Below are 115,343 nucleotides of genomic sequence, written 5' to 3' on the forward strand. Positions count from 1 at the left end.
TATACAACAGTTTCTGGTGTAGACGGTTTCGACGGAACTCGTAAAGAAGCTCCAAAAGCGGTTGTTAAGGCGATTGTTTAATCTGAGATACTAAGGTTCTAAGGGACTAATTTTTATATAGAAAGCTCAAACTTTTAGTTTGGGCTTTTTCTTTTTTAAAACGTAATGGCTTAATCCATATCTTTAATGAAAAAATTGATTTAACTGCTAAAATGAGAAATATAATAATCCTGATCATGGTTTTCTTAAGTTTTTTAACGGGATGCCAAAAAACAAAAAAGGAACCAGTTAAAGCTAAAGTAAAAATCTCTGAAAAAAAGGAAACTGCAAGTCTACCTCATTTGTATGATGATCCAAAACTTGAAAAAGAAAAGGTTTTTATTTATGCTGAAGATGATTACGATTCATTGATATTTTCTAGAAATGAATTGAATAAAATTGAAAAGCTTTTCCCAGTTTTAAAAGCTGAATTTCCTTCAACCCCAAAAGAAGCTTGTTCAATTGAATTATGGGGAAATTATATTGATCAAAACGGAAAAGAGGAAAGTATAACTTTTAGCAGTGAAGCAGGAGAAGATCAATTTTGTTTATTGTATGCCTATTATCTTAAACAAAAAAATGGAGAAGAAAAATTTAAAAAAGAAAGAGAAATTTTAACCCAATCATATAAAGCAATTAATGGGCTTTATTGGAGGCTAAATTACGGAGGGACATATTTTGGTCATCAATATATAAGATTAAATGCTTCTGTAGAATATTCAATTTACCAACTAAAATCAAGCAAAGAATACTACGAAAAGAAATACAATTTTAAAAAGCAAAAAGATTTGTACATCAAAACGTTGAGACAATATGTTTCAGATGAAGAAAGTCAAAATGTATATTATCAGGAAGATCTTGGAAATAATAAAAAAAGAGCCAATGAAAGAGTCAAAGAGCTTCAAGAAAAAATCGATATTTTAGAAAAATTGATTACTAATTATTTCTATTTAAATCAGGTTCAAAATTTTGAAATAACATATTACAGATGAGGTTAAACTTATTGCTATTATTTTAGAATTTTAGCACTTAAAAAAAACTTAGAATCTTAGCATCTTAGAAACTCAGCACCTTAGAAAAAAAACATTTGCAAATCGAAAGCCTATTTCATACCTTTGCACTGTTCTTAAAAATTATTGTCAGTTATCACGAAAGGCGGAGGGATAGACCCGATGAAACCTTAGCAACCCTTTATCATAAAGAAGGTGCTAAATTCTACTTTATACGACATTTTCCAGTATTAAAGATAGATAACACAAATACATACTCGTATTTCTCAAAACTTTTCTCGATAACATATAATATTTACTGAAACAGATTCTGTATCAGGAGCGAATCATTGGCGCATTTTTGCAGTCAATAGTTCCCGCTTTTTGTTGCAATCTTTTGCTTTTTTAAAGAAAAAAATCAAAAGGATTTCCACTTCAATCGGGGCTAATAAGCTGACAATAGTGCATTTTTGGAATTAATGTGAAAAAATATCGAAGGCAAACAGAGCCTTCAAAATTAAAAATAAAAAAAGCTTTGTGCCTTAGCGCCTTAGCGGCAAATACAAGATGGCAATAACAATTCAAGAAGCAATAAAAAAAAATATCCTAATCCTTGACGGAGCAATGGGAACAATGTTGCAACGCTATAATTTCTCAGAAGAAGATTTCAGAGGAGAGCGTTTCAAAGATTTCCCGCATCCACTAAAAGGAAACAACGATTTACTATCCCTAACACAACCACAAGCGATTCACGATGTACACGCCGCATATTACGAAGCAGGTGCTGACATTGTAGAAACCAATACCTTCTCAGGAACGACAATCGGTATGGCCGATTATCACATGGAAGATTTGGTTTACGAGTTAAACTACGAATCGGCAAAAATCGCAAGACAAGTAGCCGATGAGTTTACCGCAAAAAATCCGGAAAAACCTCGTTTTGTAGCGGGTTCAATTGGGCCAACAAACCGTACGGCAAGTATGTCGCCAGATGTAAACGATCCGGGTTACAGAGCTGTAACCTTTGACGATTTACGAATTGCTTACAAAGAACAAGTAGAAGCTTTAATGGATGGTGGCTGTGACTTACTTTTAGTAGAAACAATTTTTGATACATTAAATGCTAAAGCAGCACTTTTTGCAATCGAAGAAGTAAAAGAAGAGCGTAATCTGGATATTCCAATTATGGTTTCGGGAACGATTACAGATGCTTCAGGAAGAACACTTTCTGGACAGACTGTAGAAGCATTTTTGATTTCAGTTTCGCATATTCCGTTATTAAGTGTAGGATTCAATTGCGCTCTTGGAGCCGATTTGTTGAAACCATATTTAAAAACATTAGCACACAATACAAGTTTTAATGTTTCGGCGCATCCAAATGCAGGATTGCCAAATGCATTCGGACAATATGATGAAACACCAGAGCAGACTCAGGCTTTCATCAAAGAATATTTAGACGATAATTTAATTAATATAATTGGTGGTTGTTGCGGAACAACTCCAGATCATATTCGATTAATTGCTGAGGTTGCAAAGGATTATAAGCCGAGAGTTGCGCCGGTAATTGCGTAACTCATGATGAGTTTTTCAATTAATATGAAGAAGATTTTGTTTTTGATTACTTTGATGCTTGTAAGTTGCAATTACACAACAAATACAGTTTTTCAGAAAAGCATTAAATGTAAAGATTGTTTAGTTACAAAAGAAGAAACAGCAGTCGGAATAGCGGAACCTATTTTATTTGAATCGTATGGTAAAGATCAAATAGAAGATCAAAGGCCTTATACAGTAACAATTGAAAATGATTCTATTTGGCATATTGAAGGGACTTTTAATAATATTGGTTTTGGAGGTGTGTTTGATATCAAAATCTCAGCAAAAAACGGTAAGATCCTTTATATGATGCATGGAAAGTAATTAGAATTGAATACTCTTTAAAGAGTTTCGAAGGAATATATATTAATAGCAACAGAATGTATTCGGTTGAAAATTAAAAAGTGGAAGAAAACAAAAGAGATTTAGATAAAATCAAAGGAGTTATAGGAATAGCCCTGCTTGCACTAATATTTCTGTTTAGTATTTTTTCAAATAAGAATGAAAAGAAGTATGATGAAGATGATGCAAATTTAAAAGGGGAAGCTATAGGACTTTCGACTAGATTTAAATATGGACGTAAGGTTACTTATTTACAATATTATTTTTATTTGGATAAAAAAATCATATCAAAAATTTCAGTCGCAAAGTATGATCCAGCACTTTTAAATAAATTTTATAAAGTGAAATATGATTTGAGTGATCTAGAAAAAAATAATCTTATTTTAGAAGAAGAACTACAACCTGACTCGATTACATTAGTCAAAGCGGGTTTTATAAAAACAAAATATTATTTCTATGATGCTGGAGTAACATGTAAATACATAGAAATGTCAAAATGGAAATAAATGTTCCGTAGTACTGCGTGAGGGATAGAAGTGAAAAGCCCACAGCCTGACGAAGGAAGAGCGAGGACTTGTAACGGATAGCCCGGCCGAAGGACACGCCCAAATTAAAATATTGAAAACGAATATACCTACAAGGCTTTAAAAACCTCGCAGGAAAGAAAATAGAATAAAAAACTTAGAACCTTAGTATCTCAGGATCTTAGTAACTTAGAAAGAAATGACAGAAAACAGAAGAGACCTTGTATTATCAGGATTAGAACCATTAATTATTACGCCGGAAAGTGTTTTTGTGAATGTTGGTGAGCGTACGAATGTAACAGGTTCGAGAAAATTCCTAAGATTAATCAAGGAAGAGAAATATGACGAGGCGCTTGATATTGCAAGACAACAAGTAGAAGGAGGAGCACAAATCATCGATATTAATATGGATGAGGGAATGCTTGACGGTGTTAATGCAATGACTAAATTTTTGAATTTAATTGCTGCAGAACCAGACATTTCGAGAGTGCCGATTATGATCGACAGTTCGAAATGGGAAATCATTGAAGCCGGTCTTAAAGTAGTACAAGGAAAAAGCGTCGTAAACTCGATTTCGTTAAAAGAAGGAGAAGAAGCTTTTATTCATCACGCTAGATTAATCAAACGTTACGGAGCAGCGGCAATTATTATGGCTTTTGACGAAGTTGGTCAGGCGGATAATTACGATCGTCGAGTAGAAATTTGTCAGCGTTCGTATGATATTTTGGTGAACAAAGTAGGGTTTCCTCCGCAAGATATTATTTTCGATTTAAATATTTTCCCTGTTGCAACGGGAATGGAGGAGCATAGATTGAACGCTTTGGACTTCTTTAGAGGAACAAAATGGGTTCGTGAAAACCTTCCTCACGCACACATCAGCGGTGGAGTAAGTAACGTTTCGTTCTCTTTTAGAGGAAATGACACGGTTCGTGAAGCAATGCACTCGGTGTTTTTATACCACGCGATTAAAAACGGAATGACGATGGGAATCGTTAATCCGGAAATGTTGACGATTTACGATGATATTCCGAAAGATTTATTAGAACACGTTGAAGACGTAATTTTAGATAGACGTGACGATGCTACAGAACGACTTTTGGATTTTGCTGAGAACGTAAAAGGCGAAGTAAAATCAGATGAAAAAGCAGTTCAGGAATGGCGTTTTGGAACGGTTCAAGAGCGTATTACGCATTCGTTAGTAAAAGGAATTGATGCTTTTATTGAAGAAGATGTTGAAGAAGCACGTTTGGCTGCAACGAAACCAATTGAAGTTATCGAAATCAATTTGATGACGGGAATGAATGTCGTTGGAGATTTGTTCGGAAGCGGAAAAATGTTCTTGCCTCAGGTCGTAAAATCGGCTCGTGTAATGAAAAAAGCCGTTGCTTATTTACTACCTTATATCGAAGCAAGTAAACAAGCCGGAGACAAACAAGGAAACGGAAAAATCCTGATGGCAACTGTAAAAGGTGACGTTCACGATATTGGTAAAAACATCGTTTCGGTAGTTTTGGCTTGTAATAACTATGAGATTGTAGATCTTGGTGTTATGGTGCCTCCGGAAAAAATTATTGCCGCTGCGATTGAACATAATGTAGACATTATTGGATTAAGCGGATTAATTACACCTTCGCTTGACGAGATGGTGTATTTGGCTAAAGAATTAGACAAACAAAATATTAAAATCCCGATTATGATTGGTGGGGCAACAACTTCACGCGCGCATACAGCCGTGAAAATTGCACCTCAATACAGAGAAACTGTAATTCACGTAAACGACGCTTCGAGAGCCGTTACTGTTGCAGGAAACTTGTTGGATCATAACCGAAAAATATACGCAAGCGATATTCGTGCAGAATACGATTCTTTTAGAGAAACATTTTTGAATCGTTCAAGAGATAAAAACTTCCTGACGATTGAAGATGCTCGTAGAAATAAATTACCATTGGATTGGTCTGAATATACACCGACTAAGCCAAAAGTAATTGGCAAACAAACCATAGAAATAGAACTGGATGTTTTGGTTCCGTATATCGACTGGACGCCATTTTTTCAGACTTGGGAATTGTACGGAAAATATCCGGCAATTTTAACGGATGAGGTTGTGGGAGAACAAGCAACTTCTGTTTTTGCTGATGCTCAAGCGATGCTTAAAGTAATCTTAGAGGAGAAAAAGCTAAAAGCAAAAGGTATTTACGGAATTTTCCCTGCGAATCAGATTGATGATGACGATATCGAATTACGCGATGAAAACGGAAAAGTTTTGGAGAAATTCTTAACGCTTCGTCAGCAGTCGCAAAAAACAAAAGGTGCACCAAATATCGCTTTAGCCGATTTTATTCTGCCAAAAGAAAGCGGAATAGAAGATTATATGGGTGCTTTTTGCGTAACAACTGGTTTTGGTGTAGACGAATGGGCGGCGGAATACGAGAAAAATTTAGACGATTACAATTCGATTATGGTGAAAGCGCTTGCCGATCGTTTTGCTGAGGCTTTCGCCGAATATCTTCACGAGAGAGTTCGTAAAGATTTTTGGGGTTATGATTCAGAAGAATCTTTAACCAACGAAGAATTGATTAAAGAAAATTATAAAGGAATTCGTCCGGCGCCAGGTTATCCGGCTTGTCCAGATCACTTGGAGAAACCAACGATTTGGAAGCTTTTAAATGTAGCCGAAGAAATTGGAGTTACCTTGACAGAAAGCATGGCGATGTGGCCGGCTTCATCAGTTTCTGGATATTATTTCGGAAATCCAAAAAGTAGGTATTTCGGACTCGGAAAAATAAAAGAAGATCAGGTAGTAGATTATGCTAAACGACGTAATGTTCCAACTGATTATGCCATGAAATGGTTAAACCCTAATATAGCAGACTAATAAAAGTTATTTTGGTTTCAGGTTTCAGGTTTCAAGTTCTCTACAGCAACTTGAAACTTGAAACCTAAAACTTGAAACAAAAAATAAAAAATGAAAGTAACAGAGCATATAGAAAACGCCAAAGGAAAAACATTATTCTCATTTGAAATTATTCCGCCTCAAAAAGGGAAAAGTATTCAGGAATTATACGATAATATTGATCCGTTAATGGAGTTTAAACCGCCATTTATTGACGTAACAACCTCTCGCGAAGAGTATATTTATATTGATAAAGGAAACGGACTTTTAGACAAAAAACTGACTCGTATGCGTCCGGGAACGCTTGGAATCTGCGCTTCTATAAAACATAAATACAATGTAGATACGGTTCCGCATTTGCTTTGTGGCGGATTTACACAAGAAGAAACAGAATATATGCTTGTTGATTGTCAGTATTTAGGAATCAATAATGTAATGGCGCTTCGTGGTGACGCGATGAAAGACGAACAATCTTTTGTACCGAAAGCAGGAGGAAATCATTACGCAGTTGATTTGGTTCGTCAAATCAAAGATTTAAATTGTGGAAAATATCTGCACGAAGTGATGGATATTGATAATAAAGCGGACTTTTGTATTGGTGTTGCAGGTTATCCTGAAAAACATTTAGAATCACCTTCTTTACAATCAGATTTAAAAAGATTAAAAGAAAAAGTGGATGCAGGAGCAGATTATGTGGTAACACAAATGTTTTTTGACAACTCAAAATATTTTGCCTTTGTAGAAAAAGCAAGAGAAATGGGGATAACAATTCCTATTATTCCTGGAATTAAGCCAATTGCTGTTCAAAGACATTTACAAGTTTTACCGCAAATTTTCAGAATCGATCTTCCAGAAGATTTAATCGATGCGGTTGATAAATGCAAAAATAATGCTGAAATCAAACAAGTCGGAATCGAATGGGCGATTCAGCAATCATTAGAATTAAAAGCAGCTGGCGTTCCGTTTTTACATTATTATTCAATGGGTAAATCGGAGAATATTCGCCAGATAGCGAGTCAGGTTTTTTAAGGTCATTGCGAGGACGAAGCAATCTCACGCTGCATATTTTTGTTAGTGCGGTTGCTTCGTTCCTCGCAATGACAAACGAAGCTTGGAATTTGGATTTTTTTAATTTGGAATTTAACTTTTACAATCATGAGACAAGAAGAACTACAAGCCATAGCCTCGCAATTAAAACATCCATCGGGAGAAAAAGGAATCGAAATGGGGAATATGATGAACGAAACGAACATCAATATGACAAAACATTCGATTCAAAACCTCAATATCTCCAAAGAAAATAAAATTCTGGAATTAGGTCACGGCAACGCTGGCCACCTAGAATTTTTATTCGATCAAGCAGAAAATCTGAAATATTACGGCTTGGAAATGTCGGAATTGATGTTTCAGGAAGCACGCCAAATCAACAGAAATTTTGTTTCTCAAAAACTAGCTTTCTTTTCACTTTACGACGGAAATACTATTCCGTTTGAAAACGGATCTTTCGATAAAATATTTACCGTAAATACCATTTATTTTTGGCAAGAGCCAGAGAAATTGCTTTTAGAAATTTACAGAGTTTTAAAATCAAGCGGAAATTTTTGTTTGACATTTGCTCAGGAAGATTTCATGAAGCAACTTCCGTTTACGCAATTTGAATTTGAGCTTTACAGTTCTGAAAAAGCACAAAAACTAATTGAGAAAACGCCTTTTAAAATTGTTTACATGGAAAGTCAGACAGAACAAGTAAAAAGCAAAACAGGCGAACTTGCTGAAAGAGTTTTTACCACAATTGTTTTGGAGAAGTAACAAAGCGGTTTTTTGGCAGTCTTTTTTTGTGTACTTTCATTCTTCATTATTAATCTTTCTGAATTATAATCCTTATTAAATTATGGAAGTTAAAAAAATCAATTTTTTACAGAATTACAGCAGTATACTTTTACTTCTTGGGGGTATTATAGTTGGGAGTATTTTTGGATTAGTGTTTGGAGAGAAAGTTTTGGTAATAAAACCACTTGGTGACATTTTCCTGAATTTACTTTTTACCGCTATTATTCCACTTATATTTTTCACGATTGGTTCTTCCATTGCTAATCTGGAAAGAACAGAAAAACTAGGAAAACTGTTTGTGATTATGATACTGGTTTTTTTAGGGACAATTCTTATTTCAGGAATTGTAATGATTTGTGCTGTGTACCTTTTTCCAATTCATCAGGATATTGCGATTACCAAAGTTCCATTTGAAAAGATTGAATCAGGATCAGCTGGAGATCAAATTGCGAAACTGCTTACGGCAAATGATTTCTTCGAACTATTGTCGCGAAAAAGTATGCTGGCATTGATTATTTTCTCCTTTTTAATTGGCTTTGCAACATTGCAGTCGGGAGAAAAAGGAAAGGCTTTTAAGAGCTTTCTGGATTCCGGAAACGAGGTTATGAAACAGCTATTAAACATCATAATGAAATTTGCGCCAATTGGTTTGGGAGCATATTTTGCTTATCAAGTTGGTATTTTTGGTCCGCAGTTGTTTGGTGTTTATGCAAAACCTATGGCGGTTTATTATGCGGCCTGTATTTTCTATTTCTTTGTGTTTTTTAGTTTATACGCACTAGTCGCTGGCGGAAAAAGAGCTTTTAAAGTTTTTTGGAGTAATAATATCACGCCTTCATTAACAGCAGTTGGAACTTGCAGCAGTATTGCAACGATTCCGGCAAATCTGGATGCTGCACAAAAAATGGGAATCCCGTCGCATGTTCGCAATTTGGTCATTCCGCTTGGTGCACCTTTGCACAAAGACGGATCGAGTATGTCATCCATTTTAAAAATAACCTTTTTGTTTGCTATGTTTGGCAAAGATTTTACAGATCCAATGACTATTCTTCTGGCTTTAGGAATTACTGTAATAGTTTCAATAGTCGAAGGAGGAATTCCAAACGGAGGTTATATTGGCGAAATATTGGCCATTACCGTTTACGGTTTCCCAATGGAACAAGCACTTCCAGTTGCTATGATTTTGGGAACTTTGGTTGATCCAATTGCCACTTTACTAAACGCAAACGGTGATGTAATCTGCTCGATGATGGTTTCGAGATTCTCCGAAAAAACCAAGTGGTAGCTTCGGTATAAAAATTTTCCTTTCAAAAATAATTCTTAAAATAACTTTATCTCGCATGTAAAGGCTTCGACTTCGCTCAGCCTGACAATGACGCTGATCAAATAACTTATGTAAATATGAACACAATACTACAACACGATCTAAACGATTTAGAAAATATCTTAGAAAAAGCAAAACAACAAGGGATTGATTTCCTTAATAATCTTGAAAATATTCCAACATCCAATACCAATAAAATTGATCCCAAACGAGATTTAAACGAGTTAGGTTTAGGTTCAGAAAAAGCTTTAAAAGAATTTAATGAAAGATTAGCGCCTTTATTAGTTTCGTCTCCAGGCCCTCGTTATTGGGGATTTGTAACGGGAGGATCAACTCCGGCTTCTATTGTTGGTGACTGGCTGGCAACAGTTTACGATCAAAATACACAATCGATAACATCACAAGGAGGAAATTCTGCTTTAATAGAATTTGAAACGATTAATTTATTATTACAATTATTAGAACTTCCAGACTCTTTTTTGGGCGGATTTGTAACGGGAGCAACAATGTCAAATTTTACCAGTTTAGCTGTTGCGAGACAATGGTTTGGAAAACAATTGGGAAAAGATTTTGCTAAAAACGGAATTTCAGAAGCCATAAATATCTTAACTGCAACGCCGCATTCTTCTTCCATAAAATCATTATCAATGTTAGGAATTGGAAGTCAGAATTACACGGTAGTTAAAACAGTTGAAGGCAATCGTGAAGCAATTGATATTGCTGATTTAGAATCGAAAATTAAAGAATTAAACGGAAAACCTTTCATCTTAATTTCAAGTGCCGGAACCGTAAATACTGCAGATTTTGATGATTTTGAAGCTATTTCAAATCTAAAAGAAAAATACAATTTCTGGTGGCATATTGATGGCGCTTTTGGTGGATTTGCAGCAGTTTCAGAGAAATACAAACATTTTGTAAAAGGCTGGGAAAATGCCGACAGCATTACAATTGATTGTCATAAATGGCTGAATGTACCTTATGAAAGTGCTTTTTATTTAATTAAAAAAGAACATATAAACCTGCAGATTGAAACATTTCAGAATTCGAATGCACCATATTTAGGAAATCCGCTGGAGAATTTTAATTATTTAAATGTTCTTCCTGAAAATTCACGTCGTTTGAGAGCACTGCCGGTTTGGTTTTCTTTAGTAGCTTACGGGAAAGAAGGTTTTTGTGATATTATCGAAAAGAGTACTTCATTGGCACTTCATTTTGGAAATGCCCTTATTGAAGATGGTAATTTTGAACTTCTTGCTCCAATTCGGTTGAATAATGTTTGTTTTACTTTAAAAGGAGAAAGGAATCAGGATAAAGCAGGCGATTTTTTAACGAAGCTAAATGATACTGGAAAAGTATTTATGACACCGACTGTTTACCAAAATAAAAAAGGAATCCGAGCTTCATTTGTAAATTGGAGAACTACTGAAGAAGATATTAAAATAGTTTTAGAAAAAATGAAACAGCTTATTTAAAACACTAAAAAAAACTTTTTTTACAAAGTCCTGTTAACTTATGGTTAGCAGGACTTTTTTTATGGGGTTTGTAAGTTTTTTAATGTATTTAGAAATTGTGATTTTAACTTATTTTCAATTTTATCTAATTAAAAATTAATTTAATATTAATCAAATCTTAAGAATTGATATGTTTTTTTATTGATATTTTATTTTAAAGGTTAATTTTATTTTTATTTAGAATAATTAAAAATAAATTTGTTTTTAATTGTATTTGTATGTTAATTTTGTGCCAAATTTAATTTAAATCAAATTAATATAATGCAAATAAATAGACTGTTAATCCTGATTTTATTGTTCTTCATTTCGCTTCAGGGTTTCTCACAAAATAGCAAAGTAAACTTAAGTGGTGTTGTTTTAGGAAATAATGGAAAACCTGCTGAAGGTGTTTCGGTGGCATTAAAAGGCACATCTTATTCAACTTTAACAAACGAAAAAGGAGAATTTGAAATTAGTGCTGTACCAGGTAATTATACTTTATCGATTACTTATGTTGGTTATAAATCAAAACAAACCAAAATAAATCTGGACCAGTCTAAAACACTTCCTACTATTACCATCGAAGAAGATATGGCGGCTTTAGAAGAAGTTCAGGTTAAAGGAAAATCTAAAGTGCAGCGTGTTCGCGAAGAAGCCTTTAATATTACTGCGGTTGATTTGAAACAGCTTTATAATACTTCTGCCGATTTAAATCAGGTTTTAAATAGAACTACTGGAGTTCGTGTAAGAGAAACAGGAGGAATGGGGTCTGAGTTTAAATTTACTTTAAATGGTTTTTCTGGCGATCAGGTTAAATTTTTCTTAGATGGAATTCCTATTGATAATTATGGCTCATCGTTTACCTTAAATAATATTCCTGTAACAATGGCAGAACGTGTCGATGTTTATAAAGGAGTTGTTCCGGTTGAACTTGGCGGAGACGCGATAGGCGGTGCCGTAAATATTGTGACAAATAAATCGGCTAATAAATTTATTGATGCTTCTTATAGTTATGGTTCTTTCAATACCCATAAAGCGGCAATCAACACACGTTTTACAAGTAAAAATGGTATAGTTGCTAATTTGAATGCTTTTTTAAACTATTCAGACAACAGTTATAAAATTGATGCACAAATTCCGGATTCTTTTTCAGGAGTTTACGGACCAGAACAAAAACTCAAACACTTTCATGATGGTTACAAACAGGGAACTATTATGGCCGAAGTTGGAGTAAAAGATAAAAGTTATGCAGATTATTTATTAGTTGGCCTTGCCGGAAGTGCCAATAAAAAAGAAGTACAACAAGGAGCAACAATGTTTGCTGTTGTTGGGGATGCGTTTACTGAAAGCAAAAACATAGTATCTTCTTTAAAATATAAAAAGACTAATTTATTTGTAAAAAATTTAACAGCAAGTTTAGCGGCCTCTTATAATATTGCCGAAGAAAGAAAAATTGATACTTCGTCTGCAAGGTATGACTGGTCTGGAAATTATACAGTAAAAAATTATGACAGCGGCGGAGAAATCAATCCGAATGAAAAATCAATAATGGTATTTGATGTTAAATCACTGCAAAGTAATGCTAACATTAAATACGATTTAAATGAAAATAACTCTTTTGCACTTAATTATACTTATTTAGGTTATAAAAGAAAAGAGGTTAATGAGTATGATCCAAAAGATATACCAACGAAACCATACTTAATCAAAAACTTTGTAGGCTTATCTTATAATTTACATGCGCTTGAAAAACGTTTGTCTTTTAACGCTTTTGGTAAAATGTACGATTTAAAATCTAAGGTAACTTTAGCAAGTGATGGAAGTATAATGAGCAGTTCTTTTAATGACTTTGGTTACGGAACTGCAGCAGCTTATTTTTTAATTCCGGAAGAATTGCAAATCAAAGCATCTTACGAACATGCTTACAGGCTTCAATCTCCAATTGAATTATTAGGAGATGGATTGCTGGCAGATCCAAATCCAAATTTAAATCCAGAGAGCAGTGATAATGTTAATGTCGGTTTTGGCTATAAAAAAGACCACAATGCACATTCTTTCGGGCTGCAGGGGAATTTTATTTACCGAGAAGCAAAAGATTTTATCCAGCCTATAGCAGTAGGAACTCATACCATGTCTGTTAATAAAACAAATGTACAGGTTACAGGAGTTGACGGTGTGTTTAATTACGGCTATAAAGAATGGTTTACTTTTCAGGTAAATGCTACTTATCAAAAAACAGTAGACATGAACCCTAATGGACAATACGGAACCAATCAGCCAAACTACTTGTATAAAAAACAATTGCCAAATATTCCTATTTTATATGGTAATGCTGATTTAGGTTTTTATTTCAAAAATTTAAAATATGAGCAGGATCTTTTCTCTGTCAATTTGTTTGCTAATTATTCAGACAGTTACTATTTGAATTATCCTAGTTTAGGAGCTCCAGAATATAAAAAGAGTATTCCGGAACAAATTTTTTATTCGGCTGCTCTAGCTTATTCTTTAAAAAATGGCCGATATAATGTGGCGTTTGAGTGCCGCAATATTACCAACGAAAGACTCTATGATTATTTTATGGTTCAAAAACCAGGGCGCTCATTTACAGTAAAACTGAGATACTTCTTTATGTAATCTCATTTATTAATAACTCAATCCAAAATCTGCTCTTAGGCAGATGTTAATTAATTAAATAAGCAATTATGAAAACATTTAAAATTAAAAATTTATTAGCGATAGTGCTTTTGTCAGCCTTGACTTTTTCATGCAGCAGTGATGATTCATCAAATGATTCAGACACGGTAGAAGGAAGTAAATATGTATTAGGATACTGGACGGAAACATGGAATGCTAATTACTTATGGAGCTTTGATTCTTTAGAGCAATTAATGTCAGGAACAATTGACATGACAGGAAAAGGAATTGAGCAAGGAGGATCTTATGTGCCAATCGCGAATACAATGTTTGCCCTTGATACCGAAGTTACTGGCGCAGCACCTTATTATTTAAATGCTGCAAGTCAATTAACAGCAGGGAATCGTATTTTTATTGAGTCGTCTTATGCTTATGGTGTAACAGATGATAATAAGTTATTAATTATTGGAGCATCTTGGGACGGAACATCAACAGACAATGAATTAATTGTTTATGATCCGGAAAAACAAGCAATTACCGCTCGTAAATTTGATAATTTTCAAACTACAACAGGGCGTTTTGATTTCCCTACAGCAGTAACAGTGAGCGGCGGAAAAATTTATGTTTCTGTTTTTAACAGAGATAAAGACTGGAATATGGTTCAGGATAAAGCATATATCAGAATATATGATTACCCTTCATTAAATTTTGTAAAAAGAATTGAAGATCCGCGTACTACAGCTGTGGGAATGTACTATACAGGAACAGGAGTTGTTCGTACCGATTCTGGAAATGTTTATACTTTTTCTTCTAATGCTCTTTCTGCAGGTTATGAAACTCCAGAAGCAAATAAGAAATCAGCAATCCTTCGTATTAATAAAGGAGCTTCAGAATTTGATGCTAATTATTTCTTTGAAACAGAATCAAGCTCACTTGGTGGAAAAGTAATTGCGGCTTATCCTATTGGAGGAGAAAAAGCATATGTTGTTTATATTCCAACTGCTGAGGATACTGCACTTTGGGGATTCTTAAACCACGTATCTTATAAATTTAAGTCAGCTATTATAGATTTACCTTCAAAAACAATTACAAAAGTAACAGGATTGCCTGATCATGCCGGAGATAATTATTTTGGAATTGGAAGTTTATTTGTAGAAGATGGAAAAGCATATAAAGCATTCAAAACAAATGATGAAGTTCGTGTATATAAAATTGATCTTACTACAGGAGCAGCTACAAAAGGAGCACTTGTAACTGGTGGTGGTGTTGATATCGCTGCTATTACTAAATTGGCACCAAAAAAATAATTAAAAACATCTTAGGTGAACCATATAATCATTGCTTACGGGCTTTGATTATATGGTTTTTTTAATAGCAGTAATTTCATTTTGTTTCGTATAAATTTCAAAATAATGTCTTCCACTAAAAACACGAAAAACCCAAAACCTAAATCAAAAACGACTTTCCGTAAAATTAATGACTGGCTGCATTTATGGCTTGGATTAATATCTGGGGGTATTGTTTTAGTTGTTTGTTTAACGGCTTGTATTTGGATATTTAATGAAGAAATTATCGGATTAATTGACTCGAAAAGCAATACTAAAATTGAGCAAAAAACACTTCTTACACCATCTCAAATACTAGAAATAAGTACTAAAAAATTCCCGCACACAAAAGTTGAATCGGCAATTTTTAAAGAAGGAAGAACAATTGATGTTGAAATTGGAAAATGGGAAGCTAAAGAACGCTATACACTTAAATTAAATCCATATAGCGGTCAAATTGTTGATCTTGAAACTCATCATAAAGATGAATTTGTTTTTTTTGACTGGATTTTAAAAGGGCATCGTTTTTTATGGCTTCCATGGGAAATAGGAAGACCAATTGTAAATTATGCAACATTAGTTTTTGTTGTCTTATTGATTACCGGAATAATCTGGTGGTATCCTAAAAAATGGAATAAAACAACCAGAGATAAGAGTTTTAAAATTAAATGGAAAGCAAATTGGAAACGCGTAAACATAGATCTTCATAACGTTTTAGGGTTTTATTCCCTTTTATTTTTACTTGCAATAGCACTTACCGGAATGGTTTGGGGAATTGAGTGGTACAGTGAAGGATTATATTGGACTACTTCTGGAGGAGAAACGCTTACAGAATGGAAAGAAAAAGAATCTGATTCTTTGTCAAAAAGAAAATATCATGATGTAAAAGAAGTAATGGATGCCTGCTGGAAAAATGTATTGGTTAATAATCCAAAGGCACAAGGATTTTATTATCGTTTTCCAGATGCAAAAAACACAAAAGAGGCCATTTACATGATGGCTTACCCAAACAAAGGACAATTTTATAATGCGAATTTTTATTATTTTGATAAGTATACAGCAAAACGTATTGTCGATGGCGGTATTGATTCAAAAAACTACGACGAAGTAGGTTTTGGAGGAAAATTACGAAAAATGAATTATGATATTCATATAGGAACAATTTTAGGTTTCCCCGGAAAAGTACTTGCATTTTTTGCAGCACTAATAGGGGCCAGTTTACCTATTACAGGATTTATTGTTTGGTATAATCGCAAATGGGGAAAAAGAAAAGCCAAAAAGCAATAAGCTTTTTACAATCAAAAATAAAAAGAGCCTGTCTAATATTAGCAGGCTCTTTTCTTTCAAAAAAAAATAAAAAACAAAAAAACAAGTTCAAGGGATTTAAATTCTATATGTAAAGACTGATACATTCATTTGATTCTGGGCTTTTAAATGTGTAAATAGGCTTATATTTTATTGCAAAACAGTTTGTTCAATTTTTTGAGAAAGTTTTTCTAAAAAGCTTTCCGTTTGATTTAAAAATGAAATGAAGAAACTTTTTATATTGGCGTATAAAGACGACATAGTGCTGATATATTAATATTACATTGGCAAATATAATACTATTTATAACAAGTCTAAATAAAAATAATTAAAAATTGTATAATAAATTGTCAAACGTTTGATAACGAGTAAATAATGTTTGAAAGAGAAGGGAATTATGAAGAGAAACAAAGATTCTTAGAATAGAAAAACCGATTTATTCCTAAGAATAAATCGGTTTTTTTATAATCTGCGACTGAAAACCGTGACTGCGACTGAAAATTTACTTAGTAATTTCTCTAAAAACAGCTTCCAGGTTTTTATTTTTCTGATTTAACTGTAATGTTTTTAAACCATTTTCTGTAGCAAAGTCGAAAATTGCAGGGCGCATGTCTTTCTCGGTAACAAAAGTTAGTTCCCAAGTCATGTCATGTGTGTTTTTGTACGAAGAAATGTTTTCTAATTTGGCTAAAAGCTGTTCTTCGACTTTATAATCAAACTCTACCTCAATAACTTGCTCTTCATTTGCAGCAACTAAATGGTCTAATTTATTGTCTGCAACGATTTGTCCTTTGTCAATAATTATGACACGATCGCAAATTGCTTCGACTTCCTGCATAATGTGTGTTGATAAAAAAATTGTTTTATCCTTACCAATATTTTTGATTACATTTCTAATTTCCATTAACTGATTCGGATCCAGACCTGTAGTTGGTTCATCCAAAATCAAAACATCCGGATTGTGCAATAAAGCATTCGCTAGTCCAACACGCTGGCGGTATCCTTTTGATAGCTGACTGATTTTTTTATGGCTTTCCGGTGTCAGTCCTGTCAGTTGAATTACCTCTTCAATTCTTGACTTTGGTACTTTATAAACATCGGCATTAAAAGCCAAATACTCACGAACATACAAATCCAAATATAACGGATTATGCTCTGGTAAATATCCTATCGACTGCTGCACTGCTTTTGCGTTTGTCATGACATCGTGGCTATTTACAAGGGCTGAGCCGCTGTCGGCAAGTAAATAAGTCGTCAAAATTTTCATTAAAGTAGATTTTCCGGCTCCGTTGGGACCAAGAAATCCTACGATTTCTCCTTTCTCAATTTTAAACGAAATTTCATTTAAAGCTTTTTGCTCTCCGTAACTTTTTGATATACTGTTTACTTCTATCGACATGACTTTTTATTTGTTACAAAAGTAAACAGAAATAGTCTCGATTGCTAAAAATTCTCTTTTAAAGTAGTTATAAAAAAAATCAATGAGCCCAGTATTCACGGCATTGTTATTGTTAAAGGAATGCTAAAATTAAAATATACCCCAAATTATGAAAAAAATTCTAGTGATGGCTGCATTGGCTATCTGCAGTTTTGCAAACGCTCAAAAAGGAACAATCTTAGTAGGTGGAAACATCGGATATTCTTCTGAAAAAGCAGAATACAGATTTACTGAATCAAAATCAAATGAATTTAGCTTTTCTCCTAAAGTAGGTTACCAATTTCACGACAACTGGACTGTTGGAGGTGAATTTACAGTTTCTTCTTCAAAAAATGGTTTTATTGGTGAGGAACAAAAAGTAAACGCTTTTAGAGCTGGAGCTTTCGTTCGTTACTCAGTTCCATTGAACCAGACTTTTGCTGTTTTTGCTGATATGGGAGCTGGTTTCCAAAATCAAAAAGTTAAAAATTATGAGAACGGATTACTTGATTCAAAATCTAAAGCAGATGGAATGTACGTTGGTGTAACTCCAGCTCTTTTCATTAACATGAAAAAAGGATTTGGTCTTAACTTTAGTATTGGTGGTTTAGGATACGAAACATTAAGCTTCGATAATAATGGTGCTGATGTTAGCAAATTCTACTTCAACTTTGGACAAACATTTAACATTGGAGTTTCTAAAAACTTCTAATCTTAAGTTACATATTCAATTTCAGAAAAGCACTCCAATCGGGGTGCTTTTTTTTGTTTTGAGGATAAAGATTTTTCATTGAAAAACTTTTGTTTTTAATAAAATAATGCAAAAAAGTATTTTGTAATGTGTTGTGTTTTGTGAATTTGTTAAAACATTGAATAAGAATAAATTGTGGCATTCTTATTGTTAAATATCTTTCAAAATTTAACAAATATCACACATGAAAAAAATTCTAGTTATTGCTGCATTAGCTATGTTTAGCTTTGCGAATGCCCAAAAAGGGTCGGTTTTAGTTATGGGAAGTGTTGCTTACTTTTCTGAAAACACTTCAAGTCCGGGATCAGAGAACAAACAGAATACATTTAATTTTGTTCCAAAAGTTGGATATCAATTTCATGAAAATTGGACTGCGGGTCTTGAATCTGGTTACGCAAAAACAAAGCAAAATATTAACAGTGGTAATGTATACAATTACAGTACATTTTCTGTGGGTGGATTTTTACGTTATTCAAAAGTTTTAAACCAAACCTTTTCTGCTTATGCTGATTTGGGAACAGGATTTCAAAACAAAGAAGAAACAAGTATTAATAATATTGGAGAGCGATTTCCTTACAAAGGAAACGGATTTTATGTTGGAATTACGCCGGCAATTTTATTAAATGTTGGAAAAGGATTTGGAATAAACTTCAATATAGGAACTTTAGGCTACAATACTTTAAAATTTGATGACGACAGAACTGTTGACAAATTTAATTTTACTTTTGGACAGTCTTTTTCTATTGGTGTTTCTAAGAATTTTTAATTTCAGTAATTGTATATAAAATTTTAAAAAGCACTCCAATTGGGGTGCTTTTTGTATTTTTGAAAGAAGACATTTATGATAAATAAAATGGCATTAAGATTATTACCAAGCGAAGCTAAAGAATTTATAGAAACTGCCAATAGGCTAAATATAGAGGTTGAATTATTGAATAAGGAAGATTCTCAAAAATATATTGAGAAAGTTTTAAATTCCTTTAAACCCTTTAGAGTAACAGGTCATTTAGGAATTGGAGATAATTCCATTTCAATATCATTAGACGAGAATGAATTTTCGTATTCTGAAAATTTAGATCAGGAAAGTGGTTATGTTTTTTTTGAGCAGTATAATTCTGAAGGAAAGACAACAGTTATTAAGATAGTAGATGTTAGAAAACTGGGAGAGATTATAACGGATAGTTTTGGAATGGAATATTTTTTATCGAATGAAAAAATGGACTATCTAATAGCCGTTAATTGGTATGTTGTTGAAATTTCAGGAAATGCAAAAGAAAAGTTTAATCTAAAAAAATAATGCCCGCAAAAGTGAAGTCGAAACTAAATCATAACTAACTCTCGACTCCACTAAGCCGACACTAAAAAACAAAAATATATCTAAAAAGAAACTATTAATTTACAGGATTTTCGACAGCTGCGCGCATTTCCTGAGCCGCCGCAACCATTTCGATTAAAGCTTTTTTAGTTTCATCCCAATGACGTGTTTTTAAACCACAATCAGGATTTACCCATAATTGATCTACCGGAATTACAGCCGAAGCTTTTTCTAATAAATGAACCATTTCTGCGCTCGAAGGCACACGTGGCGAGTGAATATCATATACTCCTGGTCCAATTTCGTTTGGATATTTAAAGTTGGCAAAAGCATCTAAAAGCTCCATTTGAGAACGAGAACATTCAATTGTAATAACATCCGCATCCATGTCGGCAATATTTTGAATAATATCGTTGAATTCACTGTAACACATGTGTGTATGAATTTGCGTATCATCATTTACACCACTTGCAGAAATTCTAAAAGCTTTTACAGCCCAGTCTAAATATTTAGCCCATTCTTCTTTTCGCAATGGTAAACCTTCACGAATGGCAGGCTCATCAATTTGAATAATTTTGATTCCCGCTTTTTCTAAATCCACAACTTCATCACGAATTGCCAAAGCGATTTGCGTACAAGTTTCAGAACGAGGCTGATCGTTACGAACAAATGACCATTGCAAAATAGTTACTGGTCCAGTAAGCATTCCTTTTACCCATTTTGGAGTTAAAGACTGTGCGTATTTTGACCATTTTACCGTCATGGGGTTTGGTCTTGAAACGTCACCGTAAATAACCGGAGGTTTCACACATCGGCTTCCGTAACTTTGAACCCAGCCATTTTTTGTAAAAGTAAATCCGGCCAATTGTTCCCCGAAATATTCCACCATATCATTACGTTCAAATTCTCCATGAACCAGAACATCAATTCCGGTTTCTTCCTGAAAACGAATCGTAGCTTCGGTTTCTTTTTCGATTAAATCATTGTACTGCTCCGTAGTTAGTTCCCCTTTTTTGAATTTCGCTCTCCAGCTTCTCACTTCAGCCGTTTGAGGAAAAGATCCAATTGTTGTTGTTGGGAATAACGGAAGATTTAAAGCTTCAATCTGGCTTTTTCTTCTTGCTGCAAAAGCACTTTTACGTTTATCATCAGAAGCTATAATTCCGGCAACACGCGCTTTAACTTCATTATTATGAATTAATTTTGAAGTTTTACGGTTTTCATTTGCAATTACATTTCTTTCGTAATCAACCGAAGCTTTAACATCAACTTCGCCTGAACCAATTTGTTTTAAAAGAACAATTTCGTTGATTTTCTGCTTCGCAAAAGCAAGCCATTGTTTAATTTCAGGCGTTAAAGTTTCGTCGTTTGTTTCTAAATCTAAATCGCAAGGACTGTGGATTAAAGAGCAAGAAGGTCCAACTAAAATTCTGTCTTTGCCTAAAGCATCAGTTGCTTTTTTGATTAATTCTAAAGATTTTTTGAAATCATTTTTCCAGATATTTCTCCCGTCAACAACTCCCAAAGAAAGATTTACGTTTGAAGCCAGTTTTCCTGATTCTAAAATATCATCTAATTGAAGCGGGCAGCGAACTAAATCTAAATGGAAAGTATCAACCGGTAAAGCCAAAGCTGTTTCTAAATTTTCTCCAAAATAATCAAAATAATTTGCTAAAATGATTTTTAGTTTTGGGAAACGCATATTGATTTCGTTATAAACCTGCGTAAACGTATTTCTTTCTTTATCAGTTAAATTTAAAGCTAAGAAAGGTTCGTCAAGCTGAATATATTCTGCATTTTCTGCTTGTAATTTTTCGAAAATTTCGAAGTAAACAGGTAATAAAGCGTCAATAAGATCAATTCGGTTAAAACCTTCTTCCTTTTCTTTTCCTAAAAGTAAATACGAAATTGGCCCAATTAAAACTGGTTTTGTTGCAATTCCTAAAGCATTTGCTTCTTTAAATTCATTGATTATTTTTTCTGAAAACAATTCAAATTTTTGGTTCTTTGTAAATTCAGGAACAATGTAATGATAGTTCGTATCGAACCATTTTGTCATTTCCATTGCTACAACATCCTGGCCTTTTTTTTGTGCACCTCTTGCCATTGCAAAATACAAATCCAGAGATGAATTTTTTCTTGCGAATTTATGGTAACGCTGCGGAATTGCACCAACTGTCAAAGTCAAATCCAAAACCTGATCATAAAAAGAAAAGTCATTTGACGGAATCAAATCAACTCCGGCTTGTGATTGTAAATACCAGTTTTTGATACGAATTTCTTTTCCGGCACCGATAAGTTCTTCTGCCGAAATTTTTCCTGCCCAATACAATTCACAGGCTTTTTTTAATTCTCTATTACTCCCAATTCTTGGATAACCTAAATTATTTGTTTTCATTTTGGTCTCAGTGTTTTTTACTGAACAAATTTATTGTATTAGATTTTATAACTTATATTTGATACTTATTTTAGTAAAATGTATTTTAAAATCGTTTTTAAAAAGATTTTATTACTGAAAATATCTTTTGAACGAACCTTTAGCCGTAAAAAAAACTATGGAAAACCTCGATAAAACCGATTTGCTGATCCTGAAACACCTTCAGGAAAACTCAAATATCAACACAAAAGACCTCGCCAGTAAATTATTTCTTACTGTAACACCAGTTTATGAACGTATAAAAAGGTTAGAAAGAGACGGATTTATAACAAAGTACGTGGCGTTACTTGACAGAAAAAAAATGAACCGCGGCATGACGGTTTTTTGCAACGTTCGTTTAAAAGAACACGCCAAAAACGTGGGAAGTAATTTTGTAAAAGATATCGTCGCCCTTCCAGAAATTATAGAATGCTATAATATTGCCGGAGATTACGATTTTATGCTAAAAATTCTGGTACAGGATATGGCTAGTTATCAGGATTTTGTGATGAATAAATTGTCGACAATAGAAAACATCGGAAATACGAATAGTATTTTTGTAATGGGAGAAATAAAACATAGCACCGCATTAGAGTTTTAATATTTTGCCACAGATTAAAAAGATTATAATGATTTTTTTAGGATTGATGGTTAGGTTTTTTGCCACGAATTTCACGAATTTTCACGAATTAATTTATGCAGAATGATTTGTGAAAATTCGTGAAATTCGTAGCGAACAAAACATTTAATTATCCTAAAATAAAATGTATTTTTGAAATCTTAAATCGCCAATTTAGATCAAAAATCTAAAATCGTTAATCTAGAATCTAAAATCAAATGAACTGGGAACAACTTTTATCATTAAAACGTCAGGGAGATACAAGCAAAAGATTACGTGTAGAACAAGATGATACACGATTAGGTTTTGAAGTCGATTATGACCGGATTATTTTCTCGGCTGCATTTCGTTCTCTACAGGATAAAACCCAGGTAATTCCACTTTCTAAAACAGATTTCGTACATACCAGATTAACACACAGTTTAGAAGTTTCTGTTGTAGGAAGATCTTTAGGACGTTTGGTAGGTAAAAAAATCATCGAAAAATACCCTTATTTAAAAGAAATTCACGGTTATCACATGAATGATTTTGGGGCAATTGTGGCCGCAGCTTCATTAGCGCATGATATTGGGAATCCGCCTTTTGGACATTCGGGAGAAAAAGCAATTGGCGAATATTTCTCTACCGGAAAAGGATTGAAATACAAAGATAAATTAACGGCAAAACAATGGCAGGATTTAATTGATTTTGAAGGAAATGCCAATGGATTTTCAGTACTAACGGCGAGCCGTCCGGGAATTGAAGGCGGACTTAGAATTTCATACGCAACATTAGGCGCATTTATGAAATATCCAAAAGAAAGTCTTCCGAAAAAACCAACCAATAATATTTCTGATAAAAAATACGGTTTCTTCCAGTCTGATAAAACCTTTTTTGAAGAAGTGGCCGAAGATATGGGAATGATCCCAAATAAAGAAGAGGGCGATATTGGTTTTGAAAGACATCCGCTGGCTTATTTAGTTGAAGCTGCAGATGATATTTGTTACACGATTATCGATTTTGAAGACGGAATAAATCTTGGTTTAGTTTCAGAAGATTATGCCTTAGAATATTTAATTAAATTAGTAAAAGACAATATTGGCGTTGCCAAATATAAATTATTGGAAACCAAAGAAGACAGAATTAGTTATTTGCGTGCTTTGGCAATTGGAGCCTTAATTAATGACGCCGTTGATGTTTTCGTAGAAAATGAAGAAGCAATTCTAGCCGGAAATTTCCCTTTTGCTTTAACAGACAAAAGTAAATACAAAGCGCAGATGAATGATATTATCAACTTAAGCGTTGAAAAAATCTATCAAAGCCGTGAAGTTATTGAAAAAGAAATTGTTGGTTATCAAATCATTCAAACCCTACTTGATAAATTTATCACAGCATTCAATAATAAATACGAAGGAACGGCATCAAACTACGATAAATTGATTTTGAAAATGCTGCCGGAAAAACATAATTTAGAGAAAGGAAATTTATATGAACGTCTTCTTCATATTTGTCATTACGTTTCTCTTTTAACAGACGGAAATGCATTAGAATTATACGAAATGATTCAGGGAAGAAAAAAGAATTAATGTTCAAATTATACTATAAAAAAAGTGCCTGTAAATATTTACAGGCACTTTTTTTATAGTATGAATTTATTTTATTGAAAAGCATAAACTAAACCAACTCCAAGAACCTGACGTAGCTGCGCTCTTGGCCCGTCGTTAACCTGCGAAGTACTTCCGGTTACAGGATCAACAACATCTTTTTTAGTTTTAATATCATCATCATAAACTAAATGAACGCCAATATTCGCTTTTACATAAGCGTTTACAACAAGATCTAAACGCGTGTCGTAATCAACGTCGACATTTCCAAATCTGTTTAAATAATCGGTATATAAACTTAATCTGTTTTCGTAAAAAATGTTTTTAAAGATTTCGCTTTTCATGTATGCCGTAAAAAGAATACCAAACTCCGCTTTTACTTTTTGACCTTCCTCAATTAAAATTTGGTTATTAGGATCTAAAGGATCTGGTGCATAAACTGCTTTTTTAACACCAAAAGAACCTTGATTTGCCAGGTATTGATCTAATACTAAAGTAGTTTTTAACGTAATAGGAGAGAAGTAAAAAGTTCTGTTTTTCTTTTTGTCTGAATTCTCAGCTCCTGCTCCCAGAAATATATAAGCTGGAGCAAAAGGTCTGGAAATTGCAATATCACGGTTTGGATAATTGTAACCGTCTGTAAATTGTGTATTGAAGTTAAATTTAGCAGAATAATACCAGTTTGAAACCGTATCTTTTCTAAATCCGTATGTTGAGTTTAATAAAACAGCATCGTCTGTTTTTCTAAGTTCAGTTCCGTCTTGCTTGTTTAAACCATATTTAACAATAAGTTCGTTAACCCACTTATGATTTCCTTTTACAAAAGTTCGTCCAAATTCACCCTTAAATAAACCAGAAATAGAACTTGTTCCCCCGGCACTCCAATTCACAAAAGCGATCTCTGAAATATCAAAACCCACTTGATTTTTTTTAGTCCAGTTTGAAGGCAGTTTAGGTACTTGATTTGGATCTAAAGTCGTTTGTATAAGCTGCGCAAAGTTTTTTGAAGAACAGAGAAGCAACAGAAGCAAAAGGGTAGAACGTAATAATTTCATTAGGCTTATTTTTGTATTTTTGGTGTTGCAAAATAATTATTTTACACCGTTTGAAAAAAGATTTATTAAAGATTTAACGTCAATTTCACACAATTGTTGTAGCTGCAGCACGCTTCCATGCTCAATAAACTCGTCAGGAATACCCAAAATTTTGACATCATTTTTGAAATTATTTGCTGCGGCAAACTCCAAAACAGCACTTCCAAATCCGCCTTTTTTTACTCCGTCTTCAATTGTAATTATATTTTCGAAAGATGAAAAAATAGTATTTAATAGATTGATATCTAGTGGTTTAATGAACGAAAAGTCATAATGTGCCAGATCATCTGAATTAGGACATTGATTTATGGCTTCTATTACATTGTTTCCAATTGCTCCTGTAGATAAAATAGCTGTTTTTGTGCCCTTTTTTAAGCAGTTTCCTTCGCCAATATTAATTTTTTCGTAATGTCCGAAATTTTCTACTTCCCAGTTTTGTAAGACCCCGCGTCCTCTTGGATATCGAATCGCAATAGGATGATTTAATAAACCTAATTGAGCCGTATATAAAATGTTTTGAAGCGCAATTTCATTAATTGGCGCATAAATAATCATGTTAGGGATAGAACGCAGATAAGCAATGTCAAAAACACCGTGATGCGTTGCCCCGTCTTCGCCAACCAAACCAGCTCTGTCCAAACAAAAAATAACAGGTAAATTTTGCAAAGCCACGTCATGAATAAGCTGATCGTAAGCGCGCTGTAAAAAAGTTGAATAAATATTGCAGTACACCATCATTCCCTGGGTTGCCATTCCGGCAGCAAGAGTTACGGCATGCTGTTCTGCAATTCCCACATCAAAAGCGCGTTCCGGCAATTCATCCATCATAAATTTTAAAGAACTTCCGGATGGCATTGCGGGCGTGATTCCGATTATTTTTTCGTTCTTTTTGGCTAAATCCAAAATAGTTAAACCAAAAACGTCCTGATATTTTGGAGGAAGATTTTCTTCAGATTTTAAATGAATTTCTCCCGTTGAAGCATCAAATTTTCCGGGCGCATGATATTTTACCTGATTCTCCTCAGCTTGCTGTAAACCTTTTCCTTTGGTAGTTACAATATGAAGAAATTTTGGACCCTTAATCTTTTTTAGTCGGTTTAATTCTTTGATTAAAGTTGGAAAATCATGTCCGTCGATTGGACCGGAATAATCAAAATTCAGCGATTTTATAATGTTATTCTGCTTCGGATTTTTTCCGTTTTTAACAGCAGTCAGATATTTTTTTAAAGCACCAACACTCGGGTCAATTCCAATAGCGTTGTCGTTTAAAATTACTAGAATATTAGCATCGGTAACTCCGGCATGATTTAAACCTTCAAAAGCCATTCCTGATGCGATAGAAGCATCGCCAATAACTGCAATATGCTGTTTGTCTAAATCGCCTTTTAGTTTAGAAGCAATCGCCATTCCGAGCGCTGCAGAAATAGAAGTAGAGGAATGTCCAACCCCAAAAGTATCATAAACACTTTCGGCTCTTTTTGGGAAACCAGAAATTCCTCCAATTTGTCTGTTAGTATGGAAAATTTCTCTTCTTTCGGTTAAAATTTTATGTCCGTAAGCCTGATGTCCTACATCCCAAACTAATAAATCTTCGGGCGTATTAAAAACATAATGCAAAGCAATTGTCAGTTCGATTACACCTAAACTGGCACCCAAATGCCCTTCTTTTACAGAAACAACATCAATAATAAACTGACGTAATTCCTGAGCAACCTCAGTAAGCTGCTCTTCTTTTAAAAGACGTAAATCGGCAGGATTGTATATGTTCGAAAGTAAATTGCTTTTCATTGTAAGGTAAAAAGCAAATTTACGGTTTTAAATTTAATTTTATAAGTGAGATCTACTGCAATACAATTGGTAAAGAATACTGCATTTTTATTTTTTTGCCATTCGATTCTCCCGGCTGCCATTTTGGACATAAACTTAAAACTCGAATGAGTTCTTTTTCCAAAGGCTGGTCGACAGCGGGTTGAGATTGAAGATAAGATACAGAACCGTTTTTTTCTACTGCAAAGGCAAGAATGATTTTCGTTTTTCCAATATTTGAGTCTTCAGGTTTTTTAAATTCTTTTGCAAAAAATGTGTAAAATTGCTCAATTCCACCAGGAAATTCTGCATTTGTCTCCATAACCGCACCAGTAGTAAATAAACTTTCGTCTTCCACTTCCACAGCTTTTTTACAATTCAGCTTTGCAGCTTTTTCTTTTTTAGTATTATTTACAGGATTTTTTACAAATTTAACCTGATCAACCTTTGTAGGCGGAGGCGGAACATCATGACCTGAATTTCGAATCAGTGACTTACCTGTAGTATAATTTTTGACTGATGCAGTGTCTTTTACAACTTCAACTTTATCAATTTTTTTCTTATTTCCTTCTTTATCTGCGCAGCTAAATAAAGTAGTTCCCATAGCTACAAATAAAGCAAGCAAAAACATTTTATAATAATTAGTTTGTACATACAAAACCCGACTAGGAATTTGAATTGTAACAGAATCTAATTGCGATTTTCTAAATCTTCCGCAAATTTTATTATTTTGATTTTGAATAAAAAAATGCTGAATTTCATTAGGAAGCATTGATGTAAAATCAACAACAGTTTTAGAGCAGCTTAAACAAAAACGGCCATTTCCATCTGGAGTCATTTTATTCCAGTCTTCATGGCATGGTTCAGGAATTGTGATTTTATGTTTTCTTTCCATATTCAAATATCAAAGTTTAAATGTAATAAAAAATAAATTCTAAAATCCTATTTTTGCAATTATGGAAAACCCTTTTACCGACGAATATTTCATGAAAAAAGCTTTGCAGGAAGCAGAAATGGCCTATGAAAAAGGCGAAATTCCTGTTGGTGCCATTATTGTTGTGGCCGATAAAGTAATTGCAAGAAGCCATAATTTGACTGAATTATTAAATGACGTTACTGCCCATGCTGAAATGCAGTCTATAACCGCAGCAGCCAATTTTCTTGGCGGAAAATATTTAAAAGACTGCACGCTTTACGTTACGCTTGAACCTTGCCAAATGTGCGCGGGGGCTTTATATTGGAGCCAGATTTCGAAAATTGTTTTTGGCGCACGCGACGAACAACGAGGTTTCATTACTATGGGAACAAAATTGCATCCAAAAACAACTGTGGTTTCTGGAGTGATGGCTAATGAAGCGGCAGATTTAATGAAACGTTTTTTTCTGGAAAGGCGTAAGTAGTTAAAACAAATATCCCATGTAAACACATATAAATATCATAAAACAATTAAAACAAACAATATTGTAAAACGTGTTTTCGGAAAAACCTTTTTTCGAAAGAAATATTTTTATACTTAATCCAATTGAAAAAAGTAGGATAAGACAAGCGTAGAATTGAATTCCATTAATGCTTAAACCACTAGAAATGATATTGGTATAATCTTTTGTCTTGGACTTTACGTTTGTTACAAATTTAAATATTAAAGAAGTTTCAATTACAATATTAGTTTCTTCAATATATTCTTTTGCTGTAGAAAAAGTAAATCCTTTTTGTGTAAAATAATGATAAGAAACTTTTTGTTTGGATTTCCCAGATGTTATAACCGAATAATTAGTAATTAAATCATTAGTTTTTGAAGCAGGTAAAAAATAATAATCTGCAAAAGTAATCAAAACAAAAAATGCTATTACACCCATCAAATACATGATCACATTTTTATTTTTGATAATAAATTCATTTTCAATAGAATATCTATTTGAATTATCTGGCATTCTTTTTTAAATTTAAAAACGTGAATATAGCATTTTAGCAATTCTTTTTTTAGCAAACTTCAACAAAAGTTAAATAATTATTACTAAAGAATTTTCTTCTTAAAGAATCAAAAAATACTTTACTTTTATTGTAATTTAATTTGCGTTTTGCTGTTAAGGCTTTAGACAGTAGATCGTATTAAATTACTAATTTGTTAACCATTAACTCTAAATAAAAGTGAAAGCAAAAGGTTTAGTTCTCGTATTTTTTGTGTTTTTTATTTTTCAATCCTGCGGCAGAAAATCGGCTGCAGATTTCAACTCCGATTTTTCATTATTTAAAGAGTACATAACCAGCTTTACAAGCGGAATCGTTTCTTCCGATTCTGATATTCGGGTTGTTTTGGCTTTCGACAAAAATGATTGGAAACCCAATCAGGAATTAGACGACGATTTGTTTGATATTTCACCAAACGTTCACGGAAAAGTAGTAGCACTTTCTACCAATACCATTGCTTTTATTCCTGAGAAAAAATTAAATCCGGGAACAGAATATCAGGTTACTTTAAACTTAGATAAGCTGACAGCAATTCCGAAAGAAAAAGAAAAGGAACTTTCCAAATTCAACTTTACGGTTAAAACAGTTAAGCAGGATTTTACCATAAATACCGGCGATATTCAATCGTACAGTAAAGAATATCAATATTTAAACTGCGTTTTAAAAACAGCAGATAAAATTGATCTTGAAACGGCTCAAAAACTGGTTGAAGCCAAACAAAAAGGAAATAATCTTAAAATTAAATTTGAAAAAACGACTGGACCTGCAAAAGAATTTCGCTTTATAATTGACAGTATTCAGCGTTTTTCTGAAGCTTCAAATCTGGAGATTATATACGATGGAAATGATTTTGATATTGATCAAAAAGGACAAATTGATTTCCCAATTACAAGCATTAATGAATTTAAAATTATAAAAGTTGAAGTTCCGGATGGAAGTAATCAATCGGTTTCAATTAATTTTTCTGAACCTTTAGAAAAAGGACAGGATTTTGCCGGATTGGTTTCGATTCAAAACACCAACAACTTAAAATTTTCTACACAAGGGAATTTATTAAAAGTATATTTTACAAACCAAAACGCTCCTAAAAAAGAAGAACCAGCTCCGGTTGTTGTTCAGGAAGAAACGGCAGAAGTTACCGTTGATTCTGCCGCAGTTGCTGTCGATTCTGCTGCCGCAGTTGTTGAAGCTCCGGTAGAAGATATTGTTGAAGTAGTTCCAGATGAAGAGCCGGAACAAGTGATTACTGGAGAATTGCTTCTCGAAGTTTTTCAGGGAATTGAAAGCCAGTACGGCAAAAAAATGGAAGCGAACTATTCTGAAAAAATCTCTTTTGATCAGATAAAACCAAGCGTGCGTTTCGTTAAAAACGGAACAATTCTGCCAAGTTCAAATAACTTAAAACTGAACTTTGAAGCCGTAAATTTAAGTGCCGTTGATGTAAAAGTTTATAAAATTTACAAAAACAATATTCTGCAGTTTCTTCAATACAACGAATTAAACGGCGCGCAAAACCTCAAGAAAGTAGCGCAGCCTATTGCAAAAACAACGCTGAATTTAAGGGAAAGCACACTCGTAAATCTAACGAAATGGAATACCTATGCCTTAGATTTATCTAAAATTATAAAACCAGAACCGGGAGCTATTTACAGAGTTGAGTTTGAATATAAAAAGAAATACGCGCTGTATAAATGTGAAACATCAGACGGAGATCAGGATGAAACAGAGGAAGAAGAAGTTGATGAAAATGATGTAAACTACAGCGGAAACTCATACGACGATTACTATTATGATGATTATGAGTGGAGAGAAAGTCAGGATCCTTGCTCTGGATCGTATTATTATAATGCGAAAATTGCAACTAATATTCTGGCTTCAGATTTAGGGGTTATTGCTAAAAGAGGTGAAAATAAATCGTACTTATTTGCTGTAAATAATATTGTGACGACCGAACCAGTTTCGAACGCAAGAATTGATTTATACAATTTTCAACAACAAAAAATTGCAACTGAAGCAACAAGCAGTGAAGGAATTGCTTCTTTCCAGTTGGATAAATTCGCCTATTTTGCAATTGTTACTTTAGGCGATCAATCGACGTATGTGAAATTAGACGATGGACTTTCGTTATCTGTAAGTAATTTTGATGTTGCCGGAGAGACTTTGCAAAAAGGTTTAAAAGGATTTATTTACGGAGAAAGAGGCGTTTGGCGTCCGGGAGATAATTTGTATTTATCTTTTATTTTGAATGATGCGGCGAATAAACTTCCGAAATCACATCCGATAAAATTCAGGTTAAACGATCCGAATGGAAAAACAGTTTATCAAACTGTTCAAAAAACAAACGATTTAAATCATTATGCCTTTATAGTTCCAACAAATCAAGATGCGCCAACCGGAAATTGGGAAGCGATGGTAAGCGTTGGTGGTGCAAAATTCTATAAGAGTATCAAAATTGAAACGATTAAACCAAATCGTTTAAAAATCAAAAATACATTTACGAGAAAAACACTTTCATCATCTTATCCAAACACAGATAATCTGGAAGTAACATGGCTTCATGGTGCAATTGCCAAAAATTTAAATGTAGAAATGCAGGCTAAATTTTCGCAGCAAACCACAACTTTTAAAGGCTATGAAAAGTATAGTTTTGACGATATGGTTCGTCAATTTAGTACAGAAGAAATAAACGTTTTCTCAGGAAAATTAAACGAAAACGGAAAAGCTTCTGTAAATATTCAGCCAAAATTACAAGGTCAGGCACCGGGAATGCTTCGCGCTTCGTTCATTACAAAAGTGTATGAAGAAGGCGGTGATTTTAGTACCGATGTTATTTCGACAACGTATTCTCCATATAAAACCTATGTTGGAGTAAAATCGCCTGAATTAAACAAGTATAACATGCTTGAAACCAGAACGAATAATCGTTTTGAAGTAGTTACGGTTGATGAAAACGGAAGGCCAAAAGCAGTTCGAAATCTTGAAGTAAGAATTTACAAAGTCGACTGGAGATGGTGGTGGGATTCTTCTAGCGATAATTTGTCTAACTATAATTCATCGAACTCCACAACATCTTATAAATCTACAGTAATTAATACCGATTCAAGCGGAAGAGGAAGTTTTCAATTTGCTTTAACCGATGAAGAATGGGGACGTTATTTAATTAGAGTTGAAGATCCAAACGACGGACATGCAACAGCTTTAACTGTAAATATCGACTGGCCAATCTGGTCTGGAAAAACCAGAAACAGAGATGCTTCGACAGCAAATATGTTAGTTTTTTCTACCGATAAAAAGAATTATGCTGTTGGAGAAAAAGCACAAATTTCTTTCCCTTCAAGTGAAGGCGGACGTGCATTAATTTCAATTGAAAACGGATCACGAGTAGTACAGACACTTTGGGCAGAAACTAAAAACGGAGAAACAAAAGTCGAAGTTCCAATTACGGGAGCAATGGCGCCAAATGTGTATTTCAATATCACGTTATTACAGCCGCACGCGTCGACTAAAAACGATTCGCCAATTCGTATGTACGGAATTGTTCCGATTGAGGTTGTGGATAAAAACACGATTTTGGCACCAACCATTAATATGCCTGATGTATTAAAACCAGAACAGCCTTTTACAGTTAAAGTAGGAGAGAAAACTGGAAAAGAAATGACATATACCATTGCTGTTGTCGATGAAGGATTGCTGGATTTAACTCGTTTTAAAACTCCAAATGCATGGGATAGTTTCTATGTTCGTGAAGCTTTAGGCGTAAAAACCTGGGACGTTTACGATGATGTAATTGGCGCTTACGGCGGAAAAATAAATCAGATTTTCAGTATTGGTGGAGATCAGGATTTAGGAGGTGGAAAAGCTAAAAAAGCAAACCGTTTTAAACCAGTTGTATTGTATTATGGACCTTTTAAATTAGAAAAAGGAGAAACAAAATCACATCAGTTAAAACTTCCAAAATATATTGGTTCTGTTAGAACAATGGTTGTTGCCGGCGACGCTGCAACAAGCGCATACGGAAGTGTAGAAAAAGCAACTCCGGTTAGAAGTCCGTTGATGGTTTTGGCTTCGTTACCGAGAAAAATTTCACCATCCGAAAAAGTGACGATTCCGGTTACCATTTTTGCAACTGAAAATAAAATCAAAAATGTTTCTGTTCAGATCAAAACCAGCAACGGATTGAAAGTTGTGGGAAGCGCTGTTCAAAAACTAAGTTTTGCACAGCCAGACGAAAAAATGGCGTATTTCAATTTGGTTGTAGGTTCTGCAACTGGAATTGCAAAAGTGCAGGTTATTGCAACATCAGGAAGTGAGAAATCAACTTATGACGTTGAAATCGATATGACAAACCCAAATCCGGTTACGAGTACTTTTACAGATGTTATTTTAACTCCAAACAGTACTAAAACACTTTCGTGGAAAACATTTGGTGTTGCCGGAAGCAATAAAGCAAGATTGGAAGTTTCGTCTATGCCTTCGATGAATTTGAACGGAAGAATGCAATATTTAATTCAATACCCGCATGGTTGTGTAGAACAGACAACATCGTCGGTTTTCCCGCAATTATTCTTAAGTGATGTTGCCGATATTGATGCGAAACGTAAAGATATTATTCAAAAAAATATCGCCGCCGGAATTCAGAGATTAGGAAACTTCCAGTTATCAAACGGTGGATTACCTTACTGGCAAGGAGGTACAATTGCAGACGATTGGGGAACTTCGTACGCCGGACATTTCTTGATTGAAGCAGAGAAAAAAGGTTATGTACTGCCAATTAATTTCAAATCAAAATGGCTTTCATATCAGCAGAAAGAAGCAAAACAATGGCGTTTTGAACCTAAATACGGAAATGATCTGGCTCAGTCTTATAGATTATATACTTTGGCTTTAGCCGGAAATGCCGATTTATCGTCAATGAACAGATTGCGTGAAACAAAATCAATTTCGAACGAAAGTAAACTTCGTTTGGCTGCGGCCTATGTTTTAGCCGGACAAAAATCAGCTGGGCAGAATTTATTGCTCCAAACGAGTATTGATGGCTCAGATGGTTATAATTATTACTATTATGGTTCAGACGAAAGAAACAGAGCAATGGCTTTAGAAACACTGCTTCTTTTAGATCAAAAACAAAAAGCATTTACAACAGCAACAAAATTAGCCAAAGAAATGTCGGCAAATCAATGGATGAGTACGCAGACAACAGCTTACTGCTTGTATTCAATGTCGAAATTTGCGATAAGCAACGGTCCAAAAGGAATCAATATCCAGTTTAACAAAAATGGAAAAGGAGAAACGATAAATACGCAAAAAACAATTGCAGATCGTAGTTTATCTGCTGCCAGCGGAACAAATAGTATCACATTAAAAAACCTTAAAAATAATACGGTCTATGTTCGTGTATTGAATACCGGAATTTTACCAATCGGACATGAAAATGCTGTTCAAAGTGATGTCTCGGCAAGTATTGTTTTCAAAAATAGAAAAGGAAGTACGATAGATGTTTCAAGAATTAGTCAGGGAACAGAATTTATTGCGGAGGTTACGATTAAAAACCAAAGAAATGAAAGTGTTCAAAATGTGGCTTTATCGCAAATTCTGCCTTCTGGATTCGAAATTGTAAACACACGTTTCACAGATTACGGAGACGCTGTAAATAATATTGCCGATTATATTGATATTCGTGACGACAGAACTAATTTCTACTTCGGAATGAAATCCAGAGAAACAAAAGTTTTCAGAATCCTGCTAAACGCATCGTATCTAGGAAATTATTATTTACCTGGATTACAATGCGAAGCCATGTACGACAACACATTCCTGGCAAGAACAAAAGGATTCTGGGTTGAGGTTGTGAAGTAAATTTATAGCCCACGGATTTCACGGATGAAACGGATTAACACAGATGTTTTTTAAATTACGCTGCGAAAACCCGTTTCATCCGTGAAATCCGTGGGCAAAAAAACTTTGCGTCCCGATAGCTATCGGGATTGCATAACTTAGCGTCTTTGCGGTTAAATAATCATTACGTTGAAAAATAAACTTATAGCGTTTTTCCAACGCATCATAAACTGGATTAAAAGAAATAAAATAAAGTCAGCAATTGCATTTATGCTCTTGCTGATTTACTATTTTTCCCTTCCCCGAACTTTATTCAAAGAGCCTTATTCAACCGTCATTGAAAGTAAAGAAGGAGAATTACTCGGAGCCAAAATTGCCCGCGACGGACAATGGCGTTTTCCGGCGCAAGACAGCGTTCCCGATAAATTCAAAAAATGTATTGTTTATTTTGAAGACGAATATTTCTACAAGCATCCGGGATTTAATCCGGGAGCAATGGTCAATGCTTTTAAGCAAAACCGAAAAGCGGGTAAAGTGGTAAGAGGAGGAAGTACTTTAACACAGCAGGTTATCCGATTATCCAGAAAAGGAAAAAATAGAACTTATTTTGAAAAGTTTGTCGAAATTATTCTGGCAACAAGATTAGAATTAGGATATTCTAAAAATGAAATTCTCGAAATGTATGCTGCTCATGCGCCATTTGGAGGAAATGTCGTTGGACTCGAAATGGCTTCGTGGCGTTATTTTGGAGTGCAGTCTAATCAATTATCGTGGGCAGAAAATGCTGTTTTGGCGGTTTTACCAAATGCGCCAAGTTTAATTTATCCGGGAAAAAACCAGATAAAATTATTAAACAAACGAAACCGACTTTTACTGAAACTGCATCAGGAAGGCATAATCGACAAACAGACGTACGAACTTTCGATAGAAGAACCTTTACCTCAAAAACCATACGATCTGCCTCAAATTGCACCGCATTTATTGCAAAGAGTAGCGAAAAGTGAAGAAGGAATACGGGTAAAAACGACGATTGATCATGCCTTGCAAAATCGTGTAAACCAAATCGCAAGATATTATTACAATCAATATAAGCAGAATGAAGTTCATAATCTGGCTATTTTAGTAATTGATGTTCAGAACAGAAATGTAATGAGTTATGTTGGAAATTCTCCAACAGATAAAGATCATCAAAAAGATGTTGATATAATAGATGCGCCAAGAAGTACCGGAAGTATTTTAAAACCGCTTTTGTATGGCGCAATGCTTGACGATGGAGAGTTATTGCCGAATACTTTAGTAGCTGATGTTCCAACGCAGATTTCAGGTTATACACCGCAAAATTTCAACCTTACTTTTGATGGAGCAGTTCCGGCGCATCGAGCTTTGTCGCGTTCATTAAATATTCCGGCAGTATTAATGCTTCAGGAATTTACAGTCAATAAATTTTATGAAGAACTTCAAAAATTCAAATTAAAAGACATAAATAAGACTCCGGATCATTATGGTTTATCGCTTATTTTAGGCGGTGCCGAAAGTAATTTGTGGGATTTATGTCGAACGTATGCAAATCTCTCTTCTACGGTTAATTATTACACTAAAAACAACGGAAAATACCGAACAAACGAATTTACGGAACTAAATTATAAAGATGATTTTAAGCCTGATTTTGGTTCAGAAACCAATCAAAAGAATATTTTAGGTGCCGGATCAATTTGGTTAACGTATAACGCAATGGAAGAAGTAAACAGACCGGAAGGAGATGAAGCCTGGAAATTTTATGACAGTTCTTTAAAAATTGCCTGGAAAACGGGAACAAGTTTCGGAAATCGTGATGCGTGGGCCATTGGAACAAATTCAAGATATGTAGTAGGAATTTGGGTTGGAAATGCAACCGGAGAAGGAAGACCAACTTTAACCGGAGTTACAAGTGCTGCACCAATTTTATTCGACGTTTTTAATTTATTGCCAAGACAAAGATGGTTTGATATTCCGTATAAAGATTTAGAGGAAGTTGAAGTTTGTCGCTTAAGCGGATATCTGGCAAAAGAAAACTGTCCGAAAATTAAACAATGGGTTTCTAAAAAAGGAAAATCTACAGCGGTTTGTCCATATCATAAAACCATTCATTTAGATAAAACAGAACAATTTCAGGTAAACAGTAGCTGCGAAAGCATAGAAAATATTGTGACTAAAAACTGGTTTGTACTGCCTCCCGTAATGGCTTGGTATTACAAAAGCCAACATATAGAATACCTGCCTTTACCGCCATTTAAAGAAGGCTGCGAAGGAACACAAACCAAAACAATGGATTTTATTTATCCAAAAGCCAACAGTAAAATTTACTTAACTAAAGATTTCAATAGTAAAGTACAGCCCGTAATTTTAAAAGTAGCTTATTCTGAAAGGGATAAGGAATTATTTTGGTATGTAGATGATGTTTATAAAGCAACCACAAAAACCTTTCACGAACTGCCAATTATGCCAACAACAGGAATACATTATATTACGGTTGTAGATGCTTCGGGGAATGAAATTAGACGGAAAATAGAAATTGTGAGGGAATAGAATTTAAAGGGAAATTCCAGTTTTTTGAAATTGCTTCGCCTGTTCGCTATCGCTCGAGTCCAAATTCCAAAATTTGCTTCTTTATGGGTTATTGTGTGTCAGGCTGAGCGAAGTCGAAGCCCACGTGCCAATTGGAGCGCCCTTCGACTTCGCTCAGGGTGACAACAATATTCAAAATGACTTTTTAAACATAGTTTTAGGCCTAAATTTTCGCCACGAATTACACCAATTAACACAAATTAATTCGTGCAATTTCGTGTAATTCGTGGCGAAAAGATTGCTTCGTTCCTCGCAATGACGCATAAAAAAACCGCCCCGATGCATCGGGGCGGTTTTGATTTTTATTCTGAAATAACATTTCCTTTTTTATCATAGAAATGGTATTCTAAGTACGTGTAAGCGTCACGAGGTATGATTTTCACCCATTTCTTATGTTCAAAAAACCATTTTGAACGTAATGATGGAAAACCTTTGCTGAGGTATGCAGCCACAAACGGATGTGTATTAAGCACAACTTTATTGTGGGTTTTTAAAAGTCTTTCTAAGTCAGAGGTGATCTTGTCAATTATTAATATTGGCGCTTCAATTTCACCATTAACTTTATTTGGATCTTCTTCTCTAGTTTTTATATTAACTTCTGGTCTTACTCGCTGTCTTGTAATCTGGACTAAACCAAATTTACTCGGCGGTAATATTTTATGCTTTGCTTTATCGTCGCTCATTTCTTCTCGCAAGAAGTCGAACAAAACTTTCCTGTTTTCTGGATTAGACATATCGATAAAATCAACTACGATAATTCCGCCCATATCTCTCAGACGAAGTTGTCTGGCGATTTCTGCTGCGGCAATCATATTTACTTCCATGGCGGTGTCTTCCTGGTTAGTTGCTTTATTCGAACGGTTTCCGCTGTTTACGTCTATAACGTGAAGAGCTTCAGTGTGTTCGATGATAAGGTAAGCCCCTTTACTCATAGAAACGGTTCTGCCAAAAGAAGTTTTGATTTGTCTCTCTATATTGTATTTCTCAAAAATTGGAGTGTCATTTGATTGATAAAACTTAACAATCGATTGTTTCGAAGGTGCAATTTCTTGCAGATATTCCTTCGTTTGGTGGAACAACTCTTCATCATCTATTTGAATACCGCTGAAGGTATCATTAAATACATCTCTTAATATTGAAGAAGCTCGGTTAAGCTCTCCTAATACTTTTGATGGATGATGAGCAGTTGGTAATTTTTTACACATTGCAGACCATCTGCCAAGCAGGTTCTGCAAATCTTTTTCTAATTCGGCTACGTTTTTGCCTTCGGCTACTGTACGAACAATAACACCAAATCCTTTAGGTTTGATCGATAGAACAAGTTTTTTCAGACGATCCTTTTCTTTTTTGTCTTCTATTTTTTGAGAAATAGAAACACGATCAGAAAAAGGAACTAGAACGATAAATCTTCCGGCAAGAGAAAGCTCAGCACTTATTCTTGGGCCTTTGGTCGATATAGGTTCTTTAACTACTTGAACTAAAACAGATTGATTGGCACTTAAAATATCAGTAATGATGCCATCTTTGTCAATCTCTTTTTCAAACTGAAAGGTTTTTAGGGAGAAATCTTTTATTTTACCTGCGCTTACAAGTTTTATGAATTTCAGCTGAGAAGCTAAGTTTGGACCTAAATCGTGATAATGTAAAAAGGCATCTTTTTCGAAGCCTACATTTACAAAAGCAGCATTAAGTCCGGCAACTGGTTTTCTGATTTTGGCAATAAAAATATCACCAACCTGAAAGTTGCTTTTCTCTTCTTCTTTGTGTAATTCAATTAGTTTTCCATCTTTTAATAAGGCAAAATCTACGGCTTCAGAACTAGATCTAATGATTAATTCTTTATTCACACTGTAAATTTTTATCTGTTTTTTCAGAAAATAGAATATAGAGAGAAGAGCATAGATTTAAAAAAAATCTAAAATCTAAAATCTAAGATCTAAAATCTTATCTACAGATGGATTAAACAATATTTTAACAGGTATTGAACCCGGGGAAAACTAGCTGGCAGTTTCCAGTTCCAAGTAATCAGTAAACTGAATACTAAAATCTGATGACTGAACACTAATTCTCAATTTCAATGAACGTTTAAAAAGAAAAAAGTAGTTTAAAACTACTTTTTCTTTTTGTGACGGTTAGCTCTCGCTCTTTTCTTACGTTTGTGAGTAGCTACCTTATGTCTCTTTCTTTTTTTACCACTTGGCATATCGTGTCAGATTTATGTTAATTAATATTATTTTGCTTCGTTGTTAGTTTTAACTCCTTCTACAAATACTTTTGCAGGTTTAAACGCAGGGATGTTGTGTGCTGGAATTTTGATTGTAGTGTTTTTTGAGATGTTTCTACCAGTTTTTTCAGCTCTGGTTTTTACAATAAAACTACCAAAACCTCTTAGGTAAACATTGTCTCCTGTTTCTAAAGAAGTTTTTACTTCTTCCATAAAAGTTTCTACTGTTGCTTGAACATCTCCTTTTTCAAGACCTAATTTCTCTGAAATTTTCGCTACGATATCTGCTTTCGTCATTTTCTTTCCTATTTTATTTATAAATGGTGTACTATTTTTTTGAGTTTGCAAATATAGGAATTAAAAAAATAATTAATCAAGCTAATTCGTTAAATTTTAATTACATAAACATTTACTTTTGCATTTTAAGGATTTAACGATGAATTTTCATAACACGCTGATAAAATGGTATTTACAAAACAAACGTGACCTTCCATGGCGAAAAACGGTCGATCCGTACCAAATTTGGCTCTCAGAAATTATGCTGCAGCAAACCAGAGTTGCGCAAGGAATGCCTTACTTTTTTGCATTTACAGCGGAATTTCCTACAGTTTTTGATCTTGCAAATGCATCCGAAGAACAAGTTTTAAAACTTTGGCAGGGACTCGGATATTATTCGCGCGCAAGAAATCTTCATAAAACAGCAAAATACGTCGCAGAGGATCTAAACGGAAGTTTTCCTCCTTCTTATAAAGAACTTTTAAATTTAAAAGGCGTTGGCGAATATACGGCCGCCGCAATTGCATCTTTCTCCTATAATGAAGCTGTTCCGGTTGTAGACGGAAATGTGTTTCGTGTACTTTCCCGATATTTTGATATTGAATCTGATATTGCGCTTCCCGCGACAAAAAAAGAATTTACAAAACTGGCTTACGAATTAATGCCAAAAGATAATCCGGCAATCTTCAATCAGGCGATAATGGAGTTTGGTGCGCTGCAATGCGTTCCGAAAAGTCCGAATTGTTCTGTTTGTGTTTTTAACGACAGCTGTTTAGCGTTGCAGAAAAAGAAAGTCGATTCTTTACCCGTAAAATCTAAAAAAGTAAAAGTGACAAATCGTTTTTTTAATTATCTGGTTTTAGAAGATATTTCAGGAAACACTATTATTCAAAAAAGAACTGCAAAAGGAATCTGGCATAACTTATATGAGTTTCCTCTTTTTGAAAGCACCGAAATTGCAGGTTTTAACACTGTATCAGAAATAGCACAAAATGATATGTTTTCTTCCTATACTATATTAGGTATAGAAGAATGCAGTGAAGCAACCGTAATTCATAAGCTTTCGCACCAGCATCTTCACATTCAATTTTGGAAAATAAAAATTAATGAAGTGCTTGAAAACGGAATTGATTTGAAAACTTTAAAAAGTTTTCCTTTTCCAATTGTATTGTATAATTTTATAGAAAAGCAAGAAATAAATTGCTAAAAAAATGTATCTTTGGTAGAAATACCACTATTAATTATGAATGGAACATTAAATAAGGTTATGCTTATTGGTCATTTAGGCGATGATGTAAAAATGCATTATTTTGATGGAGGGAACTGTATTGGTCGCTTTCAACTGGCTACAAATGAAGTTTATATTAATAAAACGACCAATGAAAAAATAACATCTACAGAGTGGCATAATTTGGTTGTGCGTAATAAAGCCGCCGAAATTTGCGAAAAATACCTTTCTAAAGGGGATAAAATATATGTTGAAGGCCGTATTAAATCCAGACAGTGGCAGGCTGAAGATGGTACGACAAAATATACAACAGAAATTCAGGTTACAGAATTTACTTTTCTGACTACCAAAAAAGAAACAGGAAATCATAGGCCAAGCCACGATCAGGAACCAGCAAAAAACACTAACTTTGATGCGCCAAACGAAGGCTTGCCCATTAATGATCTGCCTTTTTGATTGTTTAACTAATCTTATGTAATTTGGACCCGGAGCCCAGTTTATTATTTACTACAATTTTAGACACCAATTTAATCATTGGTTTTGTCGGAATATTTATTTTGCTGTTTCTTTCAGCAATTGTTTCAGGTGCCGAAGTTGCACTTTTTTCTTTGTCCCAAAAAGATATTGACGATACACTTCAGGAAAACCTTTCGAAAGGAAAAATTATTTCTGATCTTTTAGATAAACCCAAAAAGCTTTTAGCGACCTTATTAGTAGCCAATAATTTTTTAAATATTGGAGTCGTTATCTTGTTCTCTTTCATTGGCAGAAACATTTTTGGAGGAGTTGAATCGCCTGTTTTAAAATTTATTTTAGAAGTAGTTCTCGTTACTTTCCTTATTTTATTATTTGCAGAAGTTTTACCCAAAGTTTACGCCAGCCGAAACAATATAAAATTTGCCAAACGTTTCGCTTATTCCATTTCTATTTTAGATAAATTACTGTCGCCAATAAGCTTGCCTATGCGCAGTGTTACTTTATATTTGCATAATAAATTAGGAAAACAAAAAAACAGCTTTTCAATAAATCAGCTTTCTCAGGCTTTAGAATTAACAGATTCTGAAGGAACATCAACAGAAGAGCAAAAAATATTAGAAGGAATTGTTTCTTTTGGAAATACAGATACCAAGCAGGTTATGAGTCCGAGGATTGATATATTTGCATTGGAAATCACAGAATCATTTTCGGCGATTTATCCAAAAATAATCGAGAAAGGATTTTCAAGAATTCCGGTTTATCGAGATAATATTGACCAGATAGAAGGCGTTTTGTTTGTTAAGGATTTATTGCCGCATATTGACAAAGAAAATTTTGACTGGGCATCTTTAATAAGAGAAGCATTTTTTGTTCCCGAAAATAAAAAACTGGATAACTTATTAAAGGATTTTCAAAGCCTTAAAAGCCACCTCGCAATTGTGGTTGATGAATATGGCGGAACTTCCGGATTAGTTTCTTTAGAAGATATAATCGAAGAAATAGTAGGGGATATCAGCGATGAATTTGATGATGAAAATTTAAATTTCTCTCAAATCGACGAAAAGAATTTTCTTTTTGAAGGAAAAATAAATCTTAAAGATTTTTATAGAATTGTCGATGTTGACGAAGATATATTTGAATCTCACAAAGGTGAAGCCGAAACGCTGGCCGGATTTATTTTAGAAATTCTGGGGAATTTCCCTAAAAAAGATCAAAAAATAGCTTTTGAAAACTGTGTTTTTACAATAGAAACCGTTGATAAAAAGCGAGTTAAACAAATAAAAGTAACAATAGAATAAATGTTTAAAAGAATAATTTCGGTTGCGGTAATTTTGCTCACATTAACAGTTGTAAGCTGTAAAGACGACGTTTTGCCAAAACCTGCAAGTTTCCTTCGATTAGATTATCCAGAAGCCAAATATGTCAATTTTGAAAACAATTGTCCGTTTGCTTTTGAAATGAATGAAGATGCCGTTATTAAAGGAGAAAAAGACTGTGGATTTGCGATTACATATCCAAAAATGAAAGCCACAATTTATTTAACTTATAAACCTGTGCACGGCGATATTGAAAAACTTTTAAAAGATGCTCAAAAACTAACTTACGAGCACGTTATTAAAGCCGATGATATTTTAGAACAACCGTATTTAAACGCCGAAAAGAAAGTTTATGGAATGTTTTATCAAGTGGATGGAAATGCAGCTACAAACTCTCAATTTTACGTTACAGACAGTACAAAACATTTTATAACTGGATCGGTTTATTTTTATGCAAAACCAAATTTTGATTCTGTAATGCCGGCCGCGAGTTATATCAAAAATGATATGCAGCGATTGATGGAAACGTTGAAGTGGAAATAATAATAAAAAAGGATCCAAAAATTGGATCCTTTTTTATGAAATAAATTTCTTTACTTTCCCGAGCTGGGCATCACATCAGTGTGTTAATATGGATTTTGTCCTATTTTAACTCTGTCAATTCCTATATTTATAATGCTTTGTATTGTTTGATTTAATGGTCTTATCCAGTTATCATAATCAGAGTACGGTTGGGCTTGAAAAACAGGCGGGTTATCTCCCTCGTCTAAATAGATAAATAGAAAAGTATCACCACCATATACATCAAAAGCAAAAAAGGGACGGTTTATTGAACGATTATTATCGTCCATATGCTCTCTTAATCCATTCCTGTATTTCTTGCTGGCTATCATTTGGGCCATAATCACATACATAACAAAAGTCACCTGCTAAAAATAATAACTCTTTTAGGGCCTGAGGAAAAAGATTACCGTTGTTCCATGTTAATTCTAATTGTTGAATTTCTGACTCAGGAATTCCTTTAATTTTAAATTGAAGTTCTGTATCATTTGGATACGCAACAGGATTGTCTTTTAAATGTTGCAAATATTTTATATTCATAATATTTTAGTTACTTAATATGATTTTTATGGTAATGTGAACATGGTCAAACATGCATTCAAAAAATCAATTCCAGACAATATTGTTTCAAACTACTTTAATTTTGTCACTCTTCAACAAATATAAATTAAAAAGGCGTTCAATTGAACGCCTTTTTTTATGGAGAAATTTTAAACTTAAGATTTAAAATTCGAAACTTTATATGTTTTTCCGTCTCCGGTTTCTTCAACAATTTTAGCTAAAGACTGAAGGTTTTGAACTTTGTTGTCAAATGTAACAGTTGCTAATTTTTTATCAAAATCAACAGTTGCTTTTTCTACACCTTCTAAATTAGATAATTCCGTTTCTATAGTTTTGGCACATCCAACCGCACAAGTCATTCCTTCAATATTAAAACTTACCGTTTGTGCGTTTTTGGCAGCAATTGGTTTATGTTCTTTTGGAGCAGTTTTTTCAGCATTAATTACTGCTAAACTTTTATCTTCTTCTTTTTTACAGCTTACGAATACTAAACCAGCTATTGCTAATGAAGCTATGATCTTTGTGAATTTCATATTATGAGAATTTAATTTACTAATAATTTTCTTTGCAAAATTAGTAAAAAGGAAGAGGCTAATTCGTAAAAATAGTACAAATTTGCAGTAAAATACTTTTTATGGATGCAAAACAATTAAAGTGGGCTTACTTGTTAGTATTGTCGCTAATTTGGGGAAGTTCTTTTATTTTAATCAAAAGAGGATTAGTGGGTTTAACCGCAATTCAGGTTGGATCTTTCCGAATTATTTTTGCAGCTCTTTTTTTATTGATTGTTGGTTTTAAAAGCTTAAAAAAGATTTCTCGCCGCCAATGGAGATTTGTTGCGATTACTTCTTTTTTCGGAACTTTTACTCCGGCTTTTCTTTTTGCAATTGCCGAAACCGAAGTTGACAGCTCAATTGTAGCTATTTTAAATTCGCTTACGCCTTTAAATACGTTGGTTTTAGGAATATTAATTTTCGGAATCCAATTTCAAAAACGACAGGTTTTAGGTGTTTTTGTTGGTTTAATTGGATGTTTGTTACTCGTTTTAAGCGGTGCAGCATCGCATCCAGGACAAAATTATTACTATGTAGTTTTGGTAGTTATTGCAACGCTTTGTTATGCAATAAATGTCAATTTAATTAAAAAATATTTATCTGATTTAAACTCGTTAAGTATCACAACAGGAAACTTTGCCGTTTTGCTTATTCCGGCATTACTTATTTTAAGTACGACAGATTTTCCTCAAAGAGTAAATCTTGAAGCAACACAGCATTCAGTTTTCTTCGTTATGATTTTAGGAATTTTAGGAACCGGAATTGCTAATGTTTTGTTCTTTAAATTAATTCAGATTTCGTCTCCGGTTTTTGCAACTTCTGTGACTTATTTAATTCCAATTGTTGCTTTTTTCTGGGGATTATTAGATAATGAAATGCTTACTCCAGTTCAGTTTTTTGGCGCTTTTATTATTTTGATTGGGGTTTATTTATCGGCTAAAAAATAAAAATAATTATTAAGGTTTAGTTTGTCACCCTGAGCGAAGTCGAAGGGCGCTCCAATTGGAACGGGGCTTCGACTTCGCTCAGCCTGACAAACTTTGAGTTAATATATAATTTGTAGTAATTTTCTTTTATTTTTTGATATCTTTCGAGTCCTAAAATTTAAGATTATGAACTCTACAAAATTTCTTGCCCGTGTGGTATGCTGGCGGTATTGGAAACAACTGCAACGCTTTCTTAAATGCGTAGGACAGCTAAGTCATGCGGGTTTTATATTTGCCTAAAATTTAAGATTATGAGCACAAACACCCTTTCAAAAGAAACAGAATTGAGATTAAATGATTTTTTCAACAATTCAATCGATCCTAAACTTATGGCTAAGACTATTCGAAAAGTAAATTATATACTTGCCTTAAGTATAATGCGGGATTGCGAAACAATGGAAACCGAGAAGATGAATCTTCAAGATGGTTTTTATTGGCTGAATGAATTAGCCGAAATTCTGAACCCTTATCTGGATGTTGAATGATCAAAAACAAGAAAGGTTGTCGTAATTGACAGCCTTTCTTGTTTTTAAAGAGCTGCGACCCTGAGCCAAGTAGAAGGGCGTGCCAATTGGAACGGGACTTCGACTTCGCTCAGCCTGACAAAGCAGAACGAAATAGAATTTTATTTATATGTCACCCTGAGCGAAGTCGAAGGGCGCAAAGAGCGTCGACTTTGTTTTGTCATTTCGACCGAAGGGAGAAATCACACTAGAAACTCCGCAAAGAATGTCGTCAATCTTTGTTGAATCCCGTGCGCGATTTCTCCCTTCGGTCGAAATGACAAACTAAATAAAAAAGCTTTGTCAAAGTTTTAAACTTTGACAAAGCCTATGAGAAAAAAAACTTAGAACCTTAGCTACTTAGTCTCTCAGAACCTTTGTACCTTTGTTTCTTTGTAACTTTGAACCTTTCTAAAGAAAATCTGCATCAGAAACTCCTTCATTAATCTTGATATCTGTCATTTTGATATCTAATTCAAAACCTACATTCTGAACTAAATTAAAAGGAACTTTTACACCTTTTACTTCTCTGTAATCGTTGAAGTTTGTGATTTGAGAAACCGATTTTCCGTCTTGTTCACGAAGTTTTGATTTTGCAACTTTCAATCCGGATTTTACATCATAATAATGAGTTGTGTTGCCGTCTTTAATCGCATAAGCATCGCTTCCGTTAATTGGTTCAATGCTGTCTACTTTAAGATCTGTCCTTTTTACTAATTGTAATTCTTCAAAAGGAGCAGCGTTTGCTTTCATTTCTTTAAGATCTTCGCCTTCAAGGTTTTTACGTTTTCCTTGCTGTTCAATATAAGCACCTTTATCATTTACAACTTGTTTCATCAAATTCATAGTTCCCATAGAAAGAGAAATCATCATTTTTCCTTTAGAATCCAATTTTGAAGTAAAAGTCAACGGAGCCGGAGCTTGCGGAACTTTTGTTGTTCCATCCATATAAAGTGTTTTTACGGCAGTAACGGCTTTTTCTCCACCAATTGCTTTGATGTAATTTTCGAAAACAGTTTTTGCTGTAATTCCTGTTGGAGCTTCTTTTTTAACAGCCGGTTTTTCAATTGGATTTCCGTATTTATCAAAATAATAAATCGGAATTTGAAGTTTTTCTAAACCAGCAATCACATCAGAACCTTTCCCGACAACAACAATTCGCATATTGTCAAGTAAAAAATATTTGTTTGCTACACGATAAATATCGTCGGCAGTAACATTAGTAATTGTCTGAATATATTTTTCGTAGAAATCTGCAGGAAGTTTTTCTGTTTCAATGTTTAAAGCATAACGCGCCACAGCCTGAGGCTTTTCAACCTGCATTACAAAACGGCCAATATATCCTGCTTTTACATTTCTTAAAACTTCTGGATCAACTCTCTCAGTACGAACTCTTTTAATTTCTTTTATAAACTGAACAACAGCGCTGTCTGTAACGGCATTACGAACCGCAGACGAAGCTTTGAATTTGGTTACATATTTTCCGCTTCCAATGCTTGAATTTGCGCCATAAGTCCATGCATGCTGTTCGCGTAAATTCATATTCAAATAACTGTTGAAATCACCTCCTAAAATTTGATTTGCAATAACAGCAGGGAAAAAATCAGGATCGCTCATTTTTAAATTTATAGTATTTACCAGCGAAATTTCTGATTGAACTGCATTTGGAACATCTACAAAATCAATTTGAAGTTTAGATGCATTTTCGGGATTTGGATATGTGTTTTTTGGAGCGGCTTGTTTTTTCCATCCGCCAAAAAGTTTTTCTACAGATGCTTTAGTTTCTTTGAATTTTACGTCTCCGATGATAACCAAATAAGCGTTTTCAGGCACAAAATAAGTAGCGTAATTTTTTTGAACATCTTCAAGCGTCACATTCTTCACAGTTTCTTCAGAAAGGTATTCACCGTTAGGATGATTTTTTCCAAAAGCTAAAACATCAACAACGCGATTAGCAATTGCCGGAACGCTTTTTTCATCGGCTTTAAGCCCTTCTAATAATTTGGCTTTTTCTTTATCAAATTCAGTCTGCGTGAAATTTGGCTGTAAAGCACCTTCGGCTAAAAGCTCTAAAACACGTCCTGAATATTTGGATAAAGAACTTGCAAAAGCGCCTTGCGATGTAAAATTGATGTTGGCACCATAAAAATCAATTTCTTCGTTAAAAGCTTCTTTCGCGTTTTTTTTTGTTCCGTTACCAATTAAACTGCTGGTTAATTCGTCAACACCTTTTTTATTTCCTTCAGTAAAAGGAGCGTTGTCCAGCGTAAGGTTAAAACTTACTCTTGGTAATTTATGGTTTTCGACAACCAGAACTTTCATACCGTTTGCCAAAACAAAGGTTTGAGGTTTTTTAATATTAACTACAGGCGGGTTTCCTGGTTTTGGTTGTGGACGATCTTGTGCTTGCATAATTCCAGTTAGGAATAAAATGATTAAAAATGTATGTAGATTTTTCATGATTCGATATTCTTAGTTCTGAGATTTTGGGGTAGGAATGTAATCTAAAATTAAGCGCTGATTAGGGTTTAGATACTTTTTGGCTACTTCTCTAATTTCTTCTCTTGTAATAGAATGGTAAATATCAATTTCGGTATTAATTAAATTTACGTCTCCGTAAAGTAAATAATACGAAGCCAGGTTTTCTGCAATTCCTTCTACGCTTGCATTAGCATTCACAAAATTGTTATCGAATTTGTTTTGTAATTTTTCGTAATCTTTCTCAGAAATCAAATCGGTTTGAAGCTTTACGATTTCTTCATCCATTTCTTTTAAAATATCGGCTGTCGTATTTGGCGCCATTGGCAATCCATATAATATATAAGTTCCGTAATCTTCCTGACTAAAACCAACAGCACCAATTTGAAGCGCCATTTTTTTATCGTCGACAATTTTTTTGTACAATTTAGAACTTTTTCCGTCGCTCAAGTAAGATGAAATCAAATCTAAAACTCTTGCATCTCTTGTTTTCATTGACGGCGTTCTGTACGAAGCCACAACCATCGGAATCTGAATGTTCGGATCTTCGTAAGTTGCTTTAATGGTCTGTGTAATTGGTTCTTCGGTATAAGTTTGTTTTTTAACTTCTTCGCCTTTTGGAATTGGCCCAAAATATTTCTGAACCCATTCTTTAGCTTTTGTTTTGTCAAAATCTCCTGCAATTACTAAAACTGCATTATTTGGAGTGTAGAATTTTTTATTGAATGCCTGAAATTCTTCAAGTGTTGCAGCATCCAAATCTTTCATAGAACCGATAGTTGTCCAGCGATACGGATGATTTTTGAACATATTCTTTTTAACCTCCGGAAGAATATTTCCGTAAGGCTGATTGTCGTAACGCATTCTTTTTTCTTCTTTTACCACTTCATTTTGCGTGTCAACACCAATTTTATTAATAATTGGGTGCATCAATCTTTCAGATTCCATCCATAAACCCAATTCTAAATTGTTTGATGGAAAAACTTCATAATAATACGTTCTGTCGTCAGATGTGTTGGCATTGTTTACGCCGCCATTTGCGGTAACGATTTTCATCCATTCGCCGCGTTTTATATTTTGAGTTCCTTCAAATAATAAATGTTCGAAGAAATGTGCAAAACCAGTACGATCCGGACGTTCGTCTTTTGAACCCACATGATACATTACAGAAGTAATAACTACGGGTGCCGAAGGATCGTTATGCAGAATAACATGCATGCCGTTATCTAAATTGTATTCTTCAAAAGCCACCTTTTGAGCATGAGCTACTCCGCCAAGCATTAGTGCTGCACTTAACATCATTATTGAATTTTTCATAAAGATTAATAAAATTTATATTACCTGTAAAATTGTAGGTAGCCAAGAATTGATTATAGTTACATCAAAAATAACTTTTTTTAATTATCATTTAGAGGTTTATCTTTGTTTTGATTGCAATTTAACAATCTTTTACCTCTAATTGAACGTGAAATTCTTTTAAAAAGCCTTGAAAAACAACGATTAAACTAGTTAAAATATTTTTAGTATAAGAGATTGCACAGTAAATTATTAGTTGTATATTTGCAACCTTAAAAATCAATAAATCAATTTGGTATGTATGCAATCGTAGAGATAGCAGGGCAACAATTTAAAGTAAGCAAAGACTTAAAGGTTTATGTTCACCGTTTAGCTAATGAAGAAGGTTCAAAAGTTTCTTTTGACAAAGTTCTTTTATTAGATGATAATGGAAATGTAACTTTAGGCGCCCCAGCTATAGAAGGTGCTTCAGTAGAAGCTAAAGTGTTACAACACTTAAAAGGTGATAAAGTTATCGTTTTCAAAAAGAAAAGAAGAAAAGGATACAAAAAAAGAAATGGTCACAGACAATATCTTACACAAATTGTAATTGAAGGTATTACTGCAGCAGGAGGAACTAAAAAAGCAGCAGCTAAAAAAGCGGTTGTAGCAGAAGAAGCAGCTACTGAAGAAGTAGAAGCTCCTAAAGTGAAAAAAGCAGCAGCTCCAAAAGCAAAAAAAGAAGCTACTAAAGAATAATAACAATATTTAAACTCATACGTCATGGCTCACAAGAAAGGTGTCGGTAGTTCGAAGAATGGTAGAGAATCAGAATCAAAACGTTTAGGCGTTAAGATTTATGGTGGACAAGCTGCTATTGCTGGGAACATCATCGTTAGACAAAGAGGTTCAAAACACAATCCAGGTGAAAATGTTTACATCAGTAAAGATCACACACTACACGCAAGAGTAGCTGGAGTTGTTAAGTTCCAAAAGAAAAGAGATAACAAATCTTATGTTTCTATTATTCCTTTCGAGGCATAATTAACAAGATTTACTTTTTATAAAAAACCCGTTCTGAAAAGATCGGGTTTTTTGTTTTTGTTAGTTAACATAAAGTAACCACAATCTTGTCATCCCGAGGAACGAGGGATCTTCGCAAGCGGCTCTACAAAGATTGGTCTTTGCGAGGAACGAAGCAATCTCACGTGCTAAATCAATTCTGATCATTGTTAGTGCGGTTGCTTCGTTCCTCGCAATGACAAATTGCAAAAAAAAAAACCTTTGTCAAAGTTTTAAACTTTGACAAAGGTCTATAAGATTTATTCTGAGCTGATAAGAATTGGAATTTGGAATTTCTAAATTTGGAATTTATCTTATTCAATATCCTTAGTCTCCTCCAAATCCTCAGTTTTACGTCCTACTTTTACTTTAGGATTATCCTGAGTTCCGGTAACAGTTAACGGAATTCCGAATATTCCCAATGGAGGCAATCCTAAACGCATTTTTAAATTCAGTTTTCCGTCTAAGCTTGTTGTTCCTTCAATTCTTGGTCTAAAGCCCGCAAATTTAAATTTAAAGCGTTCTACGGTCATGATATTATTCTTGATCGTACTTTTGATGTCAACTTTTGAAACATCCGGATTTTTCATCGATTCAGAACTTGTTTGTTTACTTACCGCATTAAACATTTTCAGTCCTCGTACTTTTACATCTTTTACAGAAAGTACTCCACCGCCAACAAGTGAAGGATAAACAGGTTCCATCTTTCCGTTTAATCGCCCTTTTAATTGATAATCTAACGAAACAATTCCCTGTGCTTTTTCGGCAGCGCTTGCCATTTTTCTAAAAACCTCAATTTCGTTGTAGGCTCTTTTAATATCAAAATCTGATGCTTTTATAGCGTAATCAAAATTTGCTTTTTGCGGTGTTACAGCCTGATAATTCGCATTCATAGCAACCTTACATCCAATTAAATCAAATCCTGTGTTCTGCATCGTTAATTTACCTTTGTTCATGGTTAAATGACCCGTTGCATTTTGAAGATTTAATTTGTCGAAATTTACTTTTTGGGCATTGGCCAATAATTGTAAATTCAGATTTGTTGGAATAATTATAACGCCGGTTTGTGCAGCTTCGGTTTTTGTCTCTGGTTTTGGAGCTGAGTTTTTTGTTACAGAAGCGTCTGCTGGCGTATTTGACATAAATTCATCCACATTAATATATCGTGCCGAAACATTAAAAGAACCTTTTAAAACGCCTGTATCTGTTGTGGCATAATTGAAAACATTCTGCAAATAACCATTCATTTTAAAATCAGATTGCCCGTACGCAGCCGTGAAATTATTAAACGACATTTTATCCTGATTGATTTTGAAAATTCCTTCTTTAATAATGAATTTTTTAGGCAGATACTCAGATGCAATACCAATATTTCTTAACTCAAGCGTTCCTTTGTTGTACAATTTGCTGTAGTTTCCTTTTTCGGCATCGCTTTGTTTTCCTTTTAAAACCAAATCTGCTTTTACGAAACCGTCCAGATCCAATCCTTTTTGAGAGAACACTTTGTAGATTCTGTTTACATCTAATTCTCCTTTTGCTTTAATATCGTAAGCTAAATCATTAAAATCACTCAAATCAGCTTCTACAAAAACAGGTTTTCCTTCAAAAGTAAATTGAGCAGGTTTTAGTTTTATTTTTAAATCGTCAAAAGTTCCTTTTTGATTGTCGATTTTAGATTTTATCGTAATATTGGTAATTGGGTTAGGATAATATTTTGTTTTCACATACCCGTTTTCTAAATCAAAAACACCTTTAGTAACAGGGAAAAGTTTGTTTTTTTGATCGAATTTTCCGTTCGCCTGAATATCTCCGGCTAAAGAACCTTTTAATTCAACATCTGGAATTCCAAGCGCTTTTGTTAGTTTGCTAAGATCAATTTTAGCTTTAAAATCGGCATTAATTTCTGGCGTGTTTGCACCTTTTACAAAGAATTTAGATTTTATATAATCCTTATTAATGTTTAAGGATAGGTTTTTAGCATCAACCGTTAAAAGGTCCGGATTTAAAGATGGAACTTTTGTTTTAACTTCAAAATTTAAATTAGAAACCGGAAATGCACTTTTGTTATAATTCACAAATCCGTTGTCGATTTTTACATCCAGGTTTAAATCCGGAGCAATATTTTGCGAAGTAATATAATCTCCTTTTAGAGTAAAAAGTAAAGTCGTATTTCCTTTTAATTCCGTTTTTGAAAGCCATGTAATGTATTTTGGAGGGAAAGCTGTAAAGACATCATACAAATCGCTGTTGTCAGATTTAATTACAAAATCCATATTGTAACCATCTTTTAAAATATCGAATTTTCCTTTAAAATCGACCAAAAGCTGATTGATTTTTAAGTTATTCTGCTGGAAGAAAAAAGATAACGAGTTGATGTTTACTTTGGTAATTAAATCGGCATCAATTTTTTTATTCATTAAATACGGCTCATCTTCATAGATGATATTTAATTTTTCAATTTTTGCTTTTGAAGATAAATCGAAAACCGCTTTGTTCAGATCCCCTTTTCCTAAGTAATTAAATCCTAAAGCATCAAAATGAACTTTTGTAGATTTATCATCATAGATAATTTTACTGTTTAAAATCTCAATTCTTTCCAGTTTTAAAGCAGTATCTGTGCTGTCTTTTTTTTCTGTGGCTTTGGCCTGCGATTTATAAATGTTGTAATTTGCTTCTCCGTTTGGATTAACTTTTACATTGATAAACGAATCTGATAAGTAAATCTGATCAATTTTTACCGATTTACTAAAAATTAAACTAGCTACGTTTATTCCAAAAGAAACCTCTTTTGCTGTAATGAATTTTTCGTTTTTGTATGGCGCTGAACCGTTAAGACTCAAATTGTCTAAGGTTAAAGTCAGTGATGGAAAATGACGAAAAAATGAAACCGAAACATCAGAATAATTCAATTCTGCGCTTAATCTTTCGTTGGCTGTTTTTTTGATCTGTTCTTTAATCTGATCCTCAAAAACGATTGGCGTTAAAAATAATAGTGCTAAAATAACAGCGAAAGTTATCCCTAAATACTTCGCAATTTTGAATACGATTGATCTGGATTTACTTTTTTGCATAGCAATTTGTGGTGTTTAAATAATAGAGTGAAAAAAAGAGCGTAATTTATCCGTGAACGGTTTCTGATTTACCGTAATTGGTAATGATAGAACCTTCATATTCAATCCATTCTTTCCATCGTTTATCGATGTCGATATTGTCCTGGTATTTTCTGGCGAATCCTAAAAAAGTAGTGTAATGTCCGGCTTCAGAAATCATTAAATCGCGATAGAATTTAGCTAATTCTTCGTCTTTTATATTTTCAGAAAGTACTTTAAAACGCTCACAGCTGCGGGCTTCGATCATGGCCGAAAATAATAAACGGTCGCAAAGGGCGTCGCGTCGGCTTCCGTCTTTTTTCATGAATTTAAAAAGCTCATTTACATAATGGTCTTTTCGTTCGCGTCCTAAAGTTAGTCCGCGTTTTTTTATAACATCATGAACCATTTGTAAATGCTCCAGTTCTTCGCGGGCAATTACAAGCATTTCTGTAACTAATTCTTCTAATTCAGAGTTGTAAGTCACAATACTGATTGCGTTTGAGGCTGCTTTTTGTTCGCACCATGCATGATCAGTTAAAATTTCTTCAATATTTGACTCGACGATATTGACCCAGCGAGGGTCTGTAGCTAATTTTAATCCCAACATAATTTCCCAGCATTTAATTCTTGCAAAATTAGTGATTTTTATTACTAAAAGTCAGGAAATGTCGTGCGATTGCGCTGAAAAAAGCATTATTTTGTATGTTAAAATAAATAACGATGAATCAGATAAAAAAACTTCTCATAATTGGGTTTGTCTGGCCTGAGCCAAATTCTTCAGCAGCAGGCGGAAGAATGATGCAGTTAATTTCTATTTTCAAAGAAAATGGATTTGAAATTACATTTGTAAGTGCGGCTCTGGATAGTGATTTTATGGTTGATTTATCTGAATTTGGAGTTACTAAAAAAAGTATCGAACTCAATTCTGCCAGTTTTGATGATTTTATAACTGAATTAAATCCAAATGTAGTTTTGTTTGATCGTTTTATGATCGAAGAGCAATTTGGATGGCGCGTGACTGAAAACTGTCCAAATGCGATCAGAATTTTAGATACCGAAGATTTACATTGTCTTCGAACTGCACGCCAAAAAGCGTTTAAAGAAAATCGAAATTTTGAAATAGTAGATTTATTTTCTGAAGAAGTAGCAAAACGTGAAATCGCCAGTATTTTAAGATGCGATTTGTCTTTGATTATTTCTGAATTTGAAATGAATATCCTTCAAGATGTTTTCAGAATAAATAAAGATTTACTTTTCTACCTTCCTTTTTTGGTTGATAAAATGTCTGAAAATGATCTTTTGAAATTACCTTCATTTGAAGATCGAAAGAATTTTGTTTTCATTGGAAATTTTCTTCACGAACCCAATTGGAACACAGTTCAGTATTTAAAAGAAGCGATTTGGCCTTCGATAAAAAAAGATTTTCCAGAAGCGGTTTTAGAAGTTTATGGCGCTTATCCGTCGCAAAAAGTATTGCAATTGCATCAGCCCAAAAATGGATTTTTTATTATGGGAAGAGCAGAAGATGCAAATGAAGTGGTAAAAAATGCCAGAGTTGTTTTGGCGCCAATTCGTTTTGGAGCCGGTTTAAAAGGAAAATTATTAGAAGCCATGCAATGCGGAACGCCAAGTGTAACCACTTCAATTGGCTCAGAAGCGATGCATGCTAATTTACCCTGGAACGGATTTATTCAAGATGACGCATCTGAATTTGCCAAAAAAGCAATTGAACTTTATCAGAATGAAGATCTTTGGAAACAAGCTCAAAAAAACGGCATTGCCATTATTAATGAATGTTATCAGAAGGATAAATATTCAGATGAATTAGTGTCTTTTGTAAATTCATTATTGATGGATTCCAAAAGTCATCGTCTTCATAATTTTATGGGGAATTTATTGCAGCACCATGCTTATAAAAGCACGATGTATATGTCAAAATGGATTGAAGCGAAAAATAAGTAATCAGTAACAGTTTACAGTAATCAGGAGACTGAGACTGAAAACTGTAATTCTATACTAAGCTTCCATTTTTCCAAAACCTACCGTTTCACGATAAATTTGCGGCGAAACATCGGCGTTTGTTTTAAAAAATCTGCTGAAATAATGTTCGTCGTCATAACCCAGTTCATAAGCGATTTCTTTGACCGTTTTATTGGTCATGTACAATTCTCTTTTGGCTTCAATAATGATTCTCTCGGCAATTAAGTCGGTTAAGGTTTTGTTGAAATAATTCTTGGATAATTTTGCCAATGCTTTAGGCGAAATGTTCAATAAATCAGCATAATTTCCCGCCGAATGTTTGGTTTTGAAGTTGAGTTCAATGGCATCTTTTAAATTTTGAAGAATCACAGGTTCTTTGGAATCCGGAACTGATTTCATTTCTTCTAATTGCTCCGTTTTTAATCGGGAAGCTGTTATCAAAAAGATTTTTAAATACGAAATAAGCAATTCATATTGCGCCAGTTCTGCATTTTGAATTTCAGTTTTCATTTGGTCTAAAACCATTTTAAAAGTCTGAGCTGCTTGTTCTGTAACTTTGGTATAAGGTGGCTGATAAACGTTGTTGAATAAAACGCCGTTGCAGGAAACTTCTTTTTGATGCATATGAATGCAGAAAAAATCAGGATGAAAATGAATTGCAATTCCTTCAATTGGTTCGTTTACGCAAAGCATAAAAGGCTGATAAGGAGAAAAGGCGAGGAGTGAATTTTCTTCAAATTGATGTTCGGCAAAATCGGCTTTTACTTTGCCTTTTCCTTTGGTAACCCAAATTAATGAGAAAAAATTATTTCGCTGTAAATGATCAAAATGGCTGTTGTCATCAAATGGCAACAGTTTAAAGGCTAAATTTCCATTTTGCGGATTAATTAAAGTGAAAACATTCTGACTCATGATTTGTTGTGGTTTTTGGAAATATAAAGATAGTCATGAATTGAATTCACAACTATCTTTATAAATTGTTTTTTGTTTGAATTCTTTTGAAATTATAGGCTTGAAACTTCTGGGAAATCGATTTGTGTATTGGCAGTATTGTTGAAATAGTTTGTTAAAACATTCAATGCTACATGTGCTACAGTTTCTGCAATTTCAGCATCAGAAACTCCTGCGTTTTTAGCTTTATTTACATCTTCATCACTCACTAATCCGTTTTTGCTGATTAATGTTTTGGCCAATTGTAAAATAGATTCTGTTTTAGCATCTGCAGAATTTCCTTTTCTTGCGTCTTGTAAAACTTGTGCGTCTGTTTTTAATAGTTTTCCGCCTATAAAAGTATGAGCTGCTACACAGTAGTCACATGAATTGCTTTCTGAAACTGCTAAGGCAATTAATTCGCCTGTTTTTGCACTTAATTTTCCGTGGCTTAATGCACCGCTAAAGTTTAAATATCCTTCCAAAACTGCTGGTGAATTTCCCATTGTTCTCATCATGTTCGGAACTACGCCTAATTTTGATTGTACTGCGTTGAATAAATCTTTAGTTTTTCCTGTTACTTCGTCTGGGTTTAATGCTGTTAATCGTGTCATTTTATTTAATTTTTTATGTTATTTATTAGTTGTTGTCTTTTGACATTACAAAGGTGCGACGATTACAGATTTTAGAACATGGAGAATTTACGCTATGTGGTGGACAATTTTCCCTGAGGTGTTTTTTGAATAAAAAAATCCCCGATTACATATCGTAATCGGGGATTTTTTTCAGTCTCAGTTTTCAGTCTCAGTAGGCAGTAGCTGAAAACTGCGACTGCGACTGTAAACTAAAAATTATTTTAAAATGCCTTCAACTGCCTGAATAGTTGTTGCATGATAACCAGATTTTGCTTTTTCAAAAATTTGATTTGCCCAAACTTTTCCTTCTGGTGTTTTAACCATTTCTTTGTAAAGCATCATTACAGATCCTGTTCTGCTGATTCCGATTAAAAATTGTTCAATTGCAGGATAAGCAGGTTTGTATTGGTGAATTAGTGCTTGTACAAACCATTGACGCTTGATGATGAAGTTTCCGCCTTTTGTAAAGTTGAATTCATTGTCAATTGCTTCCATTTCTTTTGCTGTGATATCAGCTGGAAGATGATCTATAAAGTGCTGTTTTTCTGCTGTAGTTGTAATTTTTTTGCTTAAATCTGCAACACCAGTTTCTCTCCAGCTTTTTTGAATTTTATCAATAGCATCAAAATCCACTGAACTTACCGGAAGAATATTTGATGGAATTCCCGGTTTGTAAATCCAGTCGTCTAATTTGATTTTATCCGCTAATGCTTTGTCGCCTTTGATAAGGTTTTCGTTTAAATATTTCACGAAATCTTCTGTAGTAATTGATTTGAAAGCATGTGAATCAAAATAATTCTTAATGAACGGATCGAATTTGTCACGTCCAACAGCGTTTTCGATAACTCTTAAAAATGCATATCCTTTTACGTAAGGAATTTGGCTGATTCCGTCGTCAGGATTTCTTCCTGTCAGCGAAACTTTAAGTCTTGTATCAGGACTTGTTTCTCCATATTCTGCTACATTATCAACTAATTCTTTGTTTGTGATAACGTTTTGCATTTCAAATTCTTTCTTTCCAAAGATTGCTTCGCCAATTCGGTGTTCTACATAAGTTGTAAAACCTTCGTTTAACCAAATATCATCCCAGGTTGCATTTGTAACTAAATTTCCGCTCCAGCTGTGGCCTAATTCGTGCGCTAATAAACTAGTTAACGAACGATCTCCAGCAATAACGCCCGGAGTTAAAAATGTTAAGTTTGGATTTTCCATTCCTCCGTAAGGGAAACTTGGAGGTAAAACCAAAACATCGTAACGTCCCCAACGGTATGGACCGTAAAGTTTTTCGGCAGCGACAACCATTTTTCCAAGTTCTGCAAATTCCCAAGCCGATTTTTTCAGCATTGATGGTTCTGCGTAAACTCCTGTTCTGTTATCGATTGCTTGAAATTCAATATCTCCAACTGCAATCGCCATTAAATAAGACGGAATTGCTTTGTCTTGTTTAAAAGTATAAACTCCGATATCATTTTTCTTCTGAGGATTTACAGCGCTCATTACGGCTAATAAATCTTTAGGAATGGTAACTTTTGCATTATAGGTAAAACGAACTCCTGGCGAATCCTGACATGGAATCCATGTTCTTGACCAAACGCTTTCTCCCTGAGAGAAAAGGAAAGGTTTCTTTTTGTCTGCAGTTTGTGCCGGTAAAAGCCATTGTAACGCAACAGCATCTTTAGTTGTACTGTAATAGATGTTTACTTTGGTTGTATTTGGTTCAATGGTAACTTTAAGTGGTTTACCATGAAATTCGACATCTTTTCCCAGTTCAAATTTGGTTTCTTTTTCGTCGTCACCTAAAGTTACTTTGGTAATGTTCAACGTGTTTTCGTCAAAAATAATCTCGTTTCCTTTGCTGATGTTGTCAATTGTCCACGAAGCCTTTCCTGAAATTGTCTGTGTATTAAAATCAACTTTGATGTCAAGATCAAGGTGTTTAACTACAGCAAGTTCTGGTTTAGAATAACTGTGTTCATCAACAACGCTGGTTGGTTTTTCTGTTTGATCTTTTTTCTGGCAGGCTATTGCTGTAAGAAACAAGATTAGAAAGGTTAGTTTTTTCATATTATGAAGTATTGAATTTTGAGGATGAAAATTAAACAAAAAATCCCGTTTTGAATGAACAAAACGGGATTTAATTATAAAATTAACAACTAATTACGCCAGCATTGTAACAGGGCTTTCGATGTATTGTTTTAATGTTTGTAAGAACTGAGCTCCAGTTGCACCGTCAATTGTTCTGTGGTCACAAGCTAATGATAACATCATTGTGTTTCCAACTACGATTTGACCGTTTTTAACTACTGGTTTCTCAACAATTGCACCTACAGAAAGGATTGCAGAGTTTGGCTGGTTGATAATTGAATTGAATTCAGTAATACCAAACATTCCAAGGTTAGATACTGTAAAAGTACTTCCTTCCATTTCTTGTGGTCCCAATTTTTTGTTTTTAGCTCTTCCTGCAAGATCTCTTACAGCAGCGCCAATTTGAGATAAACTCATGGCGTCTGTAAATTTCAATACAGGAACTACTAATCCGTCTTCAACTGCTACAGCTACACCGATATTTACGTGGTGGTTGATGATGATGGCATCTTCTTTCCACTGAGAATTGATTTTTGGGTGTTTTTTCAATGCTAAAGCACAAGCTTTAATTACCATATCGTTGAAAGATACTTTTGTATCAGGAACAGTATTGATTGTTGCTCTTGCGCCCATTGCTTCGTCCATGCTTACTTCGATCACTAAGTTGTAGTGAGGTGCAGTAAATAATGATTCAGCAAGACGTTTTGCAATGATTTTACGCATTTGAGAGTTTTTGATCTCTTCTGTGTAAACTTCTCCGGCAGGAACAAATATTTTTGCAGCAGCAGGAGCAGAAGCTTCTTCTTTAGCGGCTGGTGCTGAAGCAGTAGTTTGTGCTTGTGCAGATGGAGTAAAGTTCTCGATATCGCTTTTTACGATACGTCCGTTTTCTCCAGAACCTTTAACTTGGTTCAATTGAATTCCTTTGTCAGAAGCAATTTTTTTAGCTAAAGGTGAAGCTAAAATTCTTCCTCCGTTAGAATTGTCAGCTACAGCTTCTGGCGCTTTTTCAGCAGCAGGAGCAGCTTTTGTTTCTTCTGCAGCAGGAGCACTTGCAGCGCCTCCGGCAGTATAATTGTCAGCAATTCCAGAAATATCAGTTCCAGCTGGCCCAATGATAGCTAATAAGCTGTCAACTGGAGCAGTGTTTCCTTCTTGAATTCCGATGTATAATAATGTTCCGGCATTGAAAGACTCAAACTCCATAGTAGCTTTGTCTGTTTCAATTTCTGCTAAAATATCACCTTCAGCTACAGTATCACCCACTTTTTTCAACCAAGTTGCTACTGTGCCTTCCGTCATAGTATCGCTCAAACGTGGCATAGTTACTACTACAACACCTTTAGGTAATTCAGCTGCAGCTTTTGCAGGAGCAGCAGTTTCTGTTTTTGCTTCTGCAGCAGGAGCGTCTGCTTTTGGAGCTTCAGCAGCAGGAGCATCACCACCAGCTAAAAGAGCAGAAATATCTTCTCCTTCTTTACCAATGATTGCTAATAATGAATCAACTGGAGCAGTTTCTCCAGCTTGAATTCCAATATGTAAAAGAGTTCCTTCGTTAAAAGATTCGAACTCCATTGTTGCTTTGTCTGTTTCAATTTCAGCTAAGATATCTCCTTCGCTAATTTTGTCGCCTACTTTTTTTAACCAAGTCGCTACCGTTCCTTCCGTCATAGTATCGCTCAAACGAGGCATTGTTACTTTAATCGCCATGATGTTATAGTTTATGAGGTGTAAATGGATAGTCTTCTTGTGCGTATACTACATCGTATAATTGTTGTAGGTCTGGATATGGAGATTCTTCAGCAAATTTCTGACATTCCTCAACCAAGTCTTTCACTCTTTGGTCAATTACTTCAATTTCTTCTTCTGTAGCATATTTTTGATCCAAAATTACATCAAGAACTTGTGTAATCGGGTCAATTTTTTTGTACTCTTCAACCTCTTCTTTAGAACGGTATAATTGTGCATCAGACATTGAGTGTCCTCTGTAACGGTACGTTTTCATTTCAAGGAAAGTTGGTCCGTCTCCGCGACGTGCTCTTTCGATAGCTTCGTGCATTGCTTCGGCAACTTTTACAGGGTTCATTCCATCAACAGGTCCGCAAGGCATTTCATAACCTAAACCTAATTTCCAGATATCAGTGTGGTTTGCAGTTCTTTCTACAGAAGTTCCCATTGCATAACCGTTGTTTTCAACGATAAATACAACTGGTAATTTCCATAACATAGCCATGTTAAAAGCTTCGTGTAAAGAACCTTGTCTCGCAGCTCCGTCACCAAAGTAAGTCATAGTAACTCCGCCAGTATTGAAATACTTATCAGCGAAAGCTAAACCTGCACCAACAGGAATTTGACCCCCAACGATTCCGTGACCTCCGTAAAAACGGTGTTCTTTAGAAAAGATGTGCATTGAACCTCCCATGCCTTTAGAAGTTCCTGTAACTTTTCCTAAAAGTTCTGCCATTACGTTTCTAGGATCAACTCCCATACCAATTGGCTGAACGTGATTTCTGTATGCAGTAATCATTTTGTCTTTAGTCAGGTCCATAGCGTGCAGAGCGCCCGCTAGTACAGCTTCCTGACCATTATATAGGTGTAAAAAACCTCTAACTTTTTGTTGAATGTATAATGCTGCAAGTTTGTCTTCAAACTTTCTCCAAAGCAGCATGTCTTCGTACCACTTTAAATATACCTCTTTTGTAACTTCTTTCATCTGAATTCTTTCTTTTGCTAAAGTTGTTTGTGTTATCAATTGTTGCCTGTAACGCAAAATAGTTTCCTCCCACAAATTTGCGCCCGAAAGGTCGGGATGCAAAAATAAGACATTCCGTTTAAGAACTAAAATTTAAAAGGTCTTTTTTGGCTTTTTTTTACAAGAACTTTTTATCAAACATAAAAGGGAGCAGATTTTTTAGGGATGCCGATTTGTAAACTTCGCCAATTTCGCCCATAAAATAAATTTCTATAGGGGTGTCCTGCTTGATTTCATATTCTGCAATCGACTGACGGCAAGAACCGCACGGCGGAATTGGGGTCTGAGTTTGATTTGTATCTGAAGCGGCAGTAATTGCCATTTTTAAAATTTTAGCTTCGGGATATGCGCTTCCGGCATAAAAAATTGCGGTTCTTTCTGCGCATAATCCTGACGGATATGCGGCGTTTTCCTGATTAGATCCTAAAATTACTTTACCATTATCAAGAAGTAAGGCTGCTCCAACTCTAAATTTTGAATAAGGAGCGTACGCTTTTTTACGAATTTCGATGGCCTGATTCATTAAATCTTGTATGTCCTGCGAAAGCTCATTGATGTTATCGTAAATTGTAAATGACGATGTAATGCTAATTTCTTTCATTGTTTTTATGGGAAAAAAAATCCAAATTCCTAAAAATTTAGAAATTTGGATTGTAATTGTTTTTTATATCGTTTGTTTAATAAACTTCGTATTTGTCGCCAAAGTTAAAAGTTAAAGAGAAACGAAGTGTGTTTTCTAAAGGATTTTTAACTTTTGATGCCGAAAATAAGTACGAAACATCAACTTTTATAATATTGTATTTAAAACCTGCTCCTAAAGAGAAGAATTGTCTTGCACCTTTTTCAGGGCTTTCGTGATAATAACCTAATCGCATTGCAAACGAATCCTGATACATATATTCTGCTGCTGCGCTATATGTTATTTCTTTAACTTCTTCGCTAAAACCTCCCGGAGCATCTCCAAATGATTTGAAAATTCCTTCAACCCAGCCAGTATCTTTGTATTTGTTGTAGCTAATTGCGTTTGCTTCGGTTTGAGAAATATCATCAGGATCTGTGAAATCTCCGTCTCCGTTTGAATCAAAAGGTGTTCCTGGTCCCGGTGGAGTTGGAACTAATAATTTAGTAAATTCAGCACTAACGCTAACTTTATTATAATCATCTAAAATAAAATCAAAACCTCCTCCTAATCTTAAATTAGCGGGTAAAAAGTTTGAACTTAAATCGTCATTGTCGTAGCTAATTTTTGGTCCTAAGTTTTGAACGTTGAAACCTGCTCTCCATCTTCCGTTAAAATCGCTGTATGCAATTTCTTCTGATTGATAAAAACCAGCTACATCTACAGCAAATGAACTTGCAGCTGAAGCATCAACTTCACCAGAAGGGATTTTTAAATTTGATCTGATATATCTACCCGCAACTGCCATCGAGAAAGTCTCGCTCAATTTTAGAGAGTAGGATCCGTCTAATGCAAATTCATTAGGGCTTACTTCTCGGGTAGCTTCATTTGGATCTCCGGTTTCTCTTAGTTCAATTCCTCCAAAACCAAAATAACGAAAACTTGCTCCAAAAGCACTTTTGTCGTTGATTTTGTTGTAATAGGTTAATTGACCCAGCGAAATATCGTTGGCAAGATCCGTTAAATACGGAGTGTAACTTATTGAAAGTCCTTGTGCATCTTCTGCGAAAGCATATTTTGCAGGATTCCATTGTTGTGAAAAAACATCTGAAGAAGTGGCAACTCCCTGATCTGCTAAACCGGCTGCTCTTGCATCGGCTGCGACTAATAAAAAGGGAACTCCGGTTGTAATGGGTTCAATGTTTTGGGCTTTGGCGAAAGAAATTACTAATAAACAAATTAATAAAAGTGATATTTTTCTCATTTTTGGGACTAATGGTATTTATGTTACAAATATATATAATATTATAGAATGACAAGTTTTTCGTATTTTTCTGCTTTTTTATTTGTTAAGTTCGATTTTACAGTCAGTTTGTAAATGTAAACTCCTTTTCCAATTCGGTCGCCAAAATCATCTTTCCCATCCCATGTTATTTCCCTTGATAAAAAGCCTTCAGTTGTAATGATTTGGTTTTTTGTCCAAACCACTTTGCCTGTAATCGTCATAACCTGAACCTGAACATCTAAAGGCTCATACGGTCTATTATGTGAAAACCAAAATTGTGTGTATGTTGAAAAAGGATTAGGATAATTGAGCACATGTGTCAATTTTAATTCTTCGTCACCAACCACAACAAATTGTATTTCGCTTGTTACGGGATTGTTATAAACATCCCATGCGGTAAAACTAATGGTATGCAATCCGGCAGATAAATTTCGTAACGGAAAACGTAAATTTCCATTCGTATAATCATCTAATTTTGTTTGATAATAATCATTCAAAATATACGGATTACTTACGTCTCCATCCAGAACTGCTATAATATCATGCCCAATTCCGCTAGCTGTGTTTATACCATTTTCATCTTCTAAAAACGCTAAAAGAAAGGGCGATGCATTTGTAATTCCGCCAGATACAAAAGTTTCATCGTTCATATATAACTTAACTTTTGGACTTATATTGTCCTGAGGTGCATTTTCATTTATTCCCCCTATTTTTATCACATTATTATAGCCCGATTGATTCTCAAGTGCTTGGCTTTTTTTAGAATAAAAACTAATTCGGCCATTATCAACAGGAATACGAATATCTCTTGGTACAACAAAGCTAAACTCAAACTGGCCGTTGGTTACAGAGGCATTCCCTCTAAATATGGTTTCTCCAAGAGTTTTAAATGACATTGCAGGGCTATATCCATCATTATTTAAGGTCGAGGCCGTAATCATTTTATCGAAAATAGCTGTGGCAAGTTCTCCGTTATAATTGCTTAAAAGAACATTGTTTTCATCTGTAATTTCTCCCGAAATTTTAATTTTTGATAAAGATTTAAAGTCAGGAATTGGTTGAGAAATCACAATATCGTTTACTTTCGTTAAATTAATTCGCGGTTTTGGAATTGCTAACATCAAAGCCGGATCTCCTATATATACAACAACATTACTCGAAGAACTTGGGTTTTCGTTTTTTGAAATTCGAAGCGATTCTGCAATGCTATTGTATTGGTTTGAACCGTATGAAAGCAGGTTTTTGCTTAAACTATCATTGAAATTTTCGGCATTAAACTGTCCGATAGTTCGAATTGTTGTCAGCATAGAAATTGCACCGCCCTTTGGATTCCAAAAAGTATATTCGCCGGCAGTTGGTCGGGTAGGGTCATCAAATCGGGAAAATTCGCAGGTAATGGTTATAAATAACGGATATTTATATTGATTGTTCAGATTTTGCCCGTCTGATTTTTCCCAGATTCTTTCACCTGCTAATCCGTCTTCACCTCCATGACCTAAATAATTAAAGACTAATGCGCCTTTTTCAAAAGCATTAAAAATATCAGTTCTTGCTTTTGGATATCTTGATCCGCCAGCAGAAGCTTCTTGTGTATAAGAATCTAAAAGTATCTTGTCAATATTTAAAAATGGTTTTTCAACAGCAATTAAATCAGCTAAACTATTTTGGCGTGATTGTAATGAAGCGTCAGAACTTTGGTCAGCATCATCGCTTATTAAAACAAAATTATTTCTCCAGTTTCCGTATGATTTTGTATCGTGATATTCTAAAACTTTATTAACCATTTCCTGTGCTTGCGCATTATCTGAAACTAACATTCGGCCAACTGCAATGTCGATTCCTCCAAAAGGATAAGCGACAATTCCTTCATTAGCATCCATAAGTCCGAAAAAGTCATCAGATGCAAAAGAGGCTTCACCGGTTGTATTGCTGCTTAAGGATTGATATATAGGTACAATATTAGTGTTGTTGGAAATTCGGTCTTTATAATCATAAGAGGCATCACCAAATAAGTTTGCATATTTTATTCTTTTATCTGTAGATGATGCATTGTCATATATATAACGTATGCAATTTCTAATTGCTGCAATGTCTTGTTTTCCTGATGAAAATTCCTGATAGATATCTTCTAATGAAATAACTTTTACAATTAAATTGGAATTGGTTCTGTGGAAATTGGCCAGTCTCTCGGCTTGAGAAGCTAAAGATCTTGGAGTTATAATGGCGTAATCAATATCCTGAAAACTGTTTTGATTATTTTTTAAGAGTGTTCCTTTTAAATTTTGATTGGCAATTTTTGACTGGCTTTCTTTTAAAGGAGTATAATAATCAGCAGGATCAATAGCTATGTAATTTCTAATTTCACCCAGATTGGCTTTAAAACTAAAAGAGGCTTGATTTGCATTTTCAACTTTTGATACATTATATAGGTCTGTAATATCCCAAATTTGAGAAATTCCCGAAGCATTTCCTATAGTATAATTTACAATTCCCGCGGTTGAACCTGCTAAATTGTATTGAAATTTAAATTGTTTGCCTATTCCTAAAAGTCTTCTTTTGGCAATTAGATTAATGTAATCTAAATATCCTTTTGAGCCTGGTACACCGTTATTATTATAGGTAAGTTTTATTTTTACACTTTCGGTACCTGTAAATGTCGTGTTTGCGGGAAGTTTGTTGGTTAAATACTTAATTTCTGAACTGGCTGTTAGACTTGCAAAATTTAGTGTTGCGATGTTCTGTCCATTTGCAGCAACAACAAATGAAGTTGGGGTAAAAGCGGCAGAAGCTGCGTTTAATTCAATTTTTACTGGTGTAGTCGTGTCCAGATTTGGGAAATTAAAAGTAAATTCCTGTTCCTGATTAATATCGAATGATTCTCCCAGCCATTGACGCCCTAGATGAACGATGTTGGTTTGGTCAACTTCGTGATATTGATAGTCATCAAACGTGTTCAGTTCCAGAGTGCTGTTTGCCGTTGGCTGAGTTAGGTTTGGAATTCTTTTTCCGTCATTTCCTGATGTGGTAACATAATAATAAGACCTATTACTGTATAAGTTTAAATTAGTCTGGCTTTCATCATTCCATTTTTCTACACCTTCGGCATAAAATAAGATATAATCTTCATTGTTAAAAGTACCATCGCCTTCACCAATAATTTGAATGGCATTTTCGGTTAAATCTTCCGGATAATAAGAGTTGTTGGCTAATGGAACCATTCTTCCGCCATTTCCGTAAATTTTAATCCTTCTTGGATCAGTTTTGCTTGGATCGAAGCCCAGACTTTGCAGAAATGTTTTTGTGATTCTATAAACTCCGGATTTTTCTACATAAAATCGATACCAGTCTCCAGAAGCTAAAACAGAATTTGAAATAACCGCTGCTTTTTGAAATACAGATGAATTGCTGCTTTTTGATGAAGAATTATTTATATTGTAAGAAAATGATCTAATTCTTTTATAGCTACTTCCGTCTTTTATAATAGGATAGAGAGATAAAAATGCCTGTTTTGTATCTCTTGAATTAGTGATTTTTATCGTTTCGGTTATCTTATTCGGAATGTTTTCCAGAGCTAAATCTCCTAAATCAGTTCTCGAAATGGATTCAAAATTTATATTTGTGATTTCTACAGAACTATTGTTTGCGACGTTTGCCTGATTGAGATTAAGCAGTAATGTTATGCTTTTTTTTGTAATGTCGAAGCGAAAAGCGTTTCCGGAAAAGTAAGGAATAATAATTTTACTATCGCCGTAATTCATCTCTTTTTTACTCTGCCAATCGAGCGTTAAGCTCCCATTTATCTGGGAAAATGATAAGATAGGGAGTAGAAAAATGTATAGGATTATGGCTTGTTTCATTAGCTTAAAAACCGAAATTTAATTAAAATAAAATTAGTAAGTAAAAATATAGTATTTCATGTTACAGTAAATAATAAAAAGTATATTTTTGCGTTCGTAACTATAGGTTATTTTCTGGTAAAAAACAGCTAAATAAAATTATTAGAACAGATGTTGCTAATTAAATGTTAATTATTATATTGCAGCACCTAAATTTATCACCTAAGAATGAGTATGAAAGTAAACAAAATTGTAGTCTTGCAATTAATGATGTCAATGGTATTGATGTTGGGCACGGCTAGTTGTAGCAAAAAATCGAGTTCGAGTCACGCTTCTAGAGCAACTGGCTGGGATGTAGATAGTCAGAATGGAACAGCTGCTAGAAATGCTGGGAAAAAACAACAAGCTGGACCTGGTTTAGTTTTTGTTGAAGGAGGTACGTTTACTATGGGTAAAGTACAGGATGATGTTATGCACGATTGGAATAACACACCAACTCAACAGCACGTTCAATCATTCTATATGGATGAAACTGAAGTTACGAATGGTATGTACTTAGAATACCTTGAGTGGTTGAAAAAAGTTTTTCCTCCAACAGAAGAAAATTACAAAAATATTTACGAAGGAGCATCGCCAGATACTTTAGTTTGGAGAAATCGTTTAGGTTACAACGAAACGATGACTAATAACTATTTAAGACATCCTTCTTATGCTGACTATCCTGTAGTTGGTGTTAACTGGATTCAGGCTGTTGAATTTAGTAAATGGAGAACAGACCGTGTAAACGAGGCTGTTTTAGAAAAAAACGGATATCTTAAAAAAGGAGCTAAAACACAAGATGTTAGTGCAGAAAGCTTATTTAATACAGAAACTTACTTAGCTTCTCCAACTACTACTTATGGTGGAAACGAAGAGTTAGTTTTAAAGAAAAATCCAGCTGGAAAAAGACCAAAAGCAGGAAAAGATGGTGTTGTACCTGAAGAGCATAATGTTTATGCACAACGTTCTTCTGGTGTAATTTTACCAGAATACAGACTTCCTACTGAAGCAGAATGGGAATATGCTGCTGCTGCTGATGTTGGACAAAGAGAATATAACATCTACAAAGGACAAAAGAAATATCCTTGGTCTGGAGATTATACTCGTTCAGCAAAACGTAAAAACAAAGGTGATCAATTGGCTAACTTTAAACAAGGAAACGGTGATTACGGTGGAATTGCTGGTTGGTCTGATGATGGTGCTGATATTACAAATAAGGTAAAAAGCTATGCTGCAAATGATTTCGGATTATACGATATGGCAGGAAACGTAGCAGAATGGGTTGCCGATGTTTACAGACCTATTATTGATAATGAAGCAAATGATTTTAACTACTACAGAGGAAATCAATATGCTAAAAACAAAATTGGTAAAGATGGTAAAATTGAAATCGTTTCGACTACTTCAATTAAATACGATACTTTAAGTAATGGTAAAGTGATTGCAAGAAACCTTCCTGGGGAAATTGCTCAGGTTCCGGTTGACGAACAAGAAACTTACTTAAGACAAAATTTCAGTACAAGCGATAACATCAACTATAGAGATGGAGATAAACAATCTTCAAGATTCTTTGACTTTGGAGATTCTGAGTCTGGACCTAAAGCTGATCAGGCAATGTACAACTCTCCTAAACATAATGTTACAGTTGATAGTTTAGGTAAAATGATTAGAAAATATGATAACTCTAGTAAACGTACTACTTTAATCGATGATAAAGTAAGAGTTTACAAAGGGGGATCTTGGAGAGATAGAGCTTATTGGTTAGATCCAGCTCAAAGAAGATACTTCCCTCAGGATATGGCAACTGATTACATTGGATTTAGATGTGCAATGTCTAGAGTAGGTGCTAAAACTGAAAGAAGAAAATCACCAAGAAACTAAGATTTAGAAATTTCAATTTAAAAAAAATTCCAAATTCCAAAAGCTGAATATTTCAGTAAGGAATTTGGAATTTTTTTATTGCTTTTTTCTATTTTTATGGTCTATAAAAATTTTATAAATGAATATTCAGGAAATTCATAACTTGTTTTTAAAATGCAGGTCTCTTTCAATTGATACTCGAAAAATTGAAAAAGATTCTATGTTTTTTGCTATAAAAGGCGAAAATTTTGATGCAAATACTTTTGCTAAGCAAGCGCTTGATTTAGGTGCTTTATATGTTATTATTGACAACGAATCTTATTTTATTGACGAGAGAACGATCTTGGTAAATAATAGCTTAGAAACGCTTCAGGAACTTGCAAAATTTCATCGTAACTATTTAAAACTGCCAATTATTGCGCTTACGGGAAGTAATGGAAAAACGACAACAAAAGAATTAATAAATGTTGTTTTGTCTCAAAAATTTAAAACCAAAGCTACTATTGGAAATTTAAACAACCATATTGGAGTTCCTTTAACGCTGCTTTCATTTACAAAAGAAACAGAGATTGGAATTGTCGAAATGGGAGCAAATCACAAAAAAGAAATCGAATTTTTGTGTGAAATCGCCCAACCTGATTTTGGTTATATAACTAATTTTGGGAAAGCTCATTTAGAAGGTTTTGGAGGTGTTCAGGGTGTTATTGAAGGAAAAAGCGAAATGTATCAATACCTGGCAAAAAATAATAAAATTGCTTTTGTTAATCTTGAAGATGCTATTCAAATTGAAAAATCAAAGGGCATAAAATCCTTCACTTTCGGAATAAATAAAGAAAATGCAGATCTAAAAATTAAAGACATAAAGGCTAATCCTTTTGTAGTGATTGACTATAATGATTTTACGGTTGAGTCACATTTAATTGGGCTTTATAATGCTAATAACATTAATGCCGCTGCCGCAATTGGAAAATATTTTAAAGTTGATGACACTGCGATAAAACATGGAATAGAAAATTATATTCCAGAAAATAACAGATCTCAATTACTGAACAAAGGTTCTAATCAAATTATTTTGGATGCTTATAATGCAAACCCAAGTAGTATGGCAGTTGCAATTGCAAATTTCCTGCAATTAGCGAATGATAATAAAATTATGATTCTAGGTGATATGTTTGAGCTAGGAGAAGAAAGTCCGCAGGAACATAAACTGATTGTGGATTCTTTAGTAAATCAAAAAGAGTCACTTTGTTATCTGATTGGAAAATCATTCTTTGAAAATAAAATTTCAAGCGATACGATTCAATTTTTTGAAACTTTTGATGCTTTCGCAGATTATCTAAAAAGTATTCAATTTAAAAATAATACTATCTTGATAAAAGGATCGAGAGGGATGGCTCTCGAGAGAACTTTAGAATATATTTCGTAAACAAAAAGGCCTTCTGTTAAAGAAGGCCTTTTTGTTTAGATGCTCATTAAAAAACCAATAAGGTTTTCCTTTTTATTTAATCCGAGTTTCTTTCTCAAACGATAACGGGCTAATTCTACCCCTCCGGTTGAAATATTCATAATTTCGGCTATTTCTTTGGTAGACATATTCATTAATAAATAAGTCGATAAATCGAGTTCACGAGGAGAAATTGTTGGATATTTTTCCTTTAAACGTTTTAAAAACTCAAAGTGAACGTTCTTGATGTGTTTTTCTAAATCTTTCCAGCTTTTGTCCGTATTTACCTCTTTTACAATACTCTTGTTTAGTTTACTGACTTGAAACTTAGTAGAGTCGTCCAGCGCCTCGACATCAATTTCTTTTAGTTTGTGAATAATTCCGTTTAGTATTTTATTCTTTTTTACTACTTGTAAAGAGTTGTTGACTAATTCCTTGTCTTTTGCTAAAATCTTAATTTGCAGCTTGTCGTTTTTTAATTTTTCGATTTCTTTTTCAAGATCATATTGTTCCTGCCTAATTCTGGATTCTTTTTCAAGATAAAGTCTTCGCTGCTCAATAGTTTCATAATATTTATTCTTTCTAATTTTCATTTTAATTCGACTAGAAATTACATAAATAGCAATTATTAAGACGATGAAATAAAACATAAAAGCCAAGAAGTGTCTGTACCAAGGTGGAGAAACGGTAAATGAAATTGTTGACGGTTCAGATTGAACCCCGTAACTGTTTCTCACTTTCACATTCATTACATAATCGCCTTCACGAAGGTTTGTATACTCCTTAATTGAAATTGTTGACCAGTTACTCCACTTTTCATCAAAAGGCTCTAATTGATAAGAAAACTGCACGTTTTCAAGGTTCTCGTAGGTAGGAGACGAAAAAGTAAAACGAACATGATTAGACGAATAAGGAATTCGGATGTTTTCGCTCTTGTTTTGATTGTTTCCAAGAATTATTGTATCGCCTGGGAATGAAAAGCTGCGAACGAATGCCTTTGGTTTCGTTACAAAATTGTTTAAAAGTTCAGAATCGTAATGTGCCAGACCATCTGTTAGTCCGATAAAGATATTTTTAGAATCAATCGTATTTACCGAAAGATAATTAGTAACCAAGTTACCGGTTAGGTTAGAAAATGGTGCAACGATATTTTTATAACCATTGTTTTGTTTCATTAAAACCCCTAAAGACTCATCATAGGCATACCAAAGATTGGATTGTGAATCTTCACTTAATGCATTTATAACCGGAATATTTTTAAAAAGACCGGTTATTTTTTTGTCTTCATAAAATATTTCCTGTTCGGAAGAATATTTATAAAAATGATTATTGGTTTGAAAGTATATTTTACCGTCAATTTTTTGAATACTTCCTATATTTTTAAACTGAGGTGTTAAGTGATCAATTTTTTTGATGCTTGAAAATCTAGTTAAATCCTCACTCAAAGACATTTTATAGATAGATTCATCTTTTTTAAGCCATAAATAAGATTGATCGAGCTCAAAACTATTCGATGATTTATCAAATCCTGCGACTTGATTTTTAAATGAAAGCCCGTTTGCTGTTTTTTGAAAAATGGCAAATCCGTCATAATTTGATCCAATATAAAAACCGGGATGACTTGGGATTTTCTTAAATCCAAAATATCCTTTTGAATCTATAATATTGGTAACTCTTCCTCCTTTAATTATTAGTGCCCCTCTGTTGTTGGCACAAATTAATTCATCGTCGATAACTTGTACATTCCATGATTGAGCAGTAGTTCCTTCGACAAGTTTAAAAACATCTTCCTTGAAGCTATTGTTCCAGGCATGATAAAAAACACCCTGATTGGTTGCAACATATAAATTACCCTGATGAACAACGGATGCGTAAACGGTACTGATATCGTAACTAAATCCAAAATACGTAAAAGGAGAACTTTCGTTAACGAAAGTGATACCATTATCCAGTCCAAGCCAAAGATTATTTTTGTTGTCAATAAATGAAGTTAAAACCGTGTTGTTTTGCAGTCCTTTTTTTCTATTAATATGCTGGATGATTTTGCCGTCAAAATCACAAATGGCAATTCCATCCAAAACAGAATTTAAAACAATAAATTTATTGTTTATGAGAACACCTCCAAGAGAATTGTTTCGTTTTACAAAGTTATTAGCTTCAGTATTCCATTGTGTTAAGATGTTATTTTCGTAAATAAATAAACCTCTTTCTAATGTAATAATTAAAATTTTGTTTTTGCCTATAGAATACATCGCCCAAATCTCTGTGTTATTTAAGCTGGTAGTATTTGGCAGGGGATAAAGCTTTCCGTTTTTATATTCTAGGATTCCTTTTTCTTCATCTTGAAAGTAAAGCCTGTTATTGACTACAAAAGAGAATTGAAAACGTCTAGGGGCTTTTAATATTGATAATTTTCCTTTTTTAAAGATATATGCCCTGGCAAAAGATTGAAAAACAGTTTGATTATCTATAGAATGAATTTTCCATATAAAGTCAATGATCTTGATTTTATTCTTGTCAACTTTTTTAGAAAGAGATGTGTATTTAAGTTTTCCTTTATTATCTGGCTGAAAATATCCAAATTCATTATAACCTCCCACATATATCTTTCCTGAGTTGTCAATTTTTAAGCATCGTACTGAAGTTAAATTTGGTAATGGATATTTTTTCCATGAAGAGCCATCAAACTGTAAAAGACCATTATTGTTAGCAAAATATAAATTTCCGTTCTTATCTTGATCAATATTCCAGTTTTGGGTTCCTCCTTTATATTCATTACGCTTGTAATTTCTTACATCAGGCAATCCGATGTTTTTTACCTGCCCAAAAATAGCCATTGTGAATAATGTAAAAAAAGTAATATAAAAATATGATATTGTTAATTTCATTAATTATTCGATTTAATTTGTTTTTTAGATTGTAAGTTGTTTATTTATAGGTATTTATGATTTATCTTTCTCTACTACCACGTTGTAGAAAAGCATTTCGTTCATAAAAATAAGCAATCTTATATAATTGTAGTGTTTATTTTTTCAATTAACATTTTCATAACATCTTATTTTTTGTTTTTAAATATCACTATATTAGGTATTTATAAAAAAAATGATGTGTTTTTGTAATGTATAAAATTTTAGTTTGATGTGTTTTTGTAATGAAATTTAAATGTTGATAGTAAAAAAATAACATTATTATTGCATCAAATTACTAATTAATTAACCAAAATTTTTAGAAAAATGAAATTAACAAAATTACTTATTTTTTGTGTTTCGTCTTTATTATTCTCGGTTATAGCTGTGGCTCAGGATGTCACAGTAAATGGAATGATAAACGATGAAAGTGGAATGCCGGTTCCGGGCGCAACAGTTGTCCTAAAAGGTACAACAAAGTCGACCGCATCAGATTTTGATGGGAAATTCCAACTACAAGTACCTTCAAACGGAGTTTTGACAGTTACTTTTATAGGATACACTACAGTTACTGAAGCTGTAAACGGAAGAACAAAAATTACAATTCAATTAAAACCAGAATCACAATCATTAAATGAGGTTGTAGTAGTTGGTTACGGTACTCAAAAGAAAGCAGTAGTTACAGGTGCAATTTCAAGTGTAAAAGCTGCAGATTTAGAGAAAGTTCCAAATGGCCGTGTTGAACAATCATTACAAGGTCGTGTTGCGGGTGTAGCTGTAGCGGCGACTTCCGGACAACCTGGAGCTGCTTCAAAAGTTCGTGTTAGAGGTATTACTACCTTTAGAGAAGGAGGAAATGATCCGTTATGGGTTATTGATGGAATTGCTGTAGATGCAGGAGCAATTGGTTTTATAAACCAATCTGATATTGAGTCTATAGAGGTTCTTAAAGACGCAGCTTCTGCGGCAATTTATGGAACACGTGCTGCAACAGGGGTAATTTTAGTAACTACTAAAAAAGGAAAATCGGGTAAAATTTCTGTAAATTATAATGGATTTGCAGGTATATCAGCTCCAGCTAAAAAATTAGATTTGCTAAATGCAACACAATATGCTACGATAATGAATGAAAAATCTGTAGCAGATGGTGGTGCGATAAAATATCCAAACCCTTCAGCTTTAGGTAAAGGTACTGATTGGCAAGATGCAATTTTTAATAATCAGGCATTTAGATATACTCACGAATTGAGTATAAGCGGTGGTAGTGAAAAATCTACTTTCTATGCTTCGTTTGGTATTCAAGACCAGCAAGGTATCGTTGCTACGGATATTTCGAATTATAACAAGAAAAATTTCCGTTTGAACTCTACTCATAAAATTTCTGATTACTTTACTTTTGGACAAACTTTTGGATACACCAGACAAAAATCAGTAGGAATTGGAAATACAAATAGTGAATTTGGCGGGCCTTTAAGTTCAGCTATCAACCTTGATCCAACTACTCCTTTAGTAGTAACTGATCCAGTTGCTGCTAATGCTGCTCCTTATTCTACTAACCCGGTTATACGCGATGCAAACGGAAACCCTTACGGAATTTCTAGTGTTGTAGGTCAGGAAATGTCTAATCCATTAGGATATATTCAAACAAGATTAGGTGGATACAGCTGGTCTGACGATTTCGTTGGTAATGCTTATTTGGAAGCTAACATTACAAGCCACTTAAAGGTTAGATCTACACTTGGTGGCAAATTAGCATATTGGGGAGATACTGGATTTACACCAGTATACTACTTAAGCGCGAACGTTAATGCTAATAGAAACAATTACAACCAAAATAATGAGAAATCATTTGCTTGGAATATTGAAAACATCCTTACTTATAATAACAAATTTGGAGATCACTCTATTAATGTTTTAGCAGGACAAGGTGCTTATGTTGAAAATATTGGAAAAACATTTGGTACAACATGGTATGGTTTACCTATCACAAGCTACAGAGACGCTTCTTGGAACTTTAATATCCCACAAACGGATATGAATACCAGAGCAAGTGATAAAACAGAACACAAATTAGCATCGTTATTTTTCCGTTTGAACTATGACTATAAAGAAAAGTACCTACTTACAGGTATCGTTCGTCGTGACGGATCTACAAGATTTGGAGAAAATAAGAAATTTGGAGTTTTCCCATCATTCTCATTAGGGTGGGTTGTTTCTAAAGAAGACTTCTGGAAAGAAAATGATATTGTTAATACATTAAAAATTCGTGGTGGATATGGAGTTGTTGGAAATGATAACATCGATGACTTTAAATACAGAGCTTTAGTAGTTGGAGGATATAATTATTCTTTCGGAAATTCAGGAAATATTACTACAGGTTACGGTAACTCAACATTACCAAATCCTGACTTAAGCTGGGAGGAAACTTCTCAAACTACTATCGGTATAGATGCAAGAGTATTTAATGATTTTACAGTTACCTTAGATTATTTCAAAAAAGTAACTAACGGAATTTTAAGAGATGTTGTAATTCCTGGTTATGTAGGAGTTGTAGACAATCCTTCTGCGAATATCGCAGATATGAACAATACTGGTTTTGAAGTAGAACTAGGATACAAGAAAAAATTAGGTGATTTTAACTTAGGAGTTAATGCAAATTTTGCTACTTTGAAAAATGAGGTTACTTATTTGAACTCAACTTCAAACTGGATTGGCGGAGATGCTAGTTTCCAATCGATGGGACAAGTTACAAGAACTCAGGTTGGGCATTCATTCAATGAATTTTATGGATACAAAACAGCTGGCATCTTTCAAACTGAAGCTGAAGTTGCAGCCTATAAAAATGCTGCGGGTGGTTTAATTCAGCCAAATGCAAAACCAGGAGATTTCCGTTGGGTAGATACAGATGGTAACGGAACTATTAATGATAATGATAAGCAATTTTTAGGAACAAACATCCCTAAATATACATACGGTTTTACTATTAATTTAGATTACAAAAACTTTGATTTTATGGCATTTGCTCAAGGAGCAGGAGGAAGTAAAATTTTCCAAGGACTAAGAAGGTTGGATATCTTAAATGCAAACTACCAAACTAGAGCTTTAGATCGTTGGACAGGAGAAGGAACATCAAATGATTATCCTAGATTAACAAATAACGATCCAAACAAAAACTTTGGTAACATGTCTGATTTTTACTTGGAAAAAGGAGACTATCTACGTTTAAAAATCGTTCAATTAGGTTATACTTTACCAGTATCACTAACATCTAAAGTTGGTGCAGATAAGATTCGTTTTTATCTTACAGGAGAGAATTTAATCACATTTACTAAATATACAGGTTATGATCCAGAAATTGGAGGTCAGGTATTTGGTATCGATAAAGGAGTTTATCCACAAGCAAGAACTATCATGTTTGGAGCGAACTTACAATTTTAATAAATAAAGAATCATGAAAAAATTAAATCTAAAATATATATATGCAGCCGTTGCATTGGCCGCTTTTGCAGGATCTTGCTCTGAAGATTTTGTGAGTACTGACCCGCAAGGGAAATTTGATTCAAATACATATTATTCTAATCAAGAACAAACTTTTGCTGCACTAGTTGGGGTTTATGATCCGCTTAGAAAAAATACCGGAGGTTTTGAAAACATGGTAGCGATGCTGAATGCTGGTTCAGATGATTTCTTTGCAGGAGGAGGTTCTGCTACCGATGGTAATGGAATTCAAAATTTTTCTTCACATTCACTTACTTCTATAAGTATTCCTGGAAGTTTTTGGAATGATCATTATCAAGGTATTTATAGAGCAAACATGTTAATCTCAAAATTACCAGGTGCTTCAATGGATCAGACAGTTAAAAATAGATTTGCTGCAGAGGCTAAAGCGTTACGTGCATTATACTATTTCAACTTAGTTAGAATGTTCAAAAACATTCCATTGATTTTACAGCCATTAAATACAGCTGATATTTTTACTCCTGAACAAGTAGCTCCAACTGAAATTTATGCTCAAATTGAAAAGGATTTAATTGAAGCTATTCCTGCTTTACCTCCAACAGTTGCTGTTGGAACAGACGCTGGACGTTTGACAAAAGGTGCAGCACAGGCGTTACTAGGTAAAGTTTACTTATATGATGGAAAAAAACCTGAAGCTGCAGCTATTTTAGCTGAAGTTAATGGTACTCCAGGTGCAACAAATCAATATGGAAATAAATTGCTTACAAAATTTAGTGATTTATGGGTAACATCAAACAAATTCAATGCAGAATCTCTTATTGAGGTATCTCATAGTTCTGCAGGTAACTCAGATTGGACTTTCTGGGGTTCTGGAAGAGACGAAGGAAACTCATTAAACGTTATGGTTGGAATTAGAGGTTATTCAAGACCAGCTAATTCTTCAGCACCAGATTTACCAGCAGGATGGAGTTTTAGTGTTCCAACTCAGAAATTATATGATTTCATGAAAAATGATCCTCAAAGGTTTGCTGCTACAATTTTTGATATGAAAGCACTTAAAGCTGCAGGTCAGGCAGATTATATTCCTGGTAATGCAGATACAGGTTATTTCTTAAATAAATTTCTTCCAAGACAATCAGACGTTCGTACTGGTGGGGGAAGTGCAGAGTTAAACTACAAACAAAATTCTTATGTTATTAGACTTGCTGATACTTACTTACTAGAGGCTGAAGCATTAGGAGGAACAGGAGCAAGAGCGCAAGCTTTATTAGATGCAGTTAGAGCTAGATCAGGAATGCCATCTGTACCTGTTACTTTGCAAGCTATTAAAAATGAAAGAAGAATGGAGCTTGCAGGTGAAGGTCATAGATTCTTTGATTTAGTACGTTGGGGTGATGCTGCTGCTGCTTTATCTGATAGAGGTTTTGATGCAGGAACTGATGAGATCTTTCCAATACCTTTTAATGAGTTAGCAGGTACTAAATTGAAACAGAATCCTAACTACAATTAAGAAATTAACTATCTAACCAAAATCAAAAAGACATGAACCTAAATATAAATTTTAAAAGAGGTGCTTTCCTAATGCTTGCAATAGCATTAGGAACACTAACAAGCTGTGATGATGACAATGGAGCCGGTAATGGTTTAACAGCTACAAATGTAGATGCTTCATTTACTGTAACTCCGGTTGCAGGGGCTGTAAATACTTACCTTTTAAGTGCACAAACTAAAGGTGTTATCGGATCAAAATGGAATACTGGAGACGGAGACTATTCTGGAAAAATGAATGAAACAATTGTTTTGCCAGATGCCGGAACCTATACAATTACTCATACTGCTATTGGAGCAGGAGGAGCAACAGGAAAAGCAACTTCACAAATTGTAGTAGCAACAACTGACCCGGCAAAAGGTAACTTAGTTCAGGGAGGTTCTTTTGAAACTGCAGCAGATCAGGCAAAATGGTCAGTTTTGAACTTAAGCGCTACTGGTGCTGCTTTTTGGTCTTATGCTAATAAAAGTGCAACTATTCATTCTCCTGGAGGATGGGCTCAAGAAGGAATTTATCAGGCAATTGATGTAGTAAAAGATAAAGAATACACAATTGATATGTTAGTTTCTTGTCCAAGCGGTTCTGATGAAACTTGGTTTGAAGTTTATGCTGGAAAATCAGTTCCTAAATCTGGTGTTGAGTATAAAGACAATAAAGTAATGGGATTAAGTACATGGGACGGTTGTGCTAAAGCATCATTCTCAGGTAAATTATCTACAGTAGGTTGTGTTAAAAATGATGCAACTGCAACAGTTTCTAATGTAGTTAAATTCTCTGAAACTGGAAAAATATATCTTTTAATTAGATCTGGAGGTAACACATTTACAAAAGATGGAATTACCGTTACTAAGATTGAATTAAGAGGAAAATAAAAGTTTAAGTTAAGTTTAAGTTTGGTTGTAAATAGCCCATAATCATTATGAGTATGGGCTATTTTTAAATCCTAAGCAATCAGAGAACGAGTTTCTGAAAACTTCTTTTAGAATTAAAAAATCAAAGAAAAGAATGAAAAAAAATACTTTAAAGTTTCTGTGCTTTTTGTTTACAGTCACCGCTCTTGCGCAGCAGACAAAAGCAAAGAAAGAATTTACAACCAACGGGAAAAAGATAACGGTTTATACTACTGCCGAAAATTCAAAATTGAGATTAACATCAACAGATAATTTGACTTTTTCAGCTTCAAAACAACCTCTTGAAACGGAGATCTCTGTTTTTGTAGAACCGTCTAAAAAGTTTCAAACCTTTATGGGAATTGGAGGTGCCATTACTGATGCGAGTGCCGAAATTTTTGCTAAACTTTCAAAAGAAAAACAAACAGAATTCTTAAATGCTTATTACGATAAACAAAAAGGAATTGGCTATTCTTTGCTAAGAACCACGATCCAAAGTTCTGATTTTAGCAGTGGAAGCTATTCTTATATCGCAGAAGGAGATAAAGATTTAAAAACGTTTACTATTGATCACGATAGACAATTTCGTATTCCGTTAATCAAACAGGCAATCCAGACTGCAGGAGGAAAATTATTGACTTATGTTGCACCTTGGTCTCCAAATGCTTTTATGAAAAGCAACGGAAACGTACTAAAAGGAGGAACATTATTACCAGAATATTATCAAACCTGGGCAAACTTTTATGTTAAGTTTATAAAAGAGTATGAGAAAGAAGGAATTCCAATTTGGGGAACTTCAACTCAAAACGAGCCAATGGCTGTTCAAACTTGGGAATCTTGCATTTACACAGCAGAAGCTGAAAGAGATTTCATTAAAAACTTCCTTGGGCCAACTTTGAAAAAAGAAAAACTTGGAGATAAAAAAATTATCGTTTGGGATCACAATCGTGACCTAATGAATTACAGAGCAAACGTAATTTACTCTGATCCAGAAGCAGCAAAATATGTTTGGGGAATGGGTTTTCACTGGTATGAAAACTGGTCAGGAGGAGATTCAATGTTTGACAACGTGGCAAAAGTAAATGAAGCATATCCAGACAAAAAGCTTTTGTTTACAGAAGGATGTGTTGAGAAATTCGATGCTGCAAAATATCAGTTTTGGGGTAATGGAGAACGTTACGGAATTTCTATGATTAACGATTTCAATAACGGAACAGTTGGTTGGACAGACTGGAACATTCTTTTAGATCAAAACGGTGGACCTAATCATGTTGGAAATTTTTGTTTTGCACCAATACACGCAGACACAACAACAGGTGAGTTAATTTACACACCATCTTATTATTACATAGGGCATTTTTCAAAATTCATTCGATTAAATGCAAAAAGAGTTAGTTCTGCAGTAAGCAGAAGCGGTTTGTTAAGTACATCATTCTTAAATACAGATGGTACAATGGCAACAATTGTAATGAACAAAACAGATAAAGAAATTACATATAATTTGATAATAGCAGCAGAAAAATCAGTAGTTAAAATTCCTGCGCATGCTATACAAACGCTTGTTTATTAATATTTTTTGAGTTAACAGAAGAGGGCTGGTTTGAATCATCCAACTCAGCCCTCAATTTTTAACTTGAAATAAAATGCTTTTTGAAGTAACAATGAAAACCATCAATAGAATCTTATTAGTTTTAATAATAATTTTGCAAGTAAGTTGTTCAACATCAAAAACTGCAAACGGATCAGCTGTTTCTGCATCCAAAAACAATAACAAAATCACGGTTTATACTACAGCCGAAAATACCAATTTGAGATTATCATTATCAGATAATTTAATTTCAAATTCTGCTACACAACAAACAAAATCAACGGTATCAATTTCTTTAGATGCCGATAAAACAGATCAGACTTTCTTAGGAATTGGAGGCGCAATTACAGACGCAAGTGCTGAAGTATTTGCCAAACTATCTCCAAAAAAACAACAAGAATTCCTAACCGCTTATTACGATAAAAATAAAGGAATAGGATATACTTTAGCCAGAACAAATATTCATAGCTGCGATTTTAGCAGTGACAGTTATACCTATGTTGCCGAAGGGGATAAAGATTTAAAAACCTTCAGCATTGATCATGATCGAAAATATAGAATTCCATTAATAAAAAGCGCAATCGAAACTGCCGGCGGGAAATTAACGTTATTTGTTAGTCCATGGAGTCCCCCAGCTTTCATGAAAGACAATAATGATATTTTGCACGGCGGCGTTTTGTTGCCAGAGTTTGCACAATCATGGGCAAATTATTATGTTAAATTTATAAGAGCTTACGAAAAAGAAGGAATTCCTGTTTGGGGATTAACCATTCAAAATGAGCCAATGGCAAAACAAAGATGGGAATCTTGTATCTATACTCCAGAAGCAGAAAGAGATTTCCTGAAAAACTTTCTTGGTCCAACTTTAGAGAAAGAAGGATTAAATTCTAAAAACGTAATAATCTGGGATCACAATCGCGGAGATATGTTAACCAAAAGAGCCAACCTTGTTTTCTCAGATCCTGCAGTTTCAAAATATGCATGGGGAATTGGATTTCATTGGTACGAAACATGGAACGGCGGTACACCTAAATTTGAATCAGTGGGAGAGGTACACCAGGCTTTTCCAAATAAAAATTTACTTTTTACAGAAGGCTGTATCGAAAAATTTGATGCTTCAAGATTTCAGTTTTGGGGAAATGCAGAACGATACGGACTTAACATGATCAACGATTTCAATAACGGAACCGTAGGCTGGACAGACTGGAATATTCTTCTGGATCAAAACGGAGGTCCAAATCATGTTGGAAATTTCTGTTTTTCACCAATTCATGCGGATACGACAAAAGATGAATTAATTTACACTCCCATGTATTATTACATTGGGCATCTTTCAAAATTTATTCGCCCAAATGCAAAAAGAATAATCCAGACAATAAGCGATAAAAAACTAATAAGCACCTCTTTTAAAAACTCTGATGACAAAATAGTAACCATAGTCATGAACCAATCAGATAATGAGATTGTTTACACCATATTAAACCAAAATTCACAAAACACTATAACTATTCCGGCACATGCAATACAGACAATTGTATACTAATGTTGCTGCACTAAAAAACTATCAAAAATGAAACTAAATTTTAAAAACACTATAAAAATACTGTTCTTTTCAATGGCCGTATTTTCTCAGGTAAAATGTTCTACATCAAACGATGCAGTTGACCCTGTGGTAAATCCACCTGTAGTAAACCCGCCAGTAGTTGTAACAAACGATGTTGATTTTTGGCTGACAAAAGGAGATCAAAGCGTATTATTAGCAAAACAAAGTGGAACATTAGGATTTGGTACAACACCAAATTCATATAATAATATTGAAGTTAATGCAGCACAAAAATATCAAACGGTTGATGGTTTTGGATACACATTAACCGGCGGAAGTGCTGAAGTAATTAATCAGTTAACTGCGGCTAAGAAAAGCGCACTTTTACAAGAATTATTTGGTACTGGAGCTAATTCAATAGGAATTAGTTATTTAAGAATCAGTATTGGAGCATCTGACTTAAATGCAACGCCATTTACATATGATGATGTTGCGGCAGGTGAAACTGATTTGACTTTAGCAAAATTTAGTTTGGACAAAGACAAAGCAGGAGTAATTGCGCTTTTAAAAGAAATTTTAGCGATTAACCCAAAGATTTTAATTTTAGGATCACCTTGGTCAGCACCGCTTTGGATGAAAGATAAAGACAGCTTTATTGGAGGAAAATTGCAAACACAATATTATGATGTTTACGCTAAATACTTTGTAAAATACATTCAGCAAATGAAAGCAGAAGGAATTACAATTGATGCAATAACACCGCAAAACGAACCTTTACATGACGGAAATAACCCAAGTATGTATATGTCTGCAGCAGAGCAAGCTAACTTTATTAAAAACAATTTAGGGCCGGCTTTTAAAGCAGCAAATCTTAGTGTGAAAATTATTGCTTACGATCATAACTGTGATAACCCAAATTATCCAAAAGCAATTTTGGCGGATGCCGATGCTTTTCCTTTCGTAGACGGATCAGCATTCCATTTATATGCCGGAGATATCAGTGCATTAAGTAATGTTTACAACTCTTATCCAACAAAAAATGTGTATTTCACAGAACAATGGACATCTTCAGCAGGAGATTTTGCAGGAGATTTAAAATGGCACGTTCGAAATGTAGTTATTGGCTCTATGAGAAATTACAGTAAAAATGCATTAGAATGGAATTTAGCCAATGATGGGGCTTTCCAACCTCATACAAACGGCGGCTGTTCAATGTGTAAAGGTGCGTTGACCGTAACTTCAAGCGAAAACGTTCAACGAAATGTTGCTTATTACATTATTGCACATGCATCTAAATTTGTTCCTTCAGGATCTATTAGAATTGCTAGTAACTCAAGCGGAAGTTTACAAAACGTTGCCTTTATAACGCCATCTGGATCAAAAGTTTTAGTGGTAGTAAATGATTCATCAGTAAGTGAAATTTTCAATGTTAAATTCAATGATAAATGGATCACAACTTCTCTTGAAGCAGGAGCTGTTGGAACTTACACTTGGAAATAAATTAAAGGCAAAGTAAAATTGATTTTCAAATGAAAAAAGCAATAATAGCATTACAACTTTTGTTTTCTGTTACAATTTTTGGACAAGGATTTCTGCATAGAGACGGACAAAAAATTGTTGACGGAAACGGAAAGAACGTTATTCTAAGAGGCTTAGGCCTTGGTGGATGGATGGTTCAGGAAGGTTATATGTTACAAACACAGCCTTTTGCAAGTCCGCAATACCAAATCAAACAAAAAATTGAAGAAGTTATTGGAGATCAGGGAACAAAGGAATTTTATGCGGCTTACAAAGCAAACGGAATAACAAAACGTGATATCGATTCTCTCGCAAAATGGGGTTTCAATTCGATCCGTCTTCCAATGCATTACAATTTATACACTCCGCCAATTGAGAAAGAGAAAAATGGAGAAATCACCTGGATAGAGGAAGGTTTCACCATGACAGATAATTTATTGAAATGGTGTGAAGCAAATAAAATTTACTTGATTTTAGATTTACATGCTGCACCGGGCGGACAAGGAAATGATGCCGCAATTTCTGATTACGATACCACAAAACCATCATTATGGCAAAGTGAAGCCAATCAGAAAAAAATGATTGCTTTATGGAAAAAACTGGCTTCTAGATATAGAGACAGTCAGTGGCTTGGAGCTTATGATATTATCAACGAACCAAACTGGAATTTTACCGGATCAAATAAAAATGGCTGCGACGAAAACTCAAACGGACCTTTAAGAGATTTAATGGTTGCCGTTACAAAAGCAATTCGCGAAGTCGACACCAACCACTTAGTAATTATCGAAGGAAATTGCTGGGGAAATAATTACAACGGAGTTTTCCCTTTATGGGATGAAAACATGGCGCTGAGTTTCCACAAATACTGGAACTACAACGACAAAGAATCTATCCAGAAAATGCTGGATTACAGAACCCAATATAATGTTCCTATCTGGTTAGGAGAAAGTGGCGAAAATTCAAACGTTTGGTTTAAAGATGCCTTGACATTGGTGGAAACCAATAATATTGGATGGGCTTTTTGGCCAATGAAAAAAATCGAAAATATTGCAGGTGTAACTTCCGTAACCAAAATTCCGGAATACGATGTTTTACTAAAATACTGGAGAGACGGCGGTCAAAAACCATCAGCAGAATTTTCGAAAAAAGCATTAATGAAAATGGCAGATAACTACAAAATGGAAAACGTAACCGTTAAGCCAGATGTAATCGATGCCATGTTCAGACAAGTGCAGACAAACGACACAAAACCGTATAAAACACACACAATTCCCGGCAAAATCATTGCAACGGAATATGATTTAGGAACAAACGGGTTTGCTTATTCTGATAAAGATTTTATCAATTACAGAGTGGCAACAGGAAATTTTGATCAGTGGAATAAAGGAAATACAATGCGTAATGATGGTGTTGATATCCTGCCATGTAAAGATCCCGGATCAAATGGTTACCAGGTTTCATTTATTGAAGATGGAGAATGGTTACAATTTACTGCTGAAGTTAAAAAGCAAAATAAATACAATGTTGCCATACGTTATTCAAGCGAAAATATGGAAGGGCAGCTTCATTTAGAAACAGCAAATGGTACAAAATCAAAAACCATAACATTGCCTGTAACTGGTGGAAATGAAAAATGGAAAACCGTTATTTTGTCTGATGTAGAATTAAACGCAGGTGAAAATAAAATAAAAGTAGTTTTTGAAAAAGGAGGATTCAACTTGAATTATCTGGATTTTTTGGATGGAAAAAAAAGTGTTTCTAAAAAATAAAAGCAAATGAAAAAATTTAAAAATATAATGAACAAAGCAGGTTTTCTAACCGCTATTTTACTTCTGATATTTCAATCTTGCAGCAGCAGTAACGATAGCTCAGATGGAGGTTCAGATAATCCTGCTCCTTCAAACCTTACGATTCAGGTTGAAGTTGTGGGTAAAACTGCAGCAAATCCTAATGGAGACGGAAGCGGGAAAGTGAACTTGAAAATTAATGCTGCGAATGCAGTTTCGTATAAAGTTTTAATAGACAATCAGCTTAAAGAAATTACAAACGGAGAACTTGCATATACATTCACAACTTCGGGAACAAAGGCTTATTCCATAATTGTTTCAGCTTACAATGGTTCTGGACAGTTTATCAGTTCTAATTCTTCAGTAAATGTATATGTTGCCAGAAAAATACTTTGGGCAGATGAATTTGATGTTGATGGTGCTCCAAATTCATCAAAATGGGGTTACAATACCGGAACAGGAGACGGTTGGGGAAATAACGAATTAGAATATTACACAACCCGTCCTGAAAATGTAATTATTTCAAATGGTACCCTAAAAATTAAAGCTATTAAAGAAGAGTATATGGGAAGTCATTATACATCAACAAGAATGCTTACAAAAGGGAAATTTTCATTTAAATATGGCAGAGCCGAAGTTCGTGCAAAATTACCAGTTGGCGGCGGAACATGGCCGGCATTCTGGATGTTAGGAGATAATATCGATACTGCGCCTTGGCCTGCTTGTGGTGAAGTTGATATTCTGGAATCAGTTGGAAATAATCCAAACGTGAACCACTCTTCATTGCACTCGCCTGGACGTTCAGGAAACACGCCTGATACTAAAACGACAACAGTTCCAAATTCAGCGACAGAATTCCATATTTACGCCGCAGAGTGGAGTGCCGAAAGCATTAAGTTTTATGTAGATGATAATTTGTTTTATACCTATGCAAATTCTGCTTCAACACCATTTAACGCTAATTTTTTCCTGATTTTAAATTTAGCAATGGGAGGAAATTTTGGAGGAACAGTTGATCCAAATTTTACAAGCGCAACTTTCGAAGTTGATTATGTGAGAGTATATAATTAACATAAGTTTTAAATAAGTTTTTTTCTTTAAGGTTAGAGAAACACTAGCTTTACGGATTAAAATTTTAAAAATTATGAAAAAGACAAGTAAATTTATTTTAGTAGTATTCTTACTTTTTGTAAGTGTTTCATTTTATGGTCAAAATTTAAAAATCATGACCTACAACATTCGTTTAGATGTAGCATCAGACGGAGAAAATGCATGGCCAAAACGAAAAGATTATTTTACTTCTCAAATACAATTTTATAGTCCGGAAATTTTTGGAGTTCAGGAAGCAACGCCAAATCAAGTAATAGATATCGCAGGAGCTTTTCCAAATTACAATAGATTTGGAATAGGAAGAGAAGAAAACGGAACGGGAGAAGCGTGTACTATTTATTATAAAAAAGATCGTTTTAAGGTGCAGAATTCCAACACATTTTGGCTTTCAGAAACACCAAACGTAGTTTCAAGAGGCTGGGATGCAGCTTGCAACAGAGTTTGTACATATGCACTTTTTACAGATTTAAAAACAAAAAAAACGTTCTGGGTTTTTAACCTGCATCTTGATCACATGGGCGAAGAAGCAAGGGTAAAAGGTGTACAGCTTGTTTTGAAAAAAATAAGCGAGGTAAACACAAAGAAATATCCGGCATTTTTAATGGGAGATTTCAATTCAGAACCAAACACGCCGCAAATTGAAGAAATAAAAAAAGTGATGGATGATACTAGAGATGTTTCAATAGAAAAACCTTTTGGACCTTCAGGAACATTTAACGGTTTTAAACATAACGAACCAGTTACATTATTGATAGACTATATTTTTATTTCAAAAAATAGCGGATTAAAAATTCAAAAACATGCAGTTTTAAGTGATTCTAAAGATTTAAAATATCCGTCAGATCATTTACCTGTTCTAATAGAAATAGATTAAAAATGAAAAACAGCAGCAAAAAACTTCAAATCCTGCTTTTACTGCCGCTTATTGCGATGCAGATAAAATGCGGATCTTCAAAAAGTGCAGTTGCCAATTCTGGAAAAGCAGAATCATGGATTACAACTACCGATGAATCTTCTAAACTTAAAAAACAGGATGATTTAGTTTTTAGTACAGAAACTAATTCAAACCAAACTATTGAAGTAAATCCTTCTGAAAAATTTCAAACCATCGAAGGTTTTGGATTTTCGTTAACCGGAGGAAGTGCTCAGACCATTTTAAAACTGGATAAGGCAAAAAGAGAAGCATTGCTTCAGGAATTGTTTTCCAGAAAAAATGATGCCATTGGTATAAGTTACCTGCGTATTAGTATTGGAGCTTCAGATTTGAATGAGAAAGTTTTTTCGTATGATGATATGCCCGAAGGACAAATTGATTTAAAACTGGAACACTTCAATCTTGGTCCGGATTTAAATGATGTTGTTCCTGTATTAAAAGAGATTTTAGCAATAAACCCAAAAATAAAAATTATGGGTTCACCTTGGTCGCCTCCAGTTTGGATGAAAGACAACGGAAGTTCAAAAGGAGGAAGCCTTCAGCCAAAATATTATGAGGTTTATGCCCAGTATTTTGTAAAATATATTCAGGCAATGAAATCTCACGGAATTGTTATTGATGCCATTACGCCGCAAAATGAGCCGTTGCATCCAGGAAATAATCCAAGTTTATTAATGCTTGCAGAACAGCAGGCAGATTTTATTGGAAATCATTTAGGGCCGGCTTTTAAAGCAGCAGGAATTAAAACCAAAATTATAGTTTACGATCACAATTGTAATAAGCCAGAATATCCTTTAACTATTTTAAAAGACGCAAAAGCAAACCCTTTTGTTGCAGGTTCTGCTTTCCATTTATATGAAGGAGATATCAGTGCTTTGACAACAGTTCACGATGCATTTCCAAACAAAGATTTATATTTTACAGAACAATATACAGGTTCAGGAAGCAGTTTTGAAAATGATTTAAAATGGAGTGTGAAAAATGTTGTAATTGGTTCAATGCGTAACTGGAGTAAAAATGCACTTTCATGGGGATTGGCAAATGATGAATATTACAAACCATTTACACTAGGCGGATGTTCGACTTGTAAAGGAGCTTTAATGATTGATCAAAATCAAAACATTAAGCGTGAAGTAGGTTATTACATTATTGGACATGCTTCTAAATTTGTTCCGGAAGGTTCAGTAAGAATTGGAAGTAATATTGTTGGAAACTTATACAACGCAGCTTTCAAAACACCATCTGGACAAACCGTTTTAATTGTAGAAAACGACGGAACTTCGGCAGAAACATTCAATATCAAATACAATCAAAAACAAATTTCAACTACTTTAAACGCTGGTGCAGTTGCAACTTACGTTTGGTAACCAAAATTAAATTCATGAAAAAAATAACCACATTTGCCTTGTTGATGGTCTCGTTTTTTGCGGCGGCCCAGCAGCAGACAATAGATCAAAAAGTAAATGATCTGTTGAAAAAAATGACAATTGAAGAAAAAATTGGTCAGCTTAATCAATACACAGGAGACAATCAGGCAACAGGGCCAATTACAATAAACCCTAACAAACAAGCCGAAATCAAACAAGGTTTAATAGGTTCGATGCTAAACATCATCGGAACAAAATATACCAGACAATATCAGGAATTGGCGATGCAGTCAAGACTTAAAATTCCTTTGTTATTTGGGCAAGACGTTATTCACGGATACAAAACAACATTCCCGCTTCCGTTAGCCGAAGCAGCAAGCTGGGATTTGCAAGCCATTGAATTAGCGGCAAGAGTAGCTGCAGAAGAAGCTGCTGCAAGTGGAATTCACTGGACATTTGCTCCAATGGTAGACATTAGCCGTGACCCGCGCTGGGGACGTGTAATGGAAGGTGCAGGAGAAGATACTTACTTAGGATCTAAAATTGCTTATGCAAGAGTAAAAGGTTTTCAAGGAAATAAATTAGGAGATTTAAACTCTGTTATGGCCTGCGTAAAACACTTTGCAGCATATGGAGCAGGAGTTGGAGGCAGGGATTATAACTCAGTTGATATGAGCGAAAGAATGCTTCTTGAAACGTATTTACCACCTTTTAAAGCTGCTTTAGATGCCGGAGCAGCAACATTTATGAATTCTTTTAATGATTTAAACGGAATTCCTGCAACTGGAAATGCACATTTACAAAGAGATATCTTAAAAGGAAAATGGAACTTTCAGGGATTCGTAGTTTCTGACTGGGGATCAATTGGAGAAATGGTGGCTCACGGTTATTCAAAAGACCTTAAAGAAGCTGCATATTCTGCAATTACAGCCGGAAGTGACATGGATATGGAAAGTAATGCATACCGATATAATTTAGCGCAGTTAATAAAAGAAGGCAGAGTTTCTGTTGATTTGGTTGATGATGCTGTAAAACGTATTCTTCGCAAAAAATTTGAATTAGGTTTATTTGATGATCCTTACAGATATTCTGACGATAAAAGAGCGGAAAAAGTTTTAGCAAATCCTGCAAACAGAAAAGCAGCGCTTGAAGTAGCAGAAAAAAGTATCGTTTTATTGAAAAACGAAAACCAGACTTTACCAATTTCTAAAAGTGTAAAAACAATTGCATTCATTGGCCCAATGGTAAAAGAATACAAAGCCAATATGGGATTCTGGTCTGTTGAATTACCAGATGTAAACTACGATAAATGGGTAGTTTCACAATGGGACGGTTTACAAAATAAAGTTGGTAAAAACACAAAATTGCTTTACGCAAAAGGCTGTGACATTACCGGAGATAATAAAGATGGTTTTGCTGAAGCAGTTGAAACAGCAAAACAAGCAGATGTTGTAATTTTGAGTATTGGTGAAAGACACGATATGAGCGGTGAAGCAAAAAGCCGTAGTAATATCAATTTACCGGGAGTTCAGGAAGATTTAGTAAAAGCAATTCAGGCAACAGGAAAACCAGTTGTAGTTTTAATTAATGCAGGAAGACCTCTTATTTTTAATTGGACAGCAGATAACGTTCCTGCAATCGTATACACTTGGTGGTTAGGAACAGAAGCTGGAAATGCAATTGCCGATGTTCTATTTGGAGACTACAATCCATCAGGAAAATTACCAATAACTTTCCCAAGAGAAGTAGGGCAGATTCCAATTTATTACAATCATTTTAGCACAGGAAGACCAGCAAAAGATGAAAATGCTAAAAACTATGTTTCGGCGTATATCGATTTAAAAAACTCACCTAAATTTCCTTTTGGATACGGTTTGAGTTATACAAAATTTGATTATTCTGGTTTGAAACTTTCTTCTACAAAAATCAAAAGCAGTGAAACAATTAAAGTTTCATTTCAATTATCAAATGTTGGAAAAGTTGCTGGAGAAGAAGTAGTTCAGCTATACTTAAAAGATAAATTTGGATCAGTAGTTCGTCCGGTTTTAGAACTAAGAGATTTCCAAAAAGTGAAATTGAATGCAGGAGAAACTAAAACAATCGAATTTACAATCGACAAAGAAAAACTTTCTTTCTACAATGATAAATTAGAGTGGACTGCTGAGCCGGGAGATTTTGAAGTAATGATTGGAGCTTCGTCAGCAGATATTAAACTAAAATCAGATTTTGAATTAGTACAGTAATATAGAATGTCAATTAAAATTGGCGTTATGGATTTTATAAAGTTTTGAATTATTTCAAAACAGTATGTATAAAATCCATAGCGCCAATTCCTTTATAAGATGCATACAAAGCTTTATCAAAAGCTTCGCGTTTTGCTTTTTTATCTTTCGCTTCCGTTTTAACGATCATTTCGTTAAAAATTCTTTCCTGTTCTTCACTGTATTTTAGCGAAGCCTCTAAAAGGTAAGTTTTAGAAACAAATCCGAATGAAGTCCAGATTTTGGATCTAATTTTTTTGTTAATATTTTTTAGCGGATTGACACTCATAATCTCGTTTATTAAATTTCAATTCTCTATTTATTTGAAGATACAAAATCAAACATTTGTAATCTTTTTCTTTTTTTATTTTTAAATTTTAACAATTTGCAAATCAAATGTGTTATTATGACGCAATGTACTTATTTTTTCAATTCATTTCGTAATTTTAACTAAAATTGTGATTTGCACACTTTTGATTTTTAATATGTAATTATTTAATAAAGACGTACTTTCTATAAAAATGTAACAGTTTTTGAAAAATAAAAGTAAATTGCATTTAAATAAGAACGGAAAGTTGTATTAATTAAAAACTCAAATGCTGAAATTTATTATAGAAAATAACGAAAATTACCAGCCGGGACTTTCCATAGACTGCGTTATTTTTGGGTTTCATGATAATCAATTAAAAGTCTTGCTGATTAAAGTCCCGCATAGTGAAAAGTGGTCTTTACCAGGCGGATTTATTCCGATAGATCAGGATATTGATACTGCAGCAGTGACCATTTTAAATGAAAGGACCGGAGTAGAAGGTGTTTTTTTAAGACAGTTTGCAGCATTTGGAAAAATTAAACGAAATGATGATCATTTTGGAAAAGAGGTTCTAAAATATTTAGATATAGATCCAGAGAAAGGCAAATGGCTGACGCGACGTTTTGTAACAATTGGTTATTATGCTTTGGTCGATTTTTTAAAAATTGTGCCAATCCGAACAAGTTCTTCTGAAATAATAGAATGGATCGATCATAAAGAAGTTCCCGAACTTATTTTAGATCACAAAGAAATCCTTGATAAAGCTCTTGATACACTAAGAACAGAATTAAATTTAATGCCTGTTGGATATAATTTATTGCCGGAAAAATTCACAATGCCGGAACTGCAAAAATTGTATGAAACAATTCTGGACAAAAAACTTGACAGAAGAAACTTTATGCGAAAAATAACCAACATCGGAATTCTGACGAAATTGGATGAAAAGAAAAATAATGTGGCGCACAAAGCGCCAAACTTATATTCTTTTGATAAAGAGAAATACGATGAAGTTTTAAAAAATGGATTGAATCAAGGCTGGTAAATAAAGGTTTAACTTTAAAATTTACAATTATGGTTTCTTTTGAAGATTTTAGAAAAGCAGCTTTATCCTTTGAAAATGCAGTTGAAGAAACGCATTTTGAGAAAACCTCTTTTAGGGTAAACAAAAAGATATTTGCCACTTTTGATGAAAAAAACAATCGGGCCGTTTTGAAATTAAACGAAATTGATCAATCTGTTTTTTGTGCTTCAAGCGAAATGATTTTTTATCCAATTCCAAATAAATGGGGAAAACAAGGCTGGACAATTGTAGAACTTTCTAAAGTCAGACAAGAGATGTTTCAAGATGCTTTAAAGCTTTCGTACCAAAATGTTGCTCAAAAAAAGAAAAAATAAATCTATCTGACAATAGTTCTAAAAGTCAAATTTACTCGAGGTTTTTGAGTGGTTTTTGTTGGCGGTAAACGATGTAACCAATGTGTCTGCGTTTCATCTTTCATAACTAATAAACTTCCATGTTCTAAAATCAAAGAAACTGTTTCTTTAGATTCTTTATGTTTTAAGGCAAACTTCCTTTCAGCACCAAAACTTACAGAACCAATAGCACCATTCTTTTTCAAATCTTTTTCGGCATCGCTGTGCCAGGCCATTCCTTCCTCTCCGGAATGATATAAGTTTAACAGACAGGAATTGAAGGTTTCTCCCGTTTCGGTTTCAATTATTTTCTTTAATTCCAATAATTCTTTCGTCCAAGGAAGGGCTTTTTTTGTAGTATTCGAATACGTATATTCAAATTCCTGATCGCCGTACCATGCCACTTTTCTTTTGGTCAAAATTAATTTTCCAAAGATTATGGCTTCATCATTTTTCCATTCAATTGTATTCAATAAAACATCTAAATAACGATTAGAATCTTCCCTAGAAAATAATTTTCCGTAATAATTTACAGTTCCATCTTTTGGAAGTAAGTTCGTTGTTTCATCTGTTTCAGGATTAAATAAGTCCATTTTTCCAATTTAAATATTCAGGTTTCATACAATGTCCGCAAGGTCTGAAACCGTTTTGTTTTGCTTCATTTTCAGAAGAAAAGAAAACCCGATTTTTACGTTTCATTCTTTTTCCCGAAGAACATTTCAGCGTTCCATAAATTTTTAGTTTCCGGTTTCCACCGAAACAAATCTCCGCATTTTTAATTTTATTTCGAAGATCTGAATCTGAAATTTTATTGTGTTCGATCATAATTTTACCACATTTTATTCTGTAGAGACGCACTGCAGTGCGTCTACGCAAAGATTGTCGACACAGATTGAATACGTGACATTAGACGCACTGTATATGATGTTTTTTGCCACAGATTAAAGGATTATAATGATTAAAAATCTGTTTAAATCTGCGTGAGAAATTGTCTTTCTTTTTTTGATTCACGTTGCGTAGACGCACTGCTGTGCGTCTCTACAGATATTGCATGTCTATAAATTTTACGATAATGCATCATGAAAAATAATTCCCAGCGTATATCTTTCGCCCGAATGAATTTCGCTAACCCCATGTTTCATATTCACCCGATAATAACCTTTTGTACCTTTTATAGGTCTGAAATTCGTTGTAAAAACCAAAACGTCACCTTTTTTAGGTTTTAAAACAATTGCCTTAGACTGCGCTCTTGGCGTTTGCTGTGTCAATACAAATTCGCCTCCTGTAAAATCTTTATCAGGTTCAGAAAGAAAAAGCACAATTTGAATGGGAAAATAAATATCGCCATATAAATCCTGATGTAAAGTATTGAAGCCACTTTCGCCATATTTTAAAATTAAAACAGTTGCTTTTAATTGATTATTATCGTGACATTGTTTTAATAATTCTTCGTGTACATTTGGAAAAATGGTATTGATATTTAAAGCTTTCATCCATGCATTTGCAATTGGAGCTAATTTAGGATAAATGGAAGAACGAATGTTTTGAATTAAATCGGGCAGGGGATAATTGAAATATTTGTATTCGCCCAAACCAAAGCGATAACGTTCCATAACAACCGTTTTTCGGTATAAATTTGGATTATCATAATCGAATTTTAAATCTTCACATTGTTCGTTATTGAGTACATTCGGAATAATAACAAAGCCATTTTCGTGCATAGATTCGGTGATGCTTTCCCAGTTTTGAGAAGCAATTTTAGATTGTATATTTTGCATAAATGTTTAAATAAAGATTGAATTTTTGACAAAGCATATCCGTAGAGACGCACAGCAGTGCGTCTATGTGATGATTGTCGACATAGATTGTAGTGACAATTCGGTGCAGAATACATAGCGTTAGACGCACTGCTGTGCGTCTCTACACATATATTGTGTGTATTATATTATGTTTGTAAATTATAAATTTGGATTTACCTGCGCACCTTCCCAGCCAATGATGGCCGTTTTTCGGGTATTTCCCCACATATAACCACCAAAAATTCCCGAAGATTGAATTACGCGGTGACACGGAATTAGAAATGCAACAGGATTACTGCCAATTGCAGTTCCAACAGCGCGGGAAGCATTCGGTTTTTGAATTTGATTCGCAATAGTTCCATAAGTAGAAAGCTGCCCCATCGGAATTTTTAATAAGGTTTCCCAAACCTTCAGTTGAAAATCGGTTCCTTTTAAATGCAGTTTAATTTCAGACAATTTACTCCAGTCATTTTGGAAAATGAAAAGTGCATTTTGCTGTGCTAAATCCAATTTTCTAGTAAAAGCAGCATTGGGAAATTTGTGTTTCAAATCATTAAATCCGATTGCTTCATCTTCGGCGAAAGCCATAAAACAAACGCCTTTTTGAGTTGAAGCGACAATAATATTCCCAAACGGACTTTCGGCAAAACTGTAGTTTATTTCCAGATTTTTTCCGCCATTTTTATATTCGGCCGGTGTCATTCCTTCAATATTTACAAATAAATCATGAAGTCGGCTGGTTCCTGAAAGCCCCGTTTCGTATGCGGTTTCTGAAATGGTTGCCTGATTTTCTTTGAGTAATTTTTTGGCGTGTTCCAAACTGGTATACTGCAAAAACTTCTTCGGACTTGTTCCTGCCCAATCGCTGAAAAGCCTCTGAAAGTGAAACGGACTCAAATGCACTTTCTCTGCAACTTCATCAAGATTTGGCTGCTCTTTAAAATTGGCTTTGATATAATCGATAGCATCTGCAATACGATTATAATTGATGTTTTCCTGTGTGTTCATTTTCATTCAATTTTATAAGGCAAAGATCGATTGGTTTCTGCAGGTATAAAATCTGAAACTTGCTGAGTTTTTTGCCACAAAGGTACAAAGTCGCTAAGTTTTTCTTTCACAATATTGTCATCCTGAGCGAAGTCGAAGGAATGCAAAGTAAATCGGCAAAGATTGATATAAACTTAAAAAATAAAAACTTTGTGCCTTAGCGACTTCGTGGCATTATGTCTCAATGCGCCGTAGTTTTAGAAAAAACATTAATAACTACAACGCCAATTATAATTAAACTCAATCCAATTATTGCGGGTAAATCTGGAATTTCTTTAAAGAAAATAGCACCAATGATTGTAATTAAAACAATTCCAACTCCAGACCAAATTGCATAAGCAAAACCAACCGGAATTGTTCTGATGGCAAAACTTAAAAAATAAAACGCAGCAAAATAGCCTACAACAGTAATAATGCTTGGTAAAAGCTGTGTGAACTGCTCAGACTTTTTTAATGCCGAAGTTGCAATGATTTCGAAGATAATGGCAATAAATAAAAATAAAAAATTCTTCATGGTTCTGGTTTTTTACAAAGTTAGACTTTATAAAGTGAAATGGAGAATCTTAAATTTTATCCAAATATTAAAGAAGGAATTCCTATTCCTATTGCGACGCCATAAATTACATCTGCCCAAATTATCCTTAGAATGTTAAAGACATAAATTAATCCAATTATGGGAAAAGATATTATTGCTAATATGTTTTTATTTTTGATTGCTATTTTTGCTTCTTTAAACACATTTTCGGCATCTTGATTTGATGGAATAGCATGCATGCCTATTGAAACTCCAAGCCAAATTAAAAAATAAGATAATGGATGTTCAATATCAAAAAACTTTATTGGCATATAAGCAGGAAGACATATAAGTAAACATAAAAGAGTGTTTACAAAAAATGGCCCCATAGAGATTAAAAAAGTTGATGTAAAATTGCTAGTGTTTTCGTGTATTACGTATCCCGCAGGATTTCCAACTCTAAAATAACATGCATCAAAAACAGCTACTTTTCTAATTTTACAAAATAACATATGTGCAAATTCATGAACAATGATTCCGGGAAATGACACAATTGAAATTAATTCACCAGGTATAAAAAACATATCTTTTTAATTTTTAATCCAACCGTTTGGAAATTTTTTAATAAACTCTTCTCTAGTTATTACTGTATGGGCAAATAATCTATACTCTATCATATTATAATAGAATTTGGCTTCGGAACTTGTACTATCTATTGCTTTTGCTTTTTTTAAATATTCGAAGCTTTTAATTTTTGCTGATTCATCATTTTTAGTGGCATAAATACAAGAATAAGCAGAAGCAACACCTGAATAGCATTCTGCAGAAGTTGAGTCAATTTTAAGGACTTCCTGAGATGCGGCAAGAAAACCGTCGTAATCCTTTTTATCAAAAGTCACCCCAATTTTTGCCATATTAATGTATAATCCAAGATTGTAATCAGGAGGTATTTTTCCTATACAGGAATTAAATTTGTTTAAAGCTTCTTTGCTTTTGTTTTGTTTAAGAAAATTGAAGCCACTATAAAAATCAGCAAGCGTTTTGAGGTCTTCTACTTCGGGAACTTCTGTACTTGCTTTTTGCATTAAGTTTGATGCATTGGCAAAATCTCCTTTTTCAAAAGAACCAATTGATTCTTGAAATTTATTATAAGCGTCGAAATATTGCCAATTCCAATAAAATGAAAATAGAACAATAGCTATAATACCAATAAAGAACGCTTTTACCCAGGTAGGGAAAACTCGATTATTGACTGCTGTTTCGCAATCATTGCAATGAGGGTATACTCCAATCTTATTTAATTCTATTTCTTCAAAGTCTTTAGAACAAGCAGAACAGATTGTGGGATCATGTTTTTTTTCTATTTTTTTCCCACTAAGACTTTTATCGTCGGGGAAATTAGTTTCAAAACAGGAGTTACAAAAATCTTTTTCATCAATAGTAATTGTTTCATTGATTGGTACACTTTTATTGTCACAATTAGTACATTCTGTTTTTTTCATTATAAAAGGATTCAACTATGATTAATAGATTTATATCTTGTTTTGAATTTGGTGCCGAAGATATAAAAGTTTTTAAATGTTTTATTTCGAAAAACAATTATGAAACATTAATATATTAACAAAATTTATTTGTTTGAGTTAATAAGTTGGTGATTGTTAAAAGTTTTAAGATTTTTAATTAAAAATAAATGTCTGAGGATTAGATCAATTTACTTTAATTCTTCTTTTCTGGTAGAAACACTTATCAATTTATATCCGTTTTCAGTTCTTAAAAATTCAAAATGATCTTGTCCTTGTTCAAGTTTATTTTTTGGATTGATCACAATGTTTTTAACTGGATATATCCAATCTTTTGATTCATTACAATTGTTGAAATATACTTCGTATTCGCTTGATTCAAAAATAAACTGATTTAATCCGTCAGTAGAAACAAAGTAATCTGTTTTAGGATTTTTGAGTTCCTGAAGTTTAGATTTTAAATAGATATAATTTTGATTGATGAATTTAGTTTTTGATGAGTTTATCCAACCATCTGGTTCTTTCCAATACGAGATTTTATCAAAAGAATGTTTTTCTAAATTGTTTTTGGATAAATCAGAAAGTAATGTGTTCTGGAGCCAATATTTAAATTCTTTATCAAAATTTACAAACGAATAATATTGTCCGTCAACTCCAAGGAAATTTTCTCTTATTTTGTCTTTACTTGGATCTTTTGATTTTTCTACAGAATAAAAGTTTAAATCATCATTGGAAGCAAAATTTTCGATTAAGATTTTATTACTTGTATCTATTAAGAATTCTTTTCCGCCAGTCCAGAAAAAATGTTCGCCATCAATTACTTTCTTAGCATCTTTTAATCCTATGAACATTCCATTTATGGCTTTGGTTATATTACTGTATTCTGCAGGAATTACAATTTTTCCGTTGCCATTGAACATTCCCATTTTATCAGTTTTGCGATCTGTAAACCGTATTAAGCCTTCATTTTCACAATCGGGACCATTGTCAAAACTATATAAACTGTCACGACCAACTATTTTTCCTTGTTTGGTTAAATAATAACTTTCCCATTTTTGATCTTTTTCTTCACTAGCGGCAATAATACTTTCAAATTTACGGGCAGTTGTAAAACCGGTAGTAAACTTTGGTTCTATTTTGATGATGCTGTTTTTATCTTTAAATCCGATAAGTGTAGTGTCTTTGTTCCAAAATGAAACCCAGATATCGTTATTTTGAGCGAATGCTGTAAAATTTAGAACGAGAAATATATAAAGTACAATACTCTTTTTCATGAAATTTATTTATCGAAGATGAATTTCTGCTTCATTATTTTTTGCTTCATCAAAGCAGTCAATGCACAACATTTTAAAATCGGCTTTAGTTTGAAAGACATCGGTCCATTCTTCACCATTATCTAAAAGATATTGTTCGCATTCTCCACACCAAGCAATTTGCGGAAGATCTTTTTCGGCTTCTGAATAGAAGAAACCTACTTTTTCTTTTGAGTCTATTGCCATTGCAATGTGAATACAGCTAAAAGACATTTCTTTTGAACCATGTATGTCACATAAAACTTTTTCGATCATAATTTTAAAGAATTTTATTTTGGAGAGTTCTTTAATTTCAAATTTAAACTTAAAATTTTAGATTAAAACAGAAAACCCGACAGGTTTTTAAAACCTGTCGGGTTTGAAATATTATTTTCTAAAAGCTAAAAAATTATTTATCAGATTTTATGCTTTTTAAAAGAGCCTGATTTATTTCTTCTTGCTTTTTCTTTCTTTCTGCTTCTTCTTTTTCCTTTTTTTCGAGATCTGCTTTTTTTGTTAGAGAAATTTCCATTTCTTTTTTTAAACTTTCAACTTTCTTTGAACTTGTTTCCAGTTCAGTTTTGGCTTTGTTTAGCTTTTCTTCGGATTTTACTATTTGTTCTTTAGTTTTCTGTATGTTTTTTTGAACATCACTATTTGCATTATTCGGCGAATTTTCAAGTGTTGCTAATTTGTCTTGCTGTTTTTTCAGATCGGCATTTAGTTTTGTGGTTTTTTCTTCTAATTTCTCTTTGTTTTTTTCTTCATTAACCAGTGTTTTTTGAGTTTTTGAGTTCTTATTATTCAATTGATTGAACATTGCTTGCTGACCCCATTGACGGTCAGCTCTATCGCGTTCACTAGCCCATTTTTGATTTTGGGTATTCATTTGCCTCTCAAAAGATCTACTCTGTTGTAGCTGCTGATTATTATTATATTGTGCAGAAACGAAAATCGGAAGTAACATTAATACTATTGAAAGAAAATAAATTCTCATAATTTTGGTTTAAGATTAGTTTTTGAAATAATATTCAGTTGCTTTTATCTCTAAATTGATTTTAGATATTAAAAAAGAATGCTTGATTTATTTATCTTTCTTTTCTTCCTTTTCCTTTTTTAGCTTTTTCTTCTTCTTTTAATTTTTTCTCTTCTTCTTGTTTTTTCTGTAATTCTTCTTTTTCGGTTTTGTATTTTTCTACTTCTTTTTTTAAGTCTTCCACTTTTTTTGAACTAGATTCTATTTTTGTTCTGCTTTTGTTTACTTTTTCTTCAGACTTGCTTACTTTTTCTTCAGATTTTTCAATCTCTTTTTGAACGTCAGCATTGTTTTCTGAATTATTTTTAAGATTAGCTAATTGATCTTGATTTGTTTTTAAATCAGCTTCTAGTTTTTCTGTCTTCTTTTCTAATTTTTGTTTGTTTTTTTCTTCCTTAGCTAGCTTATGTTCAGCAGCTTCAATTTTAGAAACTTGATGCGACATCATATTTCTCATTTGCCATTGCTGATTTGAAGCAGCCCTTTCGCTTGCCCATTTTTGATTTTGCATATTTATTTGTGTATGCATACTTCTTGCTTGCGATTGCATATTGCTAAATTGTGCAGAAACAAAAAATGGAAGTAGTAATAATAGTAATAGAATAAAACGTGTTTTCATGATTTAAATTAGGATTTGTTTTTGGTGAATCAAATGTATATTTATATTTAAAAGAAACACGAGAAATCGCCTAATTAATTTAAATTAAAAAGAAAATCCGACAAGGTTTTAAAAACCTGTCGGGTTTGAAATATTTTTAAGAACCCTTTCTCGTAAATTTGGATTCTTCTAGCATTATTTCTAATTCAAGTACTTTTTCAGCTCTAAAACCCTGCTTACTTTTCGCGTCATCTAGTTTATTTTGAGATATAGCGATTTCCTTTTTTAATTTTTCAATATTTTTTTGATAATCAGGATCATTATTGTTCTTCGAAGTATTTTCAAGGTTTTTTAAACTTTCCCGTTTTGCCCTTAGGTCGAGTTCTATTTGCCATGTTTTTTCTGCAAGCTTGATTAGTTTTTGCTCTTCTCTTGCTAATTTTGCTTTTGTTTTTTCTACATCATTTCTAGAAAGGGGTTTCACGGTTTCCAGTTGTGGAAGTTTTGGATTCTGATTCGCTCCAGGAAATAATAAGTCTTGTTTTTGAGGTCCATATTTTGAAGGATCAAAATTTTGTGCGGTTGCAAAAAGGGGCAATAGTATGATTGTTAAGGCAATCAGAAGTGTTCTCATAATTTGATTTTGGTTTTCAAAAATATACTTATATTTTGAAACCACAGTATACCAAAATAAAAAACCCTCACATTCCTGCAAGGGTTTATATAATCTAAAATCTAAACTCAGAAATCTAAAATAGATTAATATCTGTAGTATTCTGGTTTGAATGGACCTTCAACAGGGACACCAATATAAGCAGCCTGATCGTCACGTAAAACTTCAAGTTCAACGCCTAATTTAGCTAAGTGTAAAGCAGCAACTTTTTCATCTAAATGTTTTGGTAACATATAAACTTCATTTTTGTAAGCTGCGCTGTTGTTCCATAATTCGATTTGAGCCAAAGTTTGGTTTGTAAATGAGTTACTCATTACAAAACTTGGGTGACCTGTAGCACAGCCAAGGTTTACCAAACGACCCTCAGCCAAGATAATGATATCTTTTCCGTTGATGTTGTATTTGTCAACCTGAGGTTTGATTTCGATTTTTGATGCACCGTGGTTTTTGTTTAACCAAGCCATATCAATTTCGTTATCGAAGTGACCAATGTTACAAACAACAGTTTTGTCTTTCATTTGCTCGAAGTGCTCACCAAGAACGATATCTTTATTTCCTGTAGTTGTAATGATGATATCAGCATTAGCAATTACAGTGTTTAATTTTTTAACTTCATAACCGTCCATTGCAGCTTGTAAAGCACAAATTGGGTCGATTTCAGTAACAGTTACAATAGAACCAGCACCTCTAAAAGAAGCTGCAGTTCCTTTTCCAACGTCACCATATCCACAAACGATTACTCTTTTTCCAGCTAACATTAGGTCAGTTGCACGACGTACAGCATCTACAGCAGATTCTTTACAACCGTATTTGTTATCAAATTTAGATTTAGTAACAGAGTCGTTAATGTTGATTGCAGGCATTGGTAAAGTTCCGGCTTTTACTCTTTCGTAAAGTCTGTGAACACCAGTTGTAGTTTCTTCAGAAAGACCTTTAATTCCAGGAACCAATTCTGGGAAACGATCAATAACCATGTTAGTTAAATCTCCACCATCATCAAGAATCATGTTCAATGGTTTTCTGTCTTCACCAAAGAATAAAGTTTGCTCAATACACCAGTCAAATGATTCTTCGTCAAGACCTTTCCAAGCATAAACCTGAATTCCCGCAGCAGCAATAGCCGCAGCAGCCTGATCCTGAGTAGAGAAAATGTTACAAGAAGACCAAGTAACTTCAGCACCAAGAGCAATTAAAGTTTCGATCAAAACTGCAGTTTGAATCGTCATGTGTAAACATCCAGCAATACGAGCACCTTTAAGAGGTTGTTCGTCTTTATATTCAGCACGAAGCGCCATTAAACCTGGCATTTCAGCCTCAGCCAGTTCAATTTCTTTTCTTCCCCAAGCCGCTAGAGAAATGTCTTTTACTTTGAAAGCCACAAAAGGCGTAGTTGTAGTACTCATTTATAGTATATTTGTATAATTGTAAAATTTTTGCAAATTTACGGAATACCTTTTTATTTTTACTACTTTCTGTAAGATTTGTGAAATCTTTAAATTCTTAATCTTTAGAAAGTTAGTTATAAAGGTTTTTAGAAGCTAATCCTGCTGTCCGCTATATCTTTTGTGGTGAACCCCACCATAAAAGGATGCCGCTTCCATCAGGGCTAGAAAAAACCAGACATTAAATTAGAAATTTCATTTTCAAAAGAATAATTTACAATTAACCATTCATAATTCATAATTAAAAAGAAATGCCTTTATTTCAGACCATACAGTTTAACGAAACTACTAAAATCTTAATTTGGGAAATAACCGAATCCTTAGAGGAGTTATTGAGCAAAGTTGTGTTGAAAGAAAAAACACAAAAGAGACTGGACGGAATGAAATCACAAATGCATCAGCGTGCGTTTTTAAGTGTTCGCATGCTGATTCAGGAAATGGGCTTTACAGATAAAGATTTGCATTATGACGAATTTGGGAAACCTTATTTTGATTGTCATAATTATATTTCAATAACACATTCGTATCATTTTGCGGCCATAATTATAAGCCATGAAACGGTAGGAATCGATATGGAATTGCAGCGCGAAAAAATCCTTCGCATAGCTGATAAATTTGTCGATACTGAATTTGAGTATTTAAACCCAGATATTTTAGGAGAATACGTTAAAAAACTCACCGTAATCTGGGGTGCAAAAGAAGCAATCTTTAAAATTAGAAACGAAAAGGGAATTAGTTTTAAAGACCATATTCAAGTTGGAGATTTCTCTTTAAAAGAATCCCACGTAGAGGCAAGTCTTCATTTTGATGATTTAATAAAAGATTTTGACGTGCATTACAAAGAAATCAAATCAGATAATTTTGAAGGGAATTTTACTTTGGTGTATGCCTTTGAAAAATAATCAAAAAGTTTGGTCATTGCGAAGAACGAAGCAATCTCATTTGCTAAATTAATCATAGTGCGATTGCTTCGTTCCTCGCAATGACAGTGTAAAAAGATTAAACTTCACTTTCTTTTTTTCGATGCTCAAACATACTTACGTATAAAAAAGTGCTCATTTTGCGGGCGCGTCGTTTTAATGTTTCTACATTTTCGCCTTCAAAATGCTCGTCTAGTGTCTGAGCCCAATGATTAAGCCAGATTCCGAATTCATTTGCCGTAATTTTATCACCAAAATGTGCGTCAACTTCATTGTGAACAGCATGTGGATTTCCTTTATATTTTCTTACGGCAAACAAATTAGTTTCCCAAAAATCAGTCAGTTTTTCCAAATGTGCCTCCCAATCTTTTATAATCATATTAAAATAAAAGCCGATTTCTTTATCGGCTCTTATTTTAGCATAGAACTGATGTACTAAGAAAGAAATATCGGCTCTATTTTCTATTTGTTTTTTCACAGAATAAAGGTATTTAAAAGAATAAACAATACACTTAAAAATGTACTCAAAATTAAAAGGTTAAAAACTACCTTGTGTTTCATTTGTGCCAAAATTGAAGTGTTCACAAAGATACAAGCTAATACAATAATTGCCAATTGGATCATTTGACCAATAGAAGTTCCGTGAGAAAGAATATACATTGCTGCAGCCGCACCTAAACAGCTTTGGCCAATTACAGCCATTGTTGCAGAACCAATATAATTTTTATTGAAATTTTCGAATGTTGTTTGATATAGTGTCATGATATTGAGATTTTTACATTACAAAGGTACATGCACTCTATCGCTGTATTTTATGATTAAAATCATAAAACAGAAACTATTTTATCGGTATACTTTTCGATTAATAATCTTTAATTCGCCTTTTTTTTCCAAAGCTTTAATAGCTCGAATCACAGTTTCGACACGCAAACCGGTTAAGTCGCCAATTTGTTGTCGTGTAAAATTTATTAAATAGCCGTTTGTGTCTTTTTTAAAATTGAAATAAGCAATTCCGTGATCAATTAATTTCAATACTCTATGTTCTGGTTCGTGTGTAGAAATTTCGGCCGCCATAACCGATTTATAGTATAAACGCTGTGCGAGATTTTCGATTATTTTAATGCTTATTGCAGGGTTTTCTTCCAGCAGTTTCAAAAAAGTTGCTTTAGGAAGCAGCAGAATCTCACTGTCTTCAACCGCAATAGAATTAGCAGGATATTTTTGATTTAAAAATAATGGAGGTTCACCAAAAGATTGATCTTTATAAAAGATGCCCTGAATAAATTCACGTCCGTCATCATTGTAATTACTCATTTTAATTTCGCCCGAAATTATCTGATAATAATGCGTTGGCAGGTTTCCTTCTTCAAAAATGATTTCACTTTTTTCAAAAGACTTTTTTAAGGCACCATATTTTTCTAATAATTCGGTTGAGATCATATTTGTTTTCTTTGGAAGTTAACAGAGAGATTACAAATATAATTCATTCAAAATAGTTCTTCTACGTTAAAAACTTTTTACTTTTACAGCCGTTATGACGCAAAAAATAAGCACGATTCACCAACAAATTTTGGATGCTAAGAAAAATGGACAAAAACTATTGGCCATTCTTCTGGATCCTGATAAAATTGTTTGGGAAAATTTAGATCATTTATTACTTAAAATAAACCAATCTCCTGCAACACATATTTTTGTGGGTGGAAGTATTGTTCAAAGTACCATTTTAGAAGATTTAATTGCGCAGTTAAAACAAAAGACAAATCTGCCTGTTATAATTTTTCCGGGCGATCCGTCACAGATTTCTCCGCAAGCCGATGCTATTTTGTTCTTGTCTCTATTATCTGGCCGAAATCCGGATTATTTAATTGAATATCAGGTTCAGGCAGCGCCAATTCTTAAAAGAACCAAGCTTGAAGTTATTTCAACAGGATATATTTTAATCGAAAGCGGCAATGAAACCGCAGTTGCACGCGTTAGTAAAACAGAACCGCTTAACCGCGAAAATTTTGATTTGGCTTTAGCAACAGCTCAGGCTGGCGAAATGCTCGGAAACAAATTAATTTATTTAGAAGCAGGAAGTGGTGCAAAAAAAGCGGTGCCGCTGGAAATGATCTCATTAATTGCTCAAAACATAGAAATTCCTGTAATTGTTGGAGGAGGAATTGTAGATTTGCACGGAATTAAAAAGGCGTATAATGCCGGTGCAGATTTAGTAGTTATTGGAACTGCTTTTGAAAACGACAGTCATTTTTTTGATTCATAAATAAAATTTAACAGCCACAAATACCACAAAAATGATTGACTTTTTTCTTGATAGTTATAAAAACACTCCTTTATGGCATATTGCTTTGGAGTTTTTGGTCTTTGTTTTTGGTATTTTAAGTGTTTGGTTTGCTAAAAAAGAAAACATTTGGGTTTATCCAACAGGTTTAATTACCACCGTAATTTCAGTATATCTTTTATATGTTGCCGGTTATATTGGTGATATGATTATCAACGCCTATTTCTCGATTATGAGCATTTATGGCTGGTATGTTTGGGCAAAAGGTGGAACGGTTGAAGATAACCTGCCCATTACAAGAACAAATTTTAATGAAAAAATAATTGGAGCTTTATTGTTTTTCGTAACCATTTTCGTAGTTTTCGGGATTTATAAATATTTCGATTACGAAATACACAATGACAATTATGTCGATATGATATCGTCTGGAATCTTTTTTGCAGGAATGTGGTACATGGCGAGGAAAAAAATCGAAAACTGGACCCTTTGGATTATCGGTGATATTATTGTAGTACCACTTTATGCTTATCGCGGCTTAGGGATGCTGTCACTTCAATATTTAATTTTTACAATTTTAGCTATTTCAGCTTATTTAGAATGGAAAAAGATCTTAGACAGCAAAAAACAACAATAATAAAAATTGCTTTATTTGGCCCTGAAAGTACAGGTAAAACAACTTTAGCAAAACAGCTTGCAGATTATTATGAAACCGAATGGGTTCCGGAATTTGCACGCGACTATCTACAGGAAAAATGGGAAGAAAATCAGCATATTTGTACCGCTGATGATATGATGCCTATTGCTTACGGGCAGACAGCACTAGAAAATGAAAAACTTTCCCTGGCAAATAAATATTTGTTTTGCGATACCAATTTAATGGTTACCAAAGTTTTTTCGGAAGTATATTATGGTTTTTGCGACTCACTTTTAAACGAAGCGGCACTGGAACATGATTATGATTTATTTTTCCTGACGGATATTGATGTTCCTTGGGAGAAAGATGATATTAGAGACACTCCGGAAGGAAGAGAAACTGTATTCTCTGTCTTTAAACAAGCTTTAATAGATACTAAAAAGCCGTTTATAACACTTTCTGGCGATAAAGAAAGCCGTTTGGCAAAAGCAACTGTTATTGTTGATGCTTTAAATACTTTTAAAGAAAAAGGGCTTTCATCTCAGGACTTTGTTGAAATTTATAATAACGGAATCCCTTTTGAAAATATCTTAAAGCAATTAAAAATATTTAAGAAAGGAATAGCAAAAAGCAATCTGATTAGTCCGGCAACCATAAACAACGGAATCTTAAGTTTGTCTGAAACTGATTTTGAAGAAAAAGCTTCTTTTTTTGATAAGCAGAAAGAAAAATTAAAAATTAAAAAGTTTGTTCCCGCATCTGGCGCAGCAACCAGAATGTTTAAGTTTTTAAGTGCTTTTTTGAATGATTTTGACATCGAAAAAGAAACGATAAACGCTTATATTAACAGAAAAAATGATAAAGAACTTGCCATTTTTATCATTGGTATGGATAAGTTTCCTTTTTTTGAAACAGTTCATCAAAAGCTGAAAGAAATTTATCCTGATTTTGAAATTTTAGAAAGAGATTATAAAAATTATTATTTTATAAAATTGCTATTGTCTTCTGATTATTATAATTCGGCAAATAAACCAAAAGCAGTTTTGCCCTTTCATTTATATAAAACGCACATTGCAAACCCAATTGAAGAACATTTAAATGAATGTGTACATTATGCAACATCAGAAAATGTTTCAAATTTGCATTTTACAGTTTCAGAAATTCATCAGGATTTGTTTGAAAATGCGGTTGATGAGGTTAGAGAGAAAATAGAAAAGCCTTCAGGCATAAAAATTAATATTGGGTATTCTTATCAAAATAAAAGTACAGATTCTATTAATGTTGATGCAAAAAATAAAATTGTCAGAAACGCAGATGGCAATCTAATTTTTAGACCAGGCGGACACGGTGCTTTAATTGAGAATCTAAATAATCTTGATTCAGATATCATTTTCATTAAAAATATCGATAACGTGATTCAAAATCATATTGATCAAATTACACTGTACAAAAAGGCATTAGGAGGTATTTTAATTGCCGTACAGCAAAAGGTATTTGGTTATTTAAAATCTATTGAAAAGCAGCAAATAAGCGAAAATGACCTTCCTGAAATTGTGGAGTTTTTAATTCATAAACTGAATGTTAAAATGACTAAAGATTTCAATAAGTTTACTTTTGAAAATAAGATTACTAAAATTAAAGAACTGTTAGATCGTCCAATTAGAGTTTGCGGAATGGTTCGTAATGAAGGAGAACCAGGCGGTGGGCCGTTTTGGGTGATGAATGAAAAAGGAGAAACTTCTCTGCAAATTGTAGAAACATCACAGGTTGATCTAGCGAATAAAAAACAGCTTGAAATTTTAGAAGAAGCAACACATTTTAATCCCGTTGATTTAGTTTGCGGAATTAAGAATTATAAAGGTGAAAAATTTGATCTGAAACAATTTGTAGATCAAAAATCAGGATTTATTGTAGAAAAAAGCGTTGAAGGAAAACCAGTAAAAAGCTATGAACTGCCGGGATTATGGAATGGATCAATGGCAAATTGGTTAACTGTTTTTGTGGCAGTTCCTTTAATTACTTTTAATCCGGTGAAAACCGTAAATGATTTATTAAAACCGGCACATCAGCCACAATAATGGATAGCGATAAAATCATATCAGAATTAAATTTCAAAGCCGTTAGAAGCAGTGGCGCGGGCGGACAAAATGTAAATAAAGTTTCATCAAAAGTGGTTTTGTCTTTCGATTTAAATGCATCACAAGCTTTATCTGAAGATGAAAAAGTGCTTTTACAAACTAATATTATTGCTCGTTTAACAACCGAAAATATCTTAATTTTAAATTGCGACGAAGATAGAAGCCAGCTTAAAAACAAAGAAATAGTTATAAAACGTTTTTTAGAGATTATCAAAAAAGGTTTGTTTGTACCCAAAGTTAGAAAAGCTACAAAGATTCCAAAATCGGTAATCAAGAAAAGAATCAAGGATAAAAAGAATATTTCTGAAAGAAAACAATCAAGAAGAAAACCTAACTTGGAGTAAAACCCAATTTTTTAAATTGCTTCGCCTGTTCGCTATCACTCGAGTCCAAATTCCAAAGAGACTAACTAAAAGCGAGTTTTTTGGGATTTGGAATTTCTTTTTTGGAGTTTTAAATATTTTAACACTAAATTTGCACTGTCTCAAAGGGGTGCTCTAAATAACGAGCTGAGATCATACCCAAAGAACCTGAGCGAGTAATGTTGCTAAGGGAAAAAACGACAATTTCAGTGTGAATACTTTGTTTTGTCGTGAAACACATTTATTAATTTAACAAAAGAATAATTCCCCCTTTTATTCGTAATTCTTTACGAATGAAAACTATTTTTGAAGGTACTAAGGTATTAAGTTACAAAGGTTCTAAGTCGAACCAAAAATCTATTTTCTTTACTCTGTTCTCTATTTTCTTTGCTGTATTCTCTTATGGACAGGAACAAGACTCGACTCAAGTAAATCAGCTTGATAATGTTTTAGTTTCGGCAGTTCGTGTTACGACTAAAACTCCGGTTACGTTTAGTAATATGGACAAAAAGGAAATTAAATTTAGAAATCTTGGACAGGATATTCCTGTTTTAATGAATTATCTTCCATCTGTTGTTACAACTTCTGATGCAGGAGGAGGAATTGGTTATACCGGAATCAGAGTCCGCGGAAGCGATGCTACAAGGGTAAACGTAACCATAAACGGAATTCCGTATAACGACGCTGAAAGTCAGGGAACTTTTTGGGTAAACATGCCTGATTTTGCTTCTTCTGTAGAAAGCTTACAATTACAGCGCGGAGTAGGAACTTCTACTAATGGTTCTGGAGCTTTTGGAGCAAGTTTGAATATGCTGACAGATAGTTATGCATCTAAACCAACTGGAGAAGTCTCAGGCTCGTTTGGAAGTTTTAATTCTCAAAAACAAACAGTAAAATTCAGCACTGGTCTGTTAAATGATCATTTTGAATTAGCAGGACGTTTGTCCAGAATTAAATCTGATGGCTATGTTGATAGAGCAAGTTCTGACTTGAAATCTTATTTCTTGCAAGGAACTTATGTTGGAAAAACAACTTTAATCAAAGCTTTGGTTTTTGGCGGAACAGAAAAAACATACCAATCCTGGAACGGAATCGATGCTGAAACCTTAAATTCAGACCGTACTTTTAACTCTGCAGGAATGTATACAGATGAAGCAGGAAATGTGCGTTTTTATGACAATGAAACTGATAATTATAAACAAGATCATTATCAGTTACACTGGAGCGAATCTTTCTCTGATAAATGGAGTACTAATTTAGCTTTGCATTATACAAAAGGGCAGGGTTACTATGAAAATTATAAAGAAGATGCCGATATGGCTGATTATAATTTGAATCCTGTTGGAGCAATTACAACCACAGATTTGGTACGTCAAAAATGGTTAGATAATGATTTTTACGGCACTACATTTTCAGTAAAATATAAAGATGAAAAACTAGATGTTATTCTTGGCGGCGGCTGGAACAAATACGAAGGCGATCATTACGGAAAAGTAATTTGGGCAAGAAACGCTTCACAATCAGAATTGGGAGATCATTATTACGATGATTTTTCTACAAAAACAGATGGAAATATCTTTGCAAAAGCGAATTATCAGTTTACAGAAAAATTAAGCTTTTATGGTGATTTACAATATAGAAGAGTAGAATATAAAGCAGATAGTCCTGAAACTGGTTTAGTTGATGATACTTTTAACTTCTTTAACCCAAAAGCGGGTTTGAACTACGAAATCAATCAAAAAAACACTTTGTATTTTTTATACGCTCGTGCCAATCGTGAACCAAACAGAACGGATTATGAAGGCGGAAATGTAAAACCGGAAAAACTAAACGATTTTGAATTAGGCTGGAGATTTAATTCAGAGAAATTCCAGTTGAATTCGAATTTCTATTATATGGGTTACAAAGATCAATTGATTTTAACTGGAAGATTAGATGATGTTGGAGCGCCAATTCGTGCTAATACTGAAAAAAGCTACCGTTTGGGTTTTGAATTTGATGCAACAATTTCGCTTTCAGATAAATTTATTCTTAGACCAAATTTTACGCTTAGCAGTAATAAAAATGTGGATCTTGCGGTTGAAGGACAATATTATGGAACAACAAAAATTGCATATTCTCCAGAAGTTATCGCCGGAAATATAATCGTGTACAGTCCAATTAAGAGTCTGCATATTTCTTTATTGCAAAAATATGTTGGCGAACAATACATGAATAATATCGAATTGCCAGAAGCTAAACTGGCTGATTATTTTGTAAACGATTTGAACGTTTCTTATGAAATAAAACCAAAATCAATCTTTAAATCAATTACAATAACAGGTTTGGTAAATAATATTTTAGACAAAAAATATGTTTCAAACGGAGCAATGTGGGATATTTATCCCTATTACTATCCGCAGGCAGGAATTAATTTCTTAGCCGGATTGACATTGAAATTCTAAAAAATAAAAAAGCCTGAAATTAAACTTTCAGGCTTTTTTTATTTCTAGTTGTAAACGTGAATAACAGTTCCGGTTACTTGTACTTTATATTGTTTTAGCGGATATTCTTTTCCTCCAAGTCCGGTAAACAAACTGTAAGAAGTTTTATCACACGAACACACGGCATTTATACCATCAATTGTCATTGCAGCGCAAGAAGTTAATTCCTGATTTGGGCACGCTGCATCAAATGCATTATAACCGCTTCCGGCATTAAAAATAATAATTCCTTTTGCTCCGTAATTAGGAACAATAACAGCATTACTTACAAATTTAAGATTAGAATAAGCAGGCAGGTTCATGTCTACAGACAAATTAACGGTGTAATTAGGTATGTAAGGATTTTTATTACTGCGTTCGCTGTCGCTGCATGCGACAAGCACAGAAACGAAAAGAATTAAGAGCCAGATTTTTTTCATTATTTTAATAAGAATTAGTTAAACAAAAATAATTTATTTAGATTTGATTTTTATATGATTAACATATAATTATGTACTATAAAAAATAATAGTATATTTGTAATACAAAATCCCGTCCCGATGGGATTTTTTCTATTTATGTAAACGATGAAGTTATGAGTAAAGTATCTTATTATACCGCAGAGGGATTAAAAAAATTGAAAGATGAATTAGAGCATTTAAAAAGTGTAATGCGTCCTAAGGCATCTCAAGATATAGCAGAGGCAAGAGACAAAGGCGATTTATCTGAAAACGCCGAATATGATGCTGCAAAAGAGGCGCAGGGTTTATTAGAAATGAGAATTGCTAAATTAGAAGAAGTATATTCTAACGCAAGATTAATTGACGAATCACAATTAGATGTTTCGAAAGTTTTGGTACTTTCTAATGTAAAAATTAAAAACCAAAGCAACGGAATGGAAATGAAATATACACTTGTTGCAGAAAGTGAAGCAGATTTAAAAACAGGAAAAATTTCTGTAACTTCTCCTATTGGAAAAGGCTTACTGGGAAAATCTGTTGGTGAAGTAGCGGAGATTACAGTACCAAACGGTGTTTTGAAATTTGAAATTCTGGAAATCTCAAGAGACTAAGTCATTGCGAGGAACGAAGCAATCTCACTATTAAAGTTCAATCGGTTAAACGATTAACCAAATAAACGAATAAACAAAAATGGCATCTATATTCACTAAAATAGTAAACGGAGAGATTCCTGCATATAAAATTGCTGAAGATGATAATTTTTTAGCTTTTTTAGATGTAAATCCAAATGCTAAAGGACACACGCTTTGTATTCCTAAACAAGAAATCGATAAGATTTTTGATATGGATGACGAACTGTATTTAGGTTTGATGAAATTTTCTAAAAAAATTGCCGCTGCCCTTGAAAAAACGGTTCCCTGCAAAAGAATCGGAATTGCAGTTGTAGGTTTAGAAGTTCCTCATGCACACGTGCATTTGATTCCGTTAAACCATATGGATGAAATGCGTTTTCAAAATAAAGTTTCTCTTTCAAAAGATGAATTTGAAGCTTTAGCAAAAGATATTCAGGCAAATATTTAAACGGATAACTGTCAGACTGAGCGAAGTCGAAGTCTTGTCAATGCAAAAAAACACCAATTCAGAATATGAGTTGGTGTTTTTTTTTATTTCTGTTTTTTAAAGAGGGTCAACTATTTTATAACTAATTTGAAAAGTAGTTCCTTTTCCAATTTCAGAATGTAACACCTTAATATTTCCGTTGTGATATTCTTCAACAATTCTTTTCGTTAAAGAAAGCCCTAATCCCCAGCCGCGTTTTTTAGTCGTAAAACCAGGTTCAAAAATAGTTTTGAATTGTTTTTTTTGAATTCCGCTTCCAGAATCTTTTACATTTATTTTTACATGATGAGAATCCTGCTCAATCGAAAGTTCCAAATTTCCTTTTCCTTTCATGGCGTCAATTGCATTTTTAATCAGGTTTTCAATTGTCCAGCTGTGAAGCGTTGGATTAATTAAAGTAAAAATAAGTTTTTCAGGAGCCTGATAAGAAAATGAAACCTGTTTAGAAAAACGAGATTGTAAATATTCGTAAGTATTTAAAGTTTCGCTGACAATATCATAAGGTTCCAAAACAGGAATAGAACCAATTTTAGAAAAACGATCTGTAATTGTTTGTAATCGATCAATATCTTTTTCTATTTCCAATGTTATAGATGGATCAATCTCTTCGGTTTTTAAAATCTCAACCCAGCCAATTAAAGACGATAAAGGTGTAC

General features: G+C 33.8%; 95 protein-coding genes and 1 riboswitch (2 of these 96 running past the window's edge). Of the genes, 53 read left to right on the forward strand and 42 right to left on the reverse strand.

Annotated features, from left to right (window positions below):
• From J2Y38_RS06530 to J2Y38_RS06590, 13 genes are all read left to right on the forward strand, one after another.
• On the forward strand, nt 1-81 hold the final stretch of the coding sequence (locus J2Y38_RS06530; RefSeq protein WP_116750931.1) for an NAD(P)/FAD-dependent oxidoreductase. It extends 972 nt beyond the left edge of the window; only the last 81 of its 1,053 coding nucleotides appear in the window; its start codon lies off the left edge, out of view; its stop codon occupies nt 79-81.
• 131 nt (nt 82-212) lie between these two features.
• Nucleotides 213-1,031, forward strand: a complete 819-nt coding sequence (locus J2Y38_RS06535) for a hypothetical protein (protein WP_309840733.1) — start codon at nt 213-215, stop codon at nt 1,029-1,031.
• A 148-nt stretch (nt 1,032-1,179) separates the two neighbouring features.
• Nucleotides 1,180-1,296: riboswitch (SAM riboswitch) on the forward strand.
• Nucleotides 1,297-1,595: 299 nt separating this feature from the next.
• Nucleotides 1,596-2,600 carry a homocysteine S-methyltransferase family protein gene (locus tag J2Y38_RS06540; protein ID WP_309840735.1) on the forward strand — a complete coding sequence of 335 codons (1,005 nt, stop codon included), beginning with the start codon at nt 1,596-1,598 and terminating at the stop codon, nt 2,598-2,600.
• A gap of 24 nt (nt 2,601-2,624) precedes the next feature.
• Nucleotides 2,625-2,945: an NTF2 fold immunity protein gene (locus J2Y38_RS06545; protein ID WP_309840737.1), complete on the forward strand. Its 321-nt coding sequence runs from the start codon at nt 2,625-2,627 to the stop codon at nt 2,943-2,945.
• An 80-nt stretch (nt 2,946-3,025) separates the two neighbouring features.
• Complete coding sequence (locus J2Y38_RS06550; RefSeq protein WP_309840739.1) at nt 3,026-3,469, forward strand: hypothetical protein; 444 nt, start codon at nt 3,026-3,028, stop codon at nt 3,467-3,469.
• A gap of 217 nt (nt 3,470-3,686) precedes the next feature.
• Nucleotides 3,687-6,362 (forward strand): methionine synthase, encoded by a 2,676-nt coding sequence (metH, locus tag J2Y38_RS06555; protein ID WP_309840741.1) that lies wholly within the window; start codon nt 3,687-3,689, stop codon nt 6,360-6,362.
• 90 nt (nt 6,363-6,452) lie between these two features.
• The gene (gene metF / locus J2Y38_RS06560) at nt 6,453-7,409 is read left to right on the forward strand and encodes a methylenetetrahydrofolate reductase [NAD(P)H] (RefSeq protein ID WP_095928056.1); all 957 of its coding nucleotides are present in this window, start codon (nt 6,453-6,455) and stop codon (nt 7,407-7,409) included.
• A gap of 126 nt (nt 7,410-7,535) precedes the next feature.
• Nucleotides 7,536-8,189 carry a class I SAM-dependent methyltransferase gene (locus J2Y38_RS06565; RefSeq protein ID WP_309840744.1) on the forward strand — a complete coding sequence of 218 codons (654 nt, stop codon included), beginning with the start codon at nt 7,536-7,538 and terminating at the stop codon, nt 8,187-8,189.
• A gap of 82 nt (nt 8,190-8,271) precedes the next feature.
• Nucleotides 8,272-9,495: a dicarboxylate/amino acid:cation symporter gene (locus J2Y38_RS06570; RefSeq protein WP_309840746.1), complete on the forward strand. Its 1,224-nt coding sequence runs from the start codon at nt 8,272-8,274 to the stop codon at nt 9,493-9,495.
• A gap of 116 nt (nt 9,496-9,611) precedes the next feature.
• Nucleotides 9,612-11,006, forward strand: coding sequence for a pyridoxal-dependent decarboxylase (locus tag J2Y38_RS06575; protein WP_309840748.1), 1,395 nt, complete (start codon nt 9,612-9,614; stop codon nt 11,004-11,006).
• A gap of 300 nt (nt 11,007-11,306) precedes the next feature.
• Entirely contained in the window at nt 11,307-13,658 is a 2,352-nt protein-coding gene (locus tag J2Y38_RS06580; RefSeq protein ID WP_309840750.1) for a TonB-dependent receptor, read from the forward strand.
• A 68-nt stretch (nt 13,659-13,726) separates the two neighbouring features.
• Nucleotides 13,727-14,965 carry a DUF4374 domain-containing protein gene (locus J2Y38_RS06585; RefSeq protein ID WP_309840752.1) on the forward strand — a complete coding sequence of 413 codons (1,239 nt, stop codon included), beginning with the start codon at nt 13,727-13,729 and terminating at the stop codon, nt 14,963-14,965.
• A 105-nt stretch (nt 14,966-15,070) separates the two neighbouring features.
• A complete protein-coding gene (locus tag J2Y38_RS06590; protein ID WP_309840754.1) occupies nt 15,071-16,270 on the forward strand; it encodes a PepSY-associated TM helix domain-containing protein in 1,200 nt (399 codons plus the stop codon).
• Between the two features lie 520 nt (nt 16,271-16,790).
• On the opposite strand, the gene gldA is transcribed toward J2Y38_RS06590, so the two are convergent.
• Nucleotides 16,791-17,687 (reverse strand): gliding motility-associated ABC transporter ATP-binding subunit GldA, encoded by an 897-nt coding sequence (gene gldA / locus J2Y38_RS06595; protein ID WP_309840756.1) that lies wholly within the window; start codon nt 17,685-17,687, stop codon nt 16,791-16,793.
• Nucleotides 17,688-17,835: 148 nt separating this feature from the next.
• On the opposite strand from gldA, the gene J2Y38_RS06600 reads away from it, so the two are divergent.
• The 3 genes from J2Y38_RS06600 to J2Y38_RS06610 all read left to right on the forward strand — a co-directional run bounded on the left by J2Y38_RS06600 (nt 17,836) and on the right by J2Y38_RS06610 (nt 19,753).
• Nucleotides 17,836-18,417, forward strand: coding sequence for an outer membrane beta-barrel protein (locus tag J2Y38_RS06600; protein WP_309840758.1), 582 nt, complete (start codon nt 17,836-17,838; stop codon nt 18,415-18,417).
• 223 nt (nt 18,418-18,640) lie between these two features.
• Nucleotides 18,641-19,222 (forward strand): outer membrane beta-barrel protein, encoded by a 582-nt coding sequence (locus J2Y38_RS06605; protein ID WP_309840760.1) that lies wholly within the window; start codon nt 18,641-18,643, stop codon nt 19,220-19,222.
• 75 nt (nt 19,223-19,297) lie between these two features.
• The gene (locus tag J2Y38_RS06610) at nt 19,298-19,753 is read left to right on the forward strand and encodes a hypothetical protein (RefSeq protein WP_309840761.1); all 456 of its coding nucleotides are present in this window, start codon (nt 19,298-19,300) and stop codon (nt 19,751-19,753) included.
• A gap of 94 nt (nt 19,754-19,847) precedes the next feature.
• Here J2Y38_RS06610 and metE read toward each other — a convergent pair whose 3' ends face one another.
• Complete coding sequence (metE, locus tag J2Y38_RS06615; RefSeq protein ID WP_309840762.1) at nt 19,848-22,169, reverse strand: 5-methyltetrahydropteroyltriglutamate--homocysteine S-methyltransferase; 2,322 nt, start codon at nt 22,167-22,169, stop codon at nt 19,848-19,850.
• A gap of 157 nt (nt 22,170-22,326) precedes the next feature.
• Here metE and J2Y38_RS06620 point away from each other — a divergent pair, with 157 nt between their 5' ends.
• Together J2Y38_RS06620 and J2Y38_RS06625 are read left to right on the forward strand one after the other, a co-directional pair.
• Entirely contained in the window at nt 22,327-22,788 is a 462-nt protein-coding gene (locus tag J2Y38_RS06620; protein ID WP_029271860.1) for an Lrp/AsnC family transcriptional regulator, read from the forward strand.
• Between the two features lie 236 nt (nt 22,789-23,024).
• Nucleotides 23,025-24,371 (forward strand): deoxyguanosinetriphosphate triphosphohydrolase, encoded by a 1,347-nt coding sequence (locus tag J2Y38_RS06625; RefSeq protein ID WP_309840763.1) that lies wholly within the window; start codon nt 23,025-23,027, stop codon nt 24,369-24,371.
• Nucleotides 24,372-24,442: 71 nt separating this feature from the next.
• Here the strand turns inward: J2Y38_RS06625 and J2Y38_RS06630 are convergent, their stop codons facing one another.
• From J2Y38_RS06630 to J2Y38_RS06640, 3 genes are read right to left on the reverse strand one after another with little or no spacing between them, the layout of a single operon-like run.
• Complete coding sequence (locus tag J2Y38_RS06630; RefSeq protein ID WP_291153847.1) at nt 24,443-25,444, reverse strand: DUF3078 domain-containing protein; 1,002 nt, start codon at nt 25,442-25,444, stop codon at nt 24,443-24,445.
• A 36-nt stretch (nt 25,445-25,480) separates the two neighbouring features.
• Nucleotides 25,481-27,271: a 1-deoxy-D-xylulose-5-phosphate synthase gene (locus J2Y38_RS06635; RefSeq protein WP_309840765.1), complete on the reverse strand. Its 1,791-nt coding sequence runs from the start codon at nt 27,269-27,271 to the stop codon at nt 25,481-25,483.
• A 52-nt stretch (nt 27,272-27,323) separates the two neighbouring features.
• Nucleotides 27,324-28,184, reverse strand: a complete 861-nt coding sequence (locus J2Y38_RS06640) for a hypothetical protein (RefSeq protein WP_309840766.1) — start codon at nt 28,182-28,184, stop codon at nt 27,324-27,326.
• 61 nt (nt 28,185-28,245) lie between these two features.
• Here J2Y38_RS06640 and J2Y38_RS06645 point away from each other — a divergent pair, with 61 nt between their 5' ends.
• Entirely contained in the window at nt 28,246-28,689 is a 444-nt protein-coding gene (locus J2Y38_RS06645; RefSeq protein ID WP_309840767.1) for a nucleoside deaminase, read from the forward strand.
• On the opposite strand, the gene J2Y38_RS06650 is transcribed toward J2Y38_RS06645, so the two are convergent.
• Nucleotides 28,690-29,220 (reverse strand): hypothetical protein, encoded by a 531-nt coding sequence (locus tag J2Y38_RS06650; RefSeq protein ID WP_309840768.1) that lies wholly within the window; start codon nt 29,218-29,220, stop codon nt 28,690-28,692.
• A gap of 217 nt (nt 29,221-29,437) precedes the next feature.
• Between J2Y38_RS06650 and J2Y38_RS06655 the strand changes: the two genes are divergently transcribed.
• Together J2Y38_RS06655 and pbpC are read left to right on the forward strand one after the other, a co-directional pair.
• The gene (locus J2Y38_RS06655; RefSeq protein ID WP_309840770.1) at nt 29,438-35,113 is read left to right on the forward strand and encodes an MG2 domain-containing protein; all 5,676 of its coding nucleotides are present in this window, start codon (nt 29,438-29,440) and stop codon (nt 35,111-35,113) included.
• Between the two features lie 168 nt (nt 35,114-35,281).
• A complete protein-coding gene (gene pbpC / locus J2Y38_RS06660) occupies nt 35,282-37,657 on the forward strand; it encodes a penicillin-binding protein 1C (protein WP_309840772.1) in 2,376 nt (791 codons plus the stop codon).
• A 341-nt stretch (nt 37,658-37,998) separates the two neighbouring features.
• On the opposite strand, the gene J2Y38_RS06665 is transcribed toward pbpC, so the two are convergent.
• Both J2Y38_RS06665 and J2Y38_RS06670 read right to left on the reverse strand, forming a co-directional pair.
• Nucleotides 37,999-39,543 (reverse strand): ribonuclease E/G, encoded by a 1,545-nt coding sequence (locus J2Y38_RS06665; RefSeq protein WP_053470125.1) that lies wholly within the window; start codon nt 39,541-39,543, stop codon nt 37,999-38,001.
• 383 nt (nt 39,544-39,926) lie between these two features.
• Nucleotides 39,927-40,217: an HU family DNA-binding protein gene (locus tag J2Y38_RS06670; RefSeq protein ID WP_007805026.1), complete on the reverse strand. Its 291-nt coding sequence runs from the start codon at nt 40,215-40,217 to the stop codon at nt 39,927-39,929.
• Nucleotides 40,218-40,356: 139 nt separating this feature from the next.
• On the opposite strand from J2Y38_RS06670, the gene mutY reads away from it, so the two are divergent.
• From mutY to gldD, 4 genes are read left to right on the forward strand one after another with little or no spacing between them, the layout of a single operon-like run.
• Nucleotides 40,357-41,403: an A/G-specific adenine glycosylase gene (mutY, locus tag J2Y38_RS06675; protein ID WP_309840790.1), complete on the forward strand. Its 1,047-nt coding sequence runs from the start codon at nt 40,357-40,359 to the stop codon at nt 41,401-41,403.
• A 36-nt stretch (nt 41,404-41,439) separates the two neighbouring features.
• On the forward strand, nt 41,440-41,880 hold the full coding sequence (locus tag J2Y38_RS06680; protein ID WP_309840935.1) for a single-stranded DNA-binding protein: 441 nt from the start codon (nt 41,440-41,442) through the stop codon (nt 41,878-41,880).
• Nucleotides 41,881-41,903: 23 nt separating this feature from the next.
• On the forward strand, nt 41,904-43,199 hold the full coding sequence (locus J2Y38_RS06685) for a gliding motility-associated protein GldE (protein ID WP_309840792.1): 1,296 nt from the start codon (nt 41,904-41,906) through the stop codon (nt 43,197-43,199).
• Nucleotides 43,200-43,760, forward strand: a complete 561-nt coding sequence (gldD, locus tag J2Y38_RS06690) for a gliding motility lipoprotein GldD (protein WP_309840794.1) — start codon at nt 43,200-43,202, stop codon at nt 43,758-43,760.
• A gap of 297 nt (nt 43,761-44,057) precedes the next feature.
• Here the strand turns inward: gldD and J2Y38_RS06695 are convergent, their stop codons facing one another.
• Together J2Y38_RS06695 and J2Y38_RS06700 are read right to left on the reverse strand one after the other, a co-directional pair.
• Nucleotides 44,058-44,318, reverse strand: coding sequence for a hypothetical protein (locus tag J2Y38_RS06695; RefSeq protein WP_309840796.1), 261 nt, complete (start codon nt 44,316-44,318; stop codon nt 44,058-44,060).
• 176 nt (nt 44,319-44,494) lie between these two features.
• Nucleotides 44,495-44,872, reverse strand: coding sequence for a heavy metal-associated domain-containing protein (locus tag J2Y38_RS06700; protein ID WP_309840798.1), 378 nt, complete (start codon nt 44,870-44,872; stop codon nt 44,495-44,497).
• A 101-nt stretch (nt 44,873-44,973) separates the two neighbouring features.
• Here J2Y38_RS06700 and J2Y38_RS06705 point away from each other — a divergent pair, with 101 nt between their 5' ends.
• Both J2Y38_RS06705 and J2Y38_RS06710 read left to right on the forward strand, forming a co-directional pair.
• Entirely contained in the window at nt 44,974-45,840 is an 867-nt protein-coding gene (locus tag J2Y38_RS06705; RefSeq protein ID WP_309840800.1) for an EamA family transporter, read from the forward strand.
• A 290-nt stretch (nt 45,841-46,130) separates the two neighbouring features.
• Entirely contained in the window at nt 46,131-46,364 is a 234-nt protein-coding gene (locus tag J2Y38_RS06710; RefSeq protein WP_309840801.1) for a hypothetical protein, read from the forward strand.
• Nucleotides 46,365-46,793: 429 nt separating this feature from the next.
• On the opposite strand, the gene J2Y38_RS06715 is transcribed toward J2Y38_RS06710, so the two are convergent.
• Together J2Y38_RS06715 and J2Y38_RS06720 are read right to left on the reverse strand one after the other, a co-directional pair.
• Nucleotides 46,794-48,842, reverse strand: coding sequence for a pitrilysin family protein (locus J2Y38_RS06715; RefSeq protein ID WP_309840803.1), 2,049 nt, complete (start codon nt 48,840-48,842; stop codon nt 46,794-46,796).
• A gap of 12 nt (nt 48,843-48,854) precedes the next feature.
• Nucleotides 48,855-50,177, reverse strand: coding sequence for a pitrilysin family protein (locus J2Y38_RS06720; RefSeq protein WP_180856810.1), 1,323 nt, complete (start codon nt 50,175-50,177; stop codon nt 48,855-48,857).
• Between the two features lie 276 nt (nt 50,178-50,453).
• Here J2Y38_RS06720 and rplU point away from each other — a divergent pair, with 276 nt between their 5' ends.
• On the forward strand, nt 50,454-50,894 hold the full coding sequence (rplU, locus tag J2Y38_RS06725) for a 50S ribosomal protein L21 (RefSeq protein ID WP_053472561.1): 441 nt from the start codon (nt 50,454-50,456) through the stop codon (nt 50,892-50,894).
• A gap of 24 nt (nt 50,895-50,918) precedes the next feature.
• A complete protein-coding gene (rpmA, locus tag J2Y38_RS06730; protein ID WP_012023622.1) occupies nt 50,919-51,179 on the forward strand; it encodes a 50S ribosomal protein L27 in 261 nt (86 codons plus the stop codon).
• A gap of 332 nt (nt 51,180-51,511) precedes the next feature.
• Here rpmA and J2Y38_RS06735 read toward each other — a convergent pair whose 3' ends face one another.
• Entirely contained in the window at nt 51,512-54,268 is a 2,757-nt protein-coding gene (locus tag J2Y38_RS06735; RefSeq protein ID WP_309840805.1) for an AsmA-like C-terminal region-containing protein, read from the reverse strand.
• Nucleotides 54,269-54,314: 46 nt separating this feature from the next.
• Nucleotides 54,315-54,896: a tRNA-(ms[2]io[6]A)-hydroxylase gene (locus J2Y38_RS06740; RefSeq protein WP_053472563.1), complete on the reverse strand. Its 582-nt coding sequence runs from the start codon at nt 54,894-54,896 to the stop codon at nt 54,315-54,317.
• A gap of 113 nt (nt 54,897-55,009) precedes the next feature.
• On the opposite strand from J2Y38_RS06740, the gene J2Y38_RS06745 reads away from it, so the two are divergent.
• Nucleotides 55,010-56,251, forward strand: a complete 1,242-nt coding sequence (locus J2Y38_RS06745; RefSeq protein WP_309840808.1) for a glycosyltransferase family 4 protein — start codon at nt 55,010-55,012, stop codon at nt 56,249-56,251.
• 54 nt (nt 56,252-56,305) lie between these two features.
• On the opposite strand, the gene J2Y38_RS06750 is transcribed toward J2Y38_RS06745, so the two are convergent.
• The 8 genes from J2Y38_RS06750 to porU all read right to left on the reverse strand — a co-directional run bounded on the left by J2Y38_RS06750 (nt 56,306) and on the right by porU (nt 68,432).
• A complete protein-coding gene (locus J2Y38_RS06750; RefSeq protein WP_309840810.1) occupies nt 56,306-57,181 on the reverse strand; it encodes a helix-turn-helix domain-containing protein in 876 nt (291 codons plus the stop codon).
• A gap of 92 nt (nt 57,182-57,273) precedes the next feature.
• Nucleotides 57,274-57,813: a carboxymuconolactone decarboxylase family protein gene (locus J2Y38_RS06755; RefSeq protein ID WP_309840812.1), complete on the reverse strand. Its 540-nt coding sequence runs from the start codon at nt 57,811-57,813 to the stop codon at nt 57,274-57,276.
• Nucleotides 57,814-58,050: 237 nt separating this feature from the next.
• Entirely contained in the window at nt 58,051-59,898 is a 1,848-nt protein-coding gene (locus J2Y38_RS06760; protein WP_309840814.1) for a leukotriene A4 hydrolase C-terminal domain-containing protein, read from the reverse strand.
• Between the two features lie 93 nt (nt 59,899-59,991).
• On the reverse strand, nt 59,992-61,629 hold the full coding sequence (locus tag J2Y38_RS06765) for a 2-oxo acid dehydrogenase subunit E2 (RefSeq protein WP_309840815.1): 1,638 nt from the start codon (nt 61,627-61,629) through the stop codon (nt 59,992-59,994).
• 4 nt (nt 61,630-61,633) lie between these two features.
• Nucleotides 61,634-62,632 (reverse strand): pyruvate dehydrogenase (acetyl-transferring) E1 component subunit alpha, encoded by a 999-nt coding sequence (gene pdhA / locus J2Y38_RS06770; RefSeq protein WP_053472631.1) that lies wholly within the window; start codon nt 62,630-62,632, stop codon nt 61,634-61,636.
• Between the two features lie 157 nt (nt 62,633-62,789).
• The gene (gene cdd / locus J2Y38_RS06775; RefSeq protein ID WP_309840816.1) at nt 62,790-63,272 is read right to left on the reverse strand and encodes a cytidine deaminase; all 483 of its coding nucleotides are present in this window, start codon (nt 63,270-63,272) and stop codon (nt 62,790-62,792) included.
• A 76-nt stretch (nt 63,273-63,348) separates the two neighbouring features.
• Complete coding sequence (gene porV / locus J2Y38_RS06780; protein WP_309840817.1) at nt 63,349-64,554, reverse strand: type IX secretion system outer membrane channel protein PorV; 1,206 nt, start codon at nt 64,552-64,554, stop codon at nt 63,349-63,351.
• 41 nt (nt 64,555-64,595) lie between these two features.
• Nucleotides 64,596-68,432 carry a type IX secretion system sortase PorU gene (porU, locus tag J2Y38_RS06785; protein WP_309840819.1) on the reverse strand — a complete coding sequence of 1,279 codons (3,837 nt, stop codon included), beginning with the start codon at nt 68,430-68,432 and terminating at the stop codon, nt 64,596-64,598.
• A 213-nt stretch (nt 68,433-68,645) separates the two neighbouring features.
• Between porU and gldJ the strand changes: the two genes are divergently transcribed.
• Nucleotides 68,646-70,331 carry a gliding motility lipoprotein GldJ gene (gene gldJ / locus J2Y38_RS06790; RefSeq protein WP_053472572.1) on the forward strand — a complete coding sequence of 562 codons (1,686 nt, stop codon included), beginning with the start codon at nt 68,646-68,648 and terminating at the stop codon, nt 70,329-70,331.
• 118 nt (nt 70,332-70,449) lie between these two features.
• Nucleotides 70,450-71,736: a UDP-N-acetylmuramoyl-tripeptide--D-alanyl-D-alanine ligase gene (gene murF, locus J2Y38_RS06795; protein WP_309840820.1), complete on the forward strand. Its 1,287-nt coding sequence runs from the start codon at nt 70,450-70,452 to the stop codon at nt 71,734-71,736.
• A gap of 35 nt (nt 71,737-71,771) precedes the next feature.
• On the opposite strand, the gene J2Y38_RS06800 is transcribed toward murF, so the two are convergent.
• Entirely contained in the window at nt 71,772-74,642 is a 2,871-nt protein-coding gene (locus J2Y38_RS06800; protein ID WP_309840822.1) for a triple tyrosine motif-containing protein, read from the reverse strand.
• Nucleotides 74,643-74,987: 345 nt separating this feature from the next.
• On the opposite strand from J2Y38_RS06800, the gene J2Y38_RS06805 reads away from it, so the two are divergent.
• From J2Y38_RS06805 to J2Y38_RS06855, 11 genes are all read left to right on the forward strand, one after another.
• Nucleotides 74,988-78,098, forward strand: a complete 3,111-nt coding sequence (locus J2Y38_RS06805) for a TonB-dependent receptor (RefSeq protein ID WP_309840824.1) — start codon at nt 74,988-74,990, stop codon at nt 78,096-78,098.
• Between the two features lie 13 nt (nt 78,099-78,111).
• Nucleotides 78,112-79,629, forward strand: coding sequence for a RagB/SusD family nutrient uptake outer membrane protein (locus J2Y38_RS06810; protein ID WP_309840826.1), 1,518 nt, complete (start codon nt 78,112-78,114; stop codon nt 79,627-79,629).
• 32 nt (nt 79,630-79,661) lie between these two features.
• Nucleotides 79,662-80,540: a hypothetical protein gene (locus tag J2Y38_RS06815; protein WP_309840828.1), complete on the forward strand. Its 879-nt coding sequence runs from the start codon at nt 79,662-79,664 to the stop codon at nt 80,538-80,540.
• 133 nt (nt 80,541-80,673) lie between these two features.
• On the forward strand, nt 80,674-82,128 hold the full coding sequence (locus J2Y38_RS06820; protein WP_309840830.1) for a glycoside hydrolase family 30 protein: 1,455 nt from the start codon (nt 80,674-80,676) through the stop codon (nt 82,126-82,128).
• A 91-nt stretch (nt 82,129-82,219) separates the two neighbouring features.
• Nucleotides 82,220-83,689 carry a glycoside hydrolase family 30 protein gene (locus tag J2Y38_RS06825; RefSeq protein WP_309840936.1) on the forward strand — a complete coding sequence of 490 codons (1,470 nt, stop codon included), beginning with the start codon at nt 82,220-82,222 and terminating at the stop codon, nt 83,687-83,689.
• A 27-nt stretch (nt 83,690-83,716) separates the two neighbouring features.
• A complete protein-coding gene (locus J2Y38_RS06830) occupies nt 83,717-85,189 on the forward strand; it encodes a glycoside hydrolase family 30 beta sandwich domain-containing protein (RefSeq protein WP_309840832.1) in 1,473 nt (490 codons plus the stop codon).
• 29 nt (nt 85,190-85,218) lie between these two features.
• The gene (locus J2Y38_RS06835; RefSeq protein ID WP_309840834.1) at nt 85,219-86,976 is read left to right on the forward strand and encodes a cellulase family glycosylhydrolase; all 1,758 of its coding nucleotides are present in this window, start codon (nt 85,219-85,221) and stop codon (nt 86,974-86,976) included.
• Nucleotides 86,977-86,982: 6 nt separating this feature from the next.
• Nucleotides 86,983-88,065, forward strand: coding sequence for a glycoside hydrolase family 16 protein (locus J2Y38_RS06840; protein WP_309840836.1), 1,083 nt, complete (start codon nt 86,983-86,985; stop codon nt 88,063-88,065).
• Between the two features lie 73 nt (nt 88,066-88,138).
• Nucleotides 88,139-88,978: an endonuclease/exonuclease/phosphatase family protein gene (locus J2Y38_RS06845; protein ID WP_309840838.1), complete on the forward strand. Its 840-nt coding sequence runs from the start codon at nt 88,139-88,141 to the stop codon at nt 88,976-88,978.
• A 2-nt stretch (nt 88,979-88,980) separates the two neighbouring features.
• On the forward strand, nt 88,981-90,405 hold the full coding sequence (locus J2Y38_RS06850) for a glycoside hydrolase family 30 beta sandwich domain-containing protein (RefSeq protein ID WP_309840840.1): 1,425 nt from the start codon (nt 88,981-88,983) through the stop codon (nt 90,403-90,405).
• 14 nt (nt 90,406-90,419) lie between these two features.
• A complete protein-coding gene (locus J2Y38_RS06855; RefSeq protein ID WP_309840841.1) occupies nt 90,420-92,648 on the forward strand; it encodes a glycoside hydrolase family 3 N-terminal domain-containing protein in 2,229 nt (742 codons plus the stop codon).
• A gap of 49 nt (nt 92,649-92,697) precedes the next feature.
• Here J2Y38_RS06855 and J2Y38_RS06860 read toward each other — a convergent pair whose 3' ends face one another.
• A complete protein-coding gene (locus tag J2Y38_RS06860; protein ID WP_056208019.1) occupies nt 92,698-92,955 on the reverse strand; it encodes a hypothetical protein in 258 nt (85 codons plus the stop codon).
• A gap of 307 nt (nt 92,956-93,262) precedes the next feature.
• Here J2Y38_RS06860 and J2Y38_RS06865 point away from each other — a divergent pair, with 307 nt between their 5' ends.
• Together J2Y38_RS06865 and J2Y38_RS06870 are read left to right on the forward strand one after the other, a co-directional pair.
• Nucleotides 93,263-94,018, forward strand: coding sequence for an NrtR DNA-binding winged helix domain-containing protein (locus J2Y38_RS06865; protein WP_309840844.1), 756 nt, complete (start codon nt 93,263-93,265; stop codon nt 94,016-94,018).
• 29 nt (nt 94,019-94,047) lie between these two features.
• On the forward strand, nt 94,048-94,371 hold the full coding sequence (locus J2Y38_RS06870; RefSeq protein ID WP_309840846.1) for an MmcQ/YjbR family DNA-binding protein: 324 nt from the start codon (nt 94,048-94,050) through the stop codon (nt 94,369-94,371).
• 2 nt (nt 94,372-94,373) lie between these two features.
• Here the strand turns inward: J2Y38_RS06870 and J2Y38_RS06875 are convergent, their stop codons facing one another.
• The 13 genes from J2Y38_RS06875 to ahcY form a co-directional block, all read right to left on the reverse strand.
• Nucleotides 94,374-94,982, reverse strand: coding sequence for an alpha-ketoglutarate-dependent dioxygenase AlkB (locus J2Y38_RS06875; protein ID WP_309840848.1), 609 nt, complete (start codon nt 94,980-94,982; stop codon nt 94,374-94,376).
• The gene (locus J2Y38_RS06880; protein ID WP_309840849.1) at nt 94,969-95,214 is read right to left on the reverse strand and encodes an Ada metal-binding domain-containing protein; all 246 of its coding nucleotides are present in this window, start codon (nt 95,212-95,214) and stop codon (nt 94,969-94,971) included. The genes J2Y38_RS06875 and J2Y38_RS06880 overlap by 14 nt, the downstream gene beginning before the upstream one ends.
• Before the next feature lie 239 nt (nt 95,215-95,453).
• Complete coding sequence (locus J2Y38_RS06885; RefSeq protein WP_309840850.1) at nt 95,454-96,167, reverse strand: 2OG-Fe(II) oxygenase; 714 nt, start codon at nt 96,165-96,167, stop codon at nt 95,454-95,456.
• A 180-nt stretch (nt 96,168-96,347) separates the two neighbouring features.
• Nucleotides 96,348-97,196: a methylated-DNA--[protein]-cysteine S-methyltransferase gene (locus J2Y38_RS06890; protein ID WP_309840937.1), complete on the reverse strand. Its 849-nt coding sequence runs from the start codon at nt 97,194-97,196 to the stop codon at nt 96,348-96,350.
• 220 nt (nt 97,197-97,416) lie between these two features.
• The gene (locus tag J2Y38_RS06895) at nt 97,417-97,749 is read right to left on the reverse strand and encodes a multidrug efflux SMR transporter (RefSeq protein ID WP_180856338.1); all 333 of its coding nucleotides are present in this window, start codon (nt 97,747-97,749) and stop codon (nt 97,417-97,419) included.
• Nucleotides 97,750-97,805: 56 nt separating this feature from the next.
• Nucleotides 97,806-98,333 (reverse strand): metalloprotease family protein, encoded by a 528-nt coding sequence (locus tag J2Y38_RS06900; RefSeq protein ID WP_053472589.1) that lies wholly within the window; start codon nt 98,331-98,333, stop codon nt 97,806-97,808.
• A 6-nt stretch (nt 98,334-98,339) separates the two neighbouring features.
• On the reverse strand, nt 98,340-99,251 hold the full coding sequence (locus J2Y38_RS06905; protein ID WP_309840853.1) for a hypothetical protein: 912 nt from the start codon (nt 99,249-99,251) through the stop codon (nt 98,340-98,342).
• A 209-nt stretch (nt 99,252-99,460) separates the two neighbouring features.
• Nucleotides 99,461-100,543 carry a hypothetical protein gene (locus J2Y38_RS06910; protein WP_309840854.1) on the reverse strand — a complete coding sequence of 361 codons (1,083 nt, stop codon included), beginning with the start codon at nt 100,541-100,543 and terminating at the stop codon, nt 99,461-99,463.
• 9 nt (nt 100,544-100,552) lie between these two features.
• Nucleotides 100,553-100,837: a hypothetical protein gene (locus J2Y38_RS06915; RefSeq protein WP_309840855.1), complete on the reverse strand. Its 285-nt coding sequence runs from the start codon at nt 100,835-100,837 to the stop codon at nt 100,553-100,555.
• Between the two features lie 133 nt (nt 100,838-100,970).
• Entirely contained in the window at nt 100,971-101,558 is a 588-nt protein-coding gene (locus tag J2Y38_RS06920) for a hypothetical protein (protein WP_309840856.1), read from the reverse strand.
• A 91-nt stretch (nt 101,559-101,649) separates the two neighbouring features.
• Nucleotides 101,650-102,216 (reverse strand): hypothetical protein, encoded by a 567-nt coding sequence (locus J2Y38_RS06925; RefSeq protein ID WP_309840857.1) that lies wholly within the window; start codon nt 102,214-102,216, stop codon nt 101,650-101,652.
• Nucleotides 102,217-102,352: 136 nt separating this feature from the next.
• Nucleotides 102,353-102,829 (reverse strand): hypothetical protein, encoded by a 477-nt coding sequence (locus J2Y38_RS06930; RefSeq protein WP_309840859.1) that lies wholly within the window; start codon nt 102,827-102,829, stop codon nt 102,353-102,355.
• Nucleotides 102,830-102,954: 125 nt separating this feature from the next.
• Nucleotides 102,955-104,271: an adenosylhomocysteinase gene (ahcY, locus tag J2Y38_RS06935; protein WP_053472596.1), complete on the reverse strand. Its 1,317-nt coding sequence runs from the start codon at nt 104,269-104,271 to the stop codon at nt 102,955-102,957.
• A 290-nt stretch (nt 104,272-104,561) separates the two neighbouring features.
• Between ahcY and J2Y38_RS06940 the strand changes: the two genes are divergently transcribed.
• A complete protein-coding gene (locus tag J2Y38_RS06940) occupies nt 104,562-105,212 on the forward strand; it encodes a 4'-phosphopantetheinyl transferase superfamily protein (protein WP_309840860.1) in 651 nt (216 codons plus the stop codon).
• 97 nt (nt 105,213-105,309) lie between these two features.
• Here the strand turns inward: J2Y38_RS06940 and J2Y38_RS06945 are convergent, their stop codons facing one another.
• From J2Y38_RS06945 to J2Y38_RS06955, 3 genes are all read right to left on the reverse strand, one after another.
• On the reverse strand, nt 105,310-105,708 hold the full coding sequence (locus J2Y38_RS06945) for a group III truncated hemoglobin (protein ID WP_309840862.1): 399 nt from the start codon (nt 105,706-105,708) through the stop codon (nt 105,310-105,312).
• Nucleotides 105,705-105,992 (reverse strand): hypothetical protein, encoded by a 288-nt coding sequence (locus J2Y38_RS06950; protein ID WP_053472600.1) that lies wholly within the window; start codon nt 105,990-105,992, stop codon nt 105,705-105,707. Before J2Y38_RS06950 ends, J2Y38_RS06945 begins: the two co-directional genes overlap by 4 nt.
• A gap of 81 nt (nt 105,993-106,073) precedes the next feature.
• Nucleotides 106,074-106,670 carry a Crp/Fnr family transcriptional regulator gene (locus tag J2Y38_RS06955; protein ID WP_309840866.1) on the reverse strand — a complete coding sequence of 199 codons (597 nt, stop codon included), beginning with the start codon at nt 106,668-106,670 and terminating at the stop codon, nt 106,074-106,076.
• 94 nt (nt 106,671-106,764) lie between these two features.
• Between J2Y38_RS06955 and J2Y38_RS06960 the strand changes: the two genes are divergently transcribed.
• The 5 genes from J2Y38_RS06960 to J2Y38_RS06980 all read left to right on the forward strand — a co-directional run bounded on the left by J2Y38_RS06960 (nt 106,765) and on the right by J2Y38_RS06980 (nt 113,089).
• Nucleotides 106,765-107,493: a geranylgeranylglyceryl/heptaprenylglyceryl phosphate synthase gene (locus J2Y38_RS06960; protein ID WP_309840868.1), complete on the forward strand. Its 729-nt coding sequence runs from the start codon at nt 106,765-106,767 to the stop codon at nt 107,491-107,493.
• Between the two features lie 31 nt (nt 107,494-107,524).
• Nucleotides 107,525-108,145 (forward strand): nicotinamide riboside transporter PnuC, encoded by a 621-nt coding sequence (pnuC, locus tag J2Y38_RS06965; RefSeq protein ID WP_309840870.1) that lies wholly within the window; start codon nt 107,525-107,527, stop codon nt 108,143-108,145.
• Nucleotides 108,109-110,223 (forward strand): DUF4301 family protein, encoded by a 2,115-nt coding sequence (locus J2Y38_RS06970; RefSeq protein WP_309840872.1) that lies wholly within the window; start codon nt 108,109-108,111, stop codon nt 110,221-110,223. The genes pnuC and J2Y38_RS06970 overlap by 37 nt, the downstream gene beginning before the upstream one ends.
• Nucleotides 110,223-110,627 (forward strand): alternative ribosome rescue aminoacyl-tRNA hydrolase ArfB, encoded by a 405-nt coding sequence (gene arfB / locus J2Y38_RS06975; RefSeq protein ID WP_309840874.1) that lies wholly within the window; start codon nt 110,223-110,225, stop codon nt 110,625-110,627. Before J2Y38_RS06970 ends, arfB begins: the two co-directional genes overlap by 1 nt.
• A 311-nt stretch (nt 110,628-110,938) precedes the next feature.
• Nucleotides 110,939-113,089 (forward strand): TonB-dependent receptor domain-containing protein, encoded by a 2,151-nt coding sequence (locus J2Y38_RS06980; protein ID WP_309840876.1) that lies wholly within the window; start codon nt 110,939-110,941, stop codon nt 113,087-113,089.
• 44 nt (nt 113,090-113,133) lie between these two features.
• Here the strand turns inward: J2Y38_RS06980 and J2Y38_RS06985 are convergent, their stop codons facing one another.
• Nucleotides 113,134-113,547, reverse strand: coding sequence for a hypothetical protein (locus J2Y38_RS06985; RefSeq protein ID WP_073483154.1), 414 nt, complete (start codon nt 113,545-113,547; stop codon nt 113,134-113,136).
• Nucleotides 113,548-113,702: 155 nt separating this feature from the next.
• On the opposite strand from J2Y38_RS06985, the gene greA reads away from it, so the two are divergent.
• Both greA and J2Y38_RS06995 read left to right on the forward strand, forming a co-directional pair.
• Entirely contained in the window at nt 113,703-114,179 is a 477-nt protein-coding gene (gene greA / locus J2Y38_RS06990; RefSeq protein ID WP_053472608.1) for a transcription elongation factor GreA, read from the forward strand.
• Between the two features lie 79 nt (nt 114,180-114,258).
• Complete coding sequence (locus J2Y38_RS06995) at nt 114,259-114,648, forward strand: HIT family protein (RefSeq protein WP_309840877.1); 390 nt, start codon at nt 114,259-114,261, stop codon at nt 114,646-114,648.
• 96 nt (nt 114,649-114,744) lie between these two features.
• Here J2Y38_RS06995 and J2Y38_RS07000 read toward each other — a convergent pair whose 3' ends face one another.
• On the reverse strand, nt 114,745-115,343 hold the 3' portion of the coding sequence (locus tag J2Y38_RS07000) for a HAMP domain-containing sensor histidine kinase (RefSeq protein WP_309840878.1). It continues 556 nt past the right edge of the window; 599 of the gene's 1,155 nt are visible here — the last part of the coding sequence; its start codon lies off the right edge, out of view; its stop codon occupies nt 114,745-114,747.

It is taken from the genome of Flavobacterium sp. 2755 (genome assembly GCF_031455715.1).
In the GTDB taxonomy this organism is placed as follows: domain Bacteria; phylum Bacteroidota; class Bacteroidia; order Flavobacteriales; family Flavobacteriaceae; genus Flavobacterium.

Coding starts and splice junctions, on each gene's coding strand:
- J2Y38_RS06535 (WP_309840733.1), top strand. CDS start 213: ATGAGAAATATAATAATCCTGATCATGGTTTTCTTAAGTTTTTTAACG.
- J2Y38_RS06540 (WP_309840735.1), top strand. CDS start 1,596: ATGGCAATAACAATTCAAGAAGCAATAAAAAAAAATATCCTAATCCTT.
- J2Y38_RS06545 (WP_309840737.1), top strand. CDS start 2,625: ATGAAGAAGATTTTGTTTTTGATTACTTTGATGCTTGTAAGTTGCAAT.
- metH (WP_309840741.1), top strand. CDS start 3,687: ATGACAGAAAACAGAAGAGACCTTGTATTATCAGGATTAGAACCATTA.
- metF (WP_095928056.1), top strand. CDS start 6,453: ATGAAAGTAACAGAGCATATAGAAAACGCCAAAGGAAAAACATTATTC.
- J2Y38_RS06565 (WP_309840744.1), top strand. CDS start 7,536: ATGAGACAAGAAGAACTACAAGCCATAGCCTCGCAATTAAAACATCCA.
- J2Y38_RS06570 (WP_309840746.1), top strand. CDS start 8,272: ATGGAAGTTAAAAAAATCAATTTTTTACAGAATTACAGCAGTATACTT.
- J2Y38_RS06575 (WP_309840748.1), top strand. CDS start 9,612: ATGAACACAATACTACAACACGATCTAAACGATTTAGAAAATATCTTA.
- J2Y38_RS06580 (WP_309840750.1), top strand. CDS start 11,307: ATGCAAATAAATAGACTGTTAATCCTGATTTTATTGTTCTTCATTTCG.
- J2Y38_RS06585 (WP_309840752.1), top strand. CDS start 13,727: ATGAAAACATTTAAAATTAAAAATTTATTAGCGATAGTGCTTTTGTCA.
- J2Y38_RS06590 (WP_309840754.1), top strand. CDS start 15,071: ATGTCTTCCACTAAAAACACGAAAAACCCAAAACCTAAATCAAAAACG.
- gldA (WP_309840756.1), bottom strand. CDS start 17,687: ATGTCGATAGAAGTAAACAGTATATCAAAAAGTTACGGAGAGCAAAAA.
- J2Y38_RS06600 (WP_309840758.1), top strand. CDS start 17,836: ATGAAAAAAATTCTAGTGATGGCTGCATTGGCTATCTGCAGTTTTGCA.
- J2Y38_RS06605 (WP_309840760.1), top strand. CDS start 18,641: ATGAAAAAAATTCTAGTTATTGCTGCATTAGCTATGTTTAGCTTTGCG.
- J2Y38_RS06610 (WP_309840761.1), top strand. CDS start 19,298: ATGATAAATAAAATGGCATTAAGATTATTACCAAGCGAAGCTAAAGAA.
- metE (WP_309840762.1), bottom strand. CDS start 22,169: ATGAAAACAAATAATTTAGGTTATCCAAGAATTGGGAGTAATAGAGAA.
- J2Y38_RS06620 (WP_029271860.1), top strand. CDS start 22,327: ATGGAAAACCTCGATAAAACCGATTTGCTGATCCTGAAACACCTTCAG.
- J2Y38_RS06625 (WP_309840763.1), top strand. CDS start 23,025: ATGAACTGGGAACAACTTTTATCATTAAAACGTCAGGGAGATACAAGC.
- J2Y38_RS06630 (WP_291153847.1), bottom strand. CDS start 25,444: ATGAAATTATTACGTTCTACCCTTTTGCTTCTGTTGCTTCTCTGTTCT.
- J2Y38_RS06635 (WP_309840765.1), bottom strand. CDS start 27,271: ATGAAAAGCAATTTACTTTCGAACATATACAATCCTGCCGATTTACGT.
- J2Y38_RS06640 (WP_309840766.1), bottom strand. CDS start 28,184: ATGGAAAGAAAACATAAAATCACAATTCCTGAACCATGCCATGAAGAC.
- J2Y38_RS06645 (WP_309840767.1), top strand. CDS start 28,246: ATGGAAAACCCTTTTACCGACGAATATTTCATGAAAAAAGCTTTGCAG.
- J2Y38_RS06650 (WP_309840768.1), bottom strand. CDS start 29,220: ATGCCAGATAATTCAAATAGATATTCTATTGAAAATGAATTTATTATC.
- J2Y38_RS06670 (WP_007805026.1), bottom strand. CDS start 40,217: ATGACGAAAGCAGATATCGTAGCGAAAATTTCAGAGAAATTAGGTCTT.
- mutY (WP_309840790.1), top strand. CDS start 40,357: ATGAATTTTCATAACACGCTGATAAAATGGTATTTACAAAACAAACGT.
- J2Y38_RS06680 (WP_309840935.1), top strand. CDS start 41,440: ATGAATGGAACATTAAATAAGGTTATGCTTATTGGTCATTTAGGCGAT.
- gldD (WP_309840794.1), top strand. CDS start 43,200: ATGTTTAAAAGAATAATTTCGGTTGCGGTAATTTTGCTCACATTAACA.
- J2Y38_RS06695 (WP_309840796.1), bottom strand. CDS start 44,318: ATGAATATAAAATATTTGCAACATTTAAAAGACAATCCTGTTGCGTAT.
- J2Y38_RS06700 (WP_309840798.1), bottom strand. CDS start 44,872: ATGAAATTCACAAAGATCATAGCTTCATTAGCAATAGCTGGTTTAGTA.
- J2Y38_RS06705 (WP_309840800.1), top strand. CDS start 44,974: ATGGATGCAAAACAATTAAAGTGGGCTTACTTGTTAGTATTGTCGCTA.
- J2Y38_RS06710 (WP_309840801.1), top strand. CDS start 46,131: ATGAGCACAAACACCCTTTCAAAAGAAACAGAATTGAGATTAAATGAT.
- J2Y38_RS06715 (WP_309840803.1), bottom strand. CDS start 48,842: ATGAAAAATCTACATACATTTTTAATCATTTTATTCCTAACTGGAATT.
- J2Y38_RS06720 (WP_180856810.1), bottom strand. CDS start 50,177: ATGAAAAATTCAATAATGATGTTAAGTGCAGCACTAATGCTTGGCGGA.
- rplU (WP_053472561.1), top strand. CDS start 50,454: ATGTATGCAATCGTAGAGATAGCAGGGCAACAATTTAAAGTAAGCAAA.
- rpmA (WP_012023622.1), top strand. CDS start 50,919: ATGGCTCACAAGAAAGGTGTCGGTAGTTCGAAGAATGGTAGAGAATCA.
- J2Y38_RS06735 (WP_309840805.1), bottom strand. CDS start 54,268: ATGCAAAAAAGTAAATCCAGATCAATCGTATTCAAAATTGCGAAGTAT.
- J2Y38_RS06740 (WP_053472563.1), bottom strand. CDS start 54,896: ATGTTGGGATTAAAATTAGCTACAGACCCTCGCTGGGTCAATATCGTC.
- J2Y38_RS06745 (WP_309840808.1), top strand. CDS start 55,010: ATGAATCAGATAAAAAAACTTCTCATAATTGGGTTTGTCTGGCCTGAG.
- J2Y38_RS06750 (WP_309840810.1), bottom strand. CDS start 57,181: ATGAGTCAGAATGTTTTCACTTTAATTAATCCGCAAAATGGAAATTTA.
- J2Y38_RS06755 (WP_309840812.1), bottom strand. CDS start 57,813: ATGACACGATTAACAGCATTAAACCCAGACGAAGTAACAGGAAAAACT.
- J2Y38_RS06760 (WP_309840814.1), bottom strand. CDS start 59,898: ATGAAAAAACTAACCTTTCTAATCTTGTTTCTTACAGCAATAGCCTGC.
- J2Y38_RS06765 (WP_309840815.1), bottom strand. CDS start 61,629: ATGGCGATTAAAGTAACAATGCCTCGTTTGAGCGATACTATGACGGAA.
- pdhA (WP_053472631.1), bottom strand. CDS start 62,632: ATGAAAGAAGTTACAAAAGAGGTATATTTAAAGTGGTACGAAGACATG.
- cdd (WP_309840816.1), bottom strand. CDS start 63,272: ATGAAAGAAATTAGCATTACATCGTCATTTACAATTTACGATAACATC.
- porV (WP_309840817.1), bottom strand. CDS start 64,554: ATGAGAAAAATATCACTTTTATTAATTTGTTTATTAGTAATTTCTTTC.
- porU (WP_309840819.1), bottom strand. CDS start 68,432: ATGAAACAAGCCATAATCCTATACATTTTTCTACTCCCTATCTTATCA.
- gldJ (WP_053472572.1), top strand. CDS start 68,646: ATGAAAGTAAACAAAATTGTAGTCTTGCAATTAATGATGTCAATGGTA.
- murF (WP_309840820.1), top strand. CDS start 70,450: ATGAATATTCAGGAAATTCATAACTTGTTTTTAAAATGCAGGTCTCTT.
- J2Y38_RS06800 (WP_309840822.1), bottom strand. CDS start 74,642: ATGAAATTAACAATATCATATTTTTATATTACTTTTTTTACATTATTC.
- J2Y38_RS06805 (WP_309840824.1), top strand. CDS start 74,988: ATGAAATTAACAAAATTACTTATTTTTTGTGTTTCGTCTTTATTATTC.
- J2Y38_RS06810 (WP_309840826.1), top strand. CDS start 78,112: ATGAAAAAATTAAATCTAAAATATATATATGCAGCCGTTGCATTGGCC.
- J2Y38_RS06815 (WP_309840828.1), top strand. CDS start 79,662: ATGAACCTAAATATAAATTTTAAAAGAGGTGCTTTCCTAATGCTTGCA.
- J2Y38_RS06820 (WP_309840830.1), top strand. CDS start 80,674: ATGAAAAAAAATACTTTAAAGTTTCTGTGCTTTTTGTTTACAGTCACC.
- J2Y38_RS06825 (WP_309840936.1), top strand. CDS start 82,220: ATGAAAACCATCAATAGAATCTTATTAGTTTTAATAATAATTTTGCAA.
- J2Y38_RS06830 (WP_309840832.1), top strand. CDS start 83,717: ATGAAACTAAATTTTAAAAACACTATAAAAATACTGTTCTTTTCAATG.
- J2Y38_RS06835 (WP_309840834.1), top strand. CDS start 85,219: ATGAAAAAAGCAATAATAGCATTACAACTTTTGTTTTCTGTTACAATT.
- J2Y38_RS06840 (WP_309840836.1), top strand. CDS start 86,983: ATGAAAAAATTTAAAAATATAATGAACAAAGCAGGTTTTCTAACCGCT.
- J2Y38_RS06845 (WP_309840838.1), top strand. CDS start 88,139: ATGAAAAAGACAAGTAAATTTATTTTAGTAGTATTCTTACTTTTTGTA.
- J2Y38_RS06850 (WP_309840840.1), top strand. CDS start 88,981: ATGAAAAACAGCAGCAAAAAACTTCAAATCCTGCTTTTACTGCCGCTT.
- J2Y38_RS06855 (WP_309840841.1), top strand. CDS start 90,420: ATGAAAAAAATAACCACATTTGCCTTGTTGATGGTCTCGTTTTTTGCG.
- J2Y38_RS06860 (WP_056208019.1), bottom strand. CDS start 92,955: ATGAGTGTCAATCCGCTAAAAAATATTAACAAAAAAATTAGATCCAAA.
- J2Y38_RS06865 (WP_309840844.1), top strand. CDS start 93,263: ATGCTGAAATTTATTATAGAAAATAACGAAAATTACCAGCCGGGACTT.
- J2Y38_RS06870 (WP_309840846.1), top strand. CDS start 94,048: ATGGTTTCTTTTGAAGATTTTAGAAAAGCAGCTTTATCCTTTGAAAAT.
- J2Y38_RS06875 (WP_309840848.1), bottom strand. CDS start 94,982: ATGGACTTATTTAATCCTGAAACAGATGAAACAACGAACTTACTTCCA.
- J2Y38_RS06880 (WP_309840849.1), bottom strand. CDS start 95,214: ATGATCGAACACAATAAAATTTCAGATTCAGATCTTCGAAATAAAATT.
- J2Y38_RS06885 (WP_309840850.1), bottom strand. CDS start 96,167: ATGCAAAATATACAATCTAAAATTGCTTCTCAAAACTGGGAAAGCATC.
- J2Y38_RS06890 (WP_309840937.1), bottom strand. CDS start 97,196: ATGAACACACAGGAAAACATCAATTATAATCGTATTGCAGATGCTATC.
- J2Y38_RS06895 (WP_180856338.1), bottom strand. CDS start 97,749: ATGAAGAATTTTTTATTTTTATTTATTGCCATTATCTTCGAAATCATT.
- J2Y38_RS06900 (WP_053472589.1), bottom strand. CDS start 98,333: ATGTTTTTTATACCTGGTGAATTAATTTCAATTGTGTCATTTCCCGGA.
- J2Y38_RS06905 (WP_309840853.1), bottom strand. CDS start 99,251: ATGAAAAAAACAGAATGTACTAATTGTGACAATAAAAGTGTACCAATC.
- J2Y38_RS06910 (WP_309840854.1), bottom strand. CDS start 100,543: ATGAAAAAGAGTATTGTACTTTATATATTTCTCGTTCTAAATTTTACA.
- J2Y38_RS06915 (WP_309840855.1), bottom strand. CDS start 100,837: ATGATCGAAAAAGTTTTATGTGACATACATGGTTCAAAAGAAATGTCT.
- J2Y38_RS06920 (WP_309840856.1), bottom strand. CDS start 101,558: ATGAGAATTTATTTTCTTTCAATAGTATTAATGTTACTTCCGATTTTC.
- J2Y38_RS06925 (WP_309840857.1), bottom strand. CDS start 102,216: ATGAAAACACGTTTTATTCTATTACTATTATTACTACTTCCATTTTTT.
- J2Y38_RS06930 (WP_309840859.1), bottom strand. CDS start 102,829: ATGAGAACACTTCTGATTGCCTTAACAATCATACTATTGCCCCTTTTT.
- ahcY (WP_053472596.1), bottom strand. CDS start 104,271: ATGAGTACTACAACTACGCCTTTTGTGGCTTTCAAAGTAAAAGACATT.
- J2Y38_RS06940 (WP_309840860.1), top strand. CDS start 104,562: ATGCCTTTATTTCAGACCATACAGTTTAACGAAACTACTAAAATCTTA.
- J2Y38_RS06950 (WP_053472600.1), bottom strand. CDS start 105,992: ATGACACTATATCAAACAACATTCGAAAATTTCAATAAAAATTATATT.
- J2Y38_RS06955 (WP_309840866.1), bottom strand. CDS start 106,670: ATGATCTCAACCGAATTATTAGAAAAATATGGTGCCTTAAAAAAGTCT.
- J2Y38_RS06960 (WP_309840868.1), top strand. CDS start 106,765: ATGACGCAAAAAATAAGCACGATTCACCAACAAATTTTGGATGCTAAG.
- pnuC (WP_309840870.1), top strand. CDS start 107,525: ATGATTGACTTTTTTCTTGATAGTTATAAAAACACTCCTTTATGGCAT.
- J2Y38_RS06970 (WP_309840872.1), top strand. CDS start 108,109: ATGGAAAAAGATCTTAGACAGCAAAAAACAACAATAATAAAAATTGCT.
- arfB (WP_309840874.1), top strand. CDS start 110,223: ATGGATAGCGATAAAATCATATCAGAATTAAATTTCAAAGCCGTTAGA.
- J2Y38_RS06980 (WP_309840876.1), top strand. CDS start 110,939: ATGAAAACTATTTTTGAAGGTACTAAGGTATTAAGTTACAAAGGTTCT.
- J2Y38_RS06985 (WP_073483154.1), bottom strand. CDS start 113,547: ATGAAAAAAATCTGGCTCTTAATTCTTTTCGTTTCTGTGCTTGTCGCA.
- greA (WP_053472608.1), top strand. CDS start 113,703: ATGAGTAAAGTATCTTATTATACCGCAGAGGGATTAAAAAAATTGAAA.
- J2Y38_RS06995 (WP_309840877.1), top strand. CDS start 114,259: ATGGCATCTATATTCACTAAAATAGTAAACGGAGAGATTCCTGCATAT.